Source organism: Halorubrum aidingense JCM 13560, assembly GCF_000336995.1.
In the GTDB taxonomy this organism is placed as follows: Archaea; Halobacteriota; Halobacteria; order Halobacteriales; family Haloferacaceae; genus Halorubrum; species Halorubrum aidingense.
On the sequence record NZ_AOJI01000017.1, the window covers coordinates 391,136 to 506,478 of the forward strand.

Here is a 115,343-nt window from a genome sequence, read left to right on the forward strand (position 1 = left end):
CATCTCGGTCGGCGGGCCGCGCGTGACCGGGAACGCGAAGACGAGCAGCCCGACGAGCGCGAGCGGCACGGCCGCCAGAAACACCGTCGCGGGCGCGTCGAGGACGCTCTCGACTGGCGAGGTGATCCACGACCGAACGCGGCGGACGCGGTCGTACGCGCGGAGCCGCTCGCGGCTCGCCGCCCAGGAGTCGGTCGCCGACGCGGACGCGGCGCGCTCGTCGTTGACCGCGACGCCGCCGTCGGAGCGTGCTTCGGCGGCGTCCTCGCGGTACCGGTCGGCGGTCTCCGTCCCGCCGACGCCCTGCGTCACGCTGTCGACGTAGACGACGAACCCGAACGTCGCCAGCGGGACCGCGAGGTAGACGACGACGCGGAGCAGCGGGAGCGTGTCCTCCAAGACGAGGCCGATCACGACGAGGATGGTGATGAAAAACAGCGGGCCGGCGACCAGCGCCGTGACGTACGCCTCCGCGAACGTCGAGAGCAGTTCGAGGTACTGCTGCTGTTTCGACTCGGCCTCCTCTTGATACAGCTCGTACTGGTCGCTGAGGAACGCCGAAATCGACTGGCCGGTTCCGAGCACCGACGCCAAGTTCTCGGCGAAGTCGCCGAGGTCCTCGCTGGGCGTCCGGCGGGCGGTGCGCTGGAGCGCGGTGAGCGCGTCGGTACCGAAGGCGTTCATGTCACGCACCGCGACCGACAGCTCCGTCGCGGCCTCGCCGTACACGTCCTCGTTCTCGGCGAGTGTGTCCATCACGCGCGGGAACGCCATCCCCGACCGCGAGAGCGCGTACATGAACGCGACGGTCCGCGGAAGGGTGGCGTCGATCTCGGCCGCCCGGGCGTGCGCCCGCTGGTTCAACACCTCCCACCGGCCGTAGTAGGTCCCGACGGCGAGCGCGGAGCCGAGCGTCGCCGACGCGAACAGCAGGAGCGCGAACAGTTCGAGGAGCCCGAGTTCCGTGAGTCGGGCCAGCCCCGCGAGGAACGCGAGCGCGGCGGGTAGCGTCTCGCGGATGGCCGCCTCGCCGACGTCGAGCGCCGACAGCAGCGCCCCCGCGGCGTACACCCCGGCGACGCTTCCGGCGACGCCGAGGACGCCCGCGTACAGTATCGTCCGGGAGGCGTACTCACGGTGTGTTCCGCCCACATGCGCGGCGTAAAGTAAGTCGCGCTGGCGCTGCCGGCGGCTCCCGTCGACGCCGACGTAGTCGCCGAACAGCGCCAGCGCGACCCGGGTGACGAGCAGGTCGGCGCGCCGGTCGGCGAGCGGGAGCACCAGCGCCAGACAGAGGCCGACCGCCGCGAGAAGCGGAACGTACGCGAGCATCACCGCTCTCCGGACCCGTCGTTCGCGCCGCCGACGCGTCCGCCCGCCGCGGCGGTCCGGTTCGTGCCGGCTTCGTCTGTGCCGTCTCCGTCACTCCCGCCGCCGTTCGCCCCGTCCCCGCCCTCACCGGCGACCCGGTCGTCGAGCCGGTCCATCACGCGGGCGGGGTCGGCGTAGTACTCGTTGACGAGGGCGGTGAACGTCCGGTAGTCGGTGATGTCGAGAGCGGCGAGCCGGTCGAGGAAGCGCTCTCGGCGCCGGAACTCGGAGAGCAGCTCCGACCGCGACCAGCCGCGTTCGTCGGCGATTTCTTCGAGCAGCGAGGAGTCGTTCCGACGGAACTCATCGGCCTCCGGCCGCCACTCGAACGCGGAGGAATAGTCGAGTTCGCCGGTCCGCTGGTCGATGCCGCCGATCTCGCCGATCGTCTTCGCGCGGCGCACGCGCTGGTCGCCGGAGCGCGTCAGCGTCTGGATCGAGAGCATGTCGAGCGACTGCACCATCGCGCGCGGGACGTTGATCGGCTCGTTTTCCAGCCGGTTGATCACCGTCTCGATCGAGTCGGCGTGCATCGTCGAGAACGTGGTGTGACCGGTGTTCATCGCCTGGAACAGCGTGATCGCCTCGTCGCCGCGGACCTCGCCCACGATGATGTACTCGGGCCGGTGGCGGAGCGCCGAGCGGAGCAGGTCGTACATGTCGATGTCCGTCCCCTCGTAGCGGCGCTCGCGGGTGATCGAGGAGAGCCAGTTGTCGTGGTACAAGGAGAGTTCGCGGGTGTCCTCGATGGTGAGCACCTTCGCGCGCGGCGGGATAAACATCGACACCGCGTTCATCGAGGTCGTCTTCCCGGAGGCGGTGCCGCCCGCGAAGATGAGGCTCTTGTTGTGCTCGATACAGAGCCAGAAGTACGCCATCTGCTCGATCGAGAAGGTGCCGTACTCCACGAGGTCGATCGGCGTGAGCGGGTCCTCGGCGTACTGGCGGATCGTGAACGCCGAGCCGCGCGGGGTCACCTCCTCGCCGAGCGCGAGCTCCGCGCGCGACCCGTCCGGCAGCGTCGTCTCCACGATGGGGTCGCCGACGGAGACGTGCCGCCCGGACTGCTGGGCGAGGCGGATGACGTAGTTGTCGAGTTCCCCCTTCGGGAACGAGACATTCGTCTCGATGTCGGTGTACTCGTCGTGGTAGACGAAGATCGGCAGGTCGTACCCGTCACACGAGATGTCCTCGATGTGGCGGTCGTTCAGGAGGGGGTCGACCTTCCCGTAGCCGCGGAAGTCGCGGTAGAGGTAGTACGCGAGCGCGTGGAAGGTGTCCATCCCGGCGTCGACGCCGTAGGCTTCGAGCAGCGTCGCCAGCTCCGCGCGGAGGGTGTCCTCGTCGGTCTTGCCCGTTCCGTCGCGGTAGAGTAGCGGGTCCCGGATGTCGTCGGCAACGCGGTCGAGGAGGTCGCGCTCGAACGCGTCGAGGTCGGGCTCGACCGCGTAGTACCGGTGTTCGCTCTCGACGTCGTCGTAGGTGATGACCACGTAGGCGTACGGCGCGTTCACCCAGTAGCGGTCGATCTCACGTTCGTCCGCCGGCGGCGAGAAGGCGGCGAGCGGGCCGTCGTCGCCGGGGCGGAACGGGCGCACGTCGAGTTCGGACCCCTGCAGCAGTTCCCACGTCCGAGAGAGCCGTCGCCGGAGCGCCTCGATGCGACCGCCGACGTCGTCTCCCGCGTCACTCGCCATCGTCGTATAGGGGCCGTATGGGACGTGGTGGTTTAAAGTCCACCTGATGATTATCAGACGCGACATCGAGAGCGGGCTGGGGGTGTTCTCGTCCGGCGCGTTCGGTGGCGGTCGTGCCGGCGCGTTCGGTGGCGGTCGTGCCGGCGCGTTCGGTGGCGATCGCGTCGCTGAGCGGGCGGCTGCGGTCGCATCGCTGGACGTTCGAGCTATTGGCGCGCCCGTTACGTTGATACGGGACGACCGCGAAAGACGAGATAGGAAATGCGGCGTGACTACTTCGATCTGACCGTCGAGGGCGTCGACGACGACGTCGACGGCCCGAAAACCCCCCTCGTCCGTATCGACTTCCACGGGCCCGAGGGGTTACTGCGCGACCGGCTCTCGGCGACCGACGGCGACCTCCTCGACGCCGCCGACGTCGACGTGGCGTTCCGGCTGCGAGAGCCCCTCTCGTCGGCCGACGATGCGGAGGGCGTAGTCGGGGTCACGAACCGTCTCACCGGCGACTTCATCCTCGAACTCAACGAGACGGCCACCGACGTGCTCCCCTTTATCCGCGCCGCTCGGGACTCGGCCGGCGACGAGGACGCCCGCTACCGCGTCGAGATCGACGTCGACGGCGATCGGCTCGTCGCCTACGACAAGGGGACGTTCCTCGTGTACGACCACGAGGGGAACCTCCTCCGCAACGAGAGCCTGATCCCGTCCGGCGTCGAGCTCTGACCGGGCGTCGGCCATTTATAAACTCACGTTGTCGGCGACGAGTCGCACCTCGTCGCCGGGGTAGAGACCGAACACGCCGTCGCCGCGCCCGTCGTTCACGTCGCACTCGACGTAGCCGTGGCTCCCGACGGTGACGAGCTGGTCGCCCTGTTCGACGTCGCCGAACGTCTCGGCGACGGGCGTGAGGTCGCCGTTGACTCGGATCCAGTCGCGCCCGCGGATCAGGTCGCCCGGGACGTTCGTCACGACGTTGCCGAACCGGTCGACGACGAGCACCTCGCCGTCGACGGCCACGGGATCCCCGTCGGCGTCGCGTTCGACGACGGGGTCGGGGAGCACGAGGTCGACGGGGTCGGTCGCAGGCGAGAGGTCGTCCATCGCCGCGAGCGCGTCGGCCACCTCCACGGGCGTCGACGCGGCCGGCCCGCCGTCGAGCGACGCGCGGATCCGAGCCGCGACCGGCGCGAACACGTCGCGACCGTGGAACGTCGCGCTCGCCGGTTCGTCGACGTCGACGACGAACACCTCCACGTCGGGCGGGGCGGCGCCATCGGACGACTCCTCCGCGTCAGGCGACCCTTCCGCGTCGGCCAGCGCCCGGGCGGGCGGCAGCGCGAGGCCGTTGTCGGGAGCGACGAGCACGTGCGAGCCGGCGCGGACGACGAGCGCGTCGCGGTCCGTGCCGACGCCGGGGTCGACGACGGCGCAGTGGACGGCGGGCGGGAACTCGGGGAGAACGAACCGGAGCCAGAAGGCGGCCGCGCGCGGATCGCCGCGCGGCAGGTCGTGTGCGATATCGACGATCTCGGCGTCGGTGTGTCGACGGACGACGCCCTTCATCGCGGCGGGGTACGGGGAGCCGAAGTCGGACGCGAGCGTGATCATGGCTCCACTCGATCCGGCGTCCGCTTAAAAACAGTGAGCCGCGACGGCGGTCCGGGCGGACTGGGCGCCCGTCGGCGACTCGGGGTCTATTGTCGACTCGGGGTCCTCGACGCCTAGGCGTCCATCGGCGACTTGCCGTTGGTGTCGGTCTCGGCGATTCGGCGGATGCGCTCGACGCCGTCGACCTCCTCGATGACGCGGACCACGGTCTCGGGGACGAGCTCTTCCCAGTTGTGGCCGTGGATCATGCGCTCGCGGAGCTCCGTCCCTTCGAGCACGTCGCGGCGGAACATCGGTGAGCCCTGCACCTCGACGCCGGCCTCCTCGAAGAGTCGGACGACGAGCGGGTTGTTCGAGTACGCCACGTCGAATCGCGGCGTCATGCTCTGAACGTGGCTCACCCAGACGGAGTTGCGATCGAGGTCTTCGATCGGGACGACGTACGTGGTGACGTCGAGATCCTCGACGGCCTTCGTCACCATCATCACGCGCTCGCCGGCCGTAAACGGGTTCCGAGTGGTGTGTGAGTCGCCGGCGGAGCCGATCCCTAAGACCAGCTCGTCGACCTCCGCCGCGATCTCTTCGACCATGTGTCGGTGGCCGTCGTGAAACGGCTGGTACCGCCCGATGTAGAACCCGCGCATGGATCCACGTAGCGAGAGCCTCGTTTATAAACCCCGTGGGAACCCCTGTCCGCCGATTTCGAGCGGTATGGGCCCGCAGTCTCGCGTTTATTGAATACCCTAACGAACGGCCGCGGGGAGAAAGTATATCAGTAGCCGACCCTTCCTTTTTCATAGCGATACCCGATTCTATGAGTAACGAAAAGGACGCGAACGACCCGCCAACCGAGGACGCCGAGCGACCGGACGAGACCGGCGCCGGAGCCTCGGATCCGGCGGGGAACGGCGAGGACGCCCCCGCGCAGGACGACCGCGAGAGCGGTTCGTCCGACCCATCCGCCGACGGCGACACGGACGCGGATGCGGAGTGGGACGACGGGGTCGTCATCGACGACGCCCCCGACCCGGACGACGCCGGGACGAATACCGGAGAAGCGAACGGCGTCACCCCCGAGGGTGTCTCCGAACCGATAGACGAAGGCGGTATCGACGACCTCGGCAGCACGGTCGAAGTCGAGGGCGCCGAGATCGACGAGGACCCCGACGAGGACGACCTCCTCGGCGGCCTCAAGATCGACACGACCGCCGAGCTCGAGATCCCCGACCGCCTCGTCGATCAGGTGATCGGCCAAGAGCACGCCCGCGACGTGATCATCAAGGCGGCCAAACAGCGCCGCCACGTCATGATGATCGGCTCGCCGGGGACGGGGAAGTCGATGCTGGCGAAGGCGATGTCCGAGCTCCTCCCGAAAGAGGAGCTACAGGACGTCTTGGTCTATCACAACCCGGAAGACGGTAACAAGCCGAAGGTCCGGACGGTACCCGCCGGGAAGGGCGACCAGATCGTCGACGCCCACCGCGAAGAGGCGCGCAAGCGCAACCAGATGCGGTCGCTGTTGATGTGGATCATCATCGCCGTCGTGTTGGGCTACGCGCTCATCATCGTCGGCCAGATCCTCGTCGGCATCATCGCGGCCGGGGTCGTCTACCTCGTCTTCCGCTACCTGAACCGCGGGTCGGACGCGATGATCCCGAACCTGCTCGTGAACAACGGCGACACGAAGACCGCGCCGTTCCGCGACGCGACCGGCGCACACGCCGGCGCGCTGCTCGGCGACGTTCGTCACGACCCGTTCCAGTCCGGCGGGATGGAGACGCCCAGCCACGACCGCGTCGAGGCGGGCGCCATCCACAAAGCGAACAAGGGCGTGCTGTTCATCGACGAAATCAACACGCTCGACATCCGCTCTCAACAGCACCTCATGACGGCGATCCAGGAGGGCGAGTTCGCGATCACGGGCCAGTCCGAGCGCTCCTCGGGCGCGATGGTCCAGACCGAGCCCGTCCCCACCGACTTCGTCATGATCGCGGCGGGGAACCTGGACGCGATGGAGAACATGCACCCGGCGCTTCGGAGCCGTATCAAGGGGTACGGGTACGAGGTGTACATGGAGGACACCATCGAGGACACCCCGGAGATGCGCCGGAAGTACGTCCGGTTCATCGCCCAGGAGGTCGCGAAGGACGGCCGGCTGCCGGAGTTCTCGGCCGACGCCATCGAGGAGGTCATCCTCGAGGCCAAGCGCCGCTCCGGCCGGAAGGGTCACCTCACCCTCCTGTTCCGGAACCTCGGCGGGCTCGTGCGGGTCGCCGGCGACATCGCCCGCGGCGAGAACGCCGAGTTGACCACCCGCGAGCACGTGCTGTCCGCGAAGGGGCGCTCGCGCTCCATCGAACAGCAGCTCGCCGACGACTTCATCGAGCGCCGGAAGGACTACGAGCTGCAGGTCTCCGAAGGGTACGTCGTCGGCCGCGTCAACGGTCTCGCCGTGATGGGCGAGGACTCCGGGATCATGCTCCCGGTGATGGCCGAGGTCGCGCCCTCGCAGGGGCCGGGCGAGGTCATCGCCACCGGGCAGCTGAAGGAGATGGCTCAAGAGTCGGTCTCGAACGTCTCCGCGATCATCAAGAAGTTCTCTGACGAGAACATCTCGGAGATGGACATCCACATCCAGTTCGTGCAGGCGGGCCAGCAGGGCGTCGACGGCGACTCCGCGTCCATCACGGTCGCGACCGCCGTCATAAGTGCGTTAGAGGACGTCGGCGTCGACCAGAGCCTCGCGATGACGGGCTCGCTGTCGGTGCGCGGCGACGTGCTCCCCGTCGGCGGCGTGACCCACAAGATCGAGGCGGCCGCGAAGGCCGGCTGCACTCGGGTCATCATTCCGCAGGCCAATGAGCAGGACGTGATGATCGAAGACGAGTACAAGGAGATGATCGAGATCATCCCCGTGAGCCACATCAGCGAGGTCCTCGACATCGCCCTGGAGGGCGAAGCCGAGAAGGACTCGCTCGTCGCCCGGCTCAAGTCGATCACCGGCTCGGCGCTCAAGGAAGGGAGCGTCTCCGGTCCCTCCAGTCCGAGCCCGCAGTAGGCCGGACCACCCGGCCGTATCTGTTCTGAACCGATCGCGTCCGTTTTCGAAGTGTTCCACTGCGCCGGCCCCTTTTTGTGAGGGCGGCGCCAACACGCACCGATGATGAGCGGGAAACCGACCGTCGGCGAGTACATGACCCGCGACGTCGAGACCGTCAGTCCCGACGACACGGTCAGAGCGGTGTCGGAACGCATGGTCGAGAGCGACGGCCACAACGGGTTTCCCGTCACGCAGGGGCGCCGCGTCGAGGGGTTCGTCTCGGCGGGCGACCTGCTGCTCGCCGACGACGACGCGCCCGTCTTCACGGTGATGTCCACCGACCTCATCGTCGCGCACCCCGACATGAAGGTGACCGACGCCGCACGCGTCATCCTCCGGTCCGGGATCCAGCGGCTCCCGGTTGTCGACGACGCGGACAACCTCGTGGGGATCATCTCGAACACCGACGTCGTCCGGTCGCAGATCGAGCGCGCGACGCCGAGCAAGGTCGGCAAGCTGATGCGGACCCTCGAACAGATCCACGGCGTCTCGCTCACCGAGGAGCGCCGCGAGGTGCGGCTCACCGACCTCACGCCGACGCAAGCGCGGGTGTACGCCGACGAGCTAGAGGGGAGACAGTACGAGTTAGAGCGCGGGCTCGCGGAGCCGCTCGTCGTCATCGACAACGGCGGCACGCTCCATCTCGCCGACGGTCACCACCGCGTCATGGCCGCTCACGAGTCGGGGATCGAGACGATGGACGCGTACGTGATCGTTCCGAACACGCCCGTCGACCTCGGGATGGCCAAGACCGCCGAGAAAGAAGGCCTCCACGACATCACCGATATCGAGATCGTCGACTACGCGCGTCACCCGCTCGTGGAGACGACGAAGCGACTACAGTAAGCGTTCCCAGACTGCGCGACGGGCCGGGCGGCTAGCGTCCCGTCGGCGGCGGCACAATGTGGCTCGAACCACCGTCGAGCCTCGCCGACGATAGCCCAACACTTCCGTCCCCGCATCGACGACAGATTTTTGTGAGTTCACAGAGAAGTAACAGGTATGAAAGCACGCATCAAGAACGCGATGTCCCGAGCGAAGTGCGCCGCGATCGGCGCGGCCGTCGGCGCCGCAGTCGGCGGATTGATCAGCCGGAACGCCGCGAGTACCGGCGGCGCGCTGGGCGGGCTCGCCGGTGCGACGATCGCCGAGGTGCGAAACAGCCCCGACGGCGTCTTCGCCGCCCTCCGCTCCGGCGACAAGGGAACGGACGGCGAGGACGACGAGGCCGGCGACGCGACGGCCGCCGAGTAGCTCGCCCGGGAGGGCACCGCGCCCACGTCGCGGCCGTTTCGGGAACGCCTATACCACCAGACCGAGTAGCGCTCGCTAATGACCGACACCGACGCCGATGCGGCCCCGGACGCGGGCTGGTTCGTCGGCCTCCCCGCAGCGGGCGACGGCGACAGTGCCCGGACCCGCGAGCGGATCGCGACCGGCTCGGCCGACGAGCCGCGCGACTGGCCCCGGCTCGCCGTCGACGCCGGCTTCGCCGAGACGACCGACGACTACTACGACCGACTCCACGACGCGGCGCTCGACGCGACCCGCGAGACGGTCCGGGAGCGCGAGCGCGCCGACGACCAACAGCTCGTCCACGCGGTGCGGGCGATGGACGACTGCGAGCGCACCGCCAACGAATTGGCCGAGCGCGCGGCCGAGTGGGCGGGGAGCCTCTTCGACGACGCCGAGCCGGGGATCGACGGCGCCCGTGCTGTGGCCGAACGAGAGCCCGAGGGCGAACTCGAACGACGAGCCGTGTCGCTCGCGGCGCGCGTCGCCGACCTCGCCGACGAGCGCGACGCGCTCGCCGAGACGATCGATCGACTGGCCCCCGCGGTCGCGCCGAACCTCGCGGAGATGGCCGGCCCGGAGTTGGCGGCGAGGCTGATCGCGCTGGCCGGTGGGTTGGAGTCGCTCGCGAAGAAGCCCTCGGGAACGGTGCAGGTGCTCGGCGCGGAGGACGCGCTGTTCGCGCACCTCTCCGGGCGCGCCCCGTCGCCGAAACACGGGATCATCTACACCCACGACTACGTCCGGAACACCCGTCCCGAGGACCGCGGGTCGGCCTCGCGGGCGCTCGCTGGCAAGCTGACGCTCGCGGCTCGCGTGGACCACTACTCGGGCGAGCGCCGGGCACCCCTCCACGACGAACTCCGCGAGCGGATGGCGACGATCCGGGCGCGCGCAGAGCCGGACCGCGATTCGGACACCGACGCGGAGGGCGACGATGAGTGACCCCGCCCTCCCCGACGGCGTCGAGCGCCGCGAGATAGGCGGCGAGACGCGGCTGGCGACGCGCGGGCCCGCGGTGTACGGCGAGCCGACGGCCGACGGGTGGCGCGCGTGGGACCCGGAGCGCTCGAAGCTCGGCGGGATGTTCGAACTCGGAGTCGACACCGGCTTCGCGGGCGGCGAGACGGTGTTGTACCTCGGCGCCGCGAGCGGGACGACGGTCAGTCACGTCGCCGACTTCGCCGGTCCGACCTACGCGGTGGAGTTCGCGCCGCGACCCGCCCGTGACCTCGTCGACGCCGCGGAGCCGCGTGATCGGCTCTTTCCCCTTTTAAAGGACGCGCGCAAGCCGCGGAGCTACGCGCACGTCGTCGAGTCCGGCGTCGACGCCATTGTCCAAGACGTCGCCACCCGCGGACAGGCCGAGGTGGCGGTCCGGAACCGACAGTTCCTCGCCGACGACGGGCGACTGGTGCTCGCGATCAAAGCGCGCAGCGAGGACGTGACCGCGGCCCCCGCGGACGTGTTCGAGCGCGCGCTCGACCGGCTGCGCGAGACCTACGAGATTCTGGAGACCCAGCGGCTGGACCGGTACCACGAGGACCACCTCGGCGTCGTCGCGACGCCGCGGTAGCGGGGTAGTCGGGTCCGCGGGCCCGACAGACCCGCAGGCCCGACAGACCGACAGGCCCGACAGACCCACAGGCCCGACAGATCACGGATCCACGGACCCGAAGTCTGCAACCGTTCTCAGACGTCGAGCAGCTCCGCGAGGTCGAAGAACGTCTCGACGGTGGCGTCCGGCGTCGTCCCGAACGGCTCCCACGGTGTCGCCTTGCGGTCGACCCACGCGGCCTGCATCCCGGCGTGTTGTGCGCCCATCACGTCGAACCAGCCGGCCGTCACGTGGACGATCTCGTCGATCGGCGTCCCCGTCCGGGCGGCGGCGTGCCGGTAGATCTCGGCGGCCGGTTTGAACGTCTGCACCTCGTCGGCGCTGATCGCGTCCTCGATGCAGTCGCCGATGTCGGCGTGGTCGATCATCGAGTCGAGCATCTCCGGGTTCCCGTTCGAGACCACGTAGCAGTCGTAGCCGCCGTCGCGCAGGCGCTCGATCCCCTCGCGGACGTCGTCGAACACGTCGAGTTCGTGGTAGACGGCGAGGATCGCGTCCCGCTCCGCCGGGTCGAGGTCGATCCCGTGTGCGTCCAGAGCGTACTGGAGCGCGTCGCGGTTCATTTCGTAAAAGGGCTGGTAGGCGTCGATCGCGTTCGCGACGAACGTGTACTCGAGCGAGCGCGCCCGCCAGAGCTTCGAGACCGGCTCCGGGTCGTCGACCCGCTCCGCGAGCGCGCGCTCGGCGGCGTCCACGTCCACGAGCGTGCTGTACGAGTCGAACGTCACCGTCGAGACCCGGTCGGCGTCGAGCGTCATGTCCGGGGCGAGGGGCGGCACCGTGATAAGACTCCGGCGGCTGCCCGGGGCAGTCACCACACGGTGGCCTGTGTCACCACGTGGGCGGCGAGAAGCCGGCGTCTTCGAGGATGGGCTTCCAGCGCTTCTGGACGGAGAGCCGGGAGACGTCCATCGCGTCGGCGACGGCGGACTGCGACCGCTCTTGGCCGCGGATCAGCGCGGCGGCGTAGAGGCTCGCGGCGGCGGTGACGCGTTTCCCCTGCTCGGCGTCGGGGACACGCGACAAAAACAGGTCCGTCGCCGTCGAGAGCGCCTCCTCGTCGAGGTCGAGCGCCGCGCACGCGTCGTCGAGCCGGTCGATCCACGCGGCGTTGTCGACGCGATCGCTCGCTCGATACATACCCCGCCGTAGCACACTCCGGTATATAAACTCCGCGCGGCCGCGGGGCTCAAGTCCGCGCCGTCCGTATCGCGGGTATGCCGACGCAAGCGTGGACCGAGACACGCGTTCGCGCGCTCCACGACGATCTGGTGTCGCTGTACGAGCCGGTGGACCGCGTCGCCGAGCACGGCGCGGACCCGACGGCGGAGCCCGGCGAGGGCGTCCGCCAACTCGTGACGACGATCCTCTCACAGAACGTCGCCGACGCGAACACGAGCCGTGCGGCCGCCGCGCTGTTCGACCGGTACGACGACTTCGCGGCGATCGAGGCGGCCGACCACGACGAGCTGGCCGAGACGATCCGGGTCGCCGGGCTGGCGGACCAGAAGGCCGCCCGGATCCAGCGGGCGCTGGCCGCGATCCGCGAGGAGACTGGCGGGGCGTACTCGCTGGCGTTCCTCGACGCGATGGCGACGGACGCGGCCAAAGCGTGGCTGACCGACATCAAGGGCGTCGGGCCGAAGACCGCCAGCGTCGTGTTGAACTTCCACTTCGGGAAGCCCACGATGGCCGTCGACACCCACGTCGAGCGCGTCTCGAAGCGGTTTGGGTTGGTGCCGGCGTCGGCGTCGAACCAGGCCGCACACAACCGGCTCGACGAGATCGTCCCCGACGAGTTGATCTACCCGTTACACGTGCTCCTGATCAGGCACGGCCGCGAGCACTGCTCGGCGCGCGGCGCCGACTGCGACAACCCGGTGTGTGCGACGTACTGCGACTGCGAGTACTGCTGATAAACGCGCGTCGCCGTCGGCGGTCCGTTAGGTTCTTGACTCGGTTGCGTCTACCCCCAGTCGCGCGCGGGTTGCCGAGCCAGGCCAAAGGCGTAGCGCTTAGGACGCTATCCCGTAGGGGTCCGCCGGTTCAAATCCGGTCCCGCGCACTACGATCGCGCTCACGTCCTGTGGTTTTGCTTGCGCACACAGTCATGACCGCCAAGCAAAACGAACGCTACTCGATTCAAATCGACGACGGACGCAGCATCAATTTGGTTCCATCAGCGAACCACGAACACCTCAACGAAAAGCAACTGGTCGATTATGTTGAGCACCGCCGAAGATTCATCGAATGGCTCCGAGAGCAGGGCAAACACCCCAAGAAACGCGAAGGATATAGCGATTATACGGTGTACGAAACAGCGTACAAGACCGCGCGGTTCGACCGGTGGGTGTGGGGTGAAGAGGGTCGATATACAATCCCGCCGACACCGGAGCACGCTGAGAATTACATCGACGACGTCGTCGTTTTCCGAGAGATTTCGAACTCCACGAAGGGGAAGACAGAGGAAGCCCTCATGCGATATATGAGGTGGGTGGCGAACACGTCACACACGGAGCAGTGGGACCATCAGCAGCTTTTCCGTTCAGGAGGGGACGATGCTCCGAGGGATTATCTGACCCGGCGAGAGCGACGCCTAGTGCGCGAGCAGGCGCTAGAGTCAGACGACGACGGGTGGAAAGTAGCAGCGATCGTGTGTGTAAGCCTCGATGCGGCCCTCCGACCCGTGGAAGTCGCGCGCGCCACGACTGAGTGGTGCGATGTTGTCAACCAGATGTTGAGGATACCAAAGGAAGACTCATCGAAGAACGAAGACAATTGGAGGGTTAGTCTCACAGGTCGGACGGCGACGGTACTCAAGCACTGGCTAGAGGAGCGAAAAACGATCGAGAAATACGAGGGACGCGACGAACTCTGGTTGACGCGGCAGGCGACACCGTACGACAGTCGGTCTCTCGCGCGGTTGTTGCGAAAGCTATGCGACGACGCCGGTATCGATTCAGGTGGGCGAAAATTGACATGGTATAGCATAAGACACAGTACAGGCACCTATGTAACTGCAGAGAGAGACCTCAAAGCGGCGAAAGACCAGCTCCGGCACAAGAGCGCAAAAACGACGATGAAATACGATCAGGTCCCGGTAGAGGACCGCAGACGGGCGCTCCGAGATATCTAAAATGTAGTCCGACGTCAGGGAGGGGATTCCGGAAACACCCCCTGTAAGATCCTGAATATCGAGTGTGTATTTCCGCTGTAAAGTTCCGGACACCCCCTCTAAAATTTGTAGTTGTCGTTGCACACCCACGGGCGGTGACCGCGCCCCGGCGGTCAAGCCCACCCGAGGCGACTGATACTTTCTCCCCAGCTAAATGCTGTTACACCAAGGGTCATCTTTGGACGAGATCACGAGTAAATACCCGCGGAAATACCCCGGATTACGCGTTGAGACGCCACGAAAAAGTTTTTCGAGCGCGGTCGTACCGTGCGTGCCGATCGGGGTTACGACGCACCAGTAACCACGCACACGAGGAACACGACGTGTAATTACGTGACAGGTATTTCCGAGCACTCCGGCGAGCATCAAGTACAATGGGAACGACAATCCTCGCACGAGGCACCACCCCCACAGACCGCGACCGCAGCATCGACACGATCTGTACACTCCTGGACAACAACCCGGCAGGCCCAGACGCAGACACACTGCGCACCCTGCACGAATTCACCGAGGAGCGAGCATCGACCGTCGCCGAAGACGCCGACACCGGTACACGCCTGTACGTACGCACGAGCGACGCGACCACGCGAGACAGGCAAGGCCCAAACGACCCAGCACGCGCAGCAATGCGTAGAGCTGCAGACGACACCGTGGACGGGCACGTCCCAGCGCTCATCATCGACAGCCTCGCACGCATCGACACTGACGCGATCGCGTCACTCGTCGCAGACCACGACGTCGCAGTGATCGACGCGCACCATAGACTCACGATACATGTAAAGCCTGGACGCGAGTCTTTCCCGCCGGCACTCAAACGCGCGTTAGACGTGATGACAGGCACCGCCGAGCACGCCGACGCGCTGTTAGCCGGGATCGAATGGGGCGGCGGGCGACCACCCTTAGGATGCACGTCGAATGGCGGGCGACTCGCACCAGACGACGATTACGACGCCGTGTGCTGGACACTACAGCAAGTCGCCGACGACCGTATGAGCAAAACAGACGCCGCCGAAGACCTCGATTGTACCAGGAAAACGATCGACAACGCGCTCGAACGACGTGAACTGTACCGGATCGAGTGACAACCGTGGTGGCGGGCGCGGCGATGTTGTCAATCCACGCCGACAAGCACCGACACGGGCACCCGCACCCGCACCAGCGCGACTGCCGACCGAGTGTCCAAGGGGGGTCTCAAACCCTTGGACGGCCTTAGCGGAAGGGAGCGGCGTTGTACCGATTGATTATGAGGGGTGTCCAAGCTGTCCAAGGGTTAGCCGCTCATTCTATTACTATACCCCCAAAAACTACCTAATTACTTTATTACTACTACCTTTACACCTAACAGAAGTTTTCAGCATTTCTTAGCTCTATTACAGCAAAACCATTGGACGCTTGGACGCCCCCTGTAAACTGTACGTAGAAGCTTCGAAACGTACTGTAAGGCCGTCCAGGGGTTGAGAGGGGCCCTTGGACGGGGTGGACACCGACTGTCCGGGTGAGTGTATCGATCCAATCAGACTGTGCGCTCACCGCGGGAAGGGGTTCATCGATCCGAGGCGTGTGTGCGGGTGCGGTTGGCGGGGCCAGTGTGGTGGTTGTTGGGTGTGCGGCGCGGCGCGTCGCCTCCGGGGTGGGTGTGCCGATGAAATGTTTTCTCCAAAACACGGTTCCGGGGCGGTGTCTGACGCGCCGTGGTTTATATACTCCCCGGGTGCGTTTTGCTCGTGACACGAATCTGGTAGACAGATTCACAGTCTGTGTTAAAACCTTGGGTAAGATGCCCCATTCTAACGTTTTTCCTAGACACTTGAATCTGGTAGATGCTAAACAGATCTGATATTAAACCGAGATCAGGACAAGATTTTATACGTGACGGGGGGGTAGGATGAAGTAAGCACTCACGGGCAATCGTCCCTCGCAGAAAGCGTGTGGGCGACGCGCTGAGACGCGTCAGCCCGTGGGTGTGCTCCCACCCATGCGAACAAACGACGCAAATCCTGATAAAACGCCGGGCTTCACACGGAAGCCTGTCACAGTGGAATTGAACGGTCAAACAATCGACGCAGTACACCACTTCACCAGCGGGGACAATCGCCTGCTGCACTTGCACATCGACGAGCGTGCAGGCGGGATCGACGTGACAGTCCCGTTGTGCTCGGATAAGCCGGCGTACGCTCGCAGCGACCGCGGGCGGGAAGCGCTCGGCATCGGAACTGACGACCAGCAGCAAGAGCGTGAGCTCGTGGCGGACGGCGGACACGACGTCGAAGTAGGTGACGTCGTCACCGTACGTGACGAAGACCGATCCGCAGATCCGGGTCCGTGGAAGGTGAAGAACATCGACGCGGGCGGCGAGGCGCGACTGTGGTCCGCGTGGCAAAAGCCGCGGTACGAACCGGTCTCGGATCTGAATGTAGTTGAGAAAGCGGAAGACACGACACTCCCGCACAGCGTTCCGGACTGGCCGGGTGACGACGATGACGACGACGGTGAGAGGCTCGTGGCGGACGGCGGGAGCGACGTCCCGGCGTGCACGTGCGGTGCCGACCTCCTCGAAACCGCGGACCTCGAAACGGATCACTACCCTGTCGCCGGCGCTCGTGAACCGTGCCCTCGCGTGGAAGAGGGACCGGCAGCAACGTGCACGGCGTGCGGTGAGTCAGTCGGTGCGCTGTTCGGCATCTCAACGGTTGTAGCCATCTGGGAAGCGCGCGGCGAAGCGCCGTTCGGCACCGACGACGACGCCGACGATCCTGTCAACGACGGCGACTCGGGCGGTGAGCTCGTGACGGACGGCGGGAGCGATGCGCGTGACGATGAGGAGGTGCGTCTCGGTGACATCGTGACGGTGCGAGACGACGATGACGCAGGCGAGTGGTTAGTTAAGTCGATCCATGTGAGCGGGACGGCGGTTCTGGGTGCAGAGTGGGAGACCCCACGGTACGAGCACATCGAGGACTTGGAGGTAGTCGAAACCGCGTCGGACGCGGAGGTATCGCACGATGTTATGCCTGACTCACACGTCACGGTGAGAGACGACGATCGGCTAGACGACGCGCGGGAGATGTCCCGGGTGGCAGACTGGTACGATAAAAACGTGCACGTGTCACAGGACGGTCGCCTGGTAGAGATCGGATCGGGCCATCACTGGGGGACGACGCTGCGCTGGGACATGGACGCGGATACAGTTGAGATCGAGCGGTTCCACGCGATGCGAGATCCTGTAACAGTCGAAATCGACGTTGGAGGAGCGACAGGCATGGAAGGAGTTAGTAAACAGATCGGCGAGTTAGAGGTTGGTGATGAGTTGAGGAGTAACACGAGTCAAGAGGTGTACACGGTCGAGGACGTCGAGGATGCGACGCCGGGTAAAGCGTTAGTGAGCGACGATTACCGCGGGATTGAGAGAGAATACGCCCTCGAAAAACTGTGCTCGATGGAAGTGATTAACGGGGGTGACGAGTGATGGAGGGGGACGACGCGGACGATCCTGTCAACGACGACGCGGACGACGACGAGATCGAGTCGGCGGTGGACATGGACACGCTCCGTGACGGCATCGACGAGGGGCGTGAGGAAGTTGTGAATGATGACGGCGACGTCGTCGCGCGGGAACGCGGGTTAGACGCACTCACCGGGCATTCGGAAGGAACGTTCGAATGCGTAGTGTGCGGGGCGACGATTGATAGTGAGCACGGTGCGAAAATCCACTTCGGTCGGAAGCACCCGGACGGCGGTGACGACGCGGTCGTCACACCCGACGACGACGGTGACGAAGTCGATTGGAACGGGTTAGATATCGACACCAGCAACAGTGACGACGAGACCGCCGGCGACAGTGACGGTGATTGGGATGCAGTGCGTGACACGTACGCGGCCGCCTCAGTCGGGTCGTCACCGGCGACGAAAGCCGATGCGCGCGACGTCGCGGTGAAAGCGTTGGAAGACGAGACGGACTGGATGAGCATCATTGAGCGGTGCAACGAAACGACATACGACTTGTGGCACCTCACCGACGACGGGTGGGAAGACGACGGGTACAAGCACTGTGAAACGCGGCTACGCGCGGAGCTCGGGTCGGTGGCGACGGACACTGAGGTGCGGCACATCGTCGCGCAACTGGCGACGAAGAATTACGTTGAGCAGGAACGCACGAACGCGCGGCACCTCGATGACACGCTGATCCCAGTGTTGAACGGTGTCATCAACGTGGATGACATCGAGTACGACGCGGACACGCGCACGATCGACTGGGACACCGTGGAAGTGCAGGACATGGAACCGAACCGGCACCGGTTCTTGTACCGCGTGCAGACTGAGTGGGACCCGGGCTCGGCGGACGTTGAAGGGCTCGATGAGTGGCTCACCACGATCACGCGGACCGACGAGGCTCGGCGCATCATTTGGGAGTTTGGCGGGCACGCGTTGCACCCGCGGTACCCTGCGGACGCGTTCATGGTCGCGCTCGGTGACGGCGGGTCCGGGAAGTCGCAAGTCCTGGAGGTCATCAAGTCGGTGCTTGGCGGGGATAACGTCAGCGTGAAGACGATGCACGCGATTCAGACGGAGCGGTTCGCCGGGAAGGACGTCGTCGATTCGCGTGCGAACATCAACACTGAGTTGACCGGAAAGAAACTACAGAGCATCAACAAGCTGAAAACGTACACTGCGGGCGAAGAGGACTCCGTGGAGGGTAAAGGCACGGCGGCGTTCAAGTCGAAGAACGATGCGACGATGCTGTTCGCCAGTGACGACCCGCCGGCGATGCCGCAGGATAACCGGGCACTCGGTCGGCGGTTGTACCCGATCGAGTTCCCGTGTGCCTACGTGCAGAACCCGGACCCGGAGAATCCGTTCGAACTGCAGTACCGGTCGAAACTCGAAGTACAGGCGGAACTGCAGGCGGACGCGCGACTGAAAGCCGCGTTCATGCGTGCCGTGGAAGGGTTGAAACGGTTGATCGAAGAGGGTGACTTCACGTCGGAAAAATCGTGGCAGGAACGCGTTGCGCAGTACGAATCGTACGCGGACCCGATTAAGGACATGGCGCGGAACTGCTTGAAACCGGCCGACGGGTCGGCGATCGAGTCGGGGGACTTGGAACGAACGGCGAATGCGTTCTTCGATGCGAAGGGGCATGAGGGCCGTGACATGCAGCAGATAATGAGCGTTGTCGGGCAAATCCCGTCGCTCCCGGCATCGAAGCGCCGTACACGGTCGTTCACACCGGATGATGAGCGGCACACTGTGTACGATGGAATCGCGTTCACCGGCGATGCGAAAGAGCACTGGGTGCCATCGAGCGCGCACTGGGAGCACTACGGCGGTGACCCGAACGCCGACGCCGACGACGGTGACGAGTTCGACGGGAAGACGCTCAAGGAGATCCGCGCGGAAGGTGCGGGGCGGTACGACGCGACGAAGGTCACGGTCGCGTCGGTGGAAGATGAGCCCGCGCCTTGGTTGTATGACCAGGGAGTCGTCGTCGGTGAGGACGAATCCCTGCGGTACGAGGTGCAGTCCGGGATTTCGCTCGATGAGGGTGAGACGTACGTGCTCCGGGACGTCATCGTGGCGGAGGACGAGTCGGACGTGAAACTGCAGCTCATCGACGGGATGACTGACGTGTTCAGCATCGAGGATCGTGACGAGGAGCAGGATGCTGCGGTGGAAGACCCGGAGCGCGGCGATACCCCGGAGTACAGCGACGGCGACGACGATGAGTGTGGTGCTGAGGCGTTGGATAACGCGATCGTGCAGGCTGCACAGCGGCACGATTCGGTCCCTGCGATCGCGGGTCGGGTTGCTGGGAAAGTAGATGCGGATAGCTTAGAGACGATCAAGTCGCGCGTTGAGAAGCTCGCACGGCGAGGGGATATCCCCCTCGCCGGGATGACCCACATCGATGACGATGGCAACGACGGTGACGAAAGACCGCAGCACGTGAAGGTAAGTATCGTGATGAATATCATCGAATCGCGCGCGAATTCCGGGTCGGTGGCGGTTAGCGATATCGTGAATGCTGCCGGTGATCACGACATCAGTGAGTCGTTCGTGGAGCACTATATCGGGAAGTGGGAGAAGTCCGGCGACGTGTACGAATCTGGTGACGGTGGTCTCAAAGTGTCGGGGTCAGTGATCAGCGCTAATCCGATCAAGCTCACGGGGGGTGAGTGAGTATGGTGGGGCATCAAACGGCGATGAAACTGCGGTTCAACCACTCGTCGCTCGGTGACCTCCCGCCGCCCGGTGTGACGTGGCGGTGGGGGGACGTCGTCGGGACCGAGGACGGGAAAGTGGACCCGGTTGAGGCGCACGCCGCCCGGTCGCTCATTGAGAAGCGCGACGACGGTCGGTACGAAACCACGTCGTGGCTCGCCGAATACCTAGACGACCAGTACTCGATTACACTGACCGGCGAACCCGTGAAGACCGACGCGGCGCAACAGGCGCTCCCCGGTATCGACGCGGGATCCCGGGCGGTGCGGGCTGACGGGTCCGGGAGCACAGCCGCGACGACGTCGAACCCGGGTGCGGGTCGGCAAGTGTCGCTCACCGGCGAGAACGCGAGTGCTGCGGTCGCCGAGCTCCGCGCTGCGGAAGCGGTGCGAGTGAACGCGGCGAAGGCCGATCAGGATCGTGAGTCCCGCGCGGACGGTGCGAGGCGGGTGGCGGGGCAGGCGACGATCGCCACGTACGTCGATGCAGCGGTCGCCGGCGGTATTCGACGGTCGGCCGGTGACGTGTACGCGTCGCCGGTCCCGGAGTCGGTCGGTGCTCCCGTGCCGAGCGGTGCGTCGATCGCGTAACTGCCGGTCGCACCTCCTCTAAATTTGTAGTTGTGGTTCCCCCTGGCGTTTCAGGGGCTGTACTCTCCGACAACGCCAGGCAAATACTGAGGGAACGAAGTACGTACTGGGAGTTGAACAGGCGTACGTGCGTACGGGCGGGCATCGGTGCGAGCCGACGTCAATCCGGACGGGCGCGCTCACTGACTTGCGTACGGGTGTGCGCAGTTACGTACGTATGTACGTGTTCGTGTACGTACAGGCGTACACAGGAATGCTAGTAGCCATCGGCAGGGGTTTACCCGAGTGATCGGTGAGCATTGAATATGAGCTTAACCGACTCAGGAACGCCTGCAAAGCCCGTAGAGTACGACGAGGAATTGAGCGAGGTTCGATGCGCCCAGTGCGGCACTCCAGCCTCTAAGATGCAGGGACGCGCCGAGTGGTGTGCGTCGCGCTGATCGACCCCCCGGACGGTCTAGATGACGAGTGTTGAGATAGGCGACGGCGCGTTGACACACTACTGCGGCGGTTCACCGCCGGACATCCCAAGTGAGAGGGTAACTATGTTATGCGATGATCCCACCGCGGGCATATGCCAATAGAACTATGACCGGTCTGTACGGCGGGCGTAGTAGTGTGTACTCGCCTGATTCTAGGGGAATCAGCGTGTAAGCTCCTTTTTGTGTACGAACTATGGGGCGTTCAGCCGTACGAATGTGCAGTTGTGCGCGTAAGTAACTCATACGAGTACGAACGCTAGCACGTACGTACCTCCGCACAGAACGACGCACACGGATAGGCACGAGAGTGTGGACGGACAGAAGAATCCGAGACTACGTTTTCGGACGCACTTACATAACATGGACTACTATCAACACGGCACCCGATCGCTGGAGTGATAGAGCAAGAATTCAGTGATTACCTACCACGAATTCTAAGTCACGGCGCTACACAACTCCGGAACAAATGACTGACCTCAAGCAAAAATACGTTGAGGACGCCATCCACCTTACTTCGGGTGAAGATCGGGATCTGTTGCCATCACACGGTTCTGAGAGACAACGTCATTTGGATGGTCTCGTTCAGTACTTTGCCAACGAGTTTCCTGCAGACACCGAAGGTCTACGCATCTCGAATGACGAATTAGAGAACCGAATTCGTGAGTTGTTGAGTGAGTCTCTATCTCGTAGTGAACCCGTTGATGCTTTTGAAGAAGAGTTTGAACAGTTACCGGACCGAATCAGAAATATATCGCTAGAGAATTACCAACTCGGTGTTCCACTAAACCTTTCGCCTCAAATTCCGTTTGATACTATTGGGTTCGGAAACTACCGTTTTGAACTCGTCGATAAAGAAGAATGGATAGAGAAGTTTGCTTCCCCCGCACTTAATGACCCAGAGTTCTCCAAACAGTTCGAACAAGTCCCTAATTCCTTTGCGGATGATTACACGTACTGGGTGTTGGAATATGAAGCAAGAGATCCGGTACACATTCTTGAAATTGCCGACCAGTACCTAGGAGTGATTCTGGGGCAGCTGATTTATTGTCTGTTCGATTGGAGCTACACGAATAGGTTTGACGGGGAAACCGTTTGGAACCGACCATGGTCAGAGTTGAGACTTCCTTTTGTGTACATCCTACGAGAAGAAGATGCCTTCCACAGTGCATTTTTTGACGATGATATTTCACCCAGACACTCCATAGAAATGTACCTTGATCGACAGGAGCGCCTCAAACTGCGATACCAACAGATTCCACAACTCGACAATCCGAATGAGATTGATGAAAAGCTGATTAATGCCTTCAAGAATTTTCAATCCGGTGCTACAGAGGCAAATAGTCAACAGGCATTTTTGGACTACTGGCGCGCGGTAGAGACACTATGCAAGTTCAATGAAGATGACAAGATGGATAAGGTCGCCGAGCGAGCGAGGGCGATCATTCCCCGACAATATCCATTGCTCAAAGAGAGATTCGACGCGATTGCAAATAAGCGAAATTCACTCGTTCACGAGAAGGTCGGTGTAACTATCACACAACGAGATAACGAATTCCTTCGGAGTGTGGTGTACAATCTAATTCCCTTTATGATTGTCAACCGGGAGTGGAATCCCGACAGAATCAAAGATTGGTTGGATATGTCCTCCAAGGAGAGTTCGGAGTTGTCACACAAGCTTCGGTTATTAGAGGAAGAAATTGAGGATAAGAAGCGAGACGTAGAGATTGCACGACGAATCCTTGATGGTAGAGAAAGAGGATATTAACCTAGCTTCAGTCAGCGATACCGAGATTTAAGTTGTATGGCGAAGCAGCATTTGATATCGACGTTCAGTTCGCCTCCTCAGAGAATCATTTCACCACTCACAAAGCATGACTGACTCACAACGAGCTGAGATTAAGCGACGACTGGATGATAAGCTATCACTTGATGATTTCAAGCGAGACTATCGTTCACAGGATGAAGCTGCTACACAGTTTTTCCAAGACCTATTCGTCCAAGTACTCAATTTTAGTGAAACGGTTTCCCCTCTTGGTGATGAGACGTGGCACCCTCTGCGAGTTCACGAGTGGTCTGATTCTGCCCGGGCTACAGATGCACGACTCTTTGCAGAGGCAGGAAACTTCCGCGTCATCTACGTTGAGCTAGAGAAAATGACCCGGACAGCGGAACGGAACGCTATCCAGAGTCTTACTCGATCCGATCAGACAAGCGGCTGGGCTATCGACGGCTCCTTCCTGACCATATTCCACGAGCCTGACGAGGATATCTGGCACCTCGTCACGCCCTATGAGGAAGGTACAGACGACATCACGACTGGTCGCCCGGTACTCCGTCGGTACACGCTCGGTGAAGGTGAGACCCACCGCACCGTCGCAAATGCGCTGTCGGGTATGGATGCCAGCAAGGGTCGGCTGGCAGAGCGCATCGACGAGGCGTTCCGAGTCAAGCCAGTTACCGAGGACTTCTACGAGAACTACAAGAGCACCTTCGACACGCTCAGTAAGGAACTTCGTCGTAAGGGACTGGAAATCGAGGATGCCGACCGGTACGCGCACACTACGCTCAACCGGTTGATGTTCTTCTATTACCTCCAGAAGAAGGGCTGGATTGGGAACCGGAAGGACTTCGTTCGGTGGTTCCACGAGCAGTACGAAGAATCCGACGAAGGGAACGTGTTCCACGAGAAGTGGCTCTCGGCGCTGTTCTTCGAGGGTATGAACAGCCCGGAAGGTGGAGAGATCGATGCTGATCTCCCCTCGGAGGTTGAGACCGCGATTTCGGGACTTCCGTACATGAACGGTGGGCTCTTCCAGCCGACTGAAGAGGACGAGAGCAACACTTTCCTATCTGACTCTGCGCTGAGGTCGGTGATCGAAGAGTTCCTCGAACAGTACAACTTCACTGTCACCGAGGAGAGCCCCTACGACATCGACGTCGCCGTCGATCCGGCGATGCTCGGGAAGATCTACGAGTCCCTGATTGCCGAGCAGGAACGCGGCGAAGCTGGCATCTTCTACACGCCTCGTGTCGAGGTGGACTTGATGTGCCGGATGGCACTGTACGAGCAGTTCTGTGACCACGCAAAGGATCTCGATGCTGAAGGGAAACAGCGGATTGTTGAGTTCATCTTCAGCGAGCCACAAGACTGGGACGCGGAGAGCAACGGGGAAACAGAGCAACTGGAGAACATACTCCACGAACTTCGTATCGTTGACCCTGCCTGCGGTAGCGGTGCGTTCCTGGTGGGAATGAAGCAAGTGGTCACCGAGCTGTACCGGAAGCTCGGTACGACCCCGGACTACCACCTCAAAGAGCAGATCATCAACGAAAATTTGTACGGCGTCGATATCAAGGACTGGGCAGTCCGGGTTGCTGAGTTCCGGCTTTGGCTTTCGCTCGTTGAGGGCGAAGAGCAACTCCCAGACCAGCGCCCAGTGCTGCCAAACTTTTCTTTCAAGCTCAAGGTTGGTGACAGCCTGATTCAGAAACTCGACGGTAAATTCGTATCTCTTGACACCATCACGCGGACGCTTAATGGTGATACTGGAAGCCTTCTTACCGAACTGAAAGAACTGAAACGCGAACACTTCGAAGGAGAGGCAGATCGGACGCAGGAAATCGAAGAAAAACAAATCGAATTACTCCGTAGTCACATCAATAACCAAATTAACAAACTATCGTCGGGAGGGACACAGGAGACCCTCTTCGGAGAAACTAAAGATGACCTAAATGAGGATGTCAAGAATCGAATCGCCGATCTTGAGGAAACCCGCGATGCAATCAATAGCGCCGGTGGTACGGGCTTCTTTATGTGGGATATCGATTTCTCTGATGTTATGGTCGAGGGCGGATTTGACATTGTTATCGGGAATCCTCCCTACGTCCGTCAGAAAGAGATTATTGATCAAGGTATCCACCCCGAGATTTTGGAGAAGATGGACAGTGATGATGTAAAGGAACTGAAAAAACGATATAAAAATGACTTAGTTGAATACGTTGAGGACACTTTCGGAATTTCACCTTACAAACGAAGCGACCTCTACGTCTACTTTTTCTTCAGAGGTTTGGATGTACTGCGAGATGGCGGAACTATCACATACATCACTTCAAATTCCTGGTTGGACGTTAACTATGGTCAACGTCTGCAAGAAGGCCTCATGAGATTTGGTGACATCCAATATCTACTTGATAACAGAGCAGGTCCGATTTTTGATGAGGCTGATGTCAATACTGTAATCGCAATGGCGCGACGAACTGCAGGTACAGAGTCTCTAAGTGGCAATGCCTCCTTTGTCACATTCAATGACTACTACGAGAACGTTGTCCGTGCAGACGTTATGGATGAAGTGTTAGTCGGGGGAGAAGACAAATCTACAATTGAGTATCAAGATCAAGTTCTAACATACACGTCGGTGGAAAGCGGTCGGCGCGTTACCATTCCGGAGTATAGTCTGTGGCGACTTGGAGGAGGTGTTGTTGAAAATGGAGGTGGCTCCAACTCACCCGACAGCGTTTACTCAGAAAAAACAGGAGTGGGCGGGGCTCAGGCAGGACTAGAATCGTATGGTGAGTCGGGAGATGCCCCGAAGCCAGCAGGTTCGTATTCGGGTGACGAAAAGTGGAGCCAGTACCTTCAAGCCCCAGACATATACTTTGAAATTTTGGAACGGAACCAAGATCTACTAATACCGTTAGGAGAGATTGGAGAGGTTTACCGAGGAGCCACAACCGGAAATAACGCTTTCTTTTATCCAGATCAAGAGACGATTGATCGCTTTGATCTACCCGAAGAATACCTTCACCTGACAATGAAAAGTCCTCGGTCACTAAGCCGACCCTTAGTTACTGATGATGATTTAGACACTCAAGTGATTACGATTCCAGAGGATCCAGAGCATCCGGCTCTCCAGCGATACGTCGAATACGGAGAAGAAGAAGGAATCCATACAGGATCGACGGTAAGTGGCCGAGATCCGTGGTATGCATTAGAAGATGAAATTGAGAAAACACAGCTCTTCTGGCGAAAAACCCACTACACCACCCATCTCACATATTATTCGGAAAGCCCATACTATCTTGATCAGCGATTCTACGGGATCAGAATCAACGACACGTCAGAAATTGATGCTAAGACCCTTGCTGCGATTCTCAATTCGACTTATTACGCCCTTATGAAAATCCTCTACGGGAGGGAGATGAGTGGTAGGTCTGTCGAAGCTGCAGTCTATGAGGTCGAGAAATTCCCAATTCCAGATCCCAACAAAATAAACGAAAGTCAGAAACGAGAACTTCGGGCCGCCTTTGAAGATATGTGGGGACGAGATGCTGAAGCTATTTATGATGAATTTGAAGATCCAGCCCGTCAGCGTCTTGATGGAGCGTTATTCGAGCTTCTTGACCTCTCCGAGGAGAACCAAGAGGCGTTGTACGATAGCGTAGAACAACTCACAAGAAAGATCCGAGAACGAGATAAACAGCGCTGATCCCAATGAGTAATGACAATAGCATTGGGATCATCGACAACCGTCGCTACTCCCACCTTGACGAGGTCCTAAAGTCCGGGCTCCAAAGCGAGGGTGTTGACCGGATTCGAATCGCTGTCGGCTACCTCTATATGAGTGGCCTGAAGCGACTCCGTCCTGAATTAGATGAATTCCTGGACAATGGTGGGACACTCCAGGTCCTGATGGGGAATCCGGATCAGCAAGGGTTGGACGAACTCATAGAGGCTCATCAGAATCTTCGTCTCACTGGCACGAAATTCAGACAGTCACAGAACGTCAAGTGGAGTGAGCGCACAGAGATTCGTGCGGAAACTGCGGACAATTACTCACACCAACTCCTCTACGAAGATCCCACTGCGGAAAATCAAGCGTTCTTCACGAAACTAATCGACTGGCTGGAACAGGGACGTATCCAACCGAAGCTCTATCTTCAAGAACGGTTCCATGCGAAGGCGTATCTCTTTGAGAAAGATGAGGGTGACATCTTCGCTCCCAAAGACGTCGGTGTCGTTGGTTCCTCAAATCTCAGTCTCAGCGGCCTCCACAGTAATACAGAACTCAATGCCCCAGTCTACAACGAGAAGGTCACCCAACTGAAGGAGTGGTTCGATGACTTGTGGGATGACGCCGTTGAATTCGACGACGATCTTCTTGACGCATTTGAAGACTCGTGGGTTTCGAACAACCCAGGGAACGTCTCAACGGACGATGAACCACCTGCGCTTCCGGGTGAGTCGCTTCCGGACGATACGGTAGAAACACTCCGAAATATCAGTGCGGGAACCGGGCTCCCTGCACCGTACTTGGTGTACGCGAAGATCCTCTACGAGCTTTACAAGGAGACGCTGGAGACTGCTGAGGACTACCTGCAGTCGTTCGATGTGTACGAGGACCTTTACGAGTTCCAGCAGTGGGCGGTGAATCGCGGCATCCGTATCGCAAACAAGTACGACGGGGTCCTGGTTTCCGACGTTGTCGGGATGGGGAAGACGTTTGTTGGTCTCGGGTTACTCGAACACTTCCACGCGCGGAATCGCCTCCGTGGGAAGAAGGGGAAGATGCTGATCATCTCGCCGAAGCATCTCCAACCGATGTGGGAGCGGATGGTCAACAAGCAGTACAACTTCAATGCGGAGGTGATCAGCCTGGGGATGGTGTCGAAGGAGGATTTCCACGAGACGTTGCTTGAAGAACACGACGATGCGTCGGTGTGCCTCGTCGATGAGGCGCATCACTTCCGGAATGACGATACGCATCGGTACAACAATTTGCAGGCGTTTCTGCCGACGGTCAATCAGACGATTCTCCTGACTGCGACGCCGTATACGAAGAGTGCCTGGGACGTGTATAATCAGATCAAGCTGTTCCACATCGAAGACCTCACGCAGATCCCGATTACGCCGCCAAACCTCTATGACTTCACCAAGATGGTGGAGAGCGGTGAGACCGATCTCTCGAATCTTCTGAGTCACGTGATGGTGCGGCGAACTCGCCAAGACATCATCGACCAGTACGGCGAGGAAGACGAGGAGGGTCAAGTGTACCTCCAGATGGGTGGTGAACGACGGTACCTCCCGGATCGGCACCTACAGACGGTCGATTACAATCTGCATGAGACGTACTCGACGGCGGACGGCGTCAATGATTCTCTGTACGATGCGATTGTGGAGACGCTAGAGGACCTCAGGTTCGCTCGGTATTCGCTTGGACAGGAAGACTACCTGAAGACGGGGTACGGGAATCAGGACCCGTATCAGAATCTTTCCTCGATGGGGAGGAGCATTCGTGGGTTGATGAAATCTAACCTTCTGAAGCGGTTGGAAAGCAGTGTCCATGCCTTCTACACGTCCCTCAATCGGATGCTTCGGAGTTACCGAACATTCCGGGATCTTCTTGATGAGGGTACGGTCGCTGTCGGGAGCGACGTCTCCGAACTCATCAACAGTGGGGAGCAGATTGATTACATCCTTGATGAGATTGACGAGATGGTTGAGGAAGGGAAGTACGCGGCGTACCAAACCGAGGCTTTCCACCTTGACGACCTGAAGCGTGATCTTGAGACTGACATCCAACTCTTAGCTGAACTGCAAGACACCTTGGAGCCGTTCCATCAGGACATCCAGGATGACTACGCGATGGACGACAAAGTTGAACAGCTCCGGCAGCTTCTCGGGAATCTCCGTATTGGGTCACATGAGATTCTTCAGCGCGGTGACCGGGCTGAGAAGCTGATTGTGTTCACGCAGTTCACAGACACGGTGAAGTATCTGGAAGCTGCGTTTGAGCAGTTCCAAGACCGGGGATTACTCTCTGATGACGTTCGGTTTGCGAGTGCAACCAGTGATACCTCGAACGTCGAGAAGATCATTCAGCGATTCGCCCCTGAGGCGAATGATGCACGAGACAAAATCGACCCGAGTGACGAGATTGACGTGTTATTTGCAACCGACGTTGCGGGGGAGGGAGTCAATCTTCAGGATGCGAATTTAGTGATTAATTACGATCTCCACTGGAATCCCCTCCGTCTAATTCAGCGGATTGGTCGTGTTGACCGTCTCGGAAGCGGGCACGACGATATCTATGCGCTCAATTTCCTGCCAGAAACGGAACTCGAAGAGGAACTCGGCATCGTTGACCGCGTTGAATCACGGGTTCAAGAAATTAGTAATGTCCTCGGTGAAGACGGAGAGATTCTGAGTCCGGAAGACAACGTGAATCGGTCGTACATGGAGGACATCTACGCTGAAGAGGACATTGAGAGAGTCGAAGACGACGTGAACGAGATCATCGGGAGCGACGACCTCATCGGCCCCGCAAGTAGCCTTCAGGACCTCAAACAGGAGTACTCGGATCTCCTCAGTTGGTTGGATGACCGCGACGGAATTCGGAGTGCGATGGAGTGGGGCCGAGAGTACGACGGTATCGTCATTGTCTACCGGCAGGGAGACTACACGACCCCGTATCTCGTGACGTTCCCAAGCGAAGGAGGACAAAACCTCGCCTCACAGGAGAAGGACACCATCGTTGAAACCATCATGTGTCCCATCGATGAGCCAGTCGCGTCCGTTGACGCAGAGACGTTCGACAGTCGATACGAACGAGCTGTACAAGTGGCGCGGACGGAGTTCGGCGATGACATGGGTAAGCGCCGTCAGTTCCAGCGAGAAGCTCGCCAAGGTGCAAGTATCGACCGAGACTACGTGGTTGACGAACTTGGAGAAGTCGCGTCGTCTGTAGAAAACACCGATCAACAGCGGACAATAACACAATTCCAAGATATCGTTGAGACAGTATCGGCAGATCAGATCCTCAACGAATTCGGGGACCTCCGGAATGAGGAAGTTACCGGTGAGCAACTGGTGGCCGCTGTTCGAGAGATCATCTCTCGGTACAATCTACAGGAAAAATACGAAGAACGACAGGATTGGGCAGAAGATCAGGAAGAGCCTCCTCACGTCGTCGCAGGGATGTATTTGAAAGGCCAGCGCTAAATTGTGATCGGCTCGCTGAGATTCAAGATAATATTATGGGAAATTCGCCTGCTTAACCCAGTTAGAGCAGCTCGCCACGACTAAATTCAGACACGTATACGCGACGCTGTGGTATCTAACCTCAACATTTCACAGAAAGCAAGACCGAAAACGATGACTGGTTGGAAGTCTCTACACAGGATCCACATCGGACATTCACGTACGTGAAGCTGTACGCACAAGGCGTACATAGGGGTGTGAGTACGTGTTCCTCGGGTCCACCGGAACTCCTGCCGAGAATCGAATATGAGTGTAACCGAAGCAACAACGACGACAACACCGACTGAGCACAACGAGGGTGCGAATAAGATTCGATGCGCCGGATCCGGGACGCCAGCCTTCAGGGTACAGGGACGCGCGGAATGGTGTGCGGTGTGTACCGCGCCGATCGACCTGCCAGACGGGCAGATATCCAGACATTCATAGGAGTGAGTGTGCGTCGACACACTGCCGTGGACGGGACACCGTCCCCGGCTCCCCAAGAGAGAGGGACCAATCCCGGGTGTGGTGGCCCGGGAAACTCGCCCTTCCCCGCACGGTGGTGCGTACAGGCACGGGCGGACGCAGTGGTGTTGAGTCTCGTGATTAAGGAGATATAGACGGCGGAGAGGTGTTTGAGTTAGTTGATCGGCCGATAAGTAACTCGGACTTCAAGAAGTTCGACAGGGAGATTGACAACGAGTAAGACGGTTACACTACCTCACGAGAAGCAGTGGGCTTACCAGAGTTTTGGTCGGACTCAGAGCTTCGTCAGCAAAGGAGCAGGTCGGAAATTCGCAGTACGGTAATGGTAGGTTGTCTCAATCGTTCTCAATGTAAGAAGCGAATGTTTCGGATCCTGATCCGACATCGTACCAGTCGCTGATTGTGGAGTGATATGGCTGCCAGAGGTGTCGTTCAGCTCTACGTACTCTGTTACCCCACTCGCTCTGTATCATTTGGCTGAGCGATTGATACTGCTTTGCAAGCATATGGAGTATCAGAATAGGATCCATCGGTGGATGAGGCAGCCGGGGTTTATCCAACGGACTTGAGCAATAATGGGGATTTGCGTGCTGAAGATGTCCTGTATCAAACTCTCCCCCATTCTGAAGATGAGAAACAGGCTTTCGCTCATCCTCATTGTCCCCCATATCTATATCAAAGTGGTATCGACGAGCGACCCGATAATCGAACTCCGCGGCATCAGCACTCCAACAGCAAGGGGCTCCAAGGTGCCTGTTTACATCTCTACCACGCGCCTCTGTGTCCTCCTGAGCCAACAGTGTGAGATTGAGAGAGTACTCCTCAAAATCCCCATCTGAAACAGCTATTTTCCCCCCAATAATGGCCTTCCCCATATTTTCGTCGAAATCCCGTGCCTCTCCTGTATCAAAATTTTCACCGCCAATATCTAACACCCAGTTGGGAGAGAGATTCAGAGTCCAATCACTAGATTCCTGACTCCTCATGTTGAAATAGGCGGCTGTAACATAGTCGCAATTTCGCTCGAAAGCCCCCGATTCAAAATCTCGGAGGAAATTGAGCTCGGACAGCAAATGCTCATACAGCTGGTTAGCCTCGGGGAGTAGGTCATCAAAGGACACTATTGTGCGCCCTCATCCACTAATCGATAGTCCTCGAATTTACCTTCCCGAGAATGATGCACATTGCTACAGATGAGATGCGCCGGGAACCTAGCATCTTCACCCTCTATTTGAGCAGCGACTGTTTCTGGGTATTTATCCTCGCATACTCTACATTCTGCGATACTGTCCTCAGGTACATCCAGTATTCTTGTAGCAGTCCGGCATATCTCTCCAACCGGCGCATTACGGTCTTGGTTCAACTCAACAACGGCCCCGATCAGTTCGGAAGACCACCACCGCTCTCCAGACCAGTGTGAAAAAATCCCATCGTAGGTGAATTCACCATACGATGTGTCGTATAATTCGCCGATATAGTCGTCGAAGACATCTTCCTCTAATCCGAGCTTTGTAGCAGTCCAAGTTTTATCCCAAAGTGGTCCTGGGGTCTCGCGGAATCGGTGACAAACCCACTCCATAAACGCAAGCTTGTTGCCACCCTTCACCGTTGGATCTTCCTTCAATCCAGAATTGAACTCTCTTGGAATGACCGCTTCTACCTCTTGCCTAGCAGTCTCTGGAGGATTCAGAGTTTCCACCAGAAATTCAAACCCTTCTCCTCTTACTGATTCTAGGGCCTCATAATCAGATAGATCGTTAACCAGCTTGGTAGCCCCTTCCTTACCCACTAAATCACTGACTTCACATGTCCACTGGAAATGGCTCTTACTTACAGGCTGTTGAAGTTCATCTATCGCCTCCCCACTAAAGGCATATATCGGAACTTGGGGAAGGTTCTCTCTGACTGTGCCAGCCATTGTGAGCCCTTTCCCGGTGTAGTCCCCGTTCTGATGTAGCACCCAATCAATCAAAACGAGATCTGCATCTGGCTCGTTGTCTGATTGAAGAGCCTCCGTAGCATCTTCTGGGTTAGAGAATACAACAGATAGTGGGTCTGCTTGCTCCTCTAGAACGTTTGCAAAATTTTTCTCTCGATTATCTCGATCGTCAATCCACCAGACAGTATAGTCACTCATTCAGCGTAACCTCCACACACGTTGACCAGTCCTGTGCCTCCACAAACTCAGCGTGCCCACCATGTTTCTGGGCAATATTCCGAACAATGCTGAGTCCAAGCCCACTTCCCTTCCCAAGATGCTCAGACAGTTCTTCTGGCATTTGCTCTGAAAGCCCCTCGTACATGTTCTCAGCCGGGTCAGAGACCAATGGCTCGAACGCAGCATTCTTTTGATCGTCTGGAATGCCAACCCCGTCATCATATACTCTGATCCGAACTCCATCATCGGTCGAGGTTCCTTGGACCAGAATACCCTTCCCAGTGTCAGAGGTGGTTCCCACGGCTTTGATGCTATTAGTCACCAAATTCACAATGACTGAATAGAGTTCTGATTCATACATCGGTGGAGTACGAAGCAACTCTGGAATGTCTGTAGAAATGTTCACGCCATAGTAGTCCCCGATGTACTCAACTGCGTCCGTAACGTCCGTTACGGTATCTGCAACGTTTTGTGAGGAAATCTCTTTCTGTGCCCCAGTCTCCATGAAGATGCCAAAGAGTTCCATCTGGTCTTCGAATCGACCCTGCATATCCCGAAGGTCATCGATGACGTCTGAGAATCTCGCCTGTTGGTCTTCAGGCAAATCGTCGATGACTGCTTCAATGCGGGAAGCACTGCTCTCCAAGTTACTGACCATAGACCGAAGTTCATGAGAGAATGAGAAGACGACCTGATTGACGGAGAACGCAGACCTGAAGAAGTCAATTTCCTGTTCCTTTCGATCAATCGAGTTCCTGATGACCTTGGTGGCAGTTTCGACTGCTTCGTCAGAGACTTGCTTATCCTCCTCTGGCATCGCCCCAGTCGCTGTATCTGCCACCCCCTCCAGAAGGTCAATCGCTTTGTCTACAGTTTCATCCGATCTATCTTCCCCTCCAATACCCGAATCATCCGATTCAGGCACCTCACCGTTCAGGTCACCCAATTGTGTTTGGCCCCCCGACTCTGCTTCGCCCCCCGCTCTTGTTTCGCTACCGGAGCCATCATCTTCTCCGGTTTCCTCAAGGAACTTCTCAGTCTCCTCCTGTAGCTCCTCCTTTGCCTTTCTTGCTTTATAATGGCTATACTGGAGAGTCATCCACTCGATACTTAGGACGACAATCTCTTTCAGTCGCTGTATCAGGTCATTATCGAGGAAATCCTCACGATTGGATGCCATTTTCAGCTCTGCAGAAGAGCTAATCATTACACGTCCGATCAGGTTCCGGTTGCTTGGTAGTGACAGTAGAGTGTTTTCGAATTCTGTGTGAAACTCAAGTGTGTCGGAGAGTTCTTCAAATCGATCATCCGGCTTTCGGTCCTTGTTGAGTGTCCTCCTTTCATCAATTCCTAGCCAGTCGTCATCTGGCCCTCCATACGAGAATACCCGGAACCCACCCTTGTACACTCGAACACCGCTTTGTTCCTCGGAGATCTCCTTAGCACGCCCCAAGCTTAGCGTTTGAGAATCACGGTAATGTTCCTTTGTGTCTAGAGGAATGTAGGATATTTTGAATTCTGTTCCAGCAAGGCTGTCTACAGGGTGGTTGAAAGAGTATGTTCGATTACCGATCAACTTCGCATCTAGCGAGAGGGAAACCTCCCCATTTTCGGATAAAGTACCCTCTAGACAGCCCCAACTAGCATCGTGAACCTGCTCTGAAAGTGTACCTTTTCCATCCTCAAATTCGGGGGCATCAAATCGAATCTCGAAGCCCGGGTCAGGTTCATACTCTGGACCCCTGTTTGTCGGCTGGACAACCGCAAGTGTCGAAACGTTTCGCCGAAGGGTATTGAAATCCTGTTGATTCCACTTGTCTTGGAGATCACGTAGTCCAATAGTTGTCCCCGTTTCCGCTTTCCCATCTACGGGAATCCGCTCAACAGTTGGGGTGAATGTGACCTCGTCAATTTCTTGGTTACTCTCGTAGTCTCTCCAAGGAATCGTCAATGATGTCCGTTCATACTCGTCATCAGCTTCGATATACGCTGTAGTAGTAAGCTCCAACACATGGGCTAATCGGCGGCAAGCAAACCGACCGATTCCTTTTGACCCTGCTCTTTCTCGTCCATATTTTTCCGACTCCGGATTCTCTCTCTTATCTGTCGTTGCGATCCGCATAAAGTCATCACGGACCTCGGCGAGAGACATTCCGGTCCCATCGTCACGGATTCGGATCTCGCTCTCTGTGGTATCGTCTGCTCTCGCGTCCTCAAACTCCAGAACAACCTCAGTCGCGTCAGCATCGTACGCGTTCTTGATAAGTTCGCTAACGGCGACGTGATTTCGGGTGACGAGATTCTCTCCTAGTTCCTCTAATAGCCGGCTATCAATGGTGAATGAAACATCATCTGGAGAGCTACTCATTGACTACAGGATACGGTGGTAAGTTTAAAAGCACTTGGGGAACTTCCTCTCACTATCGTGAGCGCCGAGCGAAATATACTGGAGCTTCAATCCGGAGCTCGGATACCATACTCTGTCCAGCAGCGGAACGTGAAGCACCCGAAGCTAACCCTCAATCCCGATGGCTCTCTCTCTGTTACAGTCTCTTCAGATGCCTCTGGTCGAAAAATCGTTGCGAAGAATACTGGCTGGATTTCGGAGAAGTTCGATGAGCAAGAGGAGTCCGTAAAATGCGTCACCGAGAAATACGGCGATATTACGTCTGGCTTCGTCTTCTGGGGGCGAAAATATGACTTGGAAAGGCGGACCGGCTCTTATGACATTCACATCAAGGAGAACACGGTAAGAGTACAGACGCCACAATCCGGTGACCATCTGCGTTTCCTTCTCAACCAGACGAGGGAAGCAGTCCGTGGGGCGGTTACTACGATCGCAGACTCGATGTGTGCGACCCACAATCTGACGATTGAGCGGGTAACGATCCGTAATCAGCAAACCAAGTGGGCAAGTTGCTCGTCTGGCCACACGCTTAATTTCAACCTCAGATCTGCGTTCCTTCCCTTTGACCACCTTCGCTACTTAGTTGCCCACGAAGTTGCACATACAAGACACCCAGATCACTCAGGGGCATTCTGGGACCTTGTGGAGTCAATGGTCCCGGAGTATGATCGATATCGAAATGAACTACAAATGTTCTGGTATGCGCTTCACCGGAACGAGGACTGGCAAAAGCTGCTAGAAAGAGCATAGATGTTTGTAGACCCTCATAATATTGTTGTTATATATGAATGTCAGCCAGCACTCACGTCTTCTGATTTGCGAATAACAGCGTTCCAAAAGCCCCAATATACCCGGCCATAATCATTAGCGTATGTCGATTAGGCGGGAACTGAGAGAGGGCTCCCATACTGTCGAATACCCTCTCGTCGCTTTTTTCAACACCGTCTCTGATCTCGGTCGTGCTGAAACTTCGCAAGTTGCGTCTAACGTCGATTGTTCGTACCCGACAGCGTATAAGAAACTTCGATACCTCTCAGAGCTCGGGATAATTCAGTGTAGTGAGGGAAGTAACCCTCTGGAGTGGTTTCTGAGTGTCAAACACACCGGAGCGGAAGACCCGAATCTGGACAAACTCACACGAGAGAAACTGGCAGCTCTGATCCTCGAATCGATCGACGATACGGCACAACAGCTCATAGCTTCCTCTTCTCGTATTCAGGACCCCCCTCACTCGATTCGACGGTGGCTTGACGACAGAGGAATGGACGTATCCGAATCATCCCCGGAAGTGATATCGCGCGCTGCCGTGTTCGATTTCTATCTGAAAAGCACGCTACACTCTCTGTATGTTCCGGAGATTGAAGAGCTGGAACCCCTAGATGTTGAGACCGATTACGCCCATGAGTTTGAAATTGCGAGGAACCTCACCGGGGATGAAGGCTTCTCACCCACCCCGCCGGGCCAGCTAGCAGCAGAACTTCCGGAGGGTGTACAACGCCGGATTTTATCACTCCGAAGCGCTCTTCATACCTGCGATCAGCCAGCTACTGTTCTCAGCTCCATCTATGAGTGTCTCTTCACACAGAAAACTCGCCGGGAACTGGGACAATTTGCCACCCCCAATAGAATCAGCTCGCTCCTAGCAGAGTGGGCCGTTTCGGAGGACTCTGCTACGGTTTTGGACCCTGGTGTTGGTGCCGGTATGCTCTCATCTGCGGTAGTCCGAAAAAAAGCAGATAGAGGGGACACCACCCCTATTCAGGACATCAAGGCTATCGACATCGACGGTTTGTCCGTCTCGATGGCCGCAGTTTCGCTTAAGTCAATTGATGGAGCCGGGAGCCCCAAACTGAGTATCGAGAATTTCCTCGACCTGAAGGCATACGAGTGGACCAGTGAGGGAAGAGACAAATCAGATCCCGTCGACGCCGTGGTTTCAAATCCCCCCTACTCCCGGTCACAGCTACTGACGGAAGATGAGAAAGACGCGGTAAACTCACAAATATCCAGAGAAGCGGGGATTAAACTCCATGGTAAGTCGCCACTGTATGCGTACTTCATCATCCACGCAACCCAGTTTGTAAAGCCGGGTGGAAAACTAGGGTTTGTCATCCCCTCCGGGTTCATGCAGACCGATTTCGGGGTGGGATTCAAGCAATATCTCAAAGAGGAGTTCCAGGTCGAGGCCGTAGTAAATCTCGATGATCAAGAGGGGACGTTTGATGGCGTAAAGACGACTGTGAGTCTGCTACTCTTGACGAAGAAGACTCCAGAGCAGAATCACGATGTTACGTTCATCAACCTCCCTGAATGGCCAGATCACGAGTCATTGTCTGAACTCCTAGATGAAGATTTCGAAGACTCAGATGGTCCGAAGGGGTATCGGGTAGATATCGCACAGCGATTACTCTCCCCTGAAGAGGATTGGCTCCATTACTTCGCACCAACGGACACTGAGGCTATCACCGGTGTAAGCGAGTTTAGCGATATTGCGACGATCAAGCGTGGGATTGCCACGGGAAATAACCAGATCTTCTGCCTCACTAGGAATGATATTGACAACCACGAGCTCCCAAAAAAATATCTCTGGCCCATAATCCGAACAGCGCAAGATATTCCTGGATACGAAATTACCAATGAAGACTGGTTATCGTGGCACAGCAAGGGAAAAGATGTCTGGCTACTGTACTGCTATGACGATGATAGGGAGAAAGTCAATGATCCGGAAGGTGTCTCCGCATATTTGGATTATTGTAAAAGAGAATACGACACTGACCGGAAGCTCTTCCACCAGCGAAACCCCTGGTACTGTGTTGATGAACGCGAGCCCGCACCAATATTAGCGAAGTATATGAGCCGAACAGGGTCTCAGTTCATCCATAACAAGGCGGGTCTGAGGACTCTGAATAATATGCATAACATCTATCCTGACTTCGGGGAGAGCGAAGTACAGGTTAAAGCGCTGCTTGCCTACCTGAATAGCAATATCGTCAAACAAGAAATAAGCAAAGTGAGCCGATCATACAGTGGGTTAGAGAAAATCGAACTTGGTGCGCTAAAGTCTTCACCAGTGATTGATCCTCGGGAGTTAGCGACAGACACAATCCAAGAACTTGCTACGCTGTTTGATGAGTTGGAGACTATAGAACGCGGTGATGGAGATATTTCAGAACCTATTGGGAAGATCGATGAGATACTTATAAATATTCTAAATATCTGCGTTAAACCATCCGAAAAGTAGAGGCAGTTACTGTTGCTTAATGCGACGATAATCTCGTATATCCCGGCGGGGTGATCACACCGCTGGAAGTTTCGGTGGTAGAGACATTTGTGGCTCTGTCGAAATCATATACTTCAGATGCATTGTTGCCTGAGGCAGCCGGTCGCTCAAGAATACGTAGAACACCACTCCCAAGGAAAATTGTATTCAGGTCACTGAGAGCGTTATCGGCCGAGTGTCCGGGAACCCCTGATTCTCGCCCAGAATCACCCCGATCCCGGTGTGAATGACGGGTGAAACCGGGCTAAATGTTGATTCTATTGGGCACGTTGTGAGTTCATCGGACACCCTACCGACCCCGTATATACGAGTCCCAACCGGATTATCGAGTGTAGATGACACGAGACACAGACGACCTCCCGGAACTCTTCGAGGAACAACGTGACGAGTACGACGACGCCGGTGAGATCGTGGACGCCGCACTCAACACCGCGAGCCGCGACGTTACGCCAGACGAGGCTCCCGAACTTGTCGCTGCAGCTCAACTGCAGATTCCAGTCACAATCGACGATCACACGCACGAGCTCGCAGTGCGCACTACTGAGTCTGAGATCCGCGACAACCCCGCCGCGTGACACCGCACCCCGAACACGATCAGGTGTTACTAACCTTGAACAAGCATTAGAAAGTATCACAAAACAACGAATGGAGAATTACTTAGCTTGGAAATGGTACAGAATCTTCGGGTACGTGAACAAACTCCGGTGGGTGTATGAAACTGATCCTGAAGAGATCGATGTCCCAGACGGTTACCAAGTAAACCGCGGGAATCGGTTGAGAGTCTACGATGACGCAGAGCAGGAAAAGTACCTCGGAGCAGAACTCCAATCTCGCGGTCGTAGAAACCCTGTCTCGCTGATTTCAACGGCACTGATACAACACCTGCATGAGAACGATGAGAACCTCACGTTCTTCATAATCGAACTCTACGAGACCAACCTCTTACTATCACAAAACCACGTAACCCCCGTTCTAACACGAGCCGGATCTTTCCTCGAACACGCATTGAACGACCGCCTTGGGACGGATATGAAGCTCTCCCCCGTGATTCGCGCCGCGTACAACAAGGGGGAATTGACCGATGAAGAGGTACGATTAGCTCAGTTCATTCGACTATGCCGGAACGATGTCTCTCACAACTTTGCGTACTTTACGGAGTGGGGGTTCATGGTTCATGATCACGCTTCAGTGTGCGTAAAACCGCTGTTGAGCTCGATTTCGGATTCATGGTATGGGGTCGATTTCCGTGTTGGTGACCAGTTGAGCATAGAGAATTGTCTTCGAGTGGTCGAAGAGGAATTCGAGTTCGAATGGTTGAACGATAAGGTGACGTATGATGATGATTCGATCCGGGACAGATACGTGACCGAACGCGGACGGGAGTAAGGACCCGGCGAACGAACAATCCTGTTAGCGCTCGGAGGCAGGCGAGAACATTCTCAGTAACACTACGCGTTGAGCTTCGCTCAGTACTACCGCATACCGTCCACCCTGTATACGGAAAGGTACCCGTGTACAGACTGTACGCGGGTACCTCGCTTTATTAGAGTAATCCTTGTGGGTAAGGGTGTATGAGAAACACCCCGAAAGTCGCCGCGTACATCCGAGCATCGACTGACAAGCAAGAATCACAGCACCAACGAGACGACATCAACGACTGGGCCCAGAACAACAACATCGGCCCCACCGAGATCGACTGGTATGTAGACCTCGCCCAGTCCGGGAGCGACCCGGGACGCGAGCAATTCCGGGAGCTCACCGACGCGATCGACGCGGGTGAGTACGACCGCGTCATCGTTTGGGAAATCAGCAGGTTAGCGAGACTCGGCAGCATCTACCAGAAATTCTTCGAAACAGCAGCCGACAACGAGACGATCGTCAATATCACGAACGGGTGGAGTGACACCGTACGGCCCGACGGCACCGGTAAACTCATCGCAGACATCAGTGCAGCTGTCGCTGAAGAGGAACGACGAAAGCTAATCAGTCGCGTGAACTCCGGCATCAAACGCGCTCGCAAAGAAGGGAAATGGTTGGGTGAAGTGCCCGTTGGGTTCGAACGGACTGACGAGGGGTATCTCCGTCCGCTCATCGACGCCGATCCGGACGAGGACAGTTACCTCGAAATCCGGAATGCCCTGGAGGCGATCGAAGACGGTGGGTCCTACAGACAAGAAGCGAAGGGGCTCAACACCACACGACAGACACTGTCCCGCATCGACCAAGATGACGATCGTCTGCAGTGGTATCTCGACGCGATCGCCGGTGATGAACGTGTGGCGGAGGCGCTGCAGGACATCCAGCATTAACACGACGCCCACGATCTTGTCAATACCCGCGGCGTGGGAGGATCCCAGTGCGTGGCATTATATCGCAGGCGACACACGATCAGACGCGATGCCAGACGACACCAGCGATGAGAACGACGAAGAGCACGCGGAATTAGTGCAATCTGAGGGAGGAACGATGGGATCCAATCTCACCAGTGGGGACGTAGACGGAGAGGGGATCAAGGACGGAGGTGTAGATTCGGGCTACGGTGAATTTAACGACTCCAACAGCGACGACGATCGGGATGCGGAGACCGGCCAGGCAGATTATCCGGACGATGTCGCGGAGACGACGCAAGGACACCCACCCGATGACATGGACATCATCGACGGCGAGGACCCCGACGCCGGGCGAGTCGATTACCCCGACGACACCAAGGACGACGGCGACAACGAGTAGTAGCCAGACCAAAATTTTGTGGGCACTTCAACAGCGATTAGGACGCTACAAGCACTGTACCGCCGGAATCACTATTTAGAGATCACATGAAACCCCCTTCCCCGGGGGCGAGGTTGCTTACGTGACTGGTCGATATCCCCGAATGTAACAATGGACTGGGACGACCCGACGAGGACTGAATCACTCGAATCTGTCGATGAACACGTGCGGCGAGAAGAGGCGCGTGCCGAACGCCATTATGAGCAGCAGGGTATCGTCCGAGACCTTGTGCACGAAATCGAAAAGCACCGATTGTGCAACATAGCGAGTGCCGACGAGGACGTCTCCGAGCAGACCGAGCTCACAGCGTTCTGACCCCTGAAAATCTGTAGTTGTCGTTGTACCCTGTTAGAACTCCTCACACCCCCAGTGAAACGCAGACAGATCTTGAGAGGATGCGAGAGAGGCTGCCGAGCCAAGCAAGGAATGCGCGGGTCCGGATTCGAAGCGGCGGACCCCGGAGGGTGGTGCGAGTGACTGTATCGCAGAACGCTACGCCCCGCATTACACTTAAGTAATGCCCGTGAGAGGCTGGCGATACAAGCAAAGCCACGCGACGCTGAAAGCGCTTAGAACGCACGCGAGACCGGCGCACACACGCGAACGCACCCGTGGTTGTGGCCGTGGGGCGAGCACGGTATTTGACCGCAAACCCCCGCTCGCACAAGTAGCGCTTAGGACGCTATCCCGTAGGGGTCCGCCGGTTCAAATCCGGTCCCGCGCACTGAGCGAACGAAGTGAGCGAAGAGCAGGAGCGGTTTGAACCTTGCAAGACGCAGCACGAACGAAGTGAGCGACCGTCTTGCTCCGGTTCAAATCCGGTCCCGCGCATGCTTTGTCGCAGAATTTTCGCTTCTCTCGGAGTGCGATCCAGTTCTGAGACGAGTACTCCGAGAAGCAACCACACCGTTATCTGATTCGGTCGCCTACTGAGTGATATGACAAATAGTCAACAAGGTAACGACGAGAACGAAGCTGACGGAGCGCAACGCCAGCCGGACCGGGACCGAGAGGAGGTGCGTGACCGCGACGATGAAAACGAGGCGATGGCCGGTGACCCCGATAACCGACTCGGTGAACTCGACGACGCACTCGAGACCCATGAGTATCCGACTACGACGGACGAGTTGGTAGCGGCCTACGGCGACCACGAGGTCGAAACGCAGGACGGGACGAAAGCTCTCGAAGACGTACTCGCCGCGACCGACGACCAAACGTTCGTCTCCGCTGATGACGTTCGAAGTCGGATCTTGGGGTTGATACACCGGTAAGGGTCCGGCTCACTCCCCCAGCGGTACCGTTCGAGAGGCGGCCGGGAGAGGCGCCCGGAGCGGTGAGACGGCGATCACCACACGCTCCCTTCATACTCGAGTTGCATGTGGTCGATCGTGTCCGGCGGGATCCCCATCTCCTCGAACATCTGTCGGAAGACGGCGCGAACGTCTTCCTCCGCGAAGTTCCGGGACGAGCGCGTCTGCGCGTCCACCCTGATGCCGCCGTGATAGTCGAGGTGCACGCGATAGATGGCCTCATCGGCTTCGTGGGTCACCGTCGCCCGAGAGAGGACGAACTCGATGCTACCGAGCCGCTCGTCCGCCGCGTAGTACTCGCGTTCGTGCCACCCGGTCCCGGGCGTGGAACTCGCGTTGACGGTCGTCGCGTTCGCGGTCAGACTGTCGTACGTGGCCCGGAACGCCACCGGTTCGTCGATCTCGATGCTCGGCGTGCTCGCTCCGGGGTCGGCGGGATCACTCGTTCGGATCTCCGTTTTGAGCTCCTCGACGTAGTCCGCCGCGGTGGCCTCGTCCATCTCGAACAGCAGCGTGAGCCGATCGACGAGCCACGCGTCGGGCGGGAGATCGTCGACGGTGAAGTCATCGCGATTGTCGTCCGCGAAGAGCGTCACGACGGTGGTCTCATCCTCCCCGTGGAACGTCGCCCACAGCCGCTTCGTCTCCGAGTGGTCGAACGTGACCCTGAACGCCTCGTACTCCGGTCCGAGCTCGGCGTCGAGCTCGTCGAGGCCGTCCGGGTGGAAGCCGCTCGACCCGACGCGCTCGACCGTGTATCCGGCGTCGTCCGCCCGCGTGAGCGCGTCTTCGTACTCGAGGTCCGACACGGTCACGCCGTCGGAGGAGTACGACGCCACGTCGGACCCGATCAGCAGCCCGGCGAAGACCGCGTACGCGGCGATACCGACGATGACGACCCCGGCGAGCGCGATCGCGACCAATCGCAATCTCTTCATACTGAGTGACATGTTTCGGGAGGGGATAGCTGTACCGTCGGTCTCGTCGAGCCAGACGGGCCGTCCACCTCGACGCGCAACGATCGGCCGCGATCGAACCGAGGTCTGGTCAATCGTTGCCGGAGCCCGGGTCCGCACACAAACACGACCGCTATCGGGGACCATCGTCAGCACTGGCCGCCGAGGACTCCGTTAACCGGGTTCGGGCTGACGGGCGGGTATGGACACCGAGTTCGCGTACTGGGTCCCGAACGTCAGCGGCGGGCTGGTCGTTTCGGACTGGGAGACGGAGACGGACTGGACGTACGACTACAACCTCGACCTCGCTCGCACGGCGGAGTCGGTGGGCTTCGACTACGCGCTCGCACAGGCGCGCTTTTTCGGCAGCTACGGCGCTGACAAACAGTTGGAGGCGCTCGCGATCGCGAACGCGCTCGCGGCGCAGACCGACGAGTTACACGTCATCGGCGCGGTCCACCCCGGACTGTGGGAGCCCGGCCCGCTCGCGAACTTCATCGCGACCGCCGACCACATCAGCGACGGGCGGTTCTCGATCAACGTCGTCTCCGGCTGGTTCAAAGGCGAGTTCACCGGGTTCGGCCAGCCGTGGCTCGAACACGACGAGCGGTACGCCCGCTCGGCGGAGTTCATCGAGGTGCTGAAAGCGCTGTGGACGGAGGATCGGGCGACCTACGACGGCCGGTTCTACACGATCGGCAAGGACATCGACGGCTTCGAGGGCGCCCCGCTCGAACCGAAGCCGATTCAGGACCCGTATCCGCAGGTCTTCCAAGGCGGCAACTCGCAGGCGGCCCGCGAGATGGCCGCGAAGCACGCGGACGTGTTGTTCATCAACGGCGGCAGCCTCCAAGAGATCCGCGCCGTCATCGAGGACGTCGAGTCCTACGCCGCGGAGTTCGACACGGAGCCGCCCCGATTCGCCGCGAACGCGTTCGTCATCCAGCGCGAGACGGAGGCCGAAGCCAAGCGCGTCTTGGAGGGGATCATCGAGAACGCCACCGACGAGGCCGTCGACGCGTTCCGCGAGCAGGTGCAAGAGGCCGGCCAGTCGTCCGCGGAGGGCGAGGGGATGTGGGCCGACTCCGAGTTCGAGGATCTCGTCCAGTACAACGACGGCTTCAAAACCGGACTCATCGGGACCGACGAGCAGATCATCGAGCGCGTTCGGAAGCTCGATGCCATCGGCGTCGACGTCGTTCTCACGGGCTTTCTCGACTTCGGCGAGGAGCTCGCACGCTTCGGCGAGACGATCATCCCGGCGATCGAGGCGGCCGACCCGCTCGACCCCGACGAGGTCGACGGCGTCGACGAAATAGAGACGATCGGCGGCGCGCAGGTGGCCCGATAGATGGCCGACCGGACGCTTCTCGGGATCGTCGGCAGCGTCTCGGCCGACTCCCGAACGCGAACCGCGGTCGAACGCGCGCTGGAGGCGGCCGCCGACGCACACGGCGTGGAGACCGAACTCCTGCATCTCGCCGACTACGACCTCGCGACCGCGGACGGCCGCGGCATCGACAACTACGAGGGCGACACCGCCGACGCACTCCAGCTGATCGTCGAGGCCGACGCCTACGTGGTCGGCACGCCCGTCTACCGCGGGTCGTACTCGGGCGCGCTCAAGAACCTCCTCGATATGGTCCCGCGCGGGCAGTGGCAGGGCGACGTCGCCCCCTTCGAGAACGCGGCGGTCGGGCTGCTCGCGACCGGTGCGACGGACCATCACTTCCTCGCCGTCGATCAGGAGCTCCGACCGGCGTTCGCCTTCTTCGGCGCGCATACGGTGGGCGGCGCCGCGTACGCGACGGCCGACCACTTCGAAGAGAGAGAACTCGTCGAGGAGCCGGTCCGCGAGCGGCTTGAGACGCTCGGTGAGGCCACTATCGAGCTCGCGGCGGCGATCGACAAAAGTGAGGCGCTCGGGTCGCTCGGACCCGCGATCTGAACGCCTGCAGTAGTCGCCGATCCGCTCGGCGACTCGGTACGCGCGCTACTCTGCGGGCGACGACACCCGCACCACCTGCTTGCCGATGTTGTCACCGGCGAACAGCCCGAGGAAGGCGTCGGGAGCGTTTTCTAACCCCTCCACGACGGTCTCGCGGTGTTCGAGCTCGCCGCTCGCGACCCACTTGCCCAGTCGCTCGCTGGCCTCGCCGAACCGGGACGCGAAGTCGCTCACGAGCAGTCCTTGGACCCGCGCTCGCGGCGCGATGATCTGCGGGAGCTTTCGCGGGCCGGTCGGGACCTCCTCGTCGTTGTAGTGGGCGATCTGTCCGCAGACGGCGACGCGCGCGTCAAGGTTCAGCCGCGTGAACACGGCGTCGGTGATCGGGCCGCCGACGTTGTCGAAGTACACGTCCACGCCGTCGGGCGCGGCCGACTCGAGCGCACCGCGGTAGTCGTCGGTCGTCTTGTAGTTGATCGCGGCGTCGAACCCGAGGTCGTCGGTGAGCCACGACGTCTTCTCGTCGGAGCCCGCGAAGCCGACCACGCGGCAGCCGTTGCGCTTCGCGATCTGGCCGACGACGGATCCGACCGCGCCCGCGGCACCGGAGACGACGACCGTGTCGCCGGGCTTCGGCTCGCCGACCTCCAGCAACCCGAAGTAGGCGGTCCGGCCCGGCATGCCGAGTACGCCGAGGTAGGCCTTCGGGTCGGCGACCGCCGGGTCGACCGGCGTGACCTCGTCAGCATCGAGGGCGGCGTAATCGCCCCACGTCCCCTCGCCCGTGACGAGGTCGCCCGCGTCGTAGGCGTCGCTCGCGCTCTCGACGACCTCGCCGACGATGCCGCCGCGGAGGACGTCGCCCACGTCCCACGGCTCGGCGTACGACTCGGCGTCGCGCATCCGGCCGCGCATGTACGGGTCGACGGAGAGGAACCGAGTTCGTACGAGCAGTTCGCCGGGGTTGGGATCCGGTACCTCGGTCTCCTGCAGGTCGAAACAGTCCAGGTCGGGCTCTCCCGCCGGACGCTCGGCGAGGACCCACTCACGGTTGGTGGTCATTACGGTCGCGATTGGGCCGTCGGACTCAATAGGGTTTGGACGCCAGCAGGGCACGGTGGCCACCGGGCGAGCAGCGCCCGGTCAGTACTCGATCGTCGCAGAGTGCCGGTCGAGCACGAGCACGAGCGCCGCGCCGCCGATCGCGGCGAGCGCGAATCGGGGAGCCGCCGCCCGCCACGACTCGCCGCTCTCCGCGAGTCGGATCGACACCTCGACGAGGGGTGCCCGGAGCGCGCCGACGATGAGGCTCACGAGGAAGGCGATTGTCGCGGCCCGCGCCCGCGAGAGGGCGTACTTCACGGCGTGAGCGATGGTGAACACGCCGAGGACGCCGCCGGCGAGGAAGGTGACGACCGGGGGAATCGTCTCGGCGAGCGCGTTCGTTCCGTTCCCGAGCGCGAGCGCGACGAGCCCGTCGACGAACCGGCTCACCGTCCCGGACATGTACTCGTACTGGCCGAGCACGACGAGCAGCAGCGAGCCGGAGACGCCCGGGAGGATCATCGCGCTGACCGCGACCGCACCGGCGACGAAGACCACCGGCAGTGAGGTCGTGAGGGCGGTCGAGGCGTAGCCGGAGGCGAGAAACGCGAGGAGGAAGCCGCCGGCCGCGGCCGCCTTTCGTCGCGGCGTGTCGAGTTCGACGTCGCCGAGCAGGACCGCCGCGCTCGCCGTGATGAGCCCGAAGAAGAACCCGTACGTCGCGACCGGGCGCGTCTCTAAGAGGTAGTTGACGCCGCTGAGCACGGCGACGACCGCGGTCCCGATTCCGGCGAGCAACACGACCAGAAACGCGCCGTCGATCTCGTGGAACGCGGCGCGCGCGTCGGGAATATTCCGCGGTCGGGCGCCCGACAGCACGCGCACGATGCGGTCCGGGTCGATCGCCGTGACCGCGGCGATCAGCCGCTCGTAGATACCGAGAATGAGCGCGATAGTGCCCCCGGAGACGCCGGGGACCGCGTCCGCGCTCCCCATGGCGATACCCTTCAGATACAGGGTCACCCAGTCTCGGAGGCCGGTCATGGTTGCGGGTTAGGCGCTCGCCCCGACGAGCGTGGTCGCGGCCGTCACGACCGGGGCGGCCAGCGACGCAGAGTCGTTGCCGGTGTCGTCACCGGAGGTGTTGCCGTCAGTGCCGTCGCCCTCCTCATCGATCGGACAGTCGGCGTCGCCCGACGGACAGTCGATGATCTCCTCGCTGAGTTCGACGGTCGCCGTCGTGTCGTCTTCGCCGATCACCTGTCCTTCGGTGACGGTGAGGGTGCCGGTGTTCGCGGTGGTGTAGAGGTCGTCGTCGGTCGTCGTCTCGGTGGTGACCTCGTACTCGCCCGTCGCGCGGACACTCGTGTTCGTGTGTCCGTCTTCGGGGCCGTACTCGTCGTAGCCCGTCGTGGAGTACGGGAGCGTGAATTCGAAGTTCCCGTTCTCGTCGGCCTCGGCGTACTGCGTGTACTCGAACGTCTGGCCCGAGGGCTTCTCGAGTTCGACGGTCGCTTCGACCTCTTGACCGGGCTCCGCGCCGGAGCCTTCGACGGTCGCGCCGGGGACGCGCTCGAACGTTTTCACCCAGTCGTCCTGGAACGCGTTGAGCATCGATTCGCCGAGAACGCTCTCGACGTCGAGACCGAGCTGCTGGAGCAGACTCACCTGGAACGCCGAGGGCGACTGCCCCTGCGACTCGGTCGCGTGGACGAGCCGGTAGTGTTCGAGCGCGTCGACGCGCTCTTCGGGGAGATCGCCCACGCCACCGATCTGGGCGCTGCCGTCCTCCTCGACGTAGGATTCGGCTTCCGACATGTTGTCGAACTCGCGGACGAGGTTCCCGGGCTCGCTCGGCAGCGTGGCGATGTCGACCTGGCCGCCGTCGGCGGTCTGGGCGGTTCGCGACTCCCAGTCGACGACGACCGGCTCGGGGTCGACCGCGCTGCCGTAGTGCTCGTACAGGCGGATCATCTGGCTCTCGTGGTAGCGCTGGGTGTTCACCTGCGTCAGCGTCTGGAAGCCGCCCTGCTCGGTCTCTTGGTAGATGACGCGGTTGAAGTCCTCGCGCGTCTCGTTGCCCGAGTAGAACGTGACGGGCGCGCCGAACTTGGAGTTCGGCGAGGCCATCTGGCGGTCGACCATCACGTAGCGGGTGTTCGCCCCCTCGTCGCTCTGGCTCGCGAGCACGTCGGCGGCCTCCTCCTCACTCGGCGCGAGGAGGTAATCTGCTGCCGCGCCCGCGTTCTGCTGGAACGGATTGGCGTTCGGGATGCGTTCCGCGCGGGTGGTGATCCAGTGGCCGTAGTCCCACCACGACTGCACGCCGTAGGCGCCCTCGGGGTAGTCGTAGTCGCCGTCAGCGGGGCGCTCGTAGGTGCCGTACAGCTCCATGGGGTTGTCCGCGCCCTCAAGTTCGCCCGGCTGGGGCGTCTCGTCGTTCATCCACTGGAGGCTCTCGTCCCACTCGACGACGCTGCCCGGGCCGGTGCCCGCGCCCGCCGCCCAGACGGGAGTGACCATCGCGACCAGGGGAACGATGAGGACGATCACGAGGACGATCGCACCCATCGCCTGCCACCCCTCGACGTCGCGGGCGTTCGCGAGCGACGGGAGCGAGAGGAAGTCGAGAGCGAGCTGGAGGAAGTACGCCGCGCCGACCGCGACGATCACCGCGAGGTAGTAGTTGAAGCGGACCTGCGTGAACGCGGCGCTCCCGATGAACGCCGCCCACACGACGAAGTAGAGCTCCTCGGTGTCGTACTCGACGAGGAACGTCGCGCCGACGAGGAAGGCCGCGGCGATGACGAGTCCGACCACCTGCCAGCTCACGCCGACGACGCCGCCGACGGTGTCATAGAGTTGCGGTACCGCGTAGACGGAGCCGACGGCCGCGAGCGCGACGATGCCGTAGATCGTGTGGTTGGCGTCGTCCGAGCGGTAGAGGGGACGCGCCATGATGATGAGCACCGCAAAGAGGGCGAGGAAGAACGCGAGGCCGTACTGACCGAGGACGAAGTCGGCGAAGGAGGAACTCTGCAGGGGGGGCTGCCCTTCACCGATCGTCTGGAAGGACGCGCGGGCGCTGAAGCCGATGAAGTTCAGGAGGTTGCGAGTGAGCGTCGACCACAGCGAGGGGAGCGCGAGCCAGACGACGCCCGCGGACGCGAGGATGAGGCCGCCGACCGTTGGCGGGTACGTAGCGGCGTCGAGGTCGCGCGACTCCCACTGGCGGGCGAGCCACGCGAGGAAGACGGCGCCGAGCGCAACGCCGATGGGGAGGACGACTTGGAGGAGCGAGTAGCTGGTGACGCCGAACGAGAAGGTGTCGAGCGGGATAAGCTGCATCAGCCCGGTTACGCCCATCGCGACCGCGCCCGCGAAGGCGATCGGTTCGGGGCTCTTCCCGTGGAATACGTCGCTCGTGATCTTGACCGCGAGGAAGATGCCCGTGAACCCGACCATAAGGATGCCGGGCTGCCACGTCCAGATGTAGAGGCCGAGCGCAACGCCGGCGGCGGCTGCGTAGGCGGCGGGGCGCTTCAGCGCGGCCCAATCTCGATCGACAACGAGTTCCCAGACCGGTGCCTCGCGCTCGGCGACCGCGAAGGCGACGAGGAACGCGAGGATGGCGAGACTCTGGAACAGAACCTCGGCCGCGCTGTGGTCCGGGAAGCCGACGAGCGAGTAGCTGAAGAAGGTCCCCGGAAGGAGCGCGAGGACGACGACGCCGGCGAGTGCGGCGAAGCGGTCGACGAACCGGCGCGCGATGAGATACGTCGGGATCGCGACGAGGGCGCCGGCGATGGGGGCCATGACGAGCATGACCTCTTCGGTGCTTCCCATGATCGGTCGGGCGATGAACACGCTGACCGCCATGATGTGGTCCCAGAGCGTGCCGAACTGTCCGGCTTCGTTGCCGAAGGGGAAGCCCGTCCACGGGTCGAACCCGAGAGTGTTCGGCCAGTTTTCGAGGAGGTAGTTCGTCTCGCGCAGGTGGTACCACGCGTCGTTGCCGCGGAAGTAGACTTCGTCGTTGACGATGAAGTTTTCGTACGATCGGAGTCGCGTCCACAGCATGAACGCCAGTGCCCCGAAGAGGACGGGAACGTGATACCACCGTTCGAGCAGATCGACGGGGGACGACGCCGATCCGTCCGGCAGGTCGTTCGAATCGCTCATTATTTCATGTCGACTGGTAAAACGCGCATAAGGCTTGTCATATCCGTGGCGTACTGTCTGACAGAGGGGTGTTGCTTCCAGTGGTCTCTCGGTAACTGTTCGAGCCGAACAACGCCGGAGGTGTTAGTGACGGTGGTTCCAGCAGGTCGTATGTACGCCGTCGCGTTTGCCGCGCTGGGGCTTTTGGTACTGGCGGCCATGCCTTCGTCTGCCACCTCGCGCGATACATCTGAATTCGACCGACCGGTTCACTCGCGAGTAGGGAAGAGTGAGAGTCCCGCGTGAGCATCGTCCCTTCGCCCTTCTGGAAGAATCAGGAGTAGTTCTATATTCGATCTAGAACATCCACGCCATCACGAGGAAGAGCGCTAGGACGTGGTACCAGTCAACCGCTGTGAAGCGGAGTGACGGGGTAAGTGGTCGCTTTCGCTGCATGTGTGGACGAACTAAGTAAGACAATTAACGTACGGAGTAGTACAACTACTCAGACTGGATTTCCATGTTCGACATTAAGTTTCCTATCAAAACCAGAGTTACAGATGGTGAGTTCGCATGACGTTCTCTGATTGGTTATCAGACACACGAATGCGGGTTCGGAAAGACGGATTATCGGGAGTGAAGCGGTCAATAATGGAACTGGGGGTTGGTGGTGTTCGACGGCTAGATCGCCGGTTCCCGTTCGGCCAACCGATCTACGAGCGTGACTGGGATGTACTGATAATTCTTGACGCCTGTCGCGCAGATCTGATGGCGGAAGTAAGCGACGAGTACTCATTCGTCAATACAGAGTCAATGACCTCACTAGCTGGGGGATCTCGGACATGGATGCAGCGAAGCTTCGCCAATAAGTATCGTGACGACACTCTCAAAACGACGTACGTGACAGGGAATCCTTTTTCCGACGACGTTCTGGTTGACGAGTGGTTCGAAAACATGGAGGAGGTGTGGAAGTACGCGTGGGACGACGAACTCAACACCGTTCCAGCGCGGGCGATAACTGATGTCGCGATACACGAACATCGCCAACGGGAACCGGAGCGCATGATCGTCCACTACATGCAACCACACCATCCGTTTGTTCCGAATCCCATGGACTCCGGGATGAACAAAAGGAACCTGAAGAACCCAGACGATCCGATCTGGGAACAGGTCAAAAAGGGCGACGCTGATGCGGAGGAGGTCTGGGAAGCCTATCGAGAAAATCTTCGATACGTCCTCGACGACGTTTCGCTACTGCTCCAGAATCTCGATGCCGAATCGGTAGCCGTCTCCGCGGACCACGGAAACGGTATCGGAGAATGGGGGTTCTACGGTCACGGCGATATTCCGATCCGCGCGATTCGGGAAGTTCCGTGGTGTGAGACGACAGCCGAAGACACCGGTGAGTACGAACCAGAACTGGAGCCCCAAGACGACGGGCTTGCTGTCGAGGAGAAGCTGAAAGACCTTGGCTACCTATGAGGGAAGTTACCCTCATCGGGCCGCCGGAGTCAAACGGTGGGGTCGGGCAGTACACCTCGGACTTCGGGGATGCGATGGACCAGGGAATGCGTGTCCGACGGTTTGAAGTTGGACTCAACCTGATCTCCCACCTCCGGCTTGCCGTCGCTGCGGCCCGGGACGACACCGATGCGGTCCACATCCAGTTCGTGTATTCGTTTCTTGGCCCTGCCGGTGTGTTCTCGTTTCTTTTCTTCCCTCTACTGTACATCCTAACGCGGGCCAAGTCGAAGCAGCTGGTGTTGACGTTACACGAAGTCTGGGACGAGTCAGATACAGATAGTCCACCAAAGCGGCTGTACGCACAGTTTATTCATACACTGCTGTACCTCTGTTCAGACGAAGTGACGTTTCTTTCGGAAAACGCTGAGGAATCGTTCCACCGCAACGGGTGGGTCGGCGAGACGCACGTTGTTCCCCACGGTGTCAACAGGAACGCAACGCGGGATATCGACGACACGCGAGAGCGATTCGGGTTCGACGAAGACGATGTCGTCGTAAGTCAGCACGGGTACGTGAATCCGAGGAAGGGGATCGAGACGTTCTTGCAGCTCGCGGAAGAGCTGCCGGAATACGAGTTTCTCTTGGCTGGTGGTCCACGAACCGAGGAGCACGAGGGGTACTTCGAGAAGCTATGTGCTTCGGCTCCGGAGAATGTCACGATAACAGGTGTTCTCGACGAAGAAGGATTCCACGCAGCCTTCAACGCGACAGATATAGTGGTACTTCCGTACGAGAATATCAATCAGAGCGGGATTTTTAATTGGTGTGCTGCGTATGAGATTCCCGTAGTAGCTAACTCAATCCCATATTTCAACGAACTGAGCAGCCACTGGGATTATCCAATTACCGTCTCCCTTAACGACATGGCTGAGGGAAGGCGAGTGATTACCGAGATCATTGAAGGAGTAGATTACTCTGAGCGTTGCTATTCCGAATATTTGAGCGAAAACAACATGAGTAGTGTCGCCGACTGGTTCCGAGAGAGCTGCTATCGAACCGCCGATTAAGGAGATTTGACGGATGTAGAGTGGCTGGCGTGTAACCTGATGATTTATACCTCAGAGAGTCTAAGTTGTCTGACTGGCATGATTCTATTTGATTGTCTGAAAGAAACTAGACAACGAATTTCTAATTGGGGGATAGAGGGGGTCAGGGAGAGAGTTTACCAGTTGTGGGTCGGAGAACCGCTTCTAAAAATTCCGTGGTACAGCACCACTGCAACCAACAGAAACGAGTACGAACCGGAGATAGACGACGGACCGTCTGTCGATATCAGCATCAAGGAACTGTTACGGTCACTAGGCTACAAATGAGCGTCAAGTCTGTCGCAGTTACAGGATACTATGGAAGAGACAATGTTGGCGATGAGATACTCCTGTCCTCCTTGATAGACCTCATCACTGAGCGCTACGGTGACGTAGAGGTGTTCGTTCTGACGAGCGACGTTAAACGGACCGAAGAATTACACGATGTCACAGCAGTAACCGAGAGCAATCCTATTGAATGGGTAAAAACAAGCATGCGAGTCGATGCCCTCATTATCGGCGGTGGAGGTCTGTTTGCGAACTCGATACATCTGCGCTACCCGATATTAATACTGATCAACACCGTGCTGAACAATCAGATATGGGTTGTCGGAGTTAGCGTCGCCCCGATAGAGAACCGCTACGACGAAGCACTGCTCCGCTTTGCGCTTACTTCGGTAGACTCGATCGTTGTCAGGGATGAGGCCTCGAAGGTGCGTCTTCGTGACATCGGAATTTCAAGGAGGATCGACGTACTTCCCGATCTCGCCTTTGCAGGTGACGGGACATCCAAAACGGCAGTCTCACGAGAGATTCCGAAGGATTTCATCGTTGTCTCGGTCCGTCCCCCAACCGGATATTCGAGGTCGGAGCTAAACACGAGGGAACTTGCACGATCGTTAGACTCTCTGAAAGTAGATCTCGAATCCGAGATCGTGTTCCTTCCCTTCAAGCCGGATGTCGACATTAAGGTGAGTAGACAGGTAACGAGCGAGATGGAGTCCTCGGCGAAGATACTTGAAGACTCTGACGATTTTAGGGAAGTAGAGGGCATACTATCCGAAGCGAATTTCCTAGTTGGGATGCGACTCCACAGTGTCATACTGAGTGTGAGAAATCACGTTCCGTTCGTTGGCCTATCGTACCACCCAAAGTGCGAGTCTGTACTCCAACAACTTGGGACCGAGGAGGTTATTTGGTGTGATAGTTTTGACGCCAATAAGCTCACAGCCCGGGTCAAAAAACGATACAATTCCGACGATGTCTCCGAGGCCCTAGAAGCCAAACATCGAGGTCTTGCAGCCGCCGCAGAGAAGAATATTATCCAAGCTTCAGTGGCCGACGAAGTGCCCTCGTACACAGACAAGTTCATCTACCTAGCTGTTTCTCTCGTACTTATTCCGTTATCGATAGTGCGCCATAGATGGGAAATTTATCGTGGAGGCTAATGCGAGAGACGTAAGGATTATTGGATCCGGTAGTTGAAACGCTTAGAATTGCCTCGATTGGTGCAGTCCTATGTCCAATCCGCGTATCATACTCGTATCCTGACGATGATAATCAGCGGACGATCTGAGACACCCCGTCAGCGTTCGAAAAGCAGAGTTGAATATACTTCAAGGTAGGATTCACCCACTGTTTCCCAGCTGTACGATGATTCAACTCGACTCCGAGCGCTCTTACCCATCTCTGTGGCAAGTAACTTATTTCCAAGAATCTGTATCATGGCGTCACGAAGTTCCGCTGGCGATTCAGTCGGGACGACGAAGCCGTCGACGCCATCGCGGATCATCTCGTCTGCACCAATCACATCAGTTGCGACGATCGGACATCCGGTAGACATCGCCTCGAGCCGCACCGGAGAGAAGCTCTCGGAGTGAGAGGGGTGGACGAACAACCCGGCAGACTGTAAATAGCCACGAACGACGTCCTGATCGACTTTCCCATGGAACGTAATCACATCTTCTAGTCCCAAGTCGTGTACCTTTTCCTCCAAATCCTTACGAAGAGGACCGCCTCCAAAAATATCTAGGGTTACTTCCGGGAAGTCACGGACGATACCAGCCATCGACTCAAGCAGATCGAAGTATCCCTTCCGCTCGGTCAGTCGACCGACTGTAACGAGGTTGTAACGGTCTCTATCCTCTGAGTAGGAGAAGTACTCAGTATCAACTCCGATCGGAATTACTTCGATCTTTTCACGGTCTACATACTTCGCGTAGATGTCCCTGGTTTCCTCGTTGACTACGATGACCCGATCAGCAGCGTCAAGAGTTCGTTTGAAGAACAATTCTCGGGGAGGTATTGACAGTCGTTTTGCTGCTAGGGCAGCCTTTTCGGCGACCGTGGCGAACTGACGAGGGAACCACTCAGGGAGAACACCTTGAGTCTTCATGCGAATCTCATCCATCGGAATCTCGTGAGCGGCTTGTGCTGGTCCAATCAGGATAGGAACGTCAGGCGGCTGTTTAAGAGACAAAAGTGGGTTGAACCAGCGGAAGTTGAGATTCATATGGTGATAGAGATCAACCTCACCTGCCCGTAGTTTCTGATTTGCGTATCTGAACGCGTTGAAGTAGTACGTTGGTTTTCGTGACCCACCGAGGGATGTCGTGTGAACGTTCTCTGGAAGTGACGCGCCTTCCGTAGATGCAACGCAGGCCTCAATTTTGAAATCCTCAGATGAGAGATTATTCAGTATATTGTACGCTTTGCCATATCGCTCGTTAGAAAGGGAGTATGACGAAGGGCTAATCAGTACTTGTTTCATGACTGATTGACTTTTCCTAGTAGAGTGGACGCACATGATGAGCTCCCCGCTGCTCGGATCGTCTCTACAATCAGAGTACAAAACAGTACGGTTGCAGAAGCCTGAAAGAGCCAATTTCGAAAGGACTTAAGCCCAATCATGAATACTGGTATCCGTGATTGATATTCAGCGCGCGGTAAACGCTTTTCGCTTCTATCTCCGCCGGGCCCACTTTCGAGTTCATGCGATCTACGATCCGAGCACAGAGATCGTTCTGCCGAACGGAGCCTCTGCTATGTTCAATACGTCGTCCGGAATTGAGCGCTGGCGTGTTGAGACACTAGTCGGAGAAGAGGAGACGATCGTCAAGTTTCTAGACCATATTCAGCCCTCTGATGTAGTATATGACATAGGAGCAAACATCGGGATGTACGCATGTTTCGTCGCGACCCAACTAGACTCCAAAGATGGTCATCTCGTCGCAGTTGAGCCCCATCCATCGAACGTTCAGCGCCTCGAAGAGAATCTCCGAAATAATGCGACGTGCGATTTTTCGGTCCTTGAATATGCTTTAGGAGACGAAGAGGGAGAAGTGAGACTTGTAGACGAGGGAGATCTCCCAGGGGTTGGGACGCATCAGATCAACCGGAGTGGGGATATTAAAGTCGAACAGCGGCGTGTTGATTCTTTGGTCTCCGATTCCGAGATACCTCCCCCTGATGTAGTAAAGATAGACGTTGAAGGCGCAGAAGCTCGCGTATTGGAAGGATTTGGCGATGTGCTAGATACCGTCCGTGTCCTTTTTTGTGAGATACATCCAGAAATGATGGAGGACTTTGGAGATGATCCCGAATCACTTGAATCAGTTCTTACTGATGCAGGATTCAGCACTATTAATCGACTTGAACGGGGTGGTGAATATCATATTATAGCGAGACGATGATCCAAATTTCTTTGTTTAGAACATAGTATGTTAATACAAATTCTGAGAAAAGATAGTGGCGAACAACACAACACATTTTGATTTCGAGATTCCAGTAAACCTATGCAATTACTCATCGTCGGTCTCGACGGTCTTTCATGGAATATTTTAGAAGAATTCGATATTGAACCGGACTATCTCTCTGCAGTGGCGGATAAAGGGATCAACGGCCATCTACATAGTGTTGACACACCAACAACGTTGCCTGCTTGGACTTCTTTTGCGACAGGAAAAGATCCAGGAACCCACGGGCTAACAAATATGATCTCCCAGAAGGAGAACTATGAAACGAAGGCACCTTCAACGAATACGTCTGATATTGCAGCGTATGATTTGCTGGATAATTCTCTCTTCGTTAATCTTCCGGCAAGTATAGATCGTATACCTGCAGCAGAGAACACTCATCTTGTCTCGTCGTTCGACGCAGAAGGGCCTGCTGACGCTGTCCCTGAAGAGCTCCAGTCCTTGCCCGCTTTTGAAAATTATCGAACGATGCAGAATAACAAACTGAAGTCCCAACCAAATCAGTTCGTTGATGATCTCGTTCAAGTCGCGAACAGAAGAGCTGAGTTCACCGAACAAGCCATCTCGAAAACGGATCCGAGAGTGTGTTTTGTTTTGTTCTCAGTTACAGACTGGCTAGGGCATATTCTCGGAAACGCTGCCAACGACAAAATACGGGCTGGATGGGTACGACAAGTCATGAACTCCGTAGATAGCCACGTCAAACAGCTATCGTCAAACGCAGAGAACGTGCTCCTGATGAGTGACCATGGTTTCGAACGGAAACATGCTAATCTCCATCTGAATAACTATCTCTCGGAACAGGGCTATCTGGAGGAAACAGAATCAGAAGATTGGCAGATTTCGAATTTCGTCGTTGGACTTGCTCAAAAACTAGCAGGCCGTTCAGATCGGCTTTATCAGTTGATGCGGCATGTCTATAATCGTGTCATCGGATATAGAATAATGGATGGTGTGAAAGATGCAGCTGATTTCGATATTCAGTATTCTACGTCGCAAGCTTGGGAACTTCGCTTTGGGAGTATTCACATAAATGATAACTTCTTTGACCAACCCACAGTAGATGATGTAGAAGGGCTTCAAGAAGAGTTGATTGCTGATCTCGAATCTCTGACTTACGAAGGGGAGCAAGTATTCAGAGAGGTACTCCGAAGCGAGGAGGCGTATGATAACCCGAAGCGAGGTGTTCCGTCCGTTATTGCTCGACCTGCAAAGGGTATATTCCCGTTGATGTTCCAGTCTCCGACCGGTGAGATAATCACACCAACCGACACATTTGAGCACCGATATAGAGGGATCATAGCAGCAGAAGGGCCTCTATTTGAAGATCAGGTCACAGTCGAGAATATGTCTATTGAGGATATTCTACCGACTACACTACACGCCCTTAGAAGTTCAGTCCCGAATGACATGACTGGAGAAGTCAGAGACGACATTCTCCAAACGGACCGACAGATCGTGACTAGTGATACTGATTCAATGCCGGAACCGCGAACACGCAATTCCAATATTAATAGGAATACGGAAGAGCGGCTTGCAGATCTCGGTTATATATGAGTGCCCGTGAAGCGGACTTTGGACTTGAAATCTCGAAAGGAGTCCTTGCGAAGTTCGCTATGGCCGCAATCGGGTTCTCCGGATCAGTAGTCTTTGCTCGTGTACTTGGGCCAAGTGGTTACGGAGCGTTCTACGTCATCCAAACGCTCGTCACTGTTCTAGACAATCCAGTCACCGGATGGGGAGATGCATGCAAGAAACGAATCTCCGAAACTGGATTTCCGACATCGGAAGCATTGGGTTCTGGTATTCTCGGCGCTACTGTTTTTCCGATAGTGATATTGCCCTTAGTCTATCTCGGTAACCGCGTTACAGGACTATATGATCTGTCGGGTCTATTCATCCCTTTTTGTACTTTGTTCGTGGGAATTTGTTGTTTTGCAGTTACTAATCGCATTCTGTCTGCACGAGCGAACTTCTCTGCTGCAGAATGGGCCGATACGGTTCGTTCTCTGCTCACTACTCCTCTCCAGCTTTTCTTGGTCTTCATTGGTCTAGAAACAGCTGGGATGGTCTATGGATTAGCGATCGCCACCATACTAACGATCCCATATGTGATGTATCAAATAGGAATAAAACCTGAACTCCCCTCTCTTAAAGCAGTATCTAGTATATTTTCATTTGCTAAGTACAGTATACCGAATGGGTTCATCGGAACAGCACAATCTCGGATGGACATTCTACTTCTCGGGGCAGTCCTCTCGTCAGCTGCTGTCGGAGATTATCAAGTGTCGATGCAGCTTACAATGATAGGCGCATTTCTGGGTAGTGTTGCTGCAGGAGGGCTGATGGCTCGAGTAAGCGATAACTGGAGTCAGAACGACTCCCACGCAATAATTGAAGATCTAACGAACTCACTTGGATACGCGAGCGTGCTTGCGATACCAATCTTTTTTGGTGCTTCAGCAATGCCAGGCGATCTAATCGTGACCATCTTTGGAGCACAGTATTCGGGTGTAGGGACTGTCCTTGTCGGCTTAGCGCTCTTTAGGGTCCTGGCAACGCAGACCAGCCAGTTGCGATCAACGATATCCGGATTAGATCAACCACAAATAAATACTCAAATTGGCACCGTCGTTCTTGTTTTGAATCTCGGACTTGGGTACCTACTGCTGCTTGAATACGGAATCCTCGGGGTAATTGCGGCAACTATCGTCTCAGAGATTGTGAAATACACTGCTCTTGCCTATGCAGTGAAGCAATACCTTCCCGAAGTCTCGCTTCTCAACCGTCCACTCCGCAGTCAACTCCTCTCAGGTATGGTTATGTTCGTCGTTGTTGAAAGTGCACACTCTGCTATCGGTGTCTCGTGGTGGGGTGATCTCACAGTTCTGATCGGACTCGGCGGAATAATCTACTTCACTGTACTTACAGCAATAAGTGAGTCCTTCCGGGTCACTGTCAAAGGGGTGCTGTCCGATGCCCTACGAAACTGATTCACGAAGTACTGAGTTTACACTCAACCCGATCAGTGACTGTCGACCACTCTAGAACCTCGGTTTCTGAAACTTCCCCTGAAGAACTCGCTTCCCGACAAGCCGCTTCGACATCTTTAGGTTCACGAGACGATGCCCCGAATACTCCTGGAGTCTTCACCCACCAAGCTAACATCCCTTGCTGAGGTACTACACATGGCGTCCCCGCCGCCAATGCCTCCGCGACTGTTATCCCGTAGGCCTCGAACTTGGATAGCGTCACGTGCACGTCTGCGCCTGCGTACAACCTCGGTAACCGATCATGGTCAACATAACCGAGGAATTCGACTCGATCCTCAACACCTTCTTCGATAGCGATGCGTACCAACTCGTCTCGATAGGGGCCCGAACCAGCCACCACCAGATCGAACTCTTCCAGTTCCGGGATCGCTCGAATCACGTGCTGTATTCCTTTGTACTCTTCTAGCCGACCAACAGTCAACAAATAAGGACGATTGCGACACTCGGGCTCCACTAAGGCGAACCGCTCTACTTCGACACCGTTCGGTATCACGGTCGCACCGATACCGAAATCGTCCCGAAGCTGTTCACGCTCCCACTCACTTACAGCGATCACCTCGTCGGCCTGCCCAACAGCCCACTTCCCGAATGGCCGGTACAGCAAGAGCAACCGATCACGGAAACTACTCGCGCTCTCTCCGTGGTAGTGGGTCGTCACGACGAACCGCTCATCCGTCACTCCCAGCGCAGCGAAGAAGACAGGAAGCGAGTGGTAATTGTGAGCATGAACGACATCCGCATCACTCCGACGAACTGCCGAAGCGAGTCCTGGCGCAACGTGGAACGCGTCGCCCGGTGAAAGCGCACGATGGCGATGTATTTCGACGCCGTTCCGAAACTCCCGCCCTTTGACATCAGGACCAAGATCAGCGGAGTGGACTACGACCTCATGACCACGATCGACGAGACGCTCGCTAATCTCTTGCACGTGTGTTTCGACACCACCTGTATGCGGCGGATACCGGGGTGTGATCTGCAGAATATTCACCTATACACCTCTCGCAGCTCCTCGTCGATCTCCCACGTCCCGTCGCCCTCACCACTCAACAGTTTCAGGCTCGCTCGAAACAGCGACACCTGCGTGTCGAACAGCGAGTACGCCGTCTGTAATGGACCGAGATTCTCACGCGAGCCCAGCACCACAAACCCACCAACTGCTCCGGGAACCACCAATCCCAACGGACCACCGAAAGCTAGTCCACCCAACGTTGCCATTCCAATCAATACCATCACCAGCCACGGAGAGACAATCATGAACCACCAGTTGAACGGCAACACGACACCACCGTACGCGCCGTACCCTCCCAAAATCTCACGCTGGCGCCATAGCAGGCGGATCAGCCCCATCGCACGTCTATCTTTCTGCTGGCGGCGCTTCCGAAACGCTGAGTGTGCCGCTTCCTTGTATTCGATCTCGGGATCGAACACCACCCGATCGCCGCCCTTGCGGATCTTTAGCGCTAGTTCCGTGTCATCGGCGATAGAGTCCTCGTCGATGGGTACAATCGCATCCTTCTCGAATGCAGAGAACGGACCGTGGAAGATGAGCGTTGAGTCTAGGTGTGACTCCAGCGTTTGGATGTATGCCTGCACGTCGCGGTACCCCTCTTCGACCTTGCTTCCACCTAACGCCTCGGCGTTCCGTCCCGTGACAGCACCGATCTCCGGGTCTGCGAGGTTCGCCGCTGCCTCCTGAAGTGCGTTGCCGGCGATCCGGGAGTCACAGTCGGTCTTGACGACCATCTCATGCGACGCCACGGTGTAGGCTTTGTTCAGCGCGACTGCGAGCCCGCGACGTTCCTCCTCGCGGATAAGTGTCAACTCTGGATCTTCCCGATCCGCGAAGAACTCCTCCACCAATTCTGGTGTCTGGTCGTCGCTGGAATCGACGACTACGATCTCTACCTTCTCCATTGGGTAGTCGAGTGAGACCAGTTCCTCAAGCTTCGCCTCTACAATCCTTTCCTCGTTGTAAGTTGGCAGGACGATGGTCACTGCTGGCTCCTCATCGTAATCTTTCTCGGCAGGCGACCTGTTTGGTCTTAGGAAAAAGTACAGTCCCAAGAAAGCCAGATAGGGGAGCCCAGTCAGCCCGAAGAGGCCAATGACTGTCTTAGTGAAACGTCGCATATCCCACTATTTGCTACCCGTGGCAAAAGTCCGCTGGTGTGTAACCGGTTCACCCGCACCTATTTTACATACGACCGTCACCACCCACTCATGCAAGCAGTCGTACTCGCCGCGGGCAAGGGCACGCGCCTCCGGCCGCTCACCGACGACAAGCCGAAGGTCCTCGTCGAGGTCAACGGCACACCCCTCATCGAGGACGTTTTCAACAACCTGATCGACTCGGGCGCGACGGAGCTGATCGTCGTCGTCGGCTACAAGGCCGAACAGATCATCGATCGCTACGGGGACGAGTACGACGGTATCCCGATCACCTACACGCACCAGCGCGAGCAGCTCGGCCTCGCACACGCCATCCTCCAGGCCGAGCCCCACGTCGACGGCGACTTCATGCTCATGCTCGGCGACAACGTCTTCCGCGGGAATCTCGGCGACGTCGCCAGTCGCCAGAAAGAGGACCGCGCCGACGCTGCATTCCTCGTCGAGGAGGTCCCCTACGAGGAGGCCTCCCGCTACGGCGTCTTGGACACCAACGAGTACGGCGAGATCACCGAGGTCGTCGAGAAGCCCGACGACCCGCCGAGCAACCTCGTGATGACCGGGTTCTACACGTTTACGCCCGCCATCTTTCACGCGTGTCACCTCGTCCAGCCCTCGGATCGTGGCGAGTACGAACTCCCCGACGCGATCGATCTGCTCATCCAGTCCGGGCGCACCATCGACGCGATCCGGCTCGACGGATGGCGGATCGACGTGGGATTCCCCGAGGACCGCGATCGCGCCGAGGAGCGGCTCGACGAACTGGCCGACGCCGACGAAAACGCGGAGGCGGAAGCAGATGACGACGCTGGCGAAGCGGTCATCGACGGGTAGAGTCAGACCACGGCGGGGGGTGATTACGGAGATGGATCGACCTACATCCTAACTACGAGAAACCGAAGCGATAATGCTCTCTCTCAAGCGACACACGTCCATGCAGAACCAGCGCGTCCTCGTCACGGGCGGGGCCGGGTTCATCGGCTCGACCCTCGCGAACCGCCTCGCCGCGAACAACGACGTGATCGCCGTCGACGACACCTACCTCGGGACGCCCGAGAACCTCGACGACGACGTGGCGTTCGTGGAGGCCTCGGTGCTCGACGACGACTTCCCCGCCGACGTCGACGTCCTCTTCCACCTCGCCGCGCTCTCCTCGCGGAACATGCACGAGAGCGATCCCCAGCGCGGCTGCCGCGTCAACGTCGAGGGGTTCGTCAACGCCGTCGAGCGCGCCCGCGAGGAGGGCTGTGAGACCGTCGTCTACGCCTCCACCTCCTCCATCTACGGGAGCCGCACCGAGCCCTCGCCCGTGGACATGGCCGTCGAGGCGCGCACCGCCTACGAGGCCTCCAAGCTCGCCCGCGAGCGCTACGCCGAGTACTACGCCAACCACCACGACATGGCGATGGCCGGGCTCCGTTTCTTCTCCGTCTACCAGGGCTTCGGCGGCAACGAGAAGCACAAAGGCGAGTACGCGAACACGGTCGCACAGTTCGCGGACGCGATCGCCCATGGCGAGACCCCCGAGCTGTTCGGCGACGGCACCCAGACGCGCGACTTCACCCACGTCAGTGACGTGGCCCGCGCCTGCGAGCTCGCGGCCGATCACGAGCTGACCGGCGTTTACAACGTCGGCACCGAGGAGGCCTACTCGTTCAACGAGATGATCGACATGATCAACGACGCGCTCGGCACCGATATCGCCCCGGCGTACATCGAGTGCCCCTTCGACGGCTACGTCCACGACACGATGGCCGACGCCTCGGCCTTCCGCGCCGCGACCGGTTGGGAACCCGAGATCGGCTTCGAGGAAGGCGTCGAGCTGGTGTGTCAACCGTACCGCGACGAGTGATTTGACAGCGGTCGACCTCGAAGATCAGGAGTCCGACGACAAACTGTCGTCGATAGTTGAGTGTCAGAGTGTTGTCGTCGGATCGCTGACGAGCAACACATCCCTCGTTTCGTCTGTTCTTTCAGGTGATACTGACTACGGTTGCTCCTCGATCGACTCGTGCGTTTCCAAGATAATTCCGGGCTCCAACACGAGCCCATATCGCTAGGGGTATCGATATCACGTGAGCAGACGTTCGGTTGCGTGTGGTGGCTTTGCTCGTTCACCCCACTGCGTCGAGTGTTATCATTCTGTCTCGAACACCAATTGCCCTCGAGAGGCCCCATCGTGTCGAGTGTTCCCGGTCTCTCGGACCCCGTTTTCACACTGGTCTATCCCCCGAGTCACCCCACTATGTCGAGTGTTCCCGGTCTCTCGGACCCCGTTTTCACACTGGTCTGTCCCCTGAGTCACCCCACTATGTCGAGTGTTCCTCGAGCGTGCGGGCTACCTCCCGGGGGAACGCGACGCCCTCAAAATCTCTTACCACGCCGATAACGTTCGAGAGAGACGTTGAACTCGTACTCGTAGTACTGGCCGCCGGCACGTCCCTCGTTCCGCGCATGTCTTTCGAGAATTCCGAGCATCGCGAGATCGGCGAAAACACGGACGGGGGAGCTCGTGGGTCGGGGTTCGCGGCCAAATATTTCAATCCTTCTCGGCCTCTCCAAGGAAAACACTCGACGCGGTGGGGTGGGAGGGTGAGGTGTGGTGAGGGACGAACAACTGGTCGGTAGCAGATCGCACGTGTGTACCCAACTGGAAACCGACAATCACCATCGTTTCCTGGACACCGCGCGGAACGGGAACAATTCGCCTTCGAGCCAAGCCCCTACGAGTCAACGGTTGCCTCGTCTACGTCCGATCGCTTTCTTCGATCTCGGTCGCGCTCTCCTCATCGAGTCTCTCCTCGCCATGATCACAGCCCTCGGGGGAGCTCACGTCGATCTGCTGGGTGACATTTACTCGAGATCCCGATCACAAGCTCTCGAGACCGCCAGCGGTCCAGTTAGACGGCGTCGACAAGCGACACCGCGGTCACGGGCTTGCCATTGACGCGCAGTTCGCGCAGTTGCTCGGTACCGACGCAGCGCATCTCACCATCGACGGCTTCGCGCTCGACGAGGAGCGCTTGCCAGGGCGCGTTCGGGGTGCGCTGGAAGTCGTGCTCGCGACGGACGCCGTCGGCGCCGTGGATGCCGACATCATCGATCTCGCGGGATTCGTCGTTCTCGTTGGCTATCCGTCGCCCGAAGCGTAGCACCAGTACGGAAAAATGGTACCAACGATCGGGGATATCGATTCGTACCTCCGGCGCCCGCAGTGGCCCGTATTCGGGTGAACAGACAGACGAAACGTACTCTCTCTCACCTCGTGATCGAGCAAGGATCGAGAACCGCCACACCAATAGCGCTCAACAATCCCCGTCGTGTTCTGGAGGCGTAGCGAGCACGCCACTGCTGCAAGTGAACACGCTGCCGCGCCGGCTTCACTTGCAGCAGTGGTGTGTGGGTCCCCCCGAGACGACCGAGCCCGACGATCCGGGAAGCCACCTCGTTGAGATCCCCGACGGCGCCGGCTGTACGGAGATCTGGGACCACTTCTCGGACGAGTGCGACCAAGAAGAATCCGCGTGACGCAACAGCGACGCAGCTCGAACATCGAGTCAGCCGAAAACCGAGACAGCCGGACTGCGAGCGCCGATCGGCTGTACCATCTCAAGCAGATCGGTCACACAGCAATTACGCAACCGTCCACCGACACCATCAGCGAACCGGCACGAGGCCGGTTTCGCCTACATGTAGCCGAGGTCGCGCAGCCGCTCCATCAGGTCCTCTTTGTCTTGCGCGCGACCGGCGCGCTCGGTCGTGTCCTCGAGGTCCTGGAGCCACGCGGGCTCCTCGGTCGTCTTTTCGGTACTGACCTCGCTGCCGAGCGATCGGAAGCCGGCGAAGTACTTCGGCGAGATCGGTACGTCGTCTTGCTCGACGCCCTCCGGGAGGTCGTCGTCGGACTGCGGGACGTACCCCTCGTCGGGGAACGCCTCGACGCTGTCGGGCACGACGAACTGCCAGAACGCGTCCCACACGTCGCGCTCGGCGAACTGCAGGATGGGCTGGATGCGGTCGTGCGGCGGGAACAGGTCGGGGTCGTGTCGCGGCGAGAAGAACGTCTCGTCGGCGCGCGCCTCCTGTTCGTCCCACCGGACGCCCGAGATGACGCCGTCGATGTCGTACGCCTCTAAGGCGTTGTTGAGCGCGACCGTCTTCAGCAGGTGGTTGCCGACGTACGTGTCGAGCAGGAACGGGAAGGTGTCCTCCTCGTACTCGAGGATGTCGCGGACGTGGTGCTGGTTCTGCTCGTTCAGCGCCGAGATCGGGATGTCGTCGCCCGGCTCCAGCCCGTGTTCCTCGACGTACGCGCCAACGTCCTCGTTGCGCGCGTACACGAGGTCGATGTCCCACTCGTCGGCCCAGCGCTCGACGAAATCCGTGATGTCGTCGAAGTGCTGGAAGTGGTCGATGAAGACGGCGGTCGGCTTCTCGTAGCCGAACTGTTCGGCCACCTGGTTGATGAAGTACAGCGTCAGCGTGGAGTCTTTGCCGCCGGTCCACATGACGGCGGGGTTCTCGTACTGTTCGAGGCCCTGGCGGGTTACCTCGATCGCTTTCTCGATTTTGTGCTGGAGCGACGGATAGTCGGAGGGGTCCTCGCCCTCGCCGTCGGTGTAGTCGACGTCGACGCTCGCCGGGAAATCCTCACTCATGTGGCAAATATGTCACCGCGAAGGCCTAAATGCCTTCGGGTGTGGTCCGTGTTAAACCGTCTCAACGGCCCCGAGACTCGGGTTCTGCCCCGATCATCGTCAACGCGCCCACTCGACCCGTCGCCAAACAAAAACAAAATAAACATTTCGAACAGAAAGAATATGGCGCCTCGCCCGGACGTCTCACGCATGGGATTATTTGATCGGTTACGCGGCGACGACGACGAGCGCGTCGTCTTCCTCGGCATCGACGGCGTACCGTACGACCTCGTCCAAGACCACCCCGACGTCTTCGAGAACCTGACGGCGATCGCCGAGACCGGGTCTTCCGGCCGGCTGGAAAGCATCGTGCCCCCCGAGTCGAGCGCGTGTTGGCCGAGCCTCACCACCGGCCGCAACCCGGGCGCGACCGGCGTCTACGGCTTCCAGGACCGCGAGATCGACTCCTACGAGACGTACGTGCCGATGGGCAGCCACGTGAAGGCGACCCGCCTGTGGGACCGCGTCACCGACGACGGCCGCGACGCGACCGTGCTCAACGTCCCCGTGACGTTCCCGCCGTCGACGCGGATCCAGCGGCAGGTGTCCGGGTTCCTCTCGCCGTCGATCGAGCAGGCGTCGAGCGACGCCGAAGTCCAGCGGGTCCTCGAAGACCGCGACTACCGGATCGACGTGAACGCCAAGCTGGGTCACGACGACGACAAGACCGAGTTCATCGAGAACGCGCACGCGACCCTCGACGCCCGGTACGACGTGTTCAGCCACTACCTCGACGCCGACGACTGGGACCTCTTTTTCGGCGTCTTCATGAGCACCGATCGGGTGAACCACTTCCTGTTCGGCGACTACGCGAACGACGGCGAGTACAAGGACGACTTCCTCGAGTTCTACCGCGCCCTCGACGAGTACATCGGCGAGATCCGCGACTCGCTCGACGAGGACACCACCTTGATCGTCGCCTCCGACCACGGGTTCACCGAACTGGAGTGGGAGGTGAACTGCAACCAGTGGCTCGCCGACGAGGGCTGGCTCTCCTACGACGACGAGGATCACGACTCGCTGGCGGACATCGACGACGACACGCGGGCGTACTCGCTCATCCCCGGCCGCTTTTACATTAACCTCGAGGGCCGCGAGCCCGAGGGCGTCGTTTCCGAGTCGGAGTACGAGGCCGTCCGCGAGGAGCTCGCCGCCGACCTCGAATCGCTCACCGGTCCCGACGGCCGACAGGTGTGCAAGCGGGTCGTCAAAGGCGAGACCGTCTTCGACGGCGACCACGACGAGATCGCGCCCGACCTCGTCGTCATCCCGGCGGACGGCTTCGACCTGAAGGCCGGCTTCGGCGGGAAGAAGGCCGTCTTCACCGAGGGCCCCCGCAACGGGATGCACAAGTTCGAGAACTCACTGCTGTACGCCACCGACCCCGACCTCGACGTCGAGGGCTCGAACCTCTTCGACGTGACCCCGACGATCCTCGACCTGATGGACGTCGAGCGCGACGCCGACTTCGACGGCGAAAGTCTCCTAGACGCCTAATTGCAGACGCGCACCGACGTTCATCGTCGGCGCAGCTACCGATTATCACCGCCGCCGCATCTCCCGAGGATCACCGCCACCGCACAGTCCGACTTCACCGACGCCGTATCAAACGACCTTCACCACCGCCGTACCGCTCCGAGTAGCGACCACCGCTCGCCCGGCGTCGCGTGGAGACCGTACAGTTCGTCGTCGTCGACGACGACTAAGCGGTCGGCGACCGCGAACAGATCGTCGACAGTGACGTCGGCGGGAAGCGGCGCAGTCCACCGATCCGCTCCGTCGGCGCCGACGGCGATGATCGACTGTCCTCGCGCCCGAGAGCTGACCGCGTAGATCCCGTCGGCGTCGACCGCGAATCCCCGGTTGACGGGCACGCCGGACCGTTCCCACGCGATTTCCCCGGCGGTGACGTCGACCGCCCGAACCGTTCCGGACCGGGTGAGGTAGACGCGGCTCGCGGTGTCGCCGCCGTCCCCTTCGACGACCGGTGGCGGGTCGGCCGGCGTCGGCACCTCCAACGTGAACTGCCGATCGAGGTCGCGGTCGTACCCGGTCACCGACGACCCCCGACCGGCGTTGCCGAGGACGACCGTCCCGTCGACGACGACCAGCCAGTCGACCCCGTCGGAGATCGGGCGTTCAGCCCGTCTCTCCCCGCTCGGACCGAACCGAACGACGACGGAGGGGACGTCTTCGGACCCGGCGTCGGATTCGGTGCCTTCGACCACGACCCAGACGTCCTCGCCGTCGACGGCGACGCGATCCGCGTCGGCACCGAGTCCGACGTCGTCGAGTTCGGCCCACGCCTCCGTGACCTCGAACGCGCGCTCGCCCGTTTCGGCGTCGAGAACGACGAAATCCGTCGCTCCGATGACGGCGACGAGCCGATCGCTCGCGCGGACGCCATCTATTTCCGGTGGCCCCTCTGACTCTCCCGACTCGCCGTCGTCCGCCGATTCTCCCGACTCGCTATCGTCCGCCGATTCTCCCGACTCGCTATCGTCCGCCGATTCCCCCGACTCGCTATCGTCCGCCGATTCCCCCGACTCGCCGTCGTCTGCCGTGATCTCGTCTACCCGCCACCGGATCTCGTCGCCCACGGTCGCGTCGGACTCTCCCCCGTCAGTGGTGGTCCGCGCCTCGTTCGGGTCGATCTCCGCCGCGTCGCGGTCGATCGCGGTGACTCGACCTCTCTCGACGGGAACGAACACTGACCCCTCGGTGACGGCCGGCGGGGCGACCGCCTGCCGCTCGGTCTCCACGTCGAGGAGCGTGGTCCCGTCGCGGTCGACCGCAGTCACGGTCGCGTTCTCGACCTCTTGCCACGTCTCAGACTCGAAATCGAACGTCCGGCCCGACTGGTTCCGGACCGCGAACAGTCGGTCGTCGGTGGTCGTGAACCGCGGCGTCCCGGTCCTCAGGAGTCCGCCGCTTCCGAGCGACTCCTCCCACGCCAAGTCACCGCCGCCGGGTCGGTAGCCGCAGCCGGCGAGACCGCCGACGAGGCCGGTCGCCGCGCCGGCGAGGAGCCGGCGCCGCGAGACCTTCGGGCGTCCGGTCTCTCTCACGCCGTCTCACCCGCCAGTTCGCGGAGCCGCGCGATCCGGTCGCGGGTCGGCGGGTGCGTCTCCGGGAACACGTCCGTGCTCACGAGTTCCTCGTCGCCGAACGCGCGGCTCTCCAAGGGCGCGATGTACAGCGCCTCCGCGCCCCCGTCGAACTCGCGGAGGTCCCGCTCCGGCACCTCCGGCATCGACTCGTCGAGCGTCTCCAGCGCGCTCGCCAGCGCCGCCGGCGAGCCGGTGATCTCCGCGGCCGCGCGATCGGCGGCGTACTCGCGGTACCGCGAGAGCACGCGGTGGATCAGGACGCTCCCGGCCCAGAACATGGCCGAGACGGTGAGCGTGAGGAGCGCGCTGACGGAGATCACGACGACCCCGACCGCGAGCGCTCGCCCGTCGCGGTCGCCGCCCGATCCGCCGCCGAACCTGAGCAGCTGAACCAGCCCGTACAGGACGTAGAAGGCGAGGACGGCGAGGAGGTAGGTGATCGTCGGGAGCACCCACGCGACGGTCATGAGGCTCGCATCGCGGTTTTTCAGATGCGCGAGCTCGTGGGCGAGCACGGCGTCGCGCTCGTCCTCGTCCAGGCGCTCCAAGAGCGCGGTCGTGACCACGACGGCGCCGTCACCCGGCGTCCCGACGGCGAACGCGTTCGGGAGCTGCGTCCGCGCCACCGCGACGTCGGGCTTCGGCACGTCGGCCTGTGCGGCCAGCCGCGTCACCGCGGCGTGGAGTTCGGGATACTCGTCGGGTGACACGCGCCGTCCTCCGACCGACCGCAGGACGGCGTTCGGTCCGTACCGGTACTGGACGGCGAGCCCGCCGAGCACGACGACCGCGAGCAGGACCGGATCGACGTACACCTCCCCGGTGTAGGGGCGCTCGGCCGCCCACTCCAACAGCGGGAGCCCGACGGTGTTGATCAGGAACACGAACGTGTAGACGAACGCGAACGGGAGCAGCACGACCAGTCCGGTGGCGATCAGCATGCGCGCGCGGAGCCGTTGGTCCGGAGCGAGTCGAGCAGAGCGAAGCCAAGATCGGAAGGGGGCGGGGATGGAGGGCGACATTGCGTGGTTGGTTTCGGGGTTTGGTGGCTGTGAGTATAACTATCGGCTCGTGGTCGGGTCGTCGTCAGCGCCGGTCGACCGCCCGCTCGGGTCGGATCGACTCGTAGAACGCGACCGAGTACGTCGCGTAGAACGCGCCGAACACACCGGTCAGCAGGACGTAGCCGATCGCGCCGACGGCGGCGACTGCGATCGAGGGCTCGAACGGAAGTGCCCCGGCGATCGGGCTCCCCGAGGGCTGAGGGGCGACGGCGAACGACGCCATCGCTCCGAGCACACCGGCAAGTAGGCCGCCGATCAAAAGCAGCAGCGAGTAGCCGAGCACGCTGAGGACGTTCGCACGGACGACGCCCACGCTCCGGCGGAACCCGGCGACGAGTTCCAGGTCGTCCAAGACGATCGCGTGGGCGTAAAACTGGACGGCGAACGTGAGGAGAAGGTACGCGAGCGCGATCCCGATCCCGAGGACGGCGACGACGGCGAGCGTGGTCAAATCACCCGGAATCGCGGCGGCACCGGGGGCCGCACCGCCGGATCCGCCATCGCCCGAGGCCGCGCCGAGGGAGGTCCCGAGAACTGCCGCGAAGATGCCGAAGAAGGCGATGAGCCCGAAGACGAGCTGTATCGCCAACAGCACGAAGTACGCCAACAGCAGCGAGACGTAGTTCGCCTTTCCCTCGGCGACGAGCGTAGAGAGGCTCGTCTTCCCGTGGATCGCCTCGCTGGCCATCCCGAGGATTCCCCCTTGGAAAAACGGGAGTGCGAGGAGCAATAGCCCCACCGTGGCGAGCGATATCGCTCCCGCGAGCAACGGCTGCGTCGGCGGGACGAGCAGATTCGGAAGCTGCGTGAGACCGTACAGCGCCGTCACGACGATCAGGATCGGGTTGCGAGCGACGCCGCTGGCTGCGGGCCGGAGGGCTTGGAGGGCTGCCATAGCTGTACCTTCCCATCAGGTTACATAAATTCGCGGGATATGGTTTCGACCCCGCACCGGCCGAACCGCTCGCCCCTGCCCTCACCAGGTGAGCCCCTCGTACACGAGCCCCTCGCGCCGCTCGACGATCCGCCGGCCGTCGATCACGACCGGCTCGGCCATCGCGTCGAAGGCGTCGTCGAGCGCGGCGAACTCGTCCCAGTCGGTGACGACGAGCGCCGCCGTTGCGCCGTCGAGCGCCGCCGCCGCTGACTCCGCGTACTCGACGTCCGGGAAGCGCTCGCGCGTGTTCGCCGTCGCGACGGGGTCGTAGCCGACAACTTCGGCGCCGCGCGCCTGCAGCCCCTCGATGATCGGGATCGCTCGGGAGTTGCGGATGTCGTCGGTGCCGGGTTTAAAAGCGAGCCCGAGCACCGCGACGCGCTCGCCCGCGGCGTCGACGTGGTCGTCGAGCAGTTCGAGCATGCGCTCCGGCTGGCCGTCGTTGACCGCGACCGCCGCGTCGAGGAGCGCGGGCTCGTAGCCGGCCTCGCGGGCCGCCGCCCTGATTGCATCCACATCTTTCGGAAAACACGACCCGCCCCATCCGACCCCCGAGCGCAGGAACTGCGCGCTGATCCGGTCGTCGAGGCCGACCGCATCCATCACCTCGTAGGCGTCGAGCCCGAATCGCTTGCAGACGTTTCCGAGGTCGTTCGCGAGCGAAATCTTCGACGCGAGGAACGCGTTGTTCGCGTACTTGATCATCACGGCGGTCTCGGGGTCGGTCCGGACGACCGGGACCTCGGCGTCAGTCGCGGCGAGCAGCGGCTCGTAGAGGGTTTCCAACCGCTCGGTGGCCCAGTCGGAGTCGGTGCCGAACACGAGCTTGTCCGGGTGCTGGAAGTCGTCGACGGCGGTCCCCTCGCGGAGGAACTCCGGGTTCGTCGCGAGTTCGACACGGTCGGCCGCGTCGCCGGCGCCCGCGGCCAGCGCCTCGCGGATCTCGCCGACGGCCGGGGGCGTGATCGTGCTCTTGACGACGACGAGGTGGCGGTCGTCACCGTCGGCGTTCGCGGTGGTAGCTCCCGCTTCCGCCAGCGCCTCGCCCGTCATCTCGGCGGCCGCGGTGAGCGGCCCGAGATCGATGCTCCCGTCCTCGCGCGAAGGGGTGCCGATCGCGAGGAACGTCACGTCGGCGTCGGGGATGCCGTCGTACTCGGTCGTCGCGCGGAGGCGCTCGCCCGCGTGCTCGGCCAGCAGGTCGTCGAGGCCCGGTTCGTGGATCGCCGCGTGGCCGTCGTTCAGGGCCGCGACCACGCCCGGGTCGATGTCGACGGCGGTGACGTCGTGGCCCGCGTCCGCAAGGCAGGCCGCGAGGGTCGTTCCGACGTACCCGCTGCCGACGACGGTGACTCGCATATCGGAGCAAGCGCTTCCCGACTCAAAGAGTGTTATGCGTCGGTCGTTCGCTCGCGGAGGCACCGCAGTCGGGTCGCGCCGCAGGGGCACCGCAGTCGGGTCGCCGCCACGCGCGGCCCAGATCATACTTATCCGTGCGCGACCGACTCGTCGTCATGTCAAAGCGGCCGCCGCGCGGGAGCGACCGAGACGGGGAGGCGAGCGACTCGCCGTCGACCGCGGGCGCCGGCGGGCGAGACTGGGTCCTGGTGGTCGGGCTGCTCGCGGTGCCGATGGCGATCGTCCCCGTCGACGGGGATCTCACGATAGTGAGCCTCTGGGGGTTCTTCAACACGGCCGCGCCCGACGCTGGTGCCGGCATCGGCGGATACCCCGTCTGGGCGTACTTTCTCGATCAGCCGCGGGCGTTCGGGTCGCTCCCGCCGTCGATACGCGCGTGGCCGCTCGCGATCGGCTTTCACCTCCTCGCGGTCGCGAGCGCGGTCGGCGGCGTCGTGCTCGGTCGGGAGGACCGACGCGTCACCGGCGGGCTGCTCGCGCTGGCCGCGGCCGCGAGCCTGTGGGTCTCGGTCGGACTCGCGACGCGACTCGGCGTCGGGACCACCACGGGCTGGCTCGCCGTGATTCCCGTCGGTGCGCTGGCGACGCTGGCGGTCGTCGCCGCGGCGTACCGAGCGGATCTGCGCGGGATCGTCGAGCGGTGAAACGGCCCATATCGACGGTCCGGACAGCCTGTTCGGACCGGAGGGTAGAGGGAGCGGGTCGGCGGTATGAGCCGAGGATGTGAGCCGGTGCGTTCGACGACCGGGAGTCGGCCGTTTTTATATACGTCCGGGCGGAACCACGCGCCATGACCGACCTCGCCGGGGTGCTAACCGTCAGCAGCGTCGCGGGGGTTGCGACCGGACTCGGGGCGCTTCCCGTTTTCGTCCGCGCCCGCGTCACGCACCGGACCTACGACGCCGCGCTGGGGCTCGCGGCCGGGCTGATGGTCGCCGCCAGCGTCTTCGGGCTCATCCTGCCCGGCATGGAGGAAGGAACGCTGACCGCCGTGATGACGGGGCTGCTCGTCGGCGGCCTCGCGCTGCTGGGCGGTAACTACGCGATCCCGCACCTCCACGCGCAGTACCGCGAGTGGCTCCCGGACGGCGGGGCGACGGGCGCGGACGTCGCGTCGATGGGGGATCCCGCGGATTCCGCGGATCCCACAGACCCCACGGATCCCGTCGCGATGGCCGCCGCGAGCGCCGACGCCGAGACGGGGGACACTCACGGAAACAGCGCCGATACCGACGGCGGAGACGCGACGCCGCCCACGTCGCTCGGCGACCCGACCGCATCCATCGACGAGCCGGAGTCGGCGCTCCGGAAGGCGCTGCTCATCGGCGGAGCGATCACCCTCCACAACGCTCCCGAGGGGTTGGCGATCGGTGTCGCCTTCGCGTCGGGGTTAGAGGAGGTCGCGCTGCTGCTCGCGGTCGTGATCGGCCTCCAGAACGTCCCCGACGGCTTCGCGTTCGCCGTGCCGATGGCGGAGACCGGCATGTCGAACCTGCGGGTGCTCTGGTACACCACGCTCTCGGGCGTCGTGCCGCAGGTCGTCGCGTCCGTCTTCGGCTTCTCGCTCGTCTCGATCGCCGCCGGACTGTTCCCGATCGCGTCCGGTTTCGCCGCCGGCGCGATGCTCGCGGTCGTCTTCCGCGAGCTGATCCCCTCCTCGCACGGACACGGGCACGCGGACGCGGCGACGCTCGCGTTCCTGTTCGGGTTCGTGCTGCTGGTCGTCGTCGACGAACTCGTCGTGGTGTGAGTCGCACAGAACCGCAACGGCTTTTCAACCCGGCACGTCCTGCGTCCGGACATGTCTACGACCGTGTCGACGCCCGATGCCGACGAGACGTGCGCCTACTGCGGCTCGCGGATCTTCGAGCACGACCCGATCTGCGTGCGCGACTGCGAGGAGAGCTGCGGCTCGCCCGCGTACTTCTGTAACTACGCCTGCCTCGCGGCGCACGTCGACGAGGAGAACCTCACCGCGGGGAACGCTTGCGAGTGGTCGCCGGAGGAGTGAGGAGACGGACCGGACGGCCCTCGGCCGCTACTGGTTGTCCGGACTGCTCGGGTGATAGTCGGTGTCGTACTGCCCCGGGCTGTTGTCGACGCGGTCGGGGTTGATCCGACCGGCGAGCAGCATGAAGTCGAGGACGGTGCAGTACAGCATCGCCTCGACGACGGGGACGGCCCGCGGCGGCAGGACGGGGTCGTGCCGGCCGACGACCTGCACGTCCTTCTCCTCGCCCGTCTCCCAGTCGGCGGAGCGCTGCTTCTTCGGGATCGAGGTGGGCGCGTGCCACGTCGCCTCGCCGTAGATCGGCTCGCCGGTCGTGATCCCGCCCTGAAGCCCGCCGTGGTCGTTGCCGACGGGCACCGGGTCGCCCTCCTCGCTCTCGACGTGGTCGAACGACTCGCCGTCGTCGAACGTCCAGTCCTCGTTGCGCTCGCTGCCGGTCACGTCGCTCGCGTCTCTGCCGAGCCCGTACTCGACGCCCGTCGTCGCCGGGATGGCGAACAATGCCTGCCCGAGTCGGGCGGGGAAGCTGTCGAACCGCGGCGCGCCGAGCCCGCGTGGGACGCCCCGGCACTCGAAGTAGATGGACCCGCCGATGGAGTCGCCCTGCTCTTGGTACTCCTCGATGAGCGTCTGCATCTCCGCGGCCGTGTCGGGGTCGGCACACCGCACGTCATTCTCCTCGCTGTTCGCGAGCAGCTGTTCGAAGCTCACGTCGTCGGCCTCGACGTCGCCGATGCGGTTGACGTGCGCTTTGATCTCGACGTCGTAGTCGGAGGCGTCGAGCACCTGCTCGGCGACGGCGCCGGCGGCGACCCAGTTCACCGTCTCGCGCGCCGAGGAGCGCCCGCCGCCGCCCCAGTTGCGCGTGCCGAACTTCGCGGAGTAGGTGTAGTCGCCGTGAGAGGGTCGGGGCGCGGTGACGTACGGCTCGTACTTCCCCGATCGCGCGTCCTTGTTCTGGATCACCATGCCGATGGGCGTGCCGGTGGTGTACCCGTCCTGCACGCCGGAGTTGACGACGACTTCGTCGGGCTCGCCCCGAGAGGTCGTGATCATCGACTGCCCCGGCTTGCGCCGGTCGAGCTGCGCTTGGATAGCGTCCTCGTCGAGTTCGACACCGGCGGGCACGCCGGAGACCGTCACGCCCATCGCGTCGCCGTGGCTCTCGCCGTAGGTCGTCAGCTGGAAGAGCCGACCGAACCGGTTCCCGTTCATACGCGTCCGTGTGGCCGAGGATATATAGTGGTTGCAATCCGCGCAAACGGCCACCTCGACGGCGGCCACTCCGCCGCCGCGACCGGTGGTAGTTTATAAACGGACCGCGATAGTGGAGTCGTGCGCGAACGCCTCACCTCCGATCTCGGCGTGTACGCCCTCTCGGGACTGTTCTCGCTCGTCGTGTTCGTCGCCGCGCTGGCGATCCTCTCGACGACGCTTCCGGACGGGCTCGGTGATCGCCAACTCGCCGGGCTCGTCGTCGGGTACCTGCTGTTCGTCGGGGTCTACGCGATCGCGTGGTTCATCTACACCGAGATCGACAGCCGCGAGGAGATCTGAACGCGCGTCGCTTCTCGACCGTCGCGGTTCCGGCTGACGACCGCGACGGTTCCGGCTGGCGAACGGTTTTCACGTCCCCGCGAGACGGGCCCGTATGTCGTGGGACACGATCAGACTCGACGTCGACGCCGAGAGCGACGTCGCGACGCTCACCGTCGACCGCCCCGAACAGCTCAACGCGCTCACCGTCGACACGCTCGAAGCGATCGAGGAGGCCCTGTCCGAAGCGGAGGCGGCGGGCGCCCGCGCGCTCGTGCTGGCCGGCGCGGGAGACGACGCGTTCGTCGCGGGCGCGGACATCTCCTACATGGTCGAGCTGTCGACGCCGGAGGCGCAGGCGTACGCCGAACTGGGCCATCGCGTCGCGGACGCGATCGAGTCGTTCCCGGCCCCGACGGTCGCCGCGATCGACGGGTACGCGTTCGGCGGCGGCTGCGAACTGGCGCTGGCCTGTGACCTCCGGGTCGCCGCCGAGGGCGCCGTGCTCGGCCAGACCGAAATCGACCTCGGCATCATCCCGGGGTGGGGCGGGACCCAGCGGCTCTCCCGACTCGTCGGCGACGAGACCGCGAAGCGGCTCGTCTTCCTCGGCGAGCGGATCGACGCGACGGAGGCCGCCGAGATCGGGTTCGTCGGCGAGGTGGTCGCCGACGACGCGTTCGACGACCGGATCGAGGAGTTGGCGGGGGAGCTGGCCGCGAAGCCGGCGTACGCGACTCGCGCAGCCAAGGAGGCGCTGAACGCGGTCCACGACGGCACCCAACGCGGCGGGCTCGCGTTGGAGCGCCGCGCGTGGTCCGGCCTCTTCGGCACGCACGACCAGCGCGAGGGGATGACGGCGTTCCTCGAAAAGCGCGAGCCCGACTTCGAGTAGCCGACGGTCGGTCGGCGTCGAACCGTCGCGCTCCGTGCCACCGGGGTCCACGGTGCCGTCCAATCGCCACGCTTTATTAATGCGCCCGAGTACCGGCGACATGGACCAGTTGCGGCAGTCGCTCCTCGACGCGCCGATCATCGAGAAAGGCGAGTACCAGTACTTCGTCCACCCGATCAGCGACGGCGTTCCCATGCTCAAACCGGAGCTCCTCCGGGAGATCGTCATCCGGATCATCCGGAAGGCGGAGCTGGAGAACGTCGACAAGATCGTCACGCCCGCGGCGATGGGTATCCACATCTCCACCGCGCTCTCGCTGATGACGGACATCCCGCTCGTCGTCATCCGCAAGCGGCAGTACGGCCTCGACGGCGAGGTGCCGCTGTTCCAGGAGACGGGCTACTCGGAGTCGGAGATGTACATCAACGACGTCGAGGAGGGCGACCGCGTCCTCGTGCTCGACGACGTGCTCTCGACGGGCGGCACGATGAAGGCGATCCTCGACGCGCTCACCAACGAGGTCGGCGCGGACGTCGTCGACGTCGTCGCCGTGATCAAGAAGGCCGGCGAGAACGAACTCGACCAGACCGACTACAACGTGAAGACGCTGATCAACGTCACCGTCGAGGACGGCGAAGTCGTCATCGTCGACGCGCAGGGCGACGACTAGCGCGGTCCGACGCATCGGCTGTTTCTTTATAAACGGTGTCGCTGGCGGCTGTACCGGGCGAGTGCCTATAGCCTCGGCCGCGTCTCGCACAACTCCGCACACTGCACCCGCACAACTCCGCGCTCCTGCATCACTCAGCACCTCACGCCTCCCCAGCCTCGGCGGACGGCCCGGCGCGGGCGGAGCCGCGCCGAACCGCCGCCTCCCTCGCGGGCTCCTCGCGGCCGGTTATAAACCGGCCGCTCGGAGGCGCGCCGCCGCCGCGGCTGCGGCTATCGGGTTTATAAACCCCGCGCCCGCCCTCGTCGCTGCCGGGCGCGGGTCCCTTTTCCGTCGGGGGCCCGAATGAACGGGTACACATGAGTAGCGCGCTATTTGTCGTGAGCGAGGAGGGGTACTGGGCCGAAGAGTGCATCGAGCCGCTGACGACGCTCGAAGCGGCGGACGTCGACGTGACGATCGCGACGCCGTCGGGCTCTCCGCCGGTCGTCGACGAACGGTCGCTCGAGCCGGAGGCCGCGGGCGGGGAAGAACGGGCCGCAGAGCTCCGCGAGATCGACGAGACGCACCCGAAGCTCAACGATCCGGAGCCGATCGCGACGGTCGACGCCGACGGCTACGACGCGGTCGTGTTCCCCGGCGGCCACGGCACCGTCTGGGACGTGAATCAGGACCGACACGCCCGCCAGCTGCTGCTCGACGCCGTCGCCGGCGACGAGGGCGTCGCGCTCGTCGTCTGTCACGCGGCCGGTATTCTCGGGTTCACGCGCGAGGCCGACGGGACGCCCCTCGTCGAGAGCCGCTCGGTCACCGGCTTCCCGAACGAGTGGGAAGAGGGCATCGTCGACGAGCACGACCTGATGCCGGACGGCCGGAAGCTCCCGTACTGGGTCGAAGACGAGGTCGTCCTCGCCGGCGCCGACTGGGACGCCGAGCTCGACGCCGACACCAGCGTCACCGTCGACGGCGACCTCATCACCGCCCGCGGACCGGAGTCCTCGGCCGACGCGGCGGCGACGCTGCTGGACGATCTGTAATTCTGGCACACACACGTCAGCTATTTTTATTGTGGCTGTGAGTTTCTGCCGTGAGACTCTCGGATGTCGATCTGGAGGTTGGTGAGACATACACGTCTGACGGCCTACAGTCGGCTTTTGATCGTGGTTTGACTGGCAGAGGAATTGAGATCTGTTACGACTCGGACGATCGAAGATATCTCCGACTCTTTGCGCGCGGCGATGGCCCATACGCAGATAGCCTCAGTGGAGATGAATTCACGTACGTGGGAGAGGGTCAAAGCGGGGATCAGGAATTAAAAGCCGGTAATCGATACCTTGCGGAAGCAAAGACAGCACCGCTACCGATATTCTTCTTTTATAAACCAACCAACGCTGACGCCTGGGAGTATCGTGGTCCGGTTGAGGTTCTGGATTACGAACGGGTTCGGCGAGGTGGGCGGCGTGTGTTTGAATTTACGCTAACGTATCACACGAAGGATAGAGTGGATCAGTCTTCACATGCCTCGGACATTTCGCCACCGAGACGGGCTGAAACGACTCGATCACGGGTGATCCGCGACACGCAGATGTCCACTCAACTCAAGGAGGAATACAGGTGTGAATGCCAAGTCTGTGGGGATGTCCGTCAGCAGTCGCCAGGTGATAAGTATGCCGAGGCCCACCACATTCGGCCGCTTGGATCTCCGCACGACGGTCCGGATGCTCGTTCAAATCTTATCGTCGTGTGTCCAAACCATCACGCCGATTTTGACTACGGCATGCTCTCTGTCGACCCTGACACCGGACGGATCGCCCACGCATATGATAACGCCGTGGACGGAACAACGCTAAACACCCGGCAGGACCACGAGATTGATACAGAACATCTACGATATCATAACCACGAAATCGCTGATTTCTAGCTCTGTTACCGGATCACGAACGCCGGCTCCTCGATCCGCTCGCTTTTACACTCCGGACACCGCGACGGCTCGTTGACGGGGTCGTCGAAGCGGTCGAAGCCGCAGTCGCGGCAGGTCGGCGGCGCGACGAGGAACTCGCCGTCGCCGTCGACGGATCGTGAAACGTGCGTCAAGTGGTCGTACACGACGGGCGTCGGCAGCGACAGCGACTCCCCGAGGTCGCTCGCGGTCGCCGGCTCCTCGCGGAGCGCCTCGGCGATCCGCTGGCGGGTCGTCTCCATACGCCGAATTGGTCGAGGAGGGATAAAACGGCGACGGCGGGGGTACTTATACTCGCCCGGAGCGCCAGCTCTCGAAGAACGCGCTCGCCGGGTGGTAGTCGGGCTCGACGCCCGGCGGATCGGGCGCCGTCGGCGTCTGGTCTGCGGCCGAGAGCTTCTCGTACCAGAGCCCGGCAGGGCCGCGATAGGCGTCGACGTGCCCGACGAACCGCCGGTGTCGGTCGGCGAACCGCGCCGCCGCGTCCTCGTCGCCGCGATCACGCGCGCGCTCCGCGAGCGCCGCCGCCGCGCCGATCCCCTCCGCGAGCGTCCAGCCGTAGCGGTCGCCGACGATGGGCTCGCCGTCGGCCTCGACCGTGTACGCGAACCCGCCGTCGGTCCAGCCGAGGTCGACCGCGGCGTCGAACAGTTCGACGGCGCGACCGTACCAGCCGTCCCCTCCGAAATCGCCGTCTTCGCCCGTCAGCGCCGCGGGGACCGCGGCGTCGTACCGGTCGAGCAGCGCGCAGAACTTCGCCCACTCGACGTGGTGGCCCGGCTGGTACCCCGGCGGGCGGAACTGGTGTCGCGGCTCGTCGGCGTTGTACGCGAAGTCGTGGTCCCAGTCGGCGGTGTAGTGCTCCCACAGCAACCCGTCCGTCGCCGACGCGAGGTCGACCGTGATCCGTGCGGCGATCCGGTGCGCGCGGGCGAGATACTCCTCGTCCCCGGTCGCCTCGTAGGCCGCGAGGTAGGCCTCGCACGCGTGCATGTTCGCGTTCTGCCCGCGGTACGGCTCCCGCTCGCTCCAGTCCGGGTCGCAGTCGCTCCGGAGACACCCGGTCCCGTCGTGGAAGCGCTCGTCGAGGAGGTCGACGGTCGCCGCCAGCCCGTCCGCGGCGCCGTCGACGCCGGCGTCCGCGGCGCGCGCGTACGCGAGCAACACGAACGCGTGGCCGTACGCCGACCGCGTCCGATCGACCGGCTCCCCGTCGGCGTCGACGACGAGATGATACCCGTCGGTCGCCGGCGGGGAGCCCTCGCCATCATCGCCCGCACGGTGTGCCGATTCGAGGAATTCCAGCCCGTGTTCGGCGGCGTCGAGACACCAGTCGGGACCGTCGGCGATCGCCCCCGCCGCGAAGTTGGCGATCGACCGGCAGGTCGCGACGAGGTGGCGGTGCTCGCCGGTGTAGTGGTCACCGGTCTCCGGGTGAAGCAGCCGGTAGCCGCCGCCCTGCGCGTCGACCGCGTCCGGGTACTGGAGCCTGAGCGTCGACAGGAACCGCCCCCGATACGCCTCGGGATCGTGTGGGGCCATACCGCGAGGTGCTCGCCGCCGGGAAAAAACGGCGTCGCTCCCGGCGGGCGTCGCGATGGACTGCCCGAGAATGACCGCGCCGGCTCACTCCACGGCGATCCGCGAGCGGAACTCCGATCGCCCGCCCGTCGCGAGTCCGGTCGCCCTGAAGAGCGACCCCGCGCCGTCGCCCTCGACCGCTCGGTCGCCGTCGGTCAGCGCCGTCGTCAGGTACAACACGTCACACGACGGGCCGGCGAAGGTGACCGAGGAGACCTTCCGCGCCGGCAGTTCGATCTCGCCGACCGGCTGACCGGTCGGATCGTAGCGGACGGCCCGTCCGCCGTCCCAGCGCGCGGACCAGACGTGATCGTCGGCGTCGACGGTCATCCCGTCCGGCACCCCGTCCCCGGAGGGCGTCTCGACGAAGGTGCGACGGTTCGAGATCTCGCCGGTCGCGTAGTCGTAGCCGTACGCGTAGATCCGGCGCGCCTCCGACTCGGTGAGGTAGAACGTGGAGCCGTCGCCGGAAAAGCCCATTCCGTTCGGAATGTCGAATCCCTCGTCGACGACGCGGACGGAGCCGTCCGTATCGACCCGGTAGAGGTCGCCGAGCGCGTCCTCGCCCGGCATCGTCCCCGCGAATACCCGCCCTTCCGGGTCGGCGATCACGTCGTTGAACCGGGTGTCGGTGTCGACCGCCGCGACGAGCGTCGTCTCGGACTCGCCGGGAACCAGCCGTTCGATCGCGCCGTGAGTAAAGAGCAAGAGCGCGCCGTCGGCCTCGATCGTGTACCCGCCGAGCGGCTCGCCGTCCGTCTCGTAGGCGACCTCGTTCGTCCCCGACTCGGGGTCGTAGCGGTACAGCCGACCGGCGGGGATGTCCACCCAGTAGAGCCGCTTCTCAGCCGGGTGCCACAGCGGCCCCTCGCCGGTGTGTGCGGTCTCGTCCGCGACGCGTTCGGTCCGAACCATACCGATCCTCCCGAAGCTCGATACTTGAGTGTGTCTCCCGCGACGCTTCGAACCGACCACTCGAGCTCCGCCGTCGACGCGGTCGCGGTCGCACGAGCGCTCGGAGAGAATCCGCCCCCGGTTTGATATCACCGCCCGACGAACTCCGAATATGGTCGACACCGTTCTCGTCGCGATGGACGACTCGCCGCTGAGCCGCGAAGCGCTCGCGTTCGCGCTCGACACGTTCCCCGAGGCCGAGATCACCGTCGTACACGTCGCGTACCCGGAGATAGACATGCTTCCGGCCGACACGAGCGAGGTGTACGACGCCGCCCTCGACGACCTCGACGGCGTCGGCGACGAAGCCGCCCAGGCGGTGTTCGAGTCGATCCGCGAGGTCGCCGACGGTCGGGACCTCTCGGTCACGTTCCTGCTGGGGGAGACGGACCGCCGACTCGTCGAGTACACCGAGGAAGGCGGGTTCGACCACGTCGTGCTCGGCACCCACGGTCGGGAAGGCCTCTCGCGTCTGCTCCTCGGCAGCGTCTCAGAAGCGGTCGTCCGACAGACCGACGTGCCGACGACGCTCGTCAGGTAGTCGGGCCGCGAGGGACGGCCTCCGTTTGTTGCGTCCGGCTGCACCGGTCACGAGTCACCGGTATCTCCGCCAGCCACCCCACTACGTTTCCTCCGCCAGCACTCCATTACGTTTCTGCCGCTTCGGCGGCGTAGAGCCCCGGCCAGCGTGGAGGTAGTAGCGAGTGACGCACAGCGACGCGATTCCGATCGATCTGCTGCAGATTCCGTATAGCGAGATGCGATTTATGAGTCGTCGTTCGGACGGAATTTCGTCGGACAGAAAAGCACAGAATTCGCTCGACAGATCGTCGAATACCACCCGAATAGTCACATTCCTCCCGCAGCCCACCTGCAGCCCACCCACAGCCCGCCCGCAGCCCGCCTACGCCAGCAGCCGGTAGACGTTCGCCTCGTACGTCTCGCGGACCTGGTCGCCCCAGTTGTGGGTGTACGTGTCGATCACGTCGTCGGCGACGTCCCCGCGGAGGTACTTGACGACCCCGCGATCGCCCGTCCGGTCGCGGAGGTGCGTCGTGAAGAAGTGCCGGAAGTAGTGCGGGGTGACGTTCTCTGCGGCGCCGCCGCCGTCGCGGTACCACCCTTCCTCGCGGGCGTATCGTTCGACGATGTGGCGGACGGCCTCCGGATCGAGCCGGTCGCCCCACCCCTCGGCGGTCCCGACGAACAGCGGGTCCGCGGGCGAGGTGGTGTCCGGTCGTATCGCGAACCACCGTTTTAACGTCTGTGCGAGTTCGTCGTCGACCGGGATCACGGTCCCGCGCTTGCGCTTGTTCGAGGCGGTCCGCACCTCGCCGTTCAGTTCCCCGCCGACGGTCGCGTCGGGCGTCACGTACAGCGAATTCGGTCGATCCGCGAGCACGGGACGGGAACCGAGGTCGAACGCCTCGGTGAGTTCCTCGTCCGACACCGCCAGATCGCGGAGATCGAGGTTGCACAGCTCGCCGACACGCATCCCCGTTTTGAGCAGGGTCACGACCAGCGCCCGGTGAAGCGGGTGGCGAATTCCGGCGACGAACGACCGCATCGCCGGGATCGAGATATCGCGGCGAGCGGGGTCCTTGTCGACGGTCTCGTCCATCTCCTCCATCACCAGCGTCATCGGGTTCCCCTCGAAGGCGCCGACCTCGGTCATATACCCGTAAAACCGGTGGAGATACGCCGCGTACGTCGCGACGGTGCTGTCGGCCACCTCGCCGCGCAGCGAGTGGACGAACGCCATGCAGTCGCGGTGCGTGGCGGCGCCGGGCGTCGTCCCCTCGTCGAGGAACGCCTCGAACCGCCGGAGCACGCGCTCGTACGAGTCGCGAGTCCGCTCGGTCTTCCCGTGGTAGGTGAGGTCCTCGATGAAGTAGCCGACCGGGTCGTCGACGTCGGTCGGCGCCCGGGCGCTACTCATCGGTCAGGACGTACCCGCCTTTCCGTCCGTTGTATCGGACGCGGTTGCGATCCTGGAGCGAGTCGAGCGCGTCCTCCAGCTGTGCCTCGAAATCGCCGACCACCGCTTCGACGAGCTCCTCCCACGAGTGGGGTTCCTCGGCGAGGACGGTTTCGACCCGCGACGACAACCCCGTTTCGACCCCGTCACCCCCAGGGTCTGACCCCTCGGGACCGGGTTCGACGGGGTTCGCGGCGTCCGAAGTCGTAAACCCGCGTCTCCCGGCCTGTACCATCGTTCTGACGAACTCGCTTTGAGACATGCCGAGTTCGTCGGCGTGGTCCCGCCACCGATCCTTCTGCTCGGCGGGAACGTACGTTTTCACCGACCGGCGATCGTCGCTCATTGCTCGATCGACGCTTCACGAGGCGTCGACTTCAATCTATCCCACAATTCCGGATAAGGTCACTTATACCAAGATATGGCACCGTATTTTGCGCGCAGAAATATACATATCCAATATTCTAGTACTAAAATAGTCCAGATATATCCTAGAATGCTGGATAAGAATAAGCGGGCAGTGAGGGGGCCGACGGTGCTCACGAACGCCTCTCGCGATCCGGGCGGTCGTCGAGCGTCGAGCGTCGAGCGATCCCAGCGCGGTTGACTCGCGGGCGGATCGAGTCGGCGGACGTCTCGGTCGCGAACGGGTACGGGAACACGACGAACCGCGAACGGGTGTCGGCACGCAATGGGCCGTGGTCCGACATCCGACACCGTCGACGTCGGCCGAAAGCGAGACCCGACGCCGCGGCGGGGCGGGGTGTACAACGGGCATCCGATCGACGTTTGCGGTAGGGCGAGAAGCGCCCTCACGTCGTCGCTAACGGGTTCATACCCAGAAGGGTGGAATCCAAGGCCTCTACGCCGGAACCAGGCTCTCGACCAGTACGACCGTCTAGGACTCAGGCGTAAGATGGCAGAGTGTGTGCGACGAATCACGCTGTGGCGGCGGTTGCGCGCGAACAGATAAACAGTATCCGGCTATACAGAGGGCCGTCAGTCAGACTCGGATCTCGGAGGCGGTCTCATCGACGTCGAGGGCGTCGAGCGCGCGCTCGACGGCGGCGTCGCGTTCGGCCGCGTTCCGCATCAACACCGTCTCGCTCGGGAACAGGTGTTCGCCGACGTCGAGCCCGTGGTCGCGGGCCGTGGAGCCCGTGACGGTCAGATAGACGCCGAGGCCGGCGCTCGCGATGGCGGCCTCTTCCTCCTCGTCCGGGTCCGGATAGACGAACTCGACGCCGTCGAGCGCCGCCGTTCCTAACACGGCGGTGACGAGCCGTTCGTACCGCGGGGAGATGCAGAGTTCGCCCTCGTAGTCGGCGATGAAGTCCCGGTCGAACTCGACTGCGGGGTCGGCGGTCTCGGGCCGACCCATCAGCGTGTGATACACCGTGTCGCCGAGGCCGTTGACGACGCGCACGTCGGTGTCGACGGGGTCGATCCGGTCGTTGACGTCGGCGATCGCGGTGAGCCCGTCGGCGCGGATGCCGACGACCTCCTCCAAGACGAGGTCGGCGGAGTCGAATCCGAGCGCGAACTCGTGGGTTCGGAGCGCGCGAAACGGCTCCTCGCGGCCGACGAGTTTCAGATGAACGCCGCCAAGGTCGACCGTCGCGGCGTCGAACACGATCCGGCGCGGCTTGCCGTCGCGGTCGTCGCGCATCAGGGTGAACTCTGGCTCGTTCGGCTCGCCGGGGTTCGAGTACTCAGCCAGGCGGTCGTACGGCCCGTGTTCGGCCTCGACGTTCCCCTTCGTGACCGCTTTTTCGTACCGAAGGGTGTTGCTCACGCGGTCGGCGAGGTCGTCCAGCCGGTCGTTGGCCCCGACGTTCGCGATCCGTTCGAGGACCGCCTCCAGCGGTCGACCCTTCCGCGGAACGGCGACCGGTACCGGTTCGCTCATTACCGGAGGTGGGTCGTCGCGGGTAAAACGGGTTCCGCTTTTGGTCAGTCGCGCAGTGACCGAATCGAGGGATGAGACGGTAGCTGACGGTCCGCCGATCAGGGGCCGAACGCTTCGTTGAGACGCTTGCGGAACGCCTCCAGCTCCTCTAAGTGGTCGTTGATCGCGTCGAGCTCGGCCTCCACGTCGTCGAGGTCCTCGCCGAGCCGGCCCTCGATGTCGGTCAGCCGGGTGTCGACCTCGGCGAGGTCGTCCCACAGGTCGTCGAACTCCTCGTCGAAGCGACCGAGCCGCGACTCCACGTCGTCGACGCGCTCTTCGGTGGCTTCGACCCCGGCCGCGGCGTCGTCGACCTGCTCGTAGAGGGTCTCGATGTCGTCGTCGAGGTCGTCGACGTGCCGACCGATCTCTGCCGTCTCCTCGGTTACCTGCGCGACGTCGTCCGCGACGTCGCCGACGGTCGTCTCGACGTCGGAGACCGCCTCGTCGACGGACGACACGTCGGCTTCGACGCCGTCGACGCGGTCGGAAACACCTTCGACGCGGTCCGAGACGCCGTCGACGTCCGCGGCGACCGAGTCGACCGACTCGTCGATCCGCGAGACGTCTTCTCGGAGGTCGGCGCGGGCCGTCGCGCCGGCGTCGAGCCGGTCGTCGATCGCGGCCATCTCGGCTTCGACCGCGTCGACCTGCTCGTCGAGCTCGTCGAGGATCTCCCGCGCGGTCCCCTCGCCGTCGATGAACTCCGCGAGGGCGTCGGCGTACGCCTCGATGTCCGCGACGCTGGACTGCAGCCGGGCGATCCGGACGTCGACGCTCTTCGGGACGCCCACGTCGAGCTCGGAACGGAGCGTCTCGAGGTCCGACTCGTCGACCGCGCCCGAGCGTATCTCGGCCGCGAGGGCGGCCGCAAGCCCCGATTCCGCGGGGGGAGCCGGCGCTTCGAGCGGGTGGTCGCTCGACCCGTTGTCGTCTACTGACTCACCGGTGTCTTCGGGCTCAGTGACAGTTTCGGATTCGTCGTCAGCTTCGGGTTCGTCGTCGGCTTCGGATTCGTCGTCAGTTTCGGGCTCGGTGGGAGACGCCGGTTCCTCCGCGTCCGTCTCGCCGTCGACGGGGCTTTCGTCTGCGGTGGTGTGGGGTGTGACGACCGCTCGCCCGCTCTCGGCGACGGCTCGGGGGGTGGGAGCCGTTTCCGGATCGGTCTCTTCTGCGGGTTCGGACTGTCCCTCGATGCTGTCGGACTCCTCGGCCTCGGGGGTGGCCGCGTCGCCCTCCTCGGCGAGCGGTTCGTCCATCCCGGGAAGCGTGGCGCGGTCGCCGGACAGCACCTCTCTGACGGCGTCCGTGTCGCCGGTGCCGAGAACGTCTTCGATCTCCTCACCGACCGGGACGTGCTCGATGACGGGGTTCCCGAGGAACCCGTCGAGGTCGGGGTCGTCGTCGCGGATCCCGAACACGGTCTCGACCGCGTCGCCCGGGTCGAGCACGCGTTCGAACTCGACGCGGTGGTCCTTGTAAGCCGTCCAGTTCTCGCTCTCGTAATCGGGGTGGAACCCGATCCGGTCCATCGGGAACGACTCGGGGACCCGATCGACGATCCGGACGCGAACCGGCTCCTCGCGGGTCGAGGAGAGCTCGTACATCACCGCGGGTACGGGAAACGCGTCGTCGGTAAAGGATTTCTCGACGCGAATACCGTCCTCGTTGACGGTCGTCGTCGCGTCTGCCGTCCGTTCGCTCATACCGTGACGGTTCCGGAGCAGGGGCTTAAATTCCACGGGCTATATTTCGGCGTTGATAACCGACGAGCGGGCCGAACGGGAGTCGTGGGCGTGTGCTCTCGTCTACGAATCGCGACGGATCGCTACAGATCGAGTCGGTCGCCGATCTCGACGACGTCCAACTGGTTCGGGTGCGAGCGACTCCGGACGTGCTCGTGCAGCGCGGTCGGGTCGGCCGTCAGCCCCTTCCACATGTCCCAGTGCGTCGGGACCAACCGGTCGAGCGCGAGGTTCGCGGCCGCCGCGGCGATCTCGTTTTCGTCGCTGTACCACTTCGTCTCGACCGGTTCGCCGGTCTCTTTGTCCGGGATCATCCCCACGGAGCCGAACGCGAGGATCCCGATATCGATGTCGAACCGCTCGGCGAGCCCCGAGAACGACGCCGACGGCTTGCTGTCGCCCGCGTGGAACACGGTGCCCGACGGGTGTTCGATCACGTACCCGACCGGGTGCGTCGCGTCCGGATCGTGCGTTTCGACGACGTGGACGGTGAACTCGCCGATCGCGACCTCGTCGCCCTCGGTGATTTCGAGGAACGCCTCGTCGTCGACCGCGTACTCGTCGGTCCAGCGCTCCTCTTCACGGGCCACCGCGAGCGAGTCGTCGGGCGCGACGAAGTCGGCGTCCGTGTTCGCGAGGATCGGCGCCTGCGAGGGGCCGTGCACGTGGTCCGTGTGCTCGTGGGTGGCCAGCACCGCGTCGGCGACGTCGACGTCGGCGGGGTCGAAGGGGACGGGGATCATCCGGACGGTTCGGGGCGGATCGCCCGTCCCGACGTACGGGTCGATCCAGAGGACGGTCCCCTCGCTCCCTTTGATCGCGAACCCGTTACAGCCCAGATACCACAGCGCCACCGTGTCGGGGTCGGCGTCCGCGACGGCACGCGGCAGCCAGTCGCCCCAGTCGGAGTCGGTCATGTCCCTCGCTGCGGGGGCGCGTGGGGTAATCGTTGCGGAGTCGCCGCAATTACCGTCGGATTGAGACCGACAGAATTTGATCGGGGACGATCGCATACACTGTATGTCGCGATACACAATGTGGCTCGCAGCGCGACTCTCTTGGGCGGCCGATGTGCTCTCACCCCACGCTTAATCCGCCGGCACGCGAACGCACGGCCATGATCACGACAGAGCGGATGGCCGCGATCGACGCCAACGCCGCCGCCCTCGGGGTGGCACAGAAGCAGTTGATGGAGTCGGCGGGCAACGCCGTCGCGCGCGAGGTGCGAGACGCCGTCGATCCGGGCGCGAGCGTCGCGTTGGTGTGCGGTCGCGGGAACAACGGCGGCGACGCGTTCGTCGCCGCGCGCTTCCTCTCGGCGTACGACGTGACCGTCCACCTGCTCGGCCGGCCGGAGTCGATCCGGACCGATGTCGCACGGGAGAACTGGGAGGCGCTGGAAGCCGCGGATATCCCGACCGAGACGGTCGGCGACGCCACCGACCTCGCGCTCGGCGATCCGGATCTCGCCGTCGACGCGATGCTCGGGTCGGGCGTGGCGGGCGCGCTCCGCGAACCGGAGCGCACCGCGGCACGGCAGCTGAACGCGCTCGACGCCCCGATCGTCGCCGTCGACGTTCCCTCCGGTATCGACGCCGACACCGGGGAACCGACGGGGACGGAGACGGATGCGGACACGGAAACGAAAACGGACACGGGTGCGGGGACGGAAACGAAAACGGACGTGGACGCGGACGCCCAAGCTCCCGATCCGCTCGTCGCCGTCGACGCCGACCGCGTGGTCACGTTCCACGACGAGAAGCCTGGGCTGGGCGAACTCGACTGCGCCGTAACGGTCGCGGACATCGGGATCCCGGCGGCCGCGGAGCGCTTCACCGGTCCCGGCGACCTGCTCGGGATCGCGCGCGATCCGAACTCGCACAAGGGGGAGAACGGCGAGGTGCTGGTCGTCGGCGGCGGCCCGTACACCGGTGCCCCCTCGTTGTCCGCGCGGGCCGCCCTCAGGGCGGGCGCGGATCTCGTCCGCGTCGCCTGTCCGGAGTCGGTCGCCCGCGAGATCCAGGGGTACTCCGCGGACCTGATCGTCCGCGAACTGCCCGGCGATCGGGTCGGCCCGGGCCACCTCGCTCGGGTGCAGCGCCTCGCGGCCGACAACGACGTCGTCGTGCTCGGGCCGGGGCTCGGCGGGGGGGACGGCACCGCCGAGTTCGTCCGGGAGTTCCTCGCTGACTACGACGGACGGGCCGTCGTCGACGCCGACGCGCTCCGGACGGTTCCCGCGGTCGACACCGACGCCGAACTGATCTGTACCCCCCACCAGGGCGAACTGGTCGGCATGGGCGGCGAGACCGCGACGGACCCGGACGAACGGGCGGCGCTCATCAAGTCGTTCGCGGCGGAGATCGGCCACACGATGCTCGTGAAGGGCGCGTACGACGTGATCGCCGACAGGGAGGACGTCCGACTGAACCGCACGGGGAATCCCGGGATGACCGTCGGCGGGACCGGGGACATCCTCGCGGGGACCGTCGGCGCGCTCGCGGCGACGACGACGCCGTTTCGGGCCGCCGCCATCGGGGCGTACGTCAACGGGACCGCCGGTGACCTCGCCGCCGCCGAGAACGGGTATGGGCTCGTGGCGACGGACTTAATCGACCGGCTCCCGCAGGCCATGCGTAATGAGTGAGGAGCCTTCGGACTCGGCGGACGAACTGACCCACACGACCGAGTCGGGCGACGTCCGCATGGTCGACGTCGGCTCGAAGCCGGACACGAGCCGCCGGGCGGTCGCGCGCGGGGAGATCCGCCTGTCGCGCTCGACCATCGGCGCCGTCGAGGCCGACGAGGTCGGGAAGGGCGACGTGTTAGCGACCGCCCGAATCGGCGCGATACAGGCCGTGAAACACACGTGGGAGACGATCCCGATGTGCCACCAGATTCCGATCACGAACGTCGACACCGAGTTCGCGGTCGACGACGACCGGATCGAACTGACCGTGGCCGTCGAGACGACCGGGAAGACCGGCTGCGAGATGGAGGCGCTGGAGGGCGTCACCACCGGGCTCAACGTCGTCTGGGACATGGTGAAAGCCGCCGAGAAGGACGCGGACGGGCAGTACCCGGGCACGCGGATCTCGGACGTCGAAGTGGTTACGAAAGAGAAGCGGGCGATCGGAGACGAACGAGCCGGAAAAGATTGAAGAGCCGGAAAAAACGAACGAGGCGGAAAAGACGGCGGGGCCGAGGGCGGGGACGACGACCCTCGCGAGGACTGATTCCGGACTCACCGAGCGAATCGACGATTTACCGGCGTCGAGGCGGGACGAGAAGGGCCAAGAGCCTCAGAACAGCCCGCTCACGTCGCCGTCGGCGTCGATGTCGATCCCCTCGGCGGCGGGCTCCGCCGGCAGCCCGGGCATCGTCATCACGTCGGCGGTCTTGACCACGACGAATCCCGCGCCGGCGGAGACGCTCGCCTCGCGGACGGTGAGCGTCCACCCCTCCGGAACACCCGTGAGCGAGGGGTCGTCGGAGAGCGAGTACGGCGTCTTCGAGAGGCAGACGGGGAGGCCGCCGTGTCCCCACTCCTCGATCCGGTCGAGGTCGGCGGCCGCGCCGTCGACGTACTCGACGCCGTCGGCGCCGTACACCTCGCGGGCGACCGTCTCGCATTTCTCGCGGAGCGGCGCGTCGAGGTCGTACAGCGGCGCGTACGCGCCGGTTCCGGCTCGCTCGCGGACGAGTTCGGCGAGGTCGAGCGCACCGTCGCTACCGGCCATATACGCGGTCGAACGGGCGACGGCGATGCCGGCGTCGTCGAGCGTAGACTCGATCGCCGCCAGTTCGGCCTCGGTGTCGTCCGGGAACACGTTGATCGCGACGACCGCGGGGATCCCGAACGACTCGACGATCTCGACGTGGCGGCGGACGTTCGCGACGCCGGCCCGCACCGCGTCGGGGTCGGGCTCGGCGAGCGCGTCGAAGTCGGCCGGCCACATCTCTAACCCGTGGCGCTTGGCGCCGCGGACCGTCGCGACGACGACGGCGACGTCGGGGACGATACCCTCGCGGGCGACGATGTCGGCGAACTTCTCGGCGCCGAGGTCCGCGCCGAAGCCGGCCTCCGTGACGAGGTAGTCGGCGAGCGAGGCCCCGACGCGGTCGGCCACGAGCGTGTTCGTCCCGTGCGCGATGTTCGCGAAGGGGCCGCCGTGGACCAGCGCGGGAACGCCCTCGTTGGTCTGGACGAGGTTCGGACGGAACGCGTCACGGAGGAGCGCGGCGACGGCGCCCGTAACCCCGAGGTCCGCCGGCGTGACCGGGTCGCCGTCGGCGGTCTCCGCGAGGACGATCCGACCGATCCGCGCTTTGAGGTCCGCGAGGTCGGCGGCGAGCCCGAGTGCGGCCATCAGCTCCGAGGCCGCGGTGATGACGAACTCGTTTTCGCGGGGGACGCCGTGCGCGGACCCGCCGAGCCCCACCACCGTCTCCCGGAGCGCGCGGTCGTTGACGTCGAGCGCGCGCGGCCAGTCGACCCGCCGCACGTCGACGTCGGCGTCGTTTCCCTGGTGGAGGTGGTTGTCGAGCGCGGCCGAGATGAGGTTGTGCGCCGCCGTGAGCGCGTGGATGTCGCCGGTGAAGTGTAGGTTGATCGCCTCCATCGGGAGCACCTGCGAGTAGCCGCCGCCGGCGGCACCTCCCTTGATCCCGAAGATGGGGCCGAGCGAGGGCTCGCGGACGGCGACCGCCGTCGACTCGCCGAGCGCCGAGAGCGCCTGCCCGAGGCCGACGGTCGTCACCGTCTTCCCCTCGCCTTTCGGGGTCGGCGTCATCCCCGTCACGAGGACGGTCGTGCCGGCGGCCGCGGCGGCGTCCGCGGTCGCGGACCGGACCGCTTCCTGGGTGAGCTTCGCGATCCCGTCGCCCCGGGGCTCGATGTCGGCGGGCGCCAGCCCGAGGTCGGCCGCGACGGCCTCGATCGGGCGCGGGTTCGCGGCGCGCGCGACGGCGAGATCGGACTCCGGTACACCGACGGCCTCCGCGTCAGGGTCGACGTGCGCCATACCGGCCCTTCTCAGGGCCGGACTATGAGGATTGTTCGTGATATGCTGGCGTACACCGTGGCCGACGACGATCACTTATAAATGGGTGATGTGCGGTGCGGTGGCGCGCTCCGGTGAGCGCCGCAACGCGGCGCGAATCCGAGCGGCGAGGGACGCGGCGACCGAAGGGAGCCGCGAGGCTGGGGAGGCGTGAGGTGCGGTTGCGGAGCGGTTGGGGCTTTAGAAGTCGTCACCGAGTCAGCAACGATGGATAAACAGCCGACGGCGACACCACCGTTCACTTATAAATGATCGCGCCGTCAGGTCGATTCATCAACTTTTGCAATCGGCCACCGCGATACCGGAATTGACCGCGCCGGGTCAGAATGCGTCACCTACAGAGCGTCTCAACAGGCTCTCGACGGTATATCGCATATATAAACGGACGAAACGACGACTGCCCGCGGTCAATCGTCGGCCGGCTCTGCGCCCTCGTCGCTGTCGCTGGCCTCGGCGTCGCCGCCGTCGGCGACGGTGACCGCGATGTCCGCGGCCGCGGCCTTGTACTCGGGGATCTTCGCCCGGTCGTCGAGCACGTCGTTCGTGAGCCGGTTCGCGGAGGCGGCCGCGAAGTGCGGCGTCGTCCAGACGACGCCCTCCTTGATGTCCTCGGTCACCTGCGCTTTCACGTCGATCTCGCCGCGGCGGGACCGGAGGGTGACCGTGTCGCCGTCCTCGATGCCGTAGTGGTCGGCGTCGTTCGGGTGGACGTCGACGAAGTTCTCGGGGTGTTGACGCGAGAGCGTGGGGGACCGACGGCTCATCGTCCCCGTGTTGTAGTGCTCTTCGAGCCGCGCGGTGGTGAGGATCAGCGGGTACTCCTCGTCGGGCACCTCCGCGGGCGGCTGGTGGCGGACGCCCTCAATCCGTCCGAGCCCGCTTTCCGTGTCGAAGGACTCCTCGTAGAGGTACTGGTCGCCCTCGTCGCCCTCCTCGTAGCAGGGCCACTGGATGCCGGTCTCGCCGAGCGCGTCGTAGGTCATCCCGTGATAGATCGGACACACCTCCCGCAGCTCCTCGAAGACGGCCTCCACGTCGTCGAACCGGAAGCCGTCCTCGCCGAACAGACGGCTTCCGACGTCCATCAGGATGTCGAGGTCGTGTTTCGTGTTCTCGTGGACCTTGTCGGCACCGCGCATCCGCTGGACGCGCCGGTCGGTGTTGGTGACGGTGCCGCCGCGCTCGGCCCACGTCGTCGCCGGGAGGATGACGTCCGCGAGTTTGGCGGTCTCCGTCATGAAGATGTCCTGAACACAGAGGAACTCGAGGTCTTCTTCGAATCGCTTCTCGGTCTCGTTGCCGTCGGGCTCGCTCATGATGGGGTTTTCACCCATCACGTACAGCCCGTGGACCGTGTCGCCGATCGAATGCGATATCTCGACGTTCGTGAGTCCCGGCTCGTCGGGGATCTCGAAGCCCCACTCCGCTTCGACCGACTGCCGGGCTTCGTCGTCGTCGACGAGTTGGTACCCGGGGAGCACGTTCGGCATCGCGCCGACGTCGCAGGTTCCCTGGACGTTGTTCTGCCCGCGAAGCGGGTTGACGCCGGTCCCCGGCTTCCCGAGGTTCCCCGTGATCAGCGCGAGGTTGATCTCGTTTTGGACGTTGTCGACGCCGCAGGTGTGCTGGCTCATCCCCATCCCGGTGAAGATGGCGGCGTTGTTCGCCATCGCGTACTTCTCGGCGGCGAGTTCGATGTCTTCGAGGGGGACGCCCGCCTCCTCGGCCGCGGCCTCCTTATCGAAGTCCGCGAGGGTCTCTTTCAGGTGGTCGAACCCCTCGGTGCGCTCCTCGACGAACGCCTCGTCGATCCAGCCCGCGTCGGGCTCTTCCTCGTGGCGTTCGAGGATCGTCTTGAGCACGACGTTCAAGAGGGGAATGTCCGTCCCCGGGTTGAGTTGGAGGTGCATGTGCCGGTCCGTCTCGCCGATCTCGAACGACCGGGTGGTCTTGTTCGCGTGGGGATCGACCTGGATGACGGTCGCGCCCTCCAAGACCGCCTGCCGGAAGTACTGGCTGTTGGCGATCGGGTGCTGCTCGCCGGGGTTCGAGCCCTCGATCCAGAAGACGTCGGCCGCCTCCTCTAAGTCCGCCATGCTGTTCGTCATCGCGCCCTGCCCGAGACTGGTCCGGAGCGCCCAGACGGTCGAGGCGTGACACATCCGCGTGCAGTTGTCGACCTGATTCGTGCCGTATCGGCGTGCGAGCTTCTGAAGGAGGTAGTTCTCCTCGTTCATCGTCTTCGAGGAGCCGAAAAATCCCATTCCGTCCGGGCCGTGCTCCTCGCGGATCTGCTCCATCTCGGAAACGATCCGGTCGTACGCCTCCTCCCACGTCGCCTCACGGAACTCCCCGTCCTCTCTGATCAGCGGCTCCGTCAGTCGGTCCTCGTGGTCCACCACTTGCGTCGCCGCCCCGCCTTTGATGCAGACGCGCCCCTCGTTGACGGGGGCGTCACCCCATGGCATGAAGCTCACGTCGCCGGGGTCGTCGCCCTGGTTCACCTGAATCCCGCAGCCGACGCCGCAGTACGGGCAGATGGTCTTCACCGGCTCGTTGTCCTCAGTGGACATCGCTCTCACCCTGGTGTGCGTTCATATGTCATGATTTGTGACGCCTGCTGCAAGAGTGTATCGGTGGTTCTCGGCGTCGAGCGGGCTCACGGCGTTGAATAGGCGAAAACGCGATTGCACCGACGAGGGTGCGATCGAACGAACGGGGAGACGAACGCGCCGCGGGAAACGCGTCGAGGTCGGTCCGCCGAACCGTTTTGACGCCGGCGGGCGTTCGTCGGCCATGGACCGTTCGATCGCGGCCGTCGAGGAACGGGCGGCCGAACACGTCGAGACGTACCGCGATTCGGCCCCGTTTTACCCCGTCGAGGAGGAAGCGATCGGATCGCTGTCCGACGCGTTCCGCACCGGCGAGTACGGCAAACGCGACGTCGAGTGGGTCGTTCGGTGGTACTTCCGCAGACGGGTCGGGGACGTCGACCACGGGAACCGCCGCGAGGTCGAGGAGGCGGTCGCCGACGCGGACCGCCGGGAGCTACGAGGCCGCCTCTGGGACGCGATCGACGCGTTGGACGGGACCGGCGACGGTGCGAGCGAGGGCGGCGACGAGAACGATGACGACGGTGCGGGCGATGACGACGACACGGCGCCCGCCCACCACCGAGCCCTCGAGGCGCTCACGGAGCTACCGGGCGTCGACGTCGCGGTCGGCTCCGCGCTGCTGTGGTTCCTCGAACCCGACCGGTACATGGTCGTCGGCGACCGGGAGTGGGAGGTCGTCGCGGGACTCACCGACGGCGACCGCGGCGTCGACAGCGGTGTCGCCCTCGACGGCGACTACCCCGAGGCGATGACCGTCGACGCCTACGATCGGTATCTGGACGCGATTCGGTCGCTCGCGGACCGGATCGGCGTCAGCCACTGGGAGCTGTACATGATCCTCCAACGGGAGTACGCGGAGACGGTCGCCGAGGAGTGACGACGGGTCCCTCGGCGAGCCCTACCGGTCGACGAACGGCGGGATGACGACCTCGGCGCGCTTCTCGTCGCCGCGGACGGCGACGCTCACCTCGGTGCCGGCCTCGGTGTAGCTCTCGTGGAGATACCCCAAGCCGATCGGCTCGTTGAGCGTCGGGCTCATCGTCCCCGACGTGAGGTGGCCAATACGGGTGAGGTCGCCGTCCGTGACGGCATAGCCGCCGCGCGGGACGCCGCGGTCGAGCAGGCGAACGCCGACGAACTTCTCGTCGACGCCCTCCTCGAATTGGGCTTCGAGGGCGTCGCGACCGACGAACTCCGTGTCGAGTTTTACCACGAATCCGATCCGCGCCTCGTAGGGCGTCCGTGGCTCGTCGTCGGGGTCGAAGTCCTGCCCCGAGAGGAGGTACCCCATCTCCGTCCGGAGCGTGTCGCGCGCGCCGAGCCCGCAGGGCTGCGCGTCGAAGGCGCTCCAGACGGTCTCGGCGTCCGCGGTCGGACACATGATCTCGAAGCCGTCCTCGCCGGTGTACCCGGTTCGGGCGACCCAGCTCTCGACGCCCGCGACGGCGGCGACCGTCGCCTCGAACTTCGAGAGGCCGACCACGCGGTCCGCCGGCGTCGCGTCGTCGAGCGCGTCGGCCGCGTCGGGCCCCTGCACGGCGAGCATCGCCCAGTCGTCGGTGACGTTCTCGACCGCCGCGTCGAGTCCCTCGTCGTCGCGGTAGTCGACCCAGCGGTCGTACAGCTGTTCGTCGTGACCCGCGTTCGGCACGAAGAGGTAGGCGGGGTCCGCCGGCTCGCCGGCCGGCGCGTCGAGGTCGGCGTCGAGGTCGGCGAGCGCGGCCGCGCCCGTGCCGGCGTCGACGCCGTCGGGAAGCCGGTAGACGACGGTGTCGTCGAGCATCACGCCGTCGTCGTTCGTGACCGCGGCGTACTGGGAGTCGCCCGGGTCGAGCGCGGTCACGTCGTTGGTCGTGAGCCGGTTCATGAGCGTCGTCGCGTCCGGGCCCGACACCTCGATCTCGCCCATGTGCGAGACGTCGAAGATCCCGACCGACTCGCGGACTGCGGCGTGCTCCTCGCGAATCGAGTCGAACTCGACGGGCATCTGCCAGCCGCCGAAGTCGGTGAACTTCGCGCCGCGCGCGTCGTGAACCCCGTGGAGCGGAGGCGCTCTCTCGGTCATGGCTGCACGTCTCCCGGACGAACCTAAGGTCTTACCATGGGCGAGGCGGCGGCCGTCTCGCCGACACGCTCAAACCGGCTCCGGCCCTCTCCGTCGAACGTGAACCGGAACCTCGCCGGGCTGCTCGCGCCGGCCGCCGCCGTCCTGCTCGTCGCGGTCGTCGTCGCCGCGGTGGCGGGCGCGTGGCCCCCGTTCGTCGCCGTCGAGAGCGGCAGCATGGCCCCGGAGGTCGAGCGCGGCGACCTCGTCGTCGTCACCGCCGTCGATCGGTTCCCGTGGGGCGGGGTCGCCGGCAGCGACGAGTCCGGGGCCCCTGCCCGGCTCGGCGGGGCGGGGGACGTCGTGGTGTTCAGCCCGCCGTCGAGCGACGGGCGGCCGATCCTCCATCGAGTCGCGTTCCCCGTCGAGGCCGGCGAAGACTGGACCGAGCGCGCGGACCCGTCGCTCGTCGACGGGACGTGCGGCGAACTGGACGCCTGCCCGGCGCCGCACGACGGATACGTCACCTACGGCGACGCCAACGGGGAGTACGACCAGAGCGCGGGGCTCGCGCCGGTCGTCAAACCGGAGTGGATCCGCGCCAAGGCGCTGACGTCGGTGCCGAACCTCGGCTGGTTCCGCGTGATCGTCGACGGCGCTATTGCCCGCGTCGGTGTCGTTCCGACGGCTCTCGGCGTCGGCGGGATCGCGGCGGTAACGGGCGGTCTCGGGGCGACCCTGATCGGTCGGATCGGGAAGCGACGAGGTTTATAAAGGGCCGCGGCGGGTTCGCGTTCGGCAAGAGTCCTCGTCGTCTCCGAGAGGGAGTCTCACTCCGAAGACGCTTCGGCGGCCGCGTCGGCGGACTCCTCGGCGTCGTCGACGTCGCCGTCCAGCGTCACCGAGTCGTTCGCGGCGTTGGGGAGGGCGTCCGAGCGCCCGAACTCGCCGGGCGCGATCGCGAGCGTTCGGATCCCGTAGCTGTTCGCGGTTTCGAGGACCGGCTTGAAGTCGGTGTCGCGGGAGGCGATCGCGAGCGTCGTCATCCGGCCCTCGGCCGCGAATCGCGCCGCGTCGACCGCGAGTTTCACGTCGACGTCGCCGCTCGTTATCACGACCTCGAAGCCGCGGGCCTCCGCGGCCTGAATCAGCCCGGGCGTCGCGTGCTCGTCGAGGTACAGTCGCGTCGTCACGAGCGGCCCGACCGCCTCCGCCGACGTGCGGACGTCGTCGAGGTCGACGTCGAACTCCTCGCGCAGCACGTTCGGGCCGTCGACGAACAGGGCGACGCCGACCGACTCGTCGTCCGCCCGACCAGTGGTGTCCATGCGTGGCAGTCGGAGACCGGCGGAAATATGCGTGCTGGTCCGCGCCGCGGTGTTCCCACCGGGATCCGTCGGGGTGAACCCGTCACTTATCAGGGTGTCGGACGTATCGCGACCATGATATCCCGCGTGCTGGTGCCGATGGACGAATCGGAGATGGCGGAGCGCGCGCTCCGGTACGCGTTCGACGCCCACCCGAACGCCGAGATCACCGTGGTCCACGTCGTCGGTGAGCCGTCGTCGATGATGGGAGGCGCGACCGAGATCGCGCTCGCGGACGACCCCGAGACGGCGGCCCGCGAACACGCGGGCGACCTGTTCGACCGCGCCGAGGAGATCGCCGCGGAACACGACGTCGCGATCGAGACCAGGGTGACGATCGGCCACCCGGCGCGGGCGGTCATCAACATGTCCGACGAGTTCGACGTGGTCGTCATCGGAAGCCACAGCGGCAGCCTCGCTGACCGGCTGCTCGTCGGCAATATCGCCGAGAAGATCGTGCGCGGTTCCGCGGTCCCCGTCACGGTCGTCAGGTAGTCGCTCGGGAGGCGAGCGCTCGGTTTCTGTCCCGTTCCCGTCCGTTCTGTTCGACTTTTTGGATTCGTCCTTTCGATCCGCCCTTTCGATCCGCCCTTTCGATCCGCTCCTTCAATCCCTTATATCCGTATTACGTCCTGACTAACGATTGCAGTGAATATACAGAGAATTCAAATAGCATGTCCAAGAATAACGAAGTATAATGTCGAAACCGAACGCTTACACCGTCATTTCCGAGCAGAACGATCACGACTGCACCACCGTTCGTGCACATCCGCGCAACGAGACGTTCCACGTCGTCGAGTACGCCGACGACGACGCGCGCCAGCGGGTCGCCGACCTGCCGGTCGGGTCGGTCGTCCAGATGGAACTGTCGCGCGCCGGCCGCCGGAGCAACGTCTGGTGCGCGGAGTCGGTACAGACCGCGCACACCGACGGGGGTTCGTCTCGGTAGGCCGTCGCGGTAGGCCGTCTCGGTTGGCCGTCTCGGTAGATCTCCCCGAACGCCTCTGTTCTCTCTTCTGTTCCGTCTGCACGAACCGTTCCCGGACAACTCTCCGTCGACGTGTGTCGGTCGCCGCTGTGCTCCTCCCGCTGTCGAGTCCCCGAGAGTCGGCTGACCGCAACTATTATATTAGTATCTGCTCATATTAGCATACACTACTATGAGTGAGCAGCCGTCAGACGGTCGTTCCGGAGGGACGGCGACCGAATCGATCGGGTCCGCGGGTGCATCGACGAGAGACGAGGGGTGTTGTGAGGGCGTCACGCACGCGCTCTCGGACCGCGACGTCGACGTCGACGTCGAGACGCTCGCGGCGGTCAGCAACCGAACGCGGTACGAGGCGCTCCGCCTCGTCGCGGCCGCCGAGGGCGGCGTCTGCGGCTGCGAGGTGGAGCCCGCGCTCGACGTGAGCCAGGGGGCGATCAGCCAGGCGCTCTCACGCCTGCACGACGCCGGGCTGCTCACGCGTCGGAAAGAGGGCCGCTGGCGGTACTACGACGTGACGCCCCGGGCCGAGCGGCTGCTCGCGGTCCTCGACGGGACGCGACCGACCCCCGACACCGGATCGGAGGGCCGATCGTGAGCGATTCGGAGGAGGCCGGCGGCGACGCGGGCAACGACGCCAGCGATGGCACGAGCAACAACGAGAGCAATAACGAGAGCAATAACGAGAGCAACGACGCGATCGACCCGGCCGAGCAGCGGCGCGTCGTCCGGGAGCGGTACGGGGGGATCGCGGCCGAGGCCTCCGAATCGGACGCCGGGTGTTGCGACACAGAATCCGACGCGTCCACGGGGTGCTGTGAGGGAGACGAGAGCACCGCCGATCCGGACGCGGAGTCGCTTCGCCTCGGCTACGACTCGGCCGACGTCGACGCGGTCGCCGAGGGCGCGAACCTCGGGCTCGGCTGCGGTAACCCGACCGCGCTCGCGGCGCTCTCGACCGGCGAGACCGTCCTCGACCTCGGCTCCGGCGGTGGATTCGACTGCTTCCTCGCGGCCCGTGAGGTCGGGTCGGACGGGCGAGTTATCGGCGTCGATATGACGCCGGCGATGGTCGAGCGCGCGAGAGAGAACGTCGCGAGGAACGACGCCGAGAACGTCGAGTTCCGGCTCGGCGAAATCGAGCACCTGCCGGTCGCGGACGCGACCGTCGACGTCGTCATCTCGAACTGCGTGATCAACCTCTCGCCGCAGAAACCGCAGGTGTTCCGCGAGGCGTTCCGCGTCCTCCGTCCCGGCGGACGACTCGCGGTCTCCGACGTGGTCCAGACGGCGCCGTTCCCTGACGACGTGCGACTCGATCCGTCGTCGGTCTCGGCCTGCGTCGCCGGCGCCGCGACCATCGAGGAGGTGGAGTCGATGCTCGCGGACGCGGGATTCACCGAGGTCGCGATCGACCCGAAAGCCGAGAGCGAGTCGTTCATCCGAGACTGGGACGACGACCGCGATCCGAGCGAGTACGTCGTCTCGGCGACGATCGAGGCGCGAAAACCGCGGTGACCGGACGACGACGGTCGTTCGAGCGTTTATAAGGAGTCGAACCGCGCTCCGTCGGTCATTCAGTCCTTTATAAATCCCGCGTGAGCCGCGGGTTCGTCACCGCGCCGTCGGCCGCCGAGGCGAAGTCACGGGCGTACTTCGCGAGGACGCCGCCCTCGTACTGCGGGGCCGGCGGCTCCCAGTCGGCGCGGCGGTCGGCCAGTTCGTCCTCGGAGAGGTCGACCGAGAGGTCGCGCTCGGGGATGTCGACCGTGATGTGGTCGCCGTCCTCGATGAGCCCGATCGGGCCGCCGTTGGCCGCCTCGGGGGCGACGTGACCGATCATCGGGCCGCGGGTACCGCCGGAGAAGCGCCCGTCGGTGAGCAGCGCGACGTCCTCCTCGTGACCCGCGCCGACGACCGCGGCCGTGACGCCGAGCATCTCGCGCATTCCGGGGCCGCCGGTCGGCCCCTCGTTGCGGATGATGATCACGTCGCCGGAGTCGATCGCGCCGGACTGGACGTACGCCATCGCGTCCTCCTCGTTTTCGAACACGCGGGCCGGCCCCTCGTGGTAGAACGCGTCGTCGCCGGTCACCTTGAGCACCGCGCCGTCGGGCGCGAGGTTCCCCTTCAGAATCTTGATCGCGCCCTCCGCCTCTTTGGGGTCGTCGACGCTGTAGAGGAAGTCGGCCTCGATCGCGTCGTCGTCGGGGAGGTCGCCGTTCGCCTCCAGTTCGGCGATCTCCTCGGCGAGGGTGCGCCCGGTGACGGTCATCGCGTCGCCGTGGAGCAGGTCCGCCTCCAGGAGTCGGCGGAGCACGACCGGCACGCCGCCGATCTCGTGGAGGTCGTTCATCACGCGGCTCCCGCCGGGCTGGAGGTTCGCGATCTTCGGCGTGCGCCGCGAGATCTCGTCGAAGTCCTCGATCGCGAGGTCGACGTCGGCCTCCGCGGCGAGCGCGAGCAGGTGGAGCACGCCGTTGGTCGAGCCGCCGATCGCGGTCTGGAGCGCGATCGCGTTCTCGAAGGACTCCCGCGAGAGGATGTCCGAGGGGCGGCGGTCGTTCTCGATGCACTCCAAGACGAGCTCGCCGGCGCGCTCGGCGATTTCGTAACGCTCCGAGTCCTCGGCCGGCGCGGAGGCCGAGCCGAGCGGCGCCATCCCGAGCGCCTCGGAGATGGCCGCCATCGTGTTCGCGGTGAACATCCCGCCACAGGAGCCGGCGCCGGGGCAGGCGTGGCGTTCGAGCTCGTCGAGCTCCTCGCCGCTCATGTCGCCCTCGGCGTAGGCGCCGACGCCCTCGAACACCTGCACGATCGTCACGTCGCGGCCGTCGTGCTGGCCGGGCATGATCGAGCCGCCGTAGAGGAACACCGAGGGAAGGTCGGTGCGGATCGAGGCCATCAGCATGCCGGGGAGGTTCTTGTCACAGCCCGCCACCGTCACGAGCGCGTCCATGCGCTCGCCGAAGGAGACGAGTTCGACCGAATCCGCGATCACTTCGCGGGAAATGAGGCTCGCTTTCATCCCCTCCGTCCCCATCGAGATGGCGTCGGAGATGGTGACCGTCCCGAACTCGATCGGCATCCCGCCCGCGGCGTCGATCCCGTCGATCGCGGCGTCCGCCACGTCGTCGAGGTGAACGTTACACGGCGTGATGTCGGCCGCCGGGTTCGGCACGCCGACGATGGGCGACGAGAGGTCGTCGTCGTCGAACCCCATCGCCCGGAACATCGCGCGGTGCGGGGCCTTGTCCGGCCCCTCCGTCACGTCCCTGCTCCGCAGGCCCTCGCCCTTCTCGCCCGCAAACCGGTCCGCGTCGTCGCCGCCTCGGGAGGTCTCTCCCTCGGATCGTGGCTGCTGTTCGCTCATACCCGATCCTGTCGCTCGGGGGTCTTAAACGGACGCAACGAAACAAGGGTTGCTCGGCGGGGCGAACCGGTTCGGGTGGGAGTCACCACTTGCCGTCGAAGCCAATGTCGACGCCGCAGGTATCGGCGAAGGCGCCCCGTTCCAGTTCCTCGAACGCCGTCACTGAATCTCCTCCATTTCGTCGGTCCGTAGCTCTTCGAGACGTTCCTCACCGTATTGCTCGTCTGCAGCCGCGTGGTGTCGGTGAAGCCGGTACGCGGCTCGGAGTTGGTCGTTGTCGTCCGTGATCGCCCAATACGGGCTCTTGTGGCGGACGAGACCGCGTTCCTTCAGTCGCGAGAGGATCACACTAACTGTGTCCGTGTCCAGTCCGAGTCGCTCGGCTATCGTTCCCATCTTCCATGCGCGATGGTCGTTCTCGTGGAGGAACGCTGCGATCCGCTCGGTGTCGGTTTGGCTTTCGCACATAGAGGCGTTCACACTCGCGCCTTCAGCTCCACCCGGTACCCGAACGGGTCCCTGACGTACACCGCGGGCGACTCGCCGACCGCGCCGAGCGGCGCGTCGAGCGACTTCTCGATATCGACGCCCGCCGCGTCCAGTTCGGCCTCGATCTCTGCCGCCGACTCCTCGACGACGACGGCGACGTGGTCGTAGTTCGTCGCGGTCGGCGGCTCGAACTCCTCGGTCGGCCAGCAGTGGATCACGGCCGTCGGGGACAGCCGCACGTCGAAAAAGGGCTTTTCGCCGGCCGCGTACGGTCCGTCCTCGATCCCGAACCCGAGCCGCTCGCCGTAGAACTCTCGGGCGTCGTCGACGCCGTCTGCGGGGATCCGGAGGTTGACGTGGTCGATGTGGCGCGCCTGCATGCGGTCGGGTTGGGGGGCAGACCGCAAAAAGGTGGTCGGCGGTTCCTCAGGCGAACGCTTCGAGGATTCCCGCCCCGTCCGTGCTCCGGCCGAGGTCGGGGAGCGTTGCGCGCTCCGGGTGGGGCATCAGGACGGCGACGGAGTCGCGCTCGCCGAGGACGCCGGCGATGTTGTCCGTCGAGCCGTTCGGGTTGGCCGCGTCGGTGACGTTGCCGTCGGCGTCGCAGTACCGGAAGAGGACGCGGTCGTCGGCGACGAGGTCGGCGTGCGCGTCCTCGCCGATCTCGAATCGGCCCTCGCCGTGGGCGATCGGCACCTCGATCACGTCGCCCGCCTCGTAGGCGGCGGTCCACGGGGTGTCCGCGCGCTCGACGCGGAGGAACACGGGCTCACACTGGAAGCGCGCGGAGGCGTTCGTGGTGAACGCGCCCGGCGTGAGTCCGGACTCCGACCCGATCTGCGCGCCGTTGCAGACGCCGATCACGGGGACGCCGTCGTCGGCCGCCTCGCGGACCTCCGCCATGATCGGGGCGCGGGCCGCCATCGCGCCGGCCCGGAGGTAGTCGCCGTAGGAGAACCCGCCGGGGAGGACGATCCCGTCGGTGTCGGCCGGGAGCCCGTCCTCGTGCCAGACGCGCTCGGCGTCGACGCCGAGGTGCGCCAGCGCGCGGACCGCGTCGCGGTCGCAGTTGGACCCGCCGAACTGCACCACGGAGACCGTCATGCGTCCGCGACCGCGACGTCGTAGTCGTGGATCGTCGGGTTCGCGAGCAGCCGCTCTGCCATCTCCGCGGCCCGGTCGGCCGCCTCGTCGGCGTCGGCCGCCTCGAGGTCGACCTCGAACTGGTCGGCGGCGCGGAGGTCGGACAGCTCGAACCCGAGCCGTTCGAGGGCCTGCTGGGTCGTCTCCGCCTCGGGATCGAGGACGCCCCGCTTCAGCCGGACCGTCACCGTCGCGGTGTATGCCGTCATATCCGGTAGTGCGGAGTCGTGTGTAAAAACCGTTTTGGAACGCGGTTTATATCCATATACATGGATACATTTTGGTCGATCGTGATGGATTTGCGGCGGCGCGGAGCGAAAGGGGCAAACCCCTCCGGGCTCTTGACCGGGTGTATGCAGCCGTTCGAACCACCGGAGGTGATCGTCGCATGACCCGCGAACTGACCGAAATCACGGTCGTCGGAGGAGACAAGACCGGACTCATCGCGCGGGTCACCTCCCTGCTGTTCGAGCGGGGGATCAACATCGAGGACCTCGATCAGGCGGTCCGCGGGGGCGTCTTCCGGATGACGACCCGCGTCGACGCCTCTGAGCTTGAGACCTCCCGAGGCGAGCTCCGGCGCGCGCTCGCCGAACTCGGGCGCGAGCTCGACGTCGACATCCAGGTCCGGTTCCCGAGCGACCGCGACGCCCGACGGATCGCCTTGCTCGTCACGAAAGAGACCCACGCGCCCGAGGCCCTGTTGGCGGCCGAGGCCGACGGCGACCTCGCCGACGACGGCGAGGAGGCGGAGATCCCCGTCGTGATCGGTAACCGCGGGGACCTCCGGTCGCTCGCGGAGCGCTACGACAAGCCCTTCTACGACGTCGGCGACGGCAACGGCAACACCGACGAGGACCGCCTGCTCGACCTGCTGGCCGAGTACGACGTCGACCTCATCGCGCTGGCTCGCTACATGCGGATTCTCTCGCCGGAGGTCGTCTTCCGCTACGAGGGGCGGATCATCAACGTTCACCCCTCGCTGCTGCCGGCGTTCCCCGGCGCGGAGGCGTACCGGCAGGCGAAGGACGCCGGCGTCCGCATCGCGGGCGTCACCGCTCACTACGTGACGACCGACCTCGATCAGGGGCCAGTGATCGCCCAGCGCGCCTTCGACGTGCCCGCGAACGCCGACGTCGCCGAGATCAAACGGCGCGGACAGCCCCTCGAAGCCGACGTGCTGCTCGACGCGGTCCGGCTCCACCTCGCGGACGCCATCGCGATCCACCGCGGGACGGTCCACGTTCGCGAGGACGCCGACGTCGACGCCCGACTCGGGCTGACCGAGGCCGCAGTCGACGCAAACCCCGACGAACCCGTCGACGGCGAGCCGCTGTCGCGGTCGCGCACGCCGCCGGCCGAGAGCGACTGAGCGCGGACGACCGCGGCCCCAAACCGACCGACCGCGCCTGTCCCCCACGCTATTTAAAAAGGCGCGTCCAACACCGAGGCGATGTCCTCCCGTCCGTCCCGATTCGCCGCCGACGCGAGCGCCGTCGTCCGGAGCGACGAGCGCGTCGTCCTGCTGCTTCTCGTGCTGTTGTCGGTCGCGGCGCTCGCGGTGTTTCTCCACTACACCGTCGCGATACTCGACGGACTGCCCGACGTGATCCCCCCGGAGCCGCCGACGCTGATCCCCTGGGGCCGCCACTTATAAGCGAACGAGGAGGTCTCGATTTTCGGCCTGATAAGTGATCTCGCCGTCGGCCATCGCCGCACGCCGTTGCGCGGCCCAGTCGCTCGCGTCGTACCCGGTCTCGCCGACCGCGGACTCGATCGTGTCGAGCAGGTGCGAGAGGACGGTCCGCTCGGCGGGCGAGTACGGGGGCGCGATCCGCCACGGCGAGGGGCCCGCGGCGACGACCGAGTCGGCAGCCTCCGCCAGCGCCGTCGCGCCTTCCGGGCCGCCCGGGCGGTACTCGCGCATGTGTCGGTGGTAGGCGTCGAGCACGGCGTCGTCTTCGGGGTCGGCCGGCGAGATCGTCGTTTCGCCGTCGTAGGTTATCGGCGCGTACGCGAGCGGCGCGACCGCCGAGAGCGCCTCGACCGCGGGCGCGGCGTCGACCACGTCGAAGAACGCGCAGCCGACGACCGCGTCGAACCGCTCGTCGGTCGCGGCGGCGCACTCGAAGGCGTCGGCGACGCGGAACTCGACGTTGAGGTCGCCGAGGCGGTCACCGACCCGGTCGCGCCCGACCGACAGCGCCGGCTCGTGGGCGTCGACCGCGACCCATCGCCCGGCCTCGACGACGCCCCAGTCGCGGAGTCGCTGCACCATCGTCGCCGTTCCGGCGCCGACTTCGAGGATCGCCGGGTCAGCGGGCAGTTCCGCGGCGAACGCGTCGAGCACCTCGCGGTTCAGGGAGCGGTCGTCGAGCCCGCGTTTGGCGTCGAGGTACGTCGCGTGGTCGACGGCGGCGAAATCATCGCCAGTCATCGCGACCGCGACACCTCCTCTAAGAAGTCGATCGCGCCGTCGAGCGTCTCGGTCCACGTCGGCCACGCCTCGTACGCCCGACGGGCCGAAACGGCCATCTCCGCCAGCCGCTCGCGGTCGTCGAGCCGTCGCAGCCGATCGGCGACCGCCGCCGGGTCGGTCGGCGGGACCAGGAAGCCCGATTCGCCGTCGCACACGAACTCGCTGGCCCCGCCCGCGGTCGACGCCACCGGAACGCAGCCGAACCCCATCGCCTCCAGCGACGCCATGCCGAACGGCTCGTACCGCGAGGGCGCCGCGAGGACGTGCGTCTCGCGAAGCCAGGCCGCGACCGCGTCGTCGTCGAGGCGCCCGGTGAACCGCACTCTCCCGGCGATCCCGGCCGCGGCGGCGGCGTCACGGACGCGCTCGACGTGGTCGGGATCGACCGCGGTGTCGCCGACGACGGTGAGCCGCCAGTCGACGCCGGTCCCCGAGTCGGCGTCGAGCGCTCCGAGCCCCGCCACCAGCGTGTCGAGCCCCTTCCGCTCGACAATGTTTCCGAGGAAGGTGACGTCGAGCGGCCCGGCGGCGGCCCGCTCGCGGACGGTCGCGGCGGAGACGTCCGGGTCGAACCGGTCCCCCGCGGGCGGCGCGACGACGCCCCGCTCGGGCGCTCCGAGAGCCTCGGCTCCCGCGCGCGTCGCCGCCGAGTTGTGTATCGCGGCGTCGACTCCCGAGAGGAACCGCGCCTCGATCCGGCGGACGACGCGGCGGGCGAGCCCCGCTCGCGCTCGCGAGGCGAGCATGTGCAACAGCGCCACCGTCGGCGTCTCGACGCGGCGGTTGGCGGCGACGAGCGAGGGGTGTGCGAGCCCGTCCTCGACGAGCACGTCGGCGCCGATGCCGTCGAGCTGGCTCGCGATCCGACGGGCGCGGAGGGTGTCGGTGAGCTGTCGAGGGTACGACCGCCACGGGAGCGACGCGACGGACACCTCGTGACCGCGCTCGCGGAGCCGGTCGCGGAGCCGCCGGTCGTAGTAGAACCCGCCGGAGCCGGTGTCGATGTCGCCCGCGATCACGAGTGCGACGCGCATTACGGCAGCGACCCGGTGTGGCGGACGACCGCCGTGTCGTCCTCGTGGACGGCCACGGTCAGCTCCTCGGCCGCGGGCGCGTCGATCTCGGCGAGCCGCTCGTACAGCGCCCGCGCGAGGCGCTCGACGCTCGGGTTGCCCTCCAGGTGGTCGTTGAGGGTCTCGTCGCGGTAGGCGTCGACCGCGTCGGCGAGCGCGGCCCGGGCGAGGTCGATATCGAGCAGGTAGCCGTACTCGCCGAGCTCGGGGCCGCGGAACGTGACCTCGGTCTCGAAGGTGTGCGAGTGAAGCTCGGCCTCCGCCGGCGGCGGGTTCGGAACGGTGAGCCAGTGCTGTGCGACGAACGTCTCGGTGACTGTGACGGAGTACATCGTGGATCAGGTGGTGAGTGGGCGTCTCGGTGTGCGTCTTCGCAGCGATCTTCGCGACCGCATCAGTACGTGAACAGGATCTGGAGGGTGCTCTCGGCGTCGTCCGTGAGCCGGCGGTACGCGGCGGGCGCGTCCTCGACGTCGACGCGGTCGGTGACGAGTCGATCGGCGATCCGGGTCTCGTCCGCGAGCCGCTGCAGTTCGCGCCACGTCGTGTCTCGGCGGCGCTCTCGGTCCCACCGACCGCGAAGTTCGGGGGCGATCGTGGAGACCTGGCTGCTCGCGACGCTCACGCGCCCCCGGTGGAAGTGGTCGCCGAACCCTAGGTCCGCGCGCTTCGTCCCGTACCACGAGCCGACGAGGACGCGCCCGTCGAAGCGGGTCGCCTCGACCGCGGTTTCGAGCGTCTCCGGTCGCCCGCTGACCTCGATGGCGAGGTCGACGCCGCCGGTGAGGTCGCGGACGACGCCGGCCGCGTCGACGCCGGTCGGGTCGACGGTGTGGTCGGCGCCGAGGGCGTCGGCCACACGCCGTCGGTGAGCCCGCGGCTCGACGGCGACGACCGTCTCGGCCGCCGAGCGCGAGTAGAGCGCGGTCGTCAGCAGCCCGACGACGCCCTGCCCGAACACGGCGACGCGCTCGCCGATCCGGGGCGCGCCGTCGAGCGCGAAGTTGACGGCGGTCTCGGTGTTGGCGAACAGCGCGGCGGTCTCGGGGGCGACGCCGTCGGGGACCGGTCGGAGGTCGGCCGGCGCCGCGAGGAACCGACCCTCGTGGGGGTTGAACCCGAAGACGGTTCGACCCCGCCACGAAGGGTCCACGTCCGCGCCGACCGCCGCGACGGTGCCGACGGCCGAATACCCGTATCGGAGGGGGTACGAGAGGTCGCCGGAGAGCGCCGAGAGCTCCTCGTCGGCGACCGTCTCGGCGTCGAGATCGCCGCGGTACGCGAGCAGCTCCGTGCCGGCGCTGACGGCCGACACCGCGGTGTCGACGAGCACCTCGCCGGCGGCGGGCGCGGGCGGGTCGATGTCGATCACGTCGACCTCGCGAGGCGCCGCGAACTCGACCGCGCGGGCGTCGCCCGCGCTCACGGTGCCTCCTCCGTCTCCGGGATCGGAGCGAGTTGGTGCGGCATAACGCACCGCACGGGCCGGCGCCTAATGGATGTTCGGTGACGACCGCCGGACTCGCGGACGGGTACACCTAAGGGAATGGCACTGGTACGCTATCGCATGGCTCTCGCAGACGACGGCGACGCCGCTGACGACAGGTCGGTGACGCTCCTCCACTGGATCGGAATCGCGGCGGCGACCGTCACCGCGGGCGTCCACCTCTACTTGGGACTGCAGATCGGCGGGACGTTCGGCGCGGCGTTCCTCGTCGCGACGGCGGGGTTCCTCGGCGGGATCGGGGCGGTGTTGTTCGACTACCGCCGGCGGCTCGTCTACCTCCTCGGGATCCCGTTCACCGCCGGGCAGATCGTCATGTGGTACGCGTTCAACGACGTCCCGCCGGTGCCGCCGATCGAAGCCGTCGACAAGCTCGCGCAGGTCGCGCTGATCGCCGTGCTCGTCGCGCTCCTCCGACGGGACAAGTAGCGATCGCTCGATATTCGCTCGATATTCGGACGGGTCTCAGGGCTCCGCCGTCGCGATCGGGGGGTCCGATCGACCGAGTCGGCCGGTGGCGGCCGCCCAGTCGCGGGTGAAGCTCGCGAGGAGAACAGTCAACGCGAGTCCCGCGACGGCCGCGAGGACCGGACCGCCCGCGCCCGGCAGCAGCGCGGCGGCGATGACGAGGAACTGGGCGCTCCCGATCCCGCGACGGACACGGCTCGGCGGGAGCCCGTAGATCGGCTCTCCGGCACGTCGCCTGAGCCACAGCGACCCGGTGTAGGCGTACCACACCCCGCCGGCAACGAGGTACCACGCGGGGAGGGCGCCGACGCCGACCGCGACGGCGCCCCCGACCAGCACGGCGAGGGCGTCTGTCGCGCCGTCGAGCCGCGCCCCTAACACGGTTTCTCGGGTCCGTCTCGCGACTGCGCCGTCGACGGCGTCGAGGAGCACGGCGACGGCGAACAGCGCCACCGGCAGCCGCGGGTCCGGCGGCGACGAGCGCAGCGTCCCGGCGAGCACCGCGAGCAACCACCCGCGGAACAGGGTGATCGCGTTCGCGGGGCCGAGCGTCGGGTGGACCGTGGCGCCGCCGGGCGGGCGGTTCGCCGAGAGGTGAGTGCCGGCGTACGCCGCGACGTAGGCTCCGACGGCCGCCGCCCCGAGGGGCCACCCGCCGGCGAGCGGACGCCAGAGCGCGACCAACCCGAGCGCGCCGACGACGAGCGCGCCGAGGAACCGCCCCCGGACCCGCCTTCGCGCCGTCCACGACGCTCCACCGAGAAGTGACATGCGTCACCGATCGGCGCGCAGAAAGTTCGGTGTTCCGGTGGGCTGTGTTCGATCACGGATCGGACCGACGGCTTGCGGGGTCGCCGTCTCCGATGGCGTCCATCACGTGGGCGTGGTACTCCCGCAGCGCGGCCGACTCGTCGTCCGCGAGCACGGTGTCGGAGTCGACGAGGGTCGCGAGGCCGAACGAGAGCGGCGCCGGCGAGTCGACGGTGTGGTGGGCGACCGCGCAGTCGTCGGCGTCGATCCGAGCGAGCAGCTCGCGGATCCGCGCTGCGGCGAGCCGGTCGTCCAACAGCTCGCGGTATGTCTCCTCCATCACGGCGAACTCGTCGAGGTCGGCCGCGAGCGAGAGCAGCATCTCGGCCGACACCTGCTGTTCGGCCGCCGACTTCTCGTACCCCTTGTACCGCTTTAAGATCATCAGCGAGCGCGACGCGTTGATCCGGAAGTAGCGCTGGAGCAGGTCGGTTCCCCGGACGGCCGCCCGTAGGTCCTCGCGGACCGTCTTCGGGTCGAGTTCGCGGAGGATCCGCGCCACGTCGACCTTGCGGTTCAGCGGGAGCGCGAGCGAGAACCCGCGGTCGGCGACCGCGACGGCGGCGGTGGCGTCGGTGCGACTCTCGACTTCGGCGGCGACGAGCCGGGAGAGCCCGTCGTTGAACCGCCGGCCGAAATCGGCGTGGACGTAGAACCGTCGCTTGTACCCCTCGCGATCGAGCTCCTCCTCGACGACGAGCCGCGAGGGGGTCGCGACGCTCTCCGCGCCCGCGTACGCCACCTGCTCGTCGTATATCCGGGCGATCGCTCTGATCGCGTTCTCGTCGAGGGGGAGCGCTCGGAGTTGCGCGCGGACCGCGGGCGGCCCGCCCCGCTCCAACCGGTCGAGCAGTTGAGCCTGAAACGCGGCCACCTCGCGGGCGAGGTCGTACGACAGGGGGAGTCGCTCGGAGTACCACGAGGGAACCGTCGGTCGCTCTCCCGTCCGATCGACGGACACCTTCGAGCCGCGGCGGTAGCGGAACGCGAAGCGCTCGCCGCCGAGCGCGAACACGTCGCCGGGATCGAGCGTGTCGAGGTACGCCTCGTCGAGCGTGCCGACCCACTCGTCGTCGCGAGTGAACACGTCGCAGCTGAACGAGTCGGGGATGGTCCCGACGTTCGTCATGTAGATGACCCGCGCGAGCCGGCCGCGCTTTCCGACGAGACGCTCGCCGACCGGGTGCTCCTCGTGGTGGTGTTCACCGCCCGGCGGGTCGTTGGCGTCCCGCCAGATCTTCGGGTAGACGTGTCGCTCCTCTAAGCCCTCGTAGTCCGACGTGAGGTACCGAATCAGCCGCTCGTAGTCGTCGTCGTCGAACGCCCGGTACGGGTGCGCGCGGCGGAGCACCTCGCGGACCTCGCGGTCCGGGCGGACCCGGTTTATCGCCATCCCGTACACGTGTTGGGCGGCCACGTCGGCGGCGCCCTCGGGGAGGAACACGCGGTCGACAAACCCGTCCTCGGCGCGCGCGAGCAGCGTCGCACACTCGACCAGTTCGTCGCGGTCGAGCGCGAACACCCGTCCCTCGACCGTCTCGCCGGGGCTGTGTCCCGCGCGCCCGACGCGCTGGAGCAGCGCGGCGACGGACTTCGGCGAGCCCACCTGCACGACCAGATCGAGGTGCGGCATGTCGATGCCGAGTTCGAGGCTCGTCGAGGTGGTGACGACGTCGAGGTCGCCCGCCTTCAGCCCCTCCTCGATCCGGGTGCGCTGGCTCTCGCCGAGACTCCCGTGGTGACACCCCGAGTCGGATTCGTCGTAGCCGAACCGCTCGCGGAGCTCCTGGAGCGTGCGCTCGGCGCCCGACCGGGAGTTCGTGAACACGAGCGTGTTCTCGTGGTCCGCGATCAGCTCGTGAAGCGCGTCGTAAAACCGGTCGGTGACGACCGAACGCGAGGTGTGAACGAGGTCGGCCGCCGGCGTCCGGAGCCGCAGATCGAACTCGCGGCCGAACCGCGCGTCGACCAGTTCGCAGGGGCGCGGTTCGAGCCCGGTCGGGTCGCCGGGCTCCCCCGCGACGCGCTCCCGGCCGACGAGAAAGTCGGCGACCGCATCGAGCGGTTCGACCGTCGCCGAGCAGCCGATCCGGGTGGGAGAGCCGTCCGCGAGTTCCGTCAACCGCTCCAGCGAGACGGCGAGGTGGGTCCCGCGCTTGTTCGCCGCCAGCGAGTGGATCTCGTCGACGATCACGTACTCGACGGTGCGCAGCTTCTCTTTGAACTTCGGCGAGTTGAGGAGGATCGCCAGCGTCTCCGGCGTGGTGTTGAGCACGTGCGGCGGCGCCTCAAGCATCGCCCGTCGGTCCGTCGCGCTGGTGTCGCCGTGGCGGATGGCCTGGCGAACTGCGGGTTCGTCGGACGGCGATTCGCCGTCGGTCCGCTTCGCGTCGATTCCGGCGAGCGGCGCCTCCAGGTTGCGTTTGATGTCGTTCGCGAGCGACTTCAGCGGGGAGACGTACAGACAGTACACCGAGTCGTCCAGGTCGTCGCGGCGCTCCCGCTCGAAGAGGTCGTCGAGGACCGCGGTGAACGCGGCGAGCGTCTTCCCGCTGCCGGTCGGCGCGGCGACGAGACAGTTCCGGCCGTCGTCGACGTGCGGGATCCCCTCGCGCTGTGGCGGCGTGAAGAAGCCGCCGTTCTCGCCGACGTACGGCCCGAACTCGTCGACCCACCAGCGGCGAACGGGCGGGGAGAGCCGGGCGAGCACGTCCGCGTCGGGAAGCGGCACCGTCTCGGGGTCGAACGCGACGGCGGGGCAGTCGTCGCCGGCGACTCGCTCGACGAGGAGCTCGCGGGGCGACGCTCCGATGGCCTCGCCGTCGGTGCGTTCGGTCACTACGTGCGACGTTGGCGCGCGACGGGATAGTGGTTGTGTCGAGACACGGCGCACCGCGATCGCGCCGAGAGAGTGAGCGAACCGGCCCGTTTATCCGCCGGCCGGTCGTGGCCGCGCATGTATGAGTGGAACCTCGCCGGCGACGGAGCGGGAGATCGACCGGAACCTGTTCATCACCGTCTCCGGCCCGCCGGGCTGCGGCGCGACGACGCTGGTGGAGGGCCTCGCCGAGGCGCTCGACTGCGGCTACGTCTCCGGTGGGGAGCTGTTCCGCGAGATCGCGGCCGAGCGCGACATGAGCCTCTCACAGCTCATCGCGAAGACCGGCGAGTCCGAGGAGATCGACCGCGCGCTCGACCGACGGCTCCGGACCAT

102 protein-coding genes, 2 tRNA genes and 1 pseudogene (2 of these 105 running past the window's edge) are annotated in these 115,343 nt (G+C 63.1%); 58 read left to right on the forward strand and 47 right to left on the reverse strand.

Annotated elements, in window-relative coordinates; translation table 11 throughout:
• Both C461_RS05145 and C461_RS05150 read right to left on the reverse strand, forming a co-directional pair.
• Positions 1–1,332: the 5' portion of a type II secretion system F family protein gene (locus C461_RS05145; RefSeq protein WP_007999235.1), read on the reverse strand. It extends 795 nt beyond the left edge of the window; 1,332 of the gene's 2,127 nt are visible here — the first part of the coding sequence; the start codon lies at positions 1,330–1,332; the stop codon falls past the left edge of the window.
• The gene (locus C461_RS05150) at positions 1,332–3,068 is read right to left on the reverse strand and encodes a type II/IV secretion system ATPase subunit (RefSeq protein WP_007999236.1); all 1,737 of its coding nucleotides are present in this window, start codon (positions 3,066–3,068) and stop codon (positions 1,332–1,334) included. Before C461_RS05150 ends, C461_RS05145 begins: the two co-directional genes overlap by 1 nt.
• A 261-nt stretch (positions 3,069–3,329) precedes the next feature.
• Here C461_RS05150 and C461_RS05155 point away from each other — a divergent pair, with 261 nt between their 5' ends.
• Positions 3,330–3,791, forward strand: coding sequence for a DUF5793 family protein (locus C461_RS05155; protein WP_007999238.1), 462 nt, complete (start codon positions 3,330–3,332; stop codon positions 3,789–3,791).
• A gap of 15 nt (positions 3,792–3,806) precedes the next feature.
• On the opposite strand, the gene C461_RS05160 is transcribed toward C461_RS05155, so the two are convergent.
• Both C461_RS05160 and C461_RS05165 read right to left on the reverse strand, forming a co-directional pair.
• Positions 3,807–4,676, reverse strand: a complete 870-nt coding sequence (locus tag C461_RS05160; protein ID WP_007999241.1) for an SAM hydrolase/SAM-dependent halogenase family protein — start codon at positions 4,674–4,676, stop codon at positions 3,807–3,809.
• Between the two features lie 113 nt (positions 4,677–4,789).
• Entirely contained in the window at positions 4,790–5,320 is a 531-nt protein-coding gene (locus C461_RS05165; protein WP_007999242.1) for a nicotinamide-nucleotide adenylyltransferase, read from the reverse strand.
• A gap of 170 nt (positions 5,321–5,490) precedes the next feature.
• Here C461_RS05165 and lonB point away from each other — a divergent pair, with 170 nt between their 5' ends.
• The 5 genes from lonB (at position 5,491) to C461_RS05190 (ending at position 10,645) form a co-directional block, all read left to right on the forward strand.
• Positions 5,491–7,734, forward strand: coding sequence for an ATP-dependent protease LonB (gene lonB / locus C461_RS05170; RefSeq protein ID WP_007999244.1), 2,244 nt, complete (start codon positions 5,491–5,493; stop codon positions 7,732–7,734).
• Between the two features lie 105 nt (positions 7,735–7,839).
• A complete protein-coding gene (locus tag C461_RS05175; RefSeq protein ID WP_007999246.1) occupies positions 7,840–8,622 on the forward strand; it encodes a CBS domain-containing protein in 783 nt (260 codons plus the stop codon).
• Positions 8,623–8,778: 156 nt separating this feature from the next.
• Entirely contained in the window at positions 8,779–9,030 is a 252-nt protein-coding gene (locus C461_RS05180) for a hypothetical protein (protein ID WP_007999247.1), read from the forward strand.
• Between the two features lie 78 nt (positions 9,031–9,108).
• Positions 9,109–10,014, forward strand: coding sequence for an NOP5/NOP56 family protein (locus tag C461_RS05185; RefSeq protein ID WP_007999249.1), 906 nt, complete (start codon positions 9,109–9,111; stop codon positions 10,012–10,014).
• The gene (locus C461_RS05190; RefSeq protein ID WP_007999250.1) at positions 10,007–10,645 is read left to right on the forward strand and encodes a fibrillarin-like rRNA/tRNA 2'-O-methyltransferase; all 639 of its coding nucleotides are present in this window, start codon (positions 10,007–10,009) and stop codon (positions 10,643–10,645) included. The genes C461_RS05185 and C461_RS05190 overlap by 8 nt, the downstream gene beginning before the upstream one ends.
• A 116-nt stretch (positions 10,646–10,761) precedes the next feature.
• On the opposite strand, the gene C461_RS05195 is transcribed toward C461_RS05190, so the two are convergent.
• Both C461_RS05195 and C461_RS05200 read right to left on the reverse strand, forming a co-directional pair.
• Positions 10,762–11,445 (reverse strand): haloacid dehalogenase type II, encoded by a 684-nt coding sequence (locus C461_RS05195; protein ID WP_007999253.1) that lies wholly within the window; start codon positions 11,443–11,445, stop codon positions 10,762–10,764.
• A gap of 73 nt (positions 11,446–11,518) precedes the next feature.
• Positions 11,519–11,827 (reverse strand): hypothetical protein, encoded by a 309-nt coding sequence (locus C461_RS05200; RefSeq protein ID WP_007999254.1) that lies wholly within the window; start codon positions 11,825–11,827, stop codon positions 11,519–11,521.
• Between the two features lie 77 nt (positions 11,828–11,904).
• Here C461_RS05200 and C461_RS05205 point away from each other — a divergent pair, with 77 nt between their 5' ends.
• The 10 genes from C461_RS05205 (at position 11,905) to C461_RS05250 (ending at position 30,151) form a co-directional block, all read left to right on the forward strand.
• On the forward strand, positions 11,905–12,603 hold the full coding sequence (locus C461_RS05205; RefSeq protein ID WP_007999255.1) for an endonuclease III domain-containing protein: 699 nt from the start codon (positions 11,905–11,907) through the stop codon (positions 12,601–12,603).
• Positions 12,604–12,667: 64 nt separating this feature from the next.
• A tRNA-Leu gene (locus C461_RS05210) sits at positions 12,668–12,752 on the forward strand.
• A gap of 45 nt (positions 12,753–12,797) precedes the next feature.
• Entirely contained in the window at positions 12,798–13,823 is a 1,026-nt protein-coding gene (locus C461_RS05215) for a tyrosine-type recombinase/integrase (protein ID WP_049906313.1), read from the forward strand.
• 413 nt (positions 13,824–14,236) lie between these two features.
• Positions 14,237–14,944, forward strand: a complete 708-nt coding sequence (locus tag C461_RS05220) for a hypothetical protein (protein WP_049906314.1) — start codon at positions 14,237–14,239, stop codon at positions 14,942–14,944.
• An 893-nt stretch (positions 14,945–15,837) separates the two neighbouring features.
• On the forward strand, positions 15,838–17,328 hold the full coding sequence (locus C461_RS05225; protein ID WP_152418333.1) for a hypothetical protein: 1,491 nt from the start codon (positions 15,838–15,840) through the stop codon (positions 17,326–17,328).
• The gene (locus C461_RS05230) at positions 17,328–20,039 is read left to right on the forward strand and encodes a DUF5906 domain-containing protein (RefSeq protein WP_007999262.1); all 2,712 of its coding nucleotides are present in this window, start codon (positions 17,328–17,330) and stop codon (positions 20,037–20,039) included. The genes C461_RS05225 and C461_RS05230 overlap by 1 nt, the downstream gene beginning before the upstream one ends.
• Positions 20,040–20,041: 2 nt before the next feature.
• Positions 20,042–20,671: a hypothetical protein gene (locus tag C461_RS05235; RefSeq protein ID WP_049906316.1), complete on the forward strand. Its 630-nt coding sequence runs from the start codon at positions 20,042–20,044 to the stop codon at positions 20,669–20,671.
• A 948-nt stretch (positions 20,672–21,619) separates the two neighbouring features.
• Positions 21,620–22,918: a HEPN domain-containing protein gene (locus C461_RS15415; protein ID WP_152418334.1), complete on the forward strand. Its 1,299-nt coding sequence runs from the start codon at positions 21,620–21,622 to the stop codon at positions 22,916–22,918.
• Between the two features lie 106 nt (positions 22,919–23,024).
• Positions 23,025–26,639, forward strand: a complete 3,615-nt coding sequence (locus C461_RS05245) for an Eco57I restriction-modification methylase domain-containing protein (RefSeq protein ID WP_080506258.1) — start codon at positions 23,025–23,027, stop codon at positions 26,637–26,639.
• 5 nt (positions 26,640–26,644) lie between these two features.
• Positions 26,645–30,151, forward strand: a complete 3,507-nt coding sequence (locus C461_RS05250) for a helicase-related protein (RefSeq protein ID WP_007999266.1) — start codon at positions 26,645–26,647, stop codon at positions 30,149–30,151.
• An 839-nt stretch (positions 30,152–30,990) separates the two neighbouring features.
• Here the strand turns inward: C461_RS05250 and C461_RS15420 are convergent.
• From C461_RS15420 to C461_RS05260, 3 genes are read right to left on the reverse strand one after another with little or no spacing between them, the layout of a single operon-like run.
• Positions 30,991–31,776: a hypothetical protein gene (locus C461_RS15420; RefSeq protein ID WP_152418335.1), complete on the reverse strand. Its 786-nt coding sequence runs from the start codon at positions 31,774–31,776 to the stop codon at positions 30,991–30,993.
• Complete coding sequence (locus C461_RS15425; RefSeq protein ID WP_152418336.1) at positions 31,776–32,792, reverse strand: response regulator; 1,017 nt, start codon at positions 32,790–32,792, stop codon at positions 31,776–31,778. Before C461_RS15425 ends, C461_RS15420 begins: the two co-directional genes overlap by 1 nt.
• Positions 32,785–35,181 carry an ATP-binding protein gene (locus tag C461_RS05260; RefSeq protein ID WP_049906318.1) on the reverse strand — a complete coding sequence of 799 codons (2,397 nt, stop codon included), beginning with the start codon at positions 35,179–35,181 and terminating at the stop codon, positions 32,785–32,787. The genes C461_RS15425 and C461_RS05260 overlap by 8 nt, the downstream gene beginning before the upstream one ends.
• 57 nt (positions 35,182–35,238) lie before the next feature.
• Between C461_RS05260 and C461_RS15035 the strand changes: the two genes are divergently transcribed.
• The 9 genes from C461_RS15035 to C461_RS05290 all read left to right on the forward strand — a co-directional run bounded on the left by C461_RS15035 (position 35,239) and on the right by C461_RS05290 (position 42,540).
• Positions 35,239–35,970, forward strand: a complete 732-nt coding sequence (locus tag C461_RS15035) for a M48 family metallopeptidase (protein ID WP_162138518.1) — start codon at positions 35,239–35,241, stop codon at positions 35,968–35,970.
• A 121-nt stretch (positions 35,971–36,091) separates the two neighbouring features.
• A complete protein-coding gene (locus C461_RS15040) occupies positions 36,092–38,461 on the forward strand; it encodes an HsdM family class I SAM-dependent methyltransferase (RefSeq protein WP_080506259.1) in 2,370 nt (789 codons plus the stop codon).
• Between the two features lie 374 nt (positions 38,462–38,835).
• Positions 38,836–39,075 carry a hypothetical protein gene (locus tag C461_RS05270; RefSeq protein ID WP_007999271.1) on the forward strand — a complete coding sequence of 80 codons (240 nt, stop codon included), beginning with the start codon at positions 38,836–38,838 and terminating at the stop codon, positions 39,073–39,075.
• Positions 39,076–39,145: 70 nt separating this feature from the next.
• Positions 39,146–39,886: a hypothetical protein gene (locus C461_RS05275; RefSeq protein ID WP_007999272.1), complete on the forward strand. Its 741-nt coding sequence runs from the start codon at positions 39,146–39,148 to the stop codon at positions 39,884–39,886.
• A gap of 185 nt (positions 39,887–40,071) precedes the next feature.
• On the forward strand, positions 40,072–40,809 hold the full coding sequence (locus tag C461_RS05280; protein ID WP_007999274.1) for a recombinase family protein: 738 nt from the start codon (positions 40,072–40,074) through the stop codon (positions 40,807–40,809).
• Between the two features lie 88 nt (positions 40,810–40,897).
• Positions 40,898–41,230: a hypothetical protein gene (locus tag C461_RS05285; RefSeq protein WP_007999276.1), complete on the forward strand. Its 333-nt coding sequence runs from the start codon at positions 40,898–40,900 to the stop codon at positions 41,228–41,230.
• A 150-nt stretch (positions 41,231–41,380) separates the two neighbouring features.
• Positions 41,381–41,584: a hypothetical protein gene (locus tag C461_RS15430; protein ID WP_152418338.1), complete on the forward strand. Its 204-nt coding sequence runs from the start codon at positions 41,381–41,383 to the stop codon at positions 41,582–41,584.
• A gap of 274 nt (positions 41,585–41,858) precedes the next feature.
• Positions 41,859–41,993, forward strand: a tRNA-OTHER gene (locus C461_RS15435).
• 214 nt (positions 41,994–42,207) lie between these two features.
• Entirely contained in the window at positions 42,208–42,540 is a 333-nt protein-coding gene (locus C461_RS05290) for a DUF5789 family protein (RefSeq protein ID WP_049906322.1), read from the forward strand.
• 74 nt (positions 42,541–42,614) lie between these two features.
• On the opposite strand, the gene C461_RS05295 is transcribed toward C461_RS05290, so the two are convergent.
• Positions 42,615–43,517: a hypothetical protein gene (locus C461_RS05295; protein ID WP_007999281.1), complete on the reverse strand. Its 903-nt coding sequence runs from the start codon at positions 43,515–43,517 to the stop codon at positions 42,615–42,617.
• A gap of 220 nt (positions 43,518–43,737) precedes the next feature.
• On the opposite strand from C461_RS05295, the gene sfnG reads away from it, so the two are divergent.
• Positions 43,738–44,886, forward strand: coding sequence for a dimethylsulfone monooxygenase SfnG (gene sfnG, locus C461_RS05300; protein WP_007999283.1), 1,149 nt, complete (start codon positions 43,738–43,740; stop codon positions 44,884–44,886).
• Positions 44,887–45,483 carry an NADPH-dependent FMN reductase gene (locus tag C461_RS05305; protein ID WP_007999285.1) on the forward strand — a complete coding sequence of 199 codons (597 nt, stop codon included), beginning with the start codon at positions 44,887–44,889 and terminating at the stop codon, positions 45,481–45,483.
• 45 nt (positions 45,484–45,528) lie between these two features.
• Here C461_RS05305 and C461_RS05310 read toward each other — a convergent pair whose 3' ends face one another.
• The 3 genes from C461_RS05310 to C461_RS05320 all read right to left on the reverse strand — a co-directional run bounded on the left by C461_RS05310 (position 45,529) and on the right by C461_RS05320 (position 50,709).
• Positions 45,529–46,545 carry an NADP-dependent oxidoreductase gene (locus C461_RS05310; RefSeq protein WP_007999288.1) on the reverse strand — a complete coding sequence of 339 codons (1,017 nt, stop codon included), beginning with the start codon at positions 46,543–46,545 and terminating at the stop codon, positions 45,529–45,531.
• Between the two features lie 81 nt (positions 46,546–46,626).
• Positions 46,627–47,571 carry a DUF368 domain-containing protein gene (locus tag C461_RS05315; RefSeq protein WP_007999290.1) on the reverse strand — a complete coding sequence of 315 codons (945 nt, stop codon included), beginning with the start codon at positions 47,569–47,571 and terminating at the stop codon, positions 46,627–46,629.
• Positions 47,572–47,580: 9 nt separating this feature from the next.
• Positions 47,581–50,709, reverse strand: a complete 3,129-nt coding sequence (locus C461_RS05320) for an oligosaccharyl transferase, archaeosortase A system-associated (protein WP_007999291.1) — start codon at positions 50,707–50,709, stop codon at positions 47,581–47,583.
• A 630-nt stretch (positions 50,710–51,339) separates the two neighbouring features.
• Here C461_RS05320 and C461_RS15440 point away from each other — a divergent pair.
• The 3 genes from C461_RS15440 (at position 51,340) to C461_RS05335 (ending at position 54,685) form a co-directional block, all read left to right on the forward strand.
• Positions 51,340–52,170, forward strand: a complete 831-nt coding sequence (locus C461_RS15440) for a hypothetical protein (protein ID WP_152418339.1) — start codon at positions 51,340–51,342, stop codon at positions 52,168–52,170.
• Positions 52,167–53,219, forward strand: a complete 1,053-nt coding sequence (locus tag C461_RS05330; protein ID WP_007999293.1) for a glycosyltransferase — start codon at positions 52,167–52,169, stop codon at positions 53,217–53,219. The genes C461_RS15440 and C461_RS05330 overlap by 4 nt, the downstream gene beginning before the upstream one ends.
• 302 nt (positions 53,220–53,521) lie before the next feature.
• Positions 53,522–54,685, forward strand: coding sequence for a polysaccharide pyruvyl transferase family protein (locus tag C461_RS05335; protein ID WP_007999294.1), 1,164 nt, complete (start codon positions 53,522–53,524; stop codon positions 54,683–54,685).
• A gap of 137 nt (positions 54,686–54,822) precedes the next feature.
• Here C461_RS05335 and C461_RS15050 read toward each other — a convergent pair whose 3' ends face one another.
• On the reverse strand, positions 54,823–56,007 hold the full coding sequence (locus C461_RS15050; protein ID WP_080506261.1) for a glycosyltransferase family 4 protein: 1,185 nt from the start codon (positions 56,005–56,007) through the stop codon (positions 54,823–54,825).
• A gap of 154 nt (positions 56,008–56,161) precedes the next feature.
• Here C461_RS15050 and C461_RS15055 point away from each other — a divergent pair, with 154 nt between their 5' ends.
• The 3 genes from C461_RS15055 to C461_RS15065 all read left to right on the forward strand — a co-directional run bounded on the left by C461_RS15055 (position 56,162) and on the right by C461_RS15065 (position 59,985).
• Positions 56,162–56,929 carry an FkbM family methyltransferase gene (locus tag C461_RS15055; RefSeq protein ID WP_007999296.1) on the forward strand — a complete coding sequence of 256 codons (768 nt, stop codon included), beginning with the start codon at positions 56,162–56,164 and terminating at the stop codon, positions 56,927–56,929.
• 102 nt (positions 56,930–57,031) lie between these two features.
• Positions 57,032–58,549 carry an alkaline phosphatase family protein gene (locus C461_RS15060; protein ID WP_080506263.1) on the forward strand — a complete coding sequence of 506 codons (1,518 nt, stop codon included), beginning with the start codon at positions 57,032–57,034 and terminating at the stop codon, positions 58,547–58,549.
• On the forward strand, positions 58,546–59,985 hold the full coding sequence (locus tag C461_RS15065) for an oligosaccharide flippase family protein (protein WP_007999297.1): 1,440 nt from the start codon (positions 58,546–58,548) through the stop codon (positions 59,983–59,985). Before C461_RS15060 ends, C461_RS15065 begins: the two co-directional genes overlap by 4 nt.
• Before the next feature lies 1 nt (position 59,986).
• Here the strand turns inward: C461_RS15065 and C461_RS05345 are convergent, their stop codons facing one another.
• Positions 59,987–61,033, reverse strand: coding sequence for a glycosyltransferase family 4 protein (locus C461_RS05345; protein WP_007999299.1), 1,047 nt, complete (start codon positions 61,031–61,033; stop codon positions 59,987–59,989).
• Positions 61,030–62,175: a glycosyltransferase gene (locus C461_RS05350; protein ID WP_007999301.1), complete on the reverse strand. Its 1,146-nt coding sequence runs from the start codon at positions 62,173–62,175 to the stop codon at positions 61,030–61,032. The genes C461_RS05345 and C461_RS05350 overlap by 4 nt, the downstream gene beginning before the upstream one ends.
• Before the next feature lie 90 nt (positions 62,176–62,265).
• Between C461_RS05350 and aglF the strand changes: the two genes are divergently transcribed.
• Positions 62,266–63,045, forward strand: a complete 780-nt coding sequence (gene aglF, locus C461_RS05355) for a UTP--glucose-1-phosphate uridylyltransferase AglF (RefSeq protein WP_007999303.1) — start codon at positions 62,266–62,268, stop codon at positions 63,043–63,045.
• Positions 63,046–63,145: 100 nt separating this feature from the next.
• Positions 63,146–64,063, forward strand: coding sequence for an NAD-dependent epimerase/dehydratase family protein (locus C461_RS05360; RefSeq protein WP_007999304.1), 918 nt, complete (start codon positions 63,146–63,148; stop codon positions 64,061–64,063).
• Between the two features lie 457 nt (positions 64,064–64,520).
• On the opposite strand, the pseudogene C461_RS16280 reads toward C461_RS05360, so the two are convergent.
• Both C461_RS16280 and C461_RS05365 read right to left on the reverse strand, forming a co-directional pair.
• Positions 64,521–64,701, reverse strand: a pseudogene (locus C461_RS16280) (cell division control protein Cdc6); the annotation flags it as partial.
• Positions 64,702–65,111: 410 nt separating this feature from the next.
• The gene (locus tag C461_RS05365) at positions 65,112–65,366 is read right to left on the reverse strand and encodes a hypothetical protein (RefSeq protein ID WP_007999305.1); all 255 of its coding nucleotides are present in this window, start codon (positions 65,364–65,366) and stop codon (positions 65,112–65,114) included.
• Positions 65,367–65,610: 244 nt separating this feature from the next.
• Between C461_RS05365 and C461_RS16165 the strand changes: the two genes are divergently transcribed.
• Entirely contained in the window at positions 65,611–65,739 is a 129-nt protein-coding gene (locus tag C461_RS16165) for a hypothetical protein (protein ID WP_275039108.1), read from the forward strand.
• A 158-nt stretch (positions 65,740–65,897) separates the two neighbouring features.
• Here C461_RS16165 and C461_RS05370 read toward each other — a convergent pair whose 3' ends face one another.
• Positions 65,898–66,869 carry a phosphoadenosine phosphosulfate reductase family protein gene (locus C461_RS05370; RefSeq protein WP_007999306.1) on the reverse strand — a complete coding sequence of 324 codons (972 nt, stop codon included), beginning with the start codon at positions 66,867–66,869 and terminating at the stop codon, positions 65,898–65,900.
• Positions 66,870–67,058: 189 nt separating this feature from the next.
• Between C461_RS05370 and C461_RS05375 the strand changes: the two genes are divergently transcribed.
• Positions 67,059–68,405: an alkaline phosphatase family protein gene (locus tag C461_RS05375; RefSeq protein ID WP_007999307.1), complete on the forward strand. Its 1,347-nt coding sequence runs from the start codon at positions 67,059–67,061 to the stop codon at positions 68,403–68,405.
• 119 nt (positions 68,406–68,524) lie between these two features.
• On the opposite strand, the gene C461_RS05380 is transcribed toward C461_RS05375, so the two are convergent.
• The 4 genes from C461_RS05380 to aglM form a co-directional block, all read right to left on the reverse strand.
• Positions 68,525–69,976 carry an outer membrane protein assembly factor BamB family protein gene (locus tag C461_RS05380; protein ID WP_007999308.1) on the reverse strand — a complete coding sequence of 484 codons (1,452 nt, stop codon included), beginning with the start codon at positions 69,974–69,976 and terminating at the stop codon, positions 68,525–68,527.
• Entirely contained in the window at positions 69,973–71,040 is a 1,068-nt protein-coding gene (locus tag C461_RS05385) for a M48 family metalloprotease (RefSeq protein ID WP_049906327.1), read from the reverse strand. The genes C461_RS05380 and C461_RS05385 overlap by 4 nt, the downstream gene beginning before the upstream one ends.
• A gap of 64 nt (positions 71,041–71,104) precedes the next feature.
• Positions 71,105–71,977 (reverse strand): DUF7847 domain-containing protein, encoded by an 873-nt coding sequence (locus C461_RS05390; RefSeq protein ID WP_007999310.1) that lies wholly within the window; start codon positions 71,975–71,977, stop codon positions 71,105–71,107.
• An 81-nt stretch (positions 71,978–72,058) separates the two neighbouring features.
• Positions 72,059–73,378 (reverse strand): UDP-glucose 6-dehydrogenase AglM, encoded by a 1,320-nt coding sequence (gene aglM / locus C461_RS05395; protein WP_007999312.1) that lies wholly within the window; start codon positions 73,376–73,378, stop codon positions 72,059–72,061.
• Between the two features lie 155 nt (positions 73,379–73,533).
• Here aglM and C461_RS05400 point away from each other — a divergent pair, with 155 nt between their 5' ends.
• The 3 genes from C461_RS05400 (at position 73,534) to C461_RS05410 (ending at position 75,449) form a co-directional block, all read left to right on the forward strand.
• Positions 73,534–74,082: a TIGR04206 family protein gene (locus C461_RS05400; RefSeq protein WP_049906362.1), complete on the forward strand. Its 549-nt coding sequence runs from the start codon at positions 73,534–73,536 to the stop codon at positions 74,080–74,082.
• Between the two features lie 146 nt (positions 74,083–74,228).
• The gene (locus C461_RS05405) at positions 74,229–75,188 is read left to right on the forward strand and encodes a ZIP family metal transporter (RefSeq protein WP_007999316.1); all 960 of its coding nucleotides are present in this window, start codon (positions 74,229–74,231) and stop codon (positions 75,186–75,188) included.
• Between the two features lie 51 nt (positions 75,189–75,239).
• Positions 75,240–75,449 carry a hypothetical protein gene (locus C461_RS05410; RefSeq protein ID WP_007999318.1) on the forward strand — a complete coding sequence of 70 codons (210 nt, stop codon included), beginning with the start codon at positions 75,240–75,242 and terminating at the stop codon, positions 75,447–75,449.
• 27 nt (positions 75,450–75,476) lie between these two features.
• Here C461_RS05410 and aroC read toward each other — a convergent pair whose 3' ends face one another.
• Positions 75,477–76,664 carry a chorismate synthase gene (aroC, locus tag C461_RS05415; RefSeq protein WP_007999319.1) on the reverse strand — a complete coding sequence of 396 codons (1,188 nt, stop codon included), beginning with the start codon at positions 76,662–76,664 and terminating at the stop codon, positions 75,477–75,479.
• Between the two features lie 120 nt (positions 76,665–76,784).
• Between aroC and C461_RS05420 the strand changes: the two genes are divergently transcribed.
• The 5 genes from C461_RS05420 to C461_RS16055 all read left to right on the forward strand — a co-directional run bounded on the left by C461_RS05420 (position 76,785) and on the right by C461_RS16055 (position 80,471).
• A complete protein-coding gene (locus C461_RS05420; protein ID WP_007999321.1) occupies positions 76,785–77,006 on the forward strand; it encodes a hypothetical protein in 222 nt (73 codons plus the stop codon).
• 94 nt (positions 77,007–77,100) lie between these two features.
• Positions 77,101–77,880: an enoyl-CoA hydratase/isomerase family protein gene (locus C461_RS05425; RefSeq protein WP_007999323.1), complete on the forward strand. Its 780-nt coding sequence runs from the start codon at positions 77,101–77,103 to the stop codon at positions 77,878–77,880.
• A gap of 100 nt (positions 77,881–77,980) precedes the next feature.
• Positions 77,981–78,550 (forward strand): hypoxanthine/guanine phosphoribosyltransferase, encoded by a 570-nt coding sequence (gene hpt / locus C461_RS05430; RefSeq protein WP_007999325.1) that lies wholly within the window; start codon positions 77,981–77,983, stop codon positions 78,548–78,550.
• 359 nt (positions 78,551–78,909) lie between these two features.
• Positions 78,910–79,587, forward strand: a complete 678-nt coding sequence (locus tag C461_RS05435; RefSeq protein WP_007999327.1) for a type 1 glutamine amidotransferase domain-containing protein — start codon at positions 78,910–78,912, stop codon at positions 79,585–79,587.
• Positions 79,588–80,135: 548 nt separating this feature from the next.
• Positions 80,136–80,471, forward strand: coding sequence for an HNH endonuclease (locus tag C461_RS16055; RefSeq protein WP_239639092.1), 336 nt, complete (start codon positions 80,136–80,138; stop codon positions 80,469–80,471).
• A 5-nt stretch (positions 80,472–80,476) separates the two neighbouring features.
• On the opposite strand, the gene C461_RS05440 is transcribed toward C461_RS16055, so the two are convergent.
• The 3 genes from C461_RS05440 to C461_RS05450 all read right to left on the reverse strand — a co-directional run bounded on the left by C461_RS05440 (position 80,477) and on the right by C461_RS05450 (position 83,006).
• Positions 80,477–80,752, reverse strand: a complete 276-nt coding sequence (locus C461_RS05440) for a transcriptional regulator (RefSeq protein ID WP_007999329.1) — start codon at positions 80,750–80,752, stop codon at positions 80,477–80,479.
• A gap of 46 nt (positions 80,753–80,798) precedes the next feature.
• Complete coding sequence (locus C461_RS05445; protein WP_007999330.1) at positions 80,799–82,052, reverse strand: AGE family epimerase/isomerase; 1,254 nt, start codon at positions 82,050–82,052, stop codon at positions 80,799–80,801.
• A gap of 84 nt (positions 82,053–82,136) precedes the next feature.
• A complete protein-coding gene (locus C461_RS05450; protein WP_007999331.1) occupies positions 82,137–83,006 on the reverse strand; it encodes an SMP-30/gluconolactonase/LRE family protein in 870 nt (289 codons plus the stop codon).
• Between the two features lie 151 nt (positions 83,007–83,157).
• On the opposite strand from C461_RS05450, the gene C461_RS05455 reads away from it, so the two are divergent.
• The gene (locus C461_RS05455) at positions 83,158–83,586 is read left to right on the forward strand and encodes a universal stress protein (RefSeq protein ID WP_007999332.1); all 429 of its coding nucleotides are present in this window, start codon (positions 83,158–83,160) and stop codon (positions 83,584–83,586) included.
• Positions 83,587–83,949: 363 nt separating this feature from the next.
• Here C461_RS05455 and C461_RS05460 read toward each other — a convergent pair whose 3' ends face one another.
• The 5 genes from C461_RS05460 to C461_RS05480 all read right to left on the reverse strand — a co-directional run bounded on the left by C461_RS05460 (position 83,950) and on the right by C461_RS05480 (position 89,633).
• Entirely contained in the window at positions 83,950–84,984 is a 1,035-nt protein-coding gene (locus C461_RS05460; protein WP_007999333.1) for a tyrosine-type recombinase/integrase, read from the reverse strand.
• Entirely contained in the window at positions 84,977–85,369 is a 393-nt protein-coding gene (locus tag C461_RS05465; RefSeq protein ID WP_007999335.1) for a DUF5805 domain-containing protein, read from the reverse strand. The genes C461_RS05460 and C461_RS05465 overlap by 8 nt, the downstream gene beginning before the upstream one ends.
• 657 nt (positions 85,370–86,026) lie before the next feature.
• Positions 86,027–86,932 (reverse strand): hypothetical protein, encoded by a 906-nt coding sequence (locus tag C461_RS05470; RefSeq protein WP_007999337.1) that lies wholly within the window; start codon positions 86,930–86,932, stop codon positions 86,027–86,029.
• 98 nt (positions 86,933–87,030) lie between these two features.
• The gene (locus C461_RS05475; protein ID WP_007999342.1) at positions 87,031–88,677 is read right to left on the reverse strand and encodes a hypothetical protein; all 1,647 of its coding nucleotides are present in this window, start codon (positions 88,675–88,677) and stop codon (positions 87,031–87,033) included.
• Positions 88,678–88,799: 122 nt separating this feature from the next.
• A complete protein-coding gene (locus C461_RS05480; RefSeq protein WP_007999344.1) occupies positions 88,800–89,633 on the reverse strand; it encodes an MBL fold metallo-hydrolase in 834 nt (277 codons plus the stop codon).
• 200 nt (positions 89,634–89,833) lie between these two features.
• Between C461_RS05480 and C461_RS05485 the strand changes: the two genes are divergently transcribed.
• Together C461_RS05485 and moaC are read left to right on the forward strand one after the other, a co-directional pair.
• Positions 89,834–91,363, forward strand: a complete 1,530-nt coding sequence (locus tag C461_RS05485) for a bifunctional ADP-dependent NAD(P)H-hydrate dehydratase/NAD(P)H-hydrate epimerase (RefSeq protein ID WP_007999347.1) — start codon at positions 89,834–89,836, stop codon at positions 91,361–91,363.
• Entirely contained in the window at positions 91,356–91,877 is a 522-nt protein-coding gene (moaC, locus tag C461_RS05490) for a cyclic pyranopterin monophosphate synthase MoaC (RefSeq protein ID WP_007999349.1), read from the forward strand. The genes C461_RS05485 and moaC overlap by 8 nt, the downstream gene beginning before the upstream one ends.
• 141 nt (positions 91,878–92,018) lie before the next feature.
• Here moaC and C461_RS05495 read toward each other — a convergent pair whose 3' ends face one another.
• Both C461_RS05495 and fdhF read right to left on the reverse strand, forming a co-directional pair.
• Positions 92,019–93,740 (reverse strand): formate--tetrahydrofolate ligase, encoded by a 1,722-nt coding sequence (locus tag C461_RS05495; protein WP_007999351.1) that lies wholly within the window; start codon positions 93,738–93,740, stop codon positions 92,019–92,021.
• A gap of 446 nt (positions 93,741–94,186) precedes the next feature.
• Positions 94,187–96,352, reverse strand: coding sequence for a formate dehydrogenase subunit alpha (gene fdhF, locus C461_RS05500; RefSeq protein WP_007999353.1), 2,166 nt, complete (start codon positions 96,350–96,352; stop codon positions 94,187–94,189).
• A gap of 223 nt (positions 96,353–96,575) precedes the next feature.
• Between fdhF and C461_RS05505 the strand changes: the two genes are divergently transcribed.
• A complete protein-coding gene (locus C461_RS05505) occupies positions 96,576–97,271 on the forward strand; it encodes a hypothetical protein (RefSeq protein WP_007999355.1) in 696 nt (231 codons plus the stop codon).
• 21 nt (positions 97,272–97,292) lie between these two features.
• Here C461_RS05505 and C461_RS05510 read toward each other — a convergent pair whose 3' ends face one another.
• Positions 97,293–98,459, reverse strand: coding sequence for a glycine cleavage system aminomethyltransferase GcvT (locus tag C461_RS05510; protein ID WP_007999356.1), 1,167 nt, complete (start codon positions 98,457–98,459; stop codon positions 97,293–97,295).
• Between the two features lie 36 nt (positions 98,460–98,495).
• On the opposite strand from C461_RS05510, the gene C461_RS05515 reads away from it, so the two are divergent.
• Positions 98,496–99,212, forward strand: coding sequence for a S26 family signal peptidase (locus C461_RS05515; RefSeq protein WP_007999359.1), 717 nt, complete (start codon positions 98,496–98,498; stop codon positions 99,210–99,212).
• 56 nt (positions 99,213–99,268) lie between these two features.
• On the opposite strand, the gene C461_RS05520 is transcribed toward C461_RS05515, so the two are convergent.
• On the reverse strand, positions 99,269–99,766 hold the full coding sequence (locus C461_RS05520; protein WP_007999361.1) for an NYN domain-containing protein: 498 nt from the start codon (positions 99,764–99,766) through the stop codon (positions 99,269–99,271).
• 114 nt (positions 99,767–99,880) lie between these two features.
• Between C461_RS05520 and C461_RS05525 the strand changes: the two genes are divergently transcribed.
• From C461_RS05525 to C461_RS05540, 4 genes are all read left to right on the forward strand, one after another.
• Complete coding sequence (locus C461_RS05525) at positions 99,881–100,300, forward strand: universal stress protein (RefSeq protein WP_007999362.1); 420 nt, start codon at positions 99,881–99,883, stop codon at positions 100,298–100,300.
• A gap of 202 nt (positions 100,301–100,502) precedes the next feature.
• Positions 100,503–100,754: a hypothetical protein gene (locus C461_RS05530; RefSeq protein WP_007999363.1), complete on the forward strand. Its 252-nt coding sequence runs from the start codon at positions 100,503–100,505 to the stop codon at positions 100,752–100,754.
• Between the two features lie 211 nt (positions 100,755–100,965).
• Complete coding sequence (locus C461_RS05535; RefSeq protein ID WP_007999364.1) at positions 100,966–101,388, forward strand: ArsR/SmtB family transcription factor; 423 nt, start codon at positions 100,966–100,968, stop codon at positions 101,386–101,388.
• Between the two features lie 101 nt (positions 101,389–101,489).
• On the forward strand, positions 101,490–102,308 hold the full coding sequence (locus C461_RS05540; RefSeq protein WP_049906366.1) for an arsenite methyltransferase: 819 nt from the start codon (positions 101,490–101,492) through the stop codon (positions 102,306–102,308).
• Between the two features lie 67 nt (positions 102,309–102,375).
• On the opposite strand, the gene ilvD is transcribed toward C461_RS05540, so the two are convergent.
• The 5 genes from ilvD to purS form a co-directional block, all read right to left on the reverse strand.
• The gene (ilvD, locus tag C461_RS05545) at positions 102,376–104,163 is read right to left on the reverse strand and encodes a dihydroxy-acid dehydratase (RefSeq protein ID WP_007999366.1); all 1,788 of its coding nucleotides are present in this window, start codon (positions 104,161–104,163) and stop codon (positions 102,376–102,378) included.
• 159 nt (positions 104,164–104,322) lie between these two features.
• Positions 104,323–104,631, reverse strand: coding sequence for a MarR family transcriptional regulator (locus tag C461_RS05550; protein ID WP_007999367.1), 309 nt, complete (start codon positions 104,629–104,631; stop codon positions 104,323–104,325).
• 8 nt (positions 104,632–104,639) lie between these two features.
• Positions 104,640–105,032 (reverse strand): VOC family protein, encoded by a 393-nt coding sequence (locus C461_RS05555; protein WP_007999368.1) that lies wholly within the window; start codon positions 105,030–105,032, stop codon positions 104,640–104,642.
• Between the two features lie 46 nt (positions 105,033–105,078).
• Complete coding sequence (gene purQ, locus C461_RS05560) at positions 105,079–105,756, reverse strand: phosphoribosylformylglycinamidine synthase I (protein ID WP_007999370.1); 678 nt, start codon at positions 105,754–105,756, stop codon at positions 105,079–105,081.
• The gene (purS, locus tag C461_RS05565) at positions 105,753–106,004 is read right to left on the reverse strand and encodes a phosphoribosylformylglycinamidine synthase subunit PurS (RefSeq protein WP_007999372.1); all 252 of its coding nucleotides are present in this window, start codon (positions 106,002–106,004) and stop codon (positions 105,753–105,755) included. Before purS ends, purQ begins: the two co-directional genes overlap by 4 nt.
• A gap of 179 nt (positions 106,005–106,183) precedes the next feature.
• Here purS and C461_RS05570 point away from each other — a divergent pair, with 179 nt between their 5' ends.
• Both C461_RS05570 and C461_RS05575 read left to right on the forward strand, forming a co-directional pair.
• On the forward strand, positions 106,184–107,167 hold the full coding sequence (locus tag C461_RS05570; protein WP_007999374.1) for a formyltetrahydrofolate deformylase: 984 nt from the start codon (positions 106,184–106,186) through the stop codon (positions 107,165–107,167).
• A gap of 81 nt (positions 107,168–107,248) precedes the next feature.
• A complete protein-coding gene (locus C461_RS05575; RefSeq protein WP_007999376.1) occupies positions 107,249–107,452 on the forward strand; it encodes a hypothetical protein in 204 nt (67 codons plus the stop codon).
• On the opposite strand, the gene C461_RS05580 is transcribed toward C461_RS05575, so the two are convergent.
• From C461_RS05580 to C461_RS05595, 4 genes are all read right to left on the reverse strand, one after another.
• Positions 107,447–108,232: a class I SAM-dependent methyltransferase gene (locus tag C461_RS05580; RefSeq protein ID WP_007999378.1), complete on the reverse strand. Its 786-nt coding sequence runs from the start codon at positions 108,230–108,232 to the stop codon at positions 107,447–107,449. The two genes, C461_RS05575 and C461_RS05580, sit on opposite strands and share 6 nt — an antisense overlap.
• Entirely contained in the window at positions 108,229–109,308 is a 1,080-nt protein-coding gene (locus C461_RS05585; protein WP_007999379.1) for a glycosyltransferase family 4 protein, read from the reverse strand. Before C461_RS05585 ends, C461_RS05580 begins: the two co-directional genes overlap by 4 nt.
• Positions 109,308–109,679 carry a 6-pyruvoyl trahydropterin synthase family protein gene (locus tag C461_RS05590; RefSeq protein WP_007999381.1) on the reverse strand — a complete coding sequence of 124 codons (372 nt, stop codon included), beginning with the start codon at positions 109,677–109,679 and terminating at the stop codon, positions 109,308–109,310. The genes C461_RS05585 and C461_RS05590 overlap by 1 nt, the downstream gene beginning before the upstream one ends.
• A 62-nt stretch (positions 109,680–109,741) precedes the next feature.
• Positions 109,742–110,773 (reverse strand): zinc-dependent alcohol dehydrogenase, encoded by a 1,032-nt coding sequence (locus C461_RS05595; RefSeq protein WP_007999383.1) that lies wholly within the window; start codon positions 110,771–110,773, stop codon positions 109,742–109,744.
• Between the two features lie 141 nt (positions 110,774–110,914).
• Here C461_RS05595 and C461_RS05600 point away from each other — a divergent pair, with 141 nt between their 5' ends.
• Positions 110,915–111,280, forward strand: a complete 366-nt coding sequence (locus C461_RS05600; protein ID WP_007999384.1) for a DUF7475 family protein — start codon at positions 110,915–110,917, stop codon at positions 111,278–111,280.
• A gap of 36 nt (positions 111,281–111,316) precedes the next feature.
• On the opposite strand, the gene C461_RS05605 is transcribed toward C461_RS05600, so the two are convergent.
• Positions 111,317–112,090, reverse strand: coding sequence for a CDP-alcohol phosphatidyltransferase family protein (locus C461_RS05605; protein WP_007999386.1), 774 nt, complete (start codon positions 112,088–112,090; stop codon positions 111,317–111,319).
• A 52-nt stretch (positions 112,091–112,142) separates the two neighbouring features.
• Entirely contained in the window at positions 112,143–114,968 is a 2,826-nt protein-coding gene (locus C461_RS05610; protein ID WP_007999388.1) for an ATP-dependent helicase, read from the reverse strand.
• Between the two features lie 121 nt (positions 114,969–115,089).
• Here C461_RS05610 and cmk point away from each other — a divergent pair, with 121 nt between their 5' ends.
• Positions 115,090–115,343, forward strand: the start of a protein-coding gene (gene cmk, locus C461_RS05615; RefSeq protein ID WP_007999390.1) for a (d)CMP kinase. 361 nt of this gene lie beyond the right edge of the window; 254 of the gene's 615 nt are visible here — the first part of the coding sequence; its start codon is at positions 115,090–115,092; the stop codon falls past the right edge of the window.

Coding starts and splice junctions, on each gene's coding strand:
- C461_RS15060 (WP_080506263.1), top strand. CDS start 57,032: ATGCAATTACTCATCGTCGGTCTCGACGGTCTTTCATGGAATATTTTA.
- C461_RS05440 (WP_007999329.1), bottom strand. CDS start 80,752: ATGGAGACGACCCGCCAGCGGATCGCCGAGGCGCTCCGCGAGGAGCCG.
- C461_RS05535 (WP_007999364.1), top strand. CDS start 100,966: ATGAGTGAGCAGCCGTCAGACGGTCGTTCCGGAGGGACGGCGACCGAA.
- C461_RS05150 (WP_007999236.1), bottom strand. CDS start 3,068: ATGGCGAGTGACGCGGGAGACGACGTCGGCGGTCGCATCGAGGCGCTC.
- C461_RS05165 (WP_007999242.1), bottom strand. CDS start 5,320: ATGCGCGGGTTCTACATCGGGCGGTACCAGCCGTTTCACGACGGCCAC.
- C461_RS05525 (WP_007999362.1), top strand. CDS start 99,881: ATGATATCCCGCGTGCTGGTGCCGATGGACGAATCGGAGATGGCGGAG.
- C461_RS05480 (WP_007999344.1), bottom strand. CDS start 89,633: ATGACCGACTCCGACTGGGGCGACTGGCTGCCGCGTGCCGTCGCGGAC.
- C461_RS05585 (WP_007999379.1), bottom strand. CDS start 109,308: ATGCGCGTCGCACTCGTGATCGCGGGCGACATCGACACCGGCTCCGGC.
- C461_RS05495 (WP_007999351.1), bottom strand. CDS start 93,740: ATGGCGCACGTCGACCCTGACGCGGAGGCCGTCGGTGTACCGGAGTCC.
- C461_RS05465 (WP_007999335.1), bottom strand. CDS start 85,369: ATGAGCGACGATCGCCGGTCGGTGAAAACGTACGTTCCCGCCGAGCAG.
- C461_RS05225 (WP_152418333.1), top strand. CDS start 15,838: ATGCGAACAAACGACGCAAATCCTGATAAAACGCCGGGCTTCACACGG.
- C461_RS05485 (WP_007999347.1), top strand. CDS start 89,834: ATGATCACGACAGAGCGGATGGCCGCGATCGACGCCAACGCCGCCGCC.
- C461_RS05215 (WP_049906313.1), top strand. CDS start 12,798: ATGACCGCCAAGCAAAACGAACGCTACTCGATTCAAATCGACGACGGA.
- C461_RS05315 (WP_007999290.1), bottom strand. CDS start 47,571: ATGACCGGCCTCCGAGACTGGGTGACCCTGTATCTGAAGGGTATCGCC.
- C461_RS15050 (WP_080506261.1), bottom strand. CDS start 56,007: ATGAAACAAGTACTGATTAGCCCTTCGTCATACTCCCTTTCTAACGAG.
- C461_RS05245 (WP_080506258.1), top strand. CDS start 23,025: ATGACTGACTCACAACGAGCTGAGATTAAGCGACGACTGGATGATAAG.
- C461_RS15440 (WP_152418339.1), top strand. CDS start 51,340: ATGGAACTGGGGGTTGGTGGTGTTCGACGGCTAGATCGCCGGTTCCCG.
- C461_RS05590 (WP_007999381.1), bottom strand. CDS start 109,679: ATGTACTCCGTCACAGTCACCGAGACGTTCGTCGCACAGCACTGGCTC.
- C461_RS05275 (WP_007999272.1), top strand. CDS start 39,146: ATGGAGAATTACTTAGCTTGGAAATGGTACAGAATCTTCGGGTACGTG.
- aroC (WP_007999319.1), bottom strand. CDS start 76,664: ATGAACGGGAACCGGTTCGGTCGGCTCTTCCAGCTGACGACCTACGGC.
- C461_RS05295 (WP_007999281.1), bottom strand. CDS start 43,517: ATGAAGAGATTGCGATTGGTCGCGATCGCGCTCGCCGGGGTCGTCATC.
- C461_RS05335 (WP_007999294.1), top strand. CDS start 53,522: ATGAGCGTCAAGTCTGTCGCAGTTACAGGATACTATGGAAGAGACAAT.
- C461_RS05515 (WP_007999359.1), top strand. CDS start 98,496: ATGGGCGAGGCGGCGGCCGTCTCGCCGACACGCTCAAACCGGCTCCGG.
- C461_RS15065 (WP_007999297.1), top strand. CDS start 58,546: ATGAGTGCCCGTGAAGCGGACTTTGGACTTGAAATCTCGAAAGGAGTC.
- C461_RS05250 (WP_007999266.1), top strand. CDS start 26,645: ATGAGTAATGACAATAGCATTGGGATCATCGACAACCGTCGCTACTCC.
- C461_RS05310 (WP_007999288.1), bottom strand. CDS start 46,545: ATGACCACCAACCGTGAGTGGGTCCTCGCCGAGCGTCCGGCGGGAGAG.
- purQ (WP_007999370.1), bottom strand. CDS start 105,756: ATGACGGTCTCCGTGGTGCAGTTCGGCGGGTCCAACTGCGACCGCGAC.
- C461_RS16055 (WP_239639092.1), top strand. CDS start 80,136: ATGTCCACTCAACTCAAGGAGGAATACAGGTGTGAATGCCAAGTCTGT.
- C461_RS05230 (WP_007999262.1), top strand. CDS start 17,328: ATGGAGGGGGACGACGCGGACGATCCTGTCAACGACGACGCGGACGAC.
- C461_RS15425 (WP_152418336.1), bottom strand. CDS start 32,792: ATGAGTGACTATACTGTCTGGTGGATTGACGATCGAGATAATCGAGAG.
- C461_RS05220 (WP_049906314.1), top strand. CDS start 14,237: ATGGGAACGACAATCCTCGCACGAGGCACCACCCCCACAGACCGCGAC.
- C461_RS05435 (WP_007999327.1), top strand. CDS start 78,910: ATGAGTAGCGCGCTATTTGTCGTGAGCGAGGAGGGGTACTGGGCCGAA.
- fdhF (WP_007999353.1), bottom strand. CDS start 96,352: ATGTCCACTGAGGACAACGAGCCGGTGAAGACCATCTGCCCGTACTGC.
- C461_RS05600 (WP_007999384.1), top strand. CDS start 110,915: ATGGCTCTCGCAGACGACGGCGACGCCGCTGACGACAGGTCGGTGACG.
- C461_RS05470 (WP_007999337.1), bottom strand. CDS start 86,932: ATGAGCGAACCGGTACCGGTCGCCGTTCCGCGGAAGGGTCGACCGCTG.
- C461_RS05580 (WP_007999378.1), bottom strand. CDS start 108,232: ATGACTGGCGATGATTTCGCCGCCGTCGACCACGCGACGTACCTCGAC.
- C461_RS05260 (WP_049906318.1), bottom strand. CDS start 35,181: ATGAGTAGCTCTCCAGATGATGTTTCATTCACCATTGATAGCCGGCTA.
- C461_RS15430 (WP_152418338.1), top strand. CDS start 41,381: ATGGACTGGGACGACCCGACGAGGACTGAATCACTCGAATCTGTCGAT.
- C461_RS05270 (WP_007999271.1), top strand. CDS start 38,836: ATGACACGAGACACAGACGACCTCCCGGAACTCTTCGAGGAACAACGT.
- C461_RS05405 (WP_007999316.1), top strand. CDS start 74,229: ATGACCGACCTCGCCGGGGTGCTAACCGTCAGCAGCGTCGCGGGGGTT.
- hpt (WP_007999325.1), top strand. CDS start 77,981: ATGGACCAGTTGCGGCAGTCGCTCCTCGACGCGCCGATCATCGAGAAA.
- C461_RS05510 (WP_007999356.1), bottom strand. CDS start 98,459: ATGACCGAGAGAGCGCCTCCGCTCCACGGGGTTCACGACGCGCGCGGC.
- C461_RS05160 (WP_007999241.1), bottom strand. CDS start 4,676: ATGATCACGCTCGCGTCCGACTTCGGCTCCCCGTACCCCGCCGCGATG.
- C461_RS05360 (WP_007999304.1), top strand. CDS start 63,146: ATGCAGAACCAGCGCGTCCTCGTCACGGGCGGGGCCGGGTTCATCGGC.
- C461_RS05605 (WP_007999386.1), bottom strand. CDS start 112,090: ATGTCACTTCTCGGTGGAGCGTCGTGGACGGCGCGAAGGCGGGTCCGG.
- C461_RS05450 (WP_007999331.1), bottom strand. CDS start 83,006: ATGGTTCGGACCGAACGCGTCGCGGACGAGACCGCACACACCGGCGAG.
- C461_RS05370 (WP_007999306.1), bottom strand. CDS start 66,869: ATGAGTGAGGATTTCCCGGCGAGCGTCGACGTCGACTACACCGACGGC.
- C461_RS05205 (WP_007999255.1), top strand. CDS start 11,905: ATGCCGACGCAAGCGTGGACCGAGACACGCGTTCGCGCGCTCCACGAC.
- C461_RS05455 (WP_007999332.1), top strand. CDS start 83,158: ATGGTCGACACCGTTCTCGTCGCGATGGACGACTCGCCGCTGAGCCGC.
- C461_RS05385 (WP_049906327.1), bottom strand. CDS start 71,040: ATGTCGCCCTCCATCCCCGCCCCCTTCCGATCTTGGCTTCGCTCTGCT.
- C461_RS05180 (WP_007999247.1), top strand. CDS start 8,779: ATGAAAGCACGCATCAAGAACGCGATGTCCCGAGCGAAGTGCGCCGCG.
- C461_RS05290 (WP_049906322.1), top strand. CDS start 42,208: ATGACAAATAGTCAACAAGGTAACGACGAGAACGAAGCTGACGGAGCG.
- C461_RS05575 (WP_007999376.1), top strand. CDS start 107,249: ATGTCCTCCCGTCCGTCCCGATTCGCCGCCGACGCGAGCGCCGTCGTC.
- C461_RS05410 (WP_007999318.1), top strand. CDS start 75,240: ATGTCTACGACCGTGTCGACGCCCGATGCCGACGAGACGTGCGCCTAC.
- C461_RS05330 (WP_007999293.1), top strand. CDS start 52,167: ATGAGGGAAGTTACCCTCATCGGGCCGCCGGAGTCAAACGGTGGGGTC.
- C461_RS05375 (WP_007999307.1), top strand. CDS start 67,059: ATGGGATTATTTGATCGGTTACGCGGCGACGACGACGAGCGCGTCGTC.
- C461_RS05305 (WP_007999285.1), top strand. CDS start 44,887: ATGGCCGACCGGACGCTTCTCGGGATCGTCGGCAGCGTCTCGGCCGAC.
- C461_RS05505 (WP_007999355.1), top strand. CDS start 96,576: ATGGACCGTTCGATCGCGGCCGTCGAGGAACGGGCGGCCGAACACGTC.
- C461_RS05280 (WP_007999274.1), top strand. CDS start 40,072: ATGAGAAACACCCCGAAAGTCGCCGCGTACATCCGAGCATCGACTGAC.
- C461_RS05190 (WP_007999250.1), top strand. CDS start 10,007: ATGAGTGACCCCGCCCTCCCCGACGGCGTCGAGCGCCGCGAGATAGGC.
- C461_RS05460 (WP_007999333.1), bottom strand. CDS start 84,984: ATGAGTAGCGCCCGGGCGCCGACCGACGTCGACGACCCGGTCGGCTAC.
- C461_RS05235 (WP_049906316.1), top strand. CDS start 20,042: ATGGTGGGGCATCAAACGGCGATGAAACTGCGGTTCAACCACTCGTCG.
- C461_RS05155 (WP_007999238.1), top strand. CDS start 3,330: ATGCGGCGTGACTACTTCGATCTGACCGTCGAGGGCGTCGACGACGAC.
- aglM (WP_007999312.1), bottom strand. CDS start 73,378: ATGCGAGTCACCGTCGTCGGCAGCGGGTACGTCGGAACGACCCTCGCG.
- C461_RS15415 (WP_152418334.1), top strand. CDS start 21,620: ATGACTGACCTCAAGCAAAAATACGTTGAGGACGCCATCCACCTTACT.
- sfnG (WP_007999283.1), top strand. CDS start 43,738: ATGGACACCGAGTTCGCGTACTGGGTCCCGAACGTCAGCGGCGGGCTG.
- C461_RS05350 (WP_007999301.1), bottom strand. CDS start 62,175: ATGCGACGTTTCACTAAGACAGTCATTGGCCTCTTCGGGCTGACTGGG.
- moaC (WP_007999349.1), top strand. CDS start 91,356: ATGAGTGAGGAGCCTTCGGACTCGGCGGACGAACTGACCCACACGACC.
- C461_RS05475 (WP_007999342.1), bottom strand. CDS start 88,677: ATGAGCGAACGGACGGCAGACGCGACGACGACCGTCAACGAGGACGGT.
- C461_RS05530 (WP_007999363.1), top strand. CDS start 100,503: ATGTCGAAACCGAACGCTTACACCGTCATTTCCGAGCAGAACGATCAC.
- C461_RS05570 (WP_007999374.1), top strand. CDS start 106,184: ATGACCCGCGAACTGACCGAAATCACGGTCGTCGGAGGAGACAAGACC.
- purS (WP_007999372.1), bottom strand. CDS start 106,004: ATGACGGCATACACCGCGACGGTGACGGTCCGGCTGAAGCGGGGCGTC.
- ilvD (WP_007999366.1), bottom strand. CDS start 104,163: ATGAGCGAACAGCAGCCACGATCCGAGGGAGAGACCTCCCGAGGCGGC.
- C461_RS05425 (WP_007999323.1), top strand. CDS start 77,101: ATGTCGTGGGACACGATCAGACTCGACGTCGACGCCGAGAGCGACGTC.
- C461_RS05390 (WP_007999310.1), bottom strand. CDS start 71,977: ATGGCAGCCCTCCAAGCCCTCCGGCCCGCAGCCAGCGGCGTCGCTCGC.
- C461_RS05195 (WP_007999253.1), bottom strand. CDS start 11,445: ATGACGCTCGACGCCGACCGGGTCTCGACGGTGACGTTCGACTCGTAC.
- C461_RS15040 (WP_080506259.1), top strand. CDS start 36,092: ATGTCGATTAGGCGGGAACTGAGAGAGGGCTCCCATACTGTCGAATAC.
- C461_RS05200 (WP_007999254.1), bottom strand. CDS start 11,827: ATGTATCGAGCGAGCGATCGCGTCGACAACGCCGCGTGGATCGACCGG.
- aglF (WP_007999303.1), top strand. CDS start 62,266: ATGCAAGCAGTCGTACTCGCCGCGGGCAAGGGCACGCGCCTCCGGCCG.
- C461_RS05520 (WP_007999361.1), bottom strand. CDS start 99,766: ATGGACACCACTGGTCGGGCGGACGACGAGTCGGTCGGCGTCGCCCTG.
- C461_RS05185 (WP_007999249.1), top strand. CDS start 9,109: ATGACCGACACCGACGCCGATGCGGCCCCGGACGCGGGCTGGTTCGTC.
- C461_RS05285 (WP_007999276.1), top strand. CDS start 40,898: ATGCCAGACGACACCAGCGATGAGAACGACGAAGAGCACGCGGAATTA.
- C461_RS05320 (WP_007999291.1), bottom strand. CDS start 50,709: ATGAGCGATTCGAACGACCTGCCGGACGGATCGGCGTCGTCCCCCGTC.
- C461_RS05400 (WP_049906362.1), top strand. CDS start 73,534: ATGTCAAAGCGGCCGCCGCGCGGGAGCGACCGAGACGGGGAGGCGAGC.
- C461_RS05550 (WP_007999367.1), bottom strand. CDS start 104,631: ATGTGCGAAAGCCAAACCGACACCGAGCGGATCGCAGCGTTCCTCCAC.
- C461_RS05555 (WP_007999368.1), bottom strand. CDS start 105,032: ATGCAGGCGCGCCACATCGACCACGTCAACCTCCGGATCCCCGCAGAC.
- C461_RS05175 (WP_007999246.1), top strand. CDS start 7,840: ATGAGCGGGAAACCGACCGTCGGCGAGTACATGACCCGCGACGTCGAG.
- C461_RS05445 (WP_007999330.1), bottom strand. CDS start 82,052: ATGGCCCCACACGATCCCGAGGCGTATCGGGGGCGGTTCCTGTCGACG.
- lonB (WP_007999244.1), top strand. CDS start 5,491: ATGAGTAACGAAAAGGACGCGAACGACCCGCCAACCGAGGACGCCGAG.